106 protein-coding genes and 4 pseudogenes (2 of these 110 only partly in view) are annotated in these 112,043 nt (G+C 73.9%); 64 read left to right on the forward strand and 46 right to left on the reverse strand.

What is annotated here, in order from left to right; all coding sequences use genetic code 11:
• The 3 genes from AB0I60_RS07420 to AB0I60_RS07430 form a co-directional block, all read left to right on the forward strand.
• Window positions 1-629, forward strand: partial view of a hypothetical protein gene (locus tag AB0I60_RS07420; protein ID WP_360726524.1) — the 3' portion only. The gene continues 196 nt to the left of window position 1, outside the view; 629 of the gene's 825 nt are visible here — the last part of the coding sequence; the start codon falls outside the window, past its left edge; its stop codon occupies window positions 627-629.
• Between the two features lie 160 nt (window positions 630-789).
• Window positions 790-1,575 carry a DeoR/GlpR family DNA-binding transcription regulator gene (locus AB0I60_RS07425; RefSeq protein WP_360726526.1) on the forward strand — a complete coding sequence of 262 codons (786 nt, stop codon included), beginning with the start codon at window positions 790-792 and terminating at the stop codon, window positions 1,573-1,575.
• Between the two features lie 421 nt (window positions 1,576-1,996).
• A complete protein-coding gene (locus AB0I60_RS07430) occupies window positions 1,997-2,164 on the forward strand; it encodes a hypothetical protein (RefSeq protein WP_360726528.1) in 168 nt (55 codons plus the stop codon).
• Between the two features lie 19 nt (window positions 2,165-2,183).
• Here AB0I60_RS07430 and AB0I60_RS07435 read toward each other — a convergent pair whose 3' ends face one another.
• The 3 genes from AB0I60_RS07435 to AB0I60_RS07445 form a co-directional block, all read right to left on the reverse strand.
• Window positions 2,184-3,146: a hypothetical protein gene (locus tag AB0I60_RS07435; RefSeq protein WP_360726530.1), complete on the reverse strand. Its 963-nt coding sequence runs from the start codon at window positions 3,144-3,146 to the stop codon at window positions 2,184-2,186.
• Complete coding sequence (locus tag AB0I60_RS07440; protein WP_360726532.1) at window positions 3,143-4,354, reverse strand: MFS transporter; 1,212 nt, start codon at window positions 4,352-4,354, stop codon at window positions 3,143-3,145. Before AB0I60_RS07440 ends, AB0I60_RS07435 begins: the two co-directional genes overlap by 4 nt.
• A gap of 68 nt (window positions 4,355-4,422) precedes the next feature.
• Complete coding sequence (locus tag AB0I60_RS07445; protein WP_360726534.1) at window positions 4,423-5,820, reverse strand: DNRLRE domain-containing protein; 1,398 nt, start codon at window positions 5,818-5,820, stop codon at window positions 4,423-4,425.
• A 182-nt stretch (window positions 5,821-6,002) separates the two neighbouring features.
• Between AB0I60_RS07445 and AB0I60_RS07450 the strand changes: the two genes are divergently transcribed.
• The 3 genes from AB0I60_RS07450 to AB0I60_RS07460 all read left to right on the forward strand — a co-directional run bounded on the left by AB0I60_RS07450 (window position 6,003) and on the right by AB0I60_RS07460 (window position 12,443).
• Window positions 6,003-7,172, forward strand: a complete 1,170-nt coding sequence (locus tag AB0I60_RS07450; RefSeq protein ID WP_360726536.1) for a saccharopine dehydrogenase NADP-binding domain-containing protein — start codon at window positions 6,003-6,005, stop codon at window positions 7,170-7,172.
• A 114-nt stretch (window positions 7,173-7,286) separates the two neighbouring features.
• Window positions 7,287-8,060, forward strand: coding sequence for a hypothetical protein (locus AB0I60_RS07455; RefSeq protein WP_360726538.1), 774 nt, complete (start codon window positions 7,287-7,289; stop codon window positions 8,058-8,060).
• Between the two features lie 192 nt (window positions 8,061-8,252).
• Complete coding sequence (locus AB0I60_RS07460; protein ID WP_360726540.1) at window positions 8,253-12,443, forward strand: hypothetical protein; 4,191 nt, start codon at window positions 8,253-8,255, stop codon at window positions 12,441-12,443.
• Window positions 12,444-12,461: 18 nt separating this feature from the next.
• On the opposite strand, the gene AB0I60_RS07465 is transcribed toward AB0I60_RS07460, so the two are convergent.
• Window positions 12,462-13,529 carry an epoxide hydrolase family protein gene (locus tag AB0I60_RS07465; protein ID WP_360726542.1) on the reverse strand — a complete coding sequence of 356 codons (1,068 nt, stop codon included), beginning with the start codon at window positions 13,527-13,529 and terminating at the stop codon, window positions 12,462-12,464.
• A 115-nt stretch (window positions 13,530-13,644) separates the two neighbouring features.
• Here AB0I60_RS07465 and AB0I60_RS07470 point away from each other — a divergent pair, with 115 nt between their 5' ends.
• Complete coding sequence (locus tag AB0I60_RS07470; RefSeq protein ID WP_360726544.1) at window positions 13,645-13,968, forward strand: MmcQ/YjbR family DNA-binding protein; 324 nt, start codon at window positions 13,645-13,647, stop codon at window positions 13,966-13,968.
• Between the two features lie 36 nt (window positions 13,969-14,004).
• On the opposite strand, the gene AB0I60_RS07475 is transcribed toward AB0I60_RS07470, so the two are convergent.
• Together AB0I60_RS07475 and AB0I60_RS07480 are read right to left on the reverse strand one after the other, a co-directional pair.
• Complete coding sequence (locus tag AB0I60_RS07475; RefSeq protein ID WP_360726546.1) at window positions 14,005-15,207, reverse strand: hypothetical protein; 1,203 nt, start codon at window positions 15,205-15,207, stop codon at window positions 14,005-14,007.
• Window positions 15,204-16,715: an alkaline phosphatase D family protein gene (locus AB0I60_RS07480; protein ID WP_360726548.1), complete on the reverse strand. Its 1,512-nt coding sequence runs from the start codon at window positions 16,713-16,715 to the stop codon at window positions 15,204-15,206. The genes AB0I60_RS07475 and AB0I60_RS07480 overlap by 4 nt, the downstream gene beginning before the upstream one ends.
• Window positions 16,716-17,081: 366 nt before the next feature.
• Between AB0I60_RS07480 and AB0I60_RS07485 the strand changes: the two genes are divergently transcribed.
• Together AB0I60_RS07485 and AB0I60_RS07490 are read left to right on the forward strand one after the other, a co-directional pair.
• Entirely contained in the window at window positions 17,082-17,543 is a 462-nt protein-coding gene (locus AB0I60_RS07485) for a nuclear transport factor 2 family protein (protein ID WP_360726550.1), read from the forward strand.
• A 296-nt stretch (window positions 17,544-17,839) separates the two neighbouring features.
• A complete protein-coding gene (locus AB0I60_RS07490; RefSeq protein ID WP_360726552.1) occupies window positions 17,840-19,669 on the forward strand; it encodes a DNA/RNA non-specific endonuclease in 1,830 nt (609 codons plus the stop codon).
• Window positions 19,670-19,745: 76 nt separating this feature from the next.
• On the opposite strand, the gene AB0I60_RS07495 is transcribed toward AB0I60_RS07490, so the two are convergent.
• Complete coding sequence (locus AB0I60_RS07495; protein ID WP_360726554.1) at window positions 19,746-20,450, reverse strand: protein phosphatase 2C domain-containing protein; 705 nt, start codon at window positions 20,448-20,450, stop codon at window positions 19,746-19,748.
• A 158-nt stretch (window positions 20,451-20,608) separates the two neighbouring features.
• On the opposite strand from AB0I60_RS07495, the gene AB0I60_RS07500 reads away from it, so the two are divergent.
• The 3 genes from AB0I60_RS07500 to AB0I60_RS07510 all read left to right on the forward strand — a co-directional run bounded on the left by AB0I60_RS07500 (window position 20,609) and on the right by AB0I60_RS07510 (window position 22,467).
• Window positions 20,609-20,812, forward strand: a complete 204-nt coding sequence (locus tag AB0I60_RS07500; protein WP_360726556.1) for an MbtH family protein — start codon at window positions 20,609-20,611, stop codon at window positions 20,810-20,812.
• A complete protein-coding gene (locus AB0I60_RS07505) occupies window positions 20,809-21,624 on the forward strand; it encodes a siderophore-interacting protein (RefSeq protein ID WP_360726558.1) in 816 nt (271 codons plus the stop codon). The genes AB0I60_RS07500 and AB0I60_RS07505 overlap by 4 nt, the downstream gene beginning before the upstream one ends.
• A gap of 225 nt (window positions 21,625-21,849) precedes the next feature.
• Window positions 21,850-22,467, forward strand: coding sequence for a hypothetical protein (locus AB0I60_RS07510; protein ID WP_360726560.1), 618 nt, complete (start codon window positions 21,850-21,852; stop codon window positions 22,465-22,467).
• 208 nt (window positions 22,468-22,675) lie between these two features.
• Here the strand turns inward: AB0I60_RS07510 and AB0I60_RS07515 are convergent, their stop codons facing one another.
• The 8 genes from AB0I60_RS07515 to ugpC form a co-directional block, all read right to left on the reverse strand.
• Window positions 22,676-23,479, reverse strand: coding sequence for a hypothetical protein (locus AB0I60_RS07515; protein ID WP_360726562.1), 804 nt, complete (start codon window positions 23,477-23,479; stop codon window positions 22,676-22,678).
• Window positions 23,480-23,481: 2 nt separating this feature from the next.
• Complete coding sequence (locus AB0I60_RS07520) at window positions 23,482-24,612, reverse strand: hypothetical protein (protein WP_360726564.1); 1,131 nt, start codon at window positions 24,610-24,612, stop codon at window positions 23,482-23,484.
• 11 nt (window positions 24,613-24,623) lie between these two features.
• A complete protein-coding gene (locus AB0I60_RS07525; RefSeq protein ID WP_360726565.1) occupies window positions 24,624-24,947 on the reverse strand; it encodes a type VII secretion target in 324 nt (107 codons plus the stop codon).
• Window positions 24,948-24,978: 31 nt separating this feature from the next.
• Window positions 24,979-25,668: a YbaB/EbfC family nucleoid-associated protein gene (locus AB0I60_RS07530; RefSeq protein ID WP_360726567.1), complete on the reverse strand. Its 690-nt coding sequence runs from the start codon at window positions 25,666-25,668 to the stop codon at window positions 24,979-24,981.
• Window positions 25,669-25,782: 114 nt separating this feature from the next.
• Window positions 25,783-26,670 carry a carbohydrate ABC transporter permease gene (locus AB0I60_RS07535; RefSeq protein WP_360726568.1) on the reverse strand — a complete coding sequence of 296 codons (888 nt, stop codon included), beginning with the start codon at window positions 26,668-26,670 and terminating at the stop codon, window positions 25,783-25,785.
• Window positions 26,667-27,998 carry an ABC transporter permease subunit gene (locus tag AB0I60_RS07540; RefSeq protein ID WP_360726570.1) on the reverse strand — a complete coding sequence of 444 codons (1,332 nt, stop codon included), beginning with the start codon at window positions 27,996-27,998 and terminating at the stop codon, window positions 26,667-26,669. Before AB0I60_RS07540 ends, AB0I60_RS07535 begins: the two co-directional genes overlap by 4 nt.
• Window positions 27,995-29,299 carry an ABC transporter substrate-binding protein gene (locus tag AB0I60_RS07545; protein ID WP_360726572.1) on the reverse strand — a complete coding sequence of 435 codons (1,305 nt, stop codon included), beginning with the start codon at window positions 29,297-29,299 and terminating at the stop codon, window positions 27,995-27,997. The genes AB0I60_RS07540 and AB0I60_RS07545 overlap by 4 nt, the downstream gene beginning before the upstream one ends.
• The gene (gene ugpC, locus AB0I60_RS07550; protein ID WP_360726574.1) at window positions 29,296-30,507 is read right to left on the reverse strand and encodes a sn-glycerol-3-phosphate ABC transporter ATP-binding protein UgpC; all 1,212 of its coding nucleotides are present in this window, start codon (window positions 30,505-30,507) and stop codon (window positions 29,296-29,298) included. Before ugpC ends, AB0I60_RS07545 begins: the two co-directional genes overlap by 4 nt.
• Window positions 30,508-30,718: 211 nt before the next feature.
• On the opposite strand from ugpC, the gene AB0I60_RS07555 reads away from it, so the two are divergent.
• A complete protein-coding gene (locus AB0I60_RS07555) occupies window positions 30,719-31,405 on the forward strand; it encodes a response regulator transcription factor (protein ID WP_360726576.1) in 687 nt (228 codons plus the stop codon).
• Entirely contained in the window at window positions 31,402-32,670 is a 1,269-nt protein-coding gene (locus AB0I60_RS07560; protein ID WP_360726577.1) for a HAMP domain-containing sensor histidine kinase, read from the forward strand. The genes AB0I60_RS07555 and AB0I60_RS07560 overlap by 4 nt, the downstream gene beginning before the upstream one ends.
• Before the next feature lie 10 nt (window positions 32,671-32,680).
• Here the strand turns inward: AB0I60_RS07560 and AB0I60_RS07565 are convergent, their stop codons facing one another.
• Window positions 32,681-33,046: a hypothetical protein gene (locus AB0I60_RS07565; protein ID WP_360726578.1), complete on the reverse strand. Its 366-nt coding sequence runs from the start codon at window positions 33,044-33,046 to the stop codon at window positions 32,681-32,683.
• Window positions 33,047-33,128: 82 nt separating this feature from the next.
• Entirely contained in the window at window positions 33,129-33,386 is a 258-nt protein-coding gene (locus AB0I60_RS07570; protein ID WP_360726579.1) for a hypothetical protein, read from the reverse strand.
• Window positions 33,387-33,494: 108 nt separating this feature from the next.
• Here AB0I60_RS07570 and AB0I60_RS07575 point away from each other — a divergent pair, with 108 nt between their 5' ends.
• From AB0I60_RS07575 to AB0I60_RS07585, 3 genes are all read left to right on the forward strand, one after another.
• Window positions 33,495-34,343, forward strand: coding sequence for a helix-turn-helix transcriptional regulator (locus AB0I60_RS07575; protein WP_360726581.1), 849 nt, complete (start codon window positions 33,495-33,497; stop codon window positions 34,341-34,343).
• Window positions 34,340-34,531, forward strand: coding sequence for a DUF397 domain-containing protein (locus AB0I60_RS07580; protein ID WP_360726583.1), 192 nt, complete (start codon window positions 34,340-34,342; stop codon window positions 34,529-34,531). The genes AB0I60_RS07575 and AB0I60_RS07580 overlap by 4 nt, the downstream gene beginning before the upstream one ends.
• A gap of 376 nt (window positions 34,532-34,907) precedes the next feature.
• Window positions 34,908-36,851 carry a DHA2 family efflux MFS transporter permease subunit gene (locus tag AB0I60_RS07585; protein ID WP_360726846.1) on the forward strand — a complete coding sequence of 648 codons (1,944 nt, stop codon included), beginning with the start codon at window positions 34,908-34,910 and terminating at the stop codon, window positions 36,849-36,851.
• A gap of 10 nt (window positions 36,852-36,861) precedes the next feature.
• Here AB0I60_RS07585 and AB0I60_RS07590 read toward each other — a convergent pair whose 3' ends face one another.
• The gene (locus tag AB0I60_RS07590; protein ID WP_360726584.1) at window positions 36,862-37,752 is read right to left on the reverse strand and encodes a hypothetical protein; all 891 of its coding nucleotides are present in this window, start codon (window positions 37,750-37,752) and stop codon (window positions 36,862-36,864) included.
• Window positions 37,753-37,901: 149 nt separating this feature from the next.
• Between AB0I60_RS07590 and AB0I60_RS07595 the strand changes: the two genes are divergently transcribed.
• Complete coding sequence (locus AB0I60_RS07595) at window positions 37,902-38,354, forward strand: GNAT family N-acetyltransferase (RefSeq protein WP_360726585.1); 453 nt, start codon at window positions 37,902-37,904, stop codon at window positions 38,352-38,354.
• 129 nt (window positions 38,355-38,483) lie between these two features.
• Here AB0I60_RS07595 and AB0I60_RS07600 read toward each other — a convergent pair whose 3' ends face one another.
• The 3 genes from AB0I60_RS07600 to AB0I60_RS07610 form a co-directional block, all read right to left on the reverse strand.
• Complete coding sequence (locus AB0I60_RS07600; protein WP_360726586.1) at window positions 38,484-38,960, reverse strand: DoxX family protein; 477 nt, start codon at window positions 38,958-38,960, stop codon at window positions 38,484-38,486.
• Window position 38,961: 1 nt separating this feature from the next.
• Window positions 38,962-40,623, reverse strand: a complete 1,662-nt coding sequence (locus tag AB0I60_RS07605) for a heme peroxidase family protein (RefSeq protein WP_360726587.1) — start codon at window positions 40,621-40,623, stop codon at window positions 38,962-38,964.
• Between the two features lie 146 nt (window positions 40,624-40,769).
• Entirely contained in the window at window positions 40,770-41,468 is a 699-nt protein-coding gene (locus AB0I60_RS07610; protein ID WP_360726588.1) for a hypothetical protein, read from the reverse strand.
• 349 nt (window positions 41,469-41,817) lie between these two features.
• Here AB0I60_RS07610 and AB0I60_RS07615 point away from each other — a divergent pair, with 349 nt between their 5' ends.
• Entirely contained in the window at window positions 41,818-42,066 is a 249-nt protein-coding gene (locus AB0I60_RS07615) for a hypothetical protein (protein WP_360726589.1), read from the forward strand.
• A 51-nt stretch (window positions 42,067-42,117) separates the two neighbouring features.
• Here AB0I60_RS07615 and AB0I60_RS07620 read toward each other — a convergent pair whose 3' ends face one another.
• Both AB0I60_RS07620 and AB0I60_RS07625 read right to left on the reverse strand, forming a co-directional pair.
• A complete protein-coding gene (locus AB0I60_RS07620; protein WP_360726591.1) occupies window positions 42,118-43,917 on the reverse strand; it encodes a prolyl oligopeptidase family serine peptidase in 1,800 nt (599 codons plus the stop codon).
• Window positions 43,914-45,260 carry a M20/M25/M40 family metallo-hydrolase gene (locus tag AB0I60_RS07625; RefSeq protein ID WP_360726592.1) on the reverse strand — a complete coding sequence of 449 codons (1,347 nt, stop codon included), beginning with the start codon at window positions 45,258-45,260 and terminating at the stop codon, window positions 43,914-43,916. The genes AB0I60_RS07620 and AB0I60_RS07625 overlap by 4 nt, the downstream gene beginning before the upstream one ends.
• A gap of 97 nt (window positions 45,261-45,357) precedes the next feature.
• Between AB0I60_RS07625 and AB0I60_RS07630 the strand changes: the two genes are divergently transcribed.
• The 4 genes from AB0I60_RS07630 to AB0I60_RS07645 all read left to right on the forward strand — a co-directional run bounded on the left by AB0I60_RS07630 (window position 45,358) and on the right by AB0I60_RS07645 (window position 48,010).
• Window positions 45,358-45,888 (forward strand): winged helix-turn-helix domain-containing protein, encoded by a 531-nt coding sequence (locus AB0I60_RS07630; protein WP_360726593.1) that lies wholly within the window; start codon window positions 45,358-45,360, stop codon window positions 45,886-45,888.
• A 79-nt stretch (window positions 45,889-45,967) separates the two neighbouring features.
• Window positions 45,968-46,582: a cysteine hydrolase gene (locus tag AB0I60_RS07635; RefSeq protein ID WP_360726595.1), complete on the forward strand. Its 615-nt coding sequence runs from the start codon at window positions 45,968-45,970 to the stop codon at window positions 46,580-46,582.
• Window positions 46,583-46,684: 102 nt separating this feature from the next.
• Window positions 46,685-47,707, forward strand: a complete 1,023-nt coding sequence (locus AB0I60_RS07640; RefSeq protein WP_360726597.1) for a GDSL-type esterase/lipase family protein — start codon at window positions 46,685-46,687, stop codon at window positions 47,705-47,707.
• Between the two features lie 144 nt (window positions 47,708-47,851).
• Window positions 47,852-48,010, forward strand: coding sequence for a hypothetical protein (locus AB0I60_RS07645; RefSeq protein ID WP_360726599.1), 159 nt, complete (start codon window positions 47,852-47,854; stop codon window positions 48,008-48,010).
• A 707-nt stretch (window positions 48,011-48,717) separates the two neighbouring features.
• On the opposite strand, the gene AB0I60_RS07650 is transcribed toward AB0I60_RS07645, so the two are convergent.
• Window positions 48,718-49,293, reverse strand: a complete 576-nt coding sequence (locus AB0I60_RS07650) for a hypothetical protein (protein WP_360726601.1) — start codon at window positions 49,291-49,293, stop codon at window positions 48,718-48,720.
• Between the two features lie 115 nt (window positions 49,294-49,408).
• Window positions 49,409-51,769 (reverse strand): immune inhibitor A domain-containing protein, encoded by a 2,361-nt coding sequence (locus tag AB0I60_RS07655; protein ID WP_360726603.1) that lies wholly within the window; start codon window positions 51,767-51,769, stop codon window positions 49,409-49,411.
• A 301-nt stretch (window positions 51,770-52,070) separates the two neighbouring features.
• Here AB0I60_RS07655 and AB0I60_RS07660 point away from each other — a divergent pair, with 301 nt between their 5' ends.
• From AB0I60_RS07660 to AB0I60_RS07695, 8 genes are all read left to right on the forward strand, one after another.
• Window positions 52,071-52,469 carry a TOBE domain-containing protein gene (locus AB0I60_RS07660; protein WP_360726605.1) on the forward strand — a complete coding sequence of 133 codons (399 nt, stop codon included), beginning with the start codon at window positions 52,071-52,073 and terminating at the stop codon, window positions 52,467-52,469.
• Window positions 52,470-52,472: 3 nt separating this feature from the next.
• Window positions 52,473-53,237 (forward strand): molybdate ABC transporter substrate-binding protein, encoded by a 765-nt coding sequence (gene modA / locus AB0I60_RS07665; protein WP_360726607.1) that lies wholly within the window; start codon window positions 52,473-52,475, stop codon window positions 53,235-53,237.
• Entirely contained in the window at window positions 53,234-54,034 is an 801-nt protein-coding gene (modB, locus tag AB0I60_RS07670) for a molybdate ABC transporter permease subunit (RefSeq protein WP_360726609.1), read from the forward strand. Before modA ends, modB begins: the two co-directional genes overlap by 4 nt.
• Window positions 54,031-55,080: an ABC transporter ATP-binding protein gene (locus AB0I60_RS07675; protein ID WP_360726611.1), complete on the forward strand. Its 1,050-nt coding sequence runs from the start codon at window positions 54,031-54,033 to the stop codon at window positions 55,078-55,080. Before modB ends, AB0I60_RS07675 begins: the two co-directional genes overlap by 4 nt.
• A 241-nt stretch (window positions 55,081-55,321) precedes the next feature.
• Complete coding sequence (gene cysS, locus AB0I60_RS07680) at window positions 55,322-56,707, forward strand: cysteine--tRNA ligase (protein ID WP_360726613.1); 1,386 nt, start codon at window positions 55,322-55,324, stop codon at window positions 56,705-56,707.
• A gap of 150 nt (window positions 56,708-56,857) precedes the next feature.
• Window positions 56,858-57,442: a superoxide dismutase gene (locus AB0I60_RS07685; RefSeq protein WP_360726614.1), complete on the forward strand. Its 585-nt coding sequence runs from the start codon at window positions 56,858-56,860 to the stop codon at window positions 57,440-57,442.
• Between the two features lie 266 nt (window positions 57,443-57,708).
• Complete coding sequence (locus AB0I60_RS07690; protein WP_360726616.1) at window positions 57,709-58,599, forward strand: ABC transporter ATP-binding protein; 891 nt, start codon at window positions 57,709-57,711, stop codon at window positions 58,597-58,599.
• Complete coding sequence (locus tag AB0I60_RS07695) at window positions 58,596-59,327, forward strand: ABC transporter permease (RefSeq protein WP_360726618.1); 732 nt, start codon at window positions 58,596-58,598, stop codon at window positions 59,325-59,327. Before AB0I60_RS07690 ends, AB0I60_RS07695 begins: the two co-directional genes overlap by 4 nt.
• 68 nt (window positions 59,328-59,395) lie before the next feature.
• On the opposite strand, the gene AB0I60_RS07700 is transcribed toward AB0I60_RS07695, so the two are convergent.
• Entirely contained in the window at window positions 59,396-59,764 is a 369-nt protein-coding gene (locus tag AB0I60_RS07700; RefSeq protein WP_360726620.1) for a hypothetical protein, read from the reverse strand.
• On the opposite strand from AB0I60_RS07700, the pseudogene AB0I60_RS07705 reads away from it, so the two are divergent.
• From AB0I60_RS07705 to AB0I60_RS07725, 5 genes and pseudogenes are all read left to right on the forward strand, one after another.
• Window positions 59,703-59,855 (forward strand): annotated as a pseudogene (locus AB0I60_RS07705) (histidine kinase); the annotation flags it as partial. The gene AB0I60_RS07700 and the pseudogene AB0I60_RS07705 overlap by 62 nt on opposite strands.
• Before the next feature lie 140 nt (window positions 59,856-59,995).
• Window positions 59,996-60,154: a hypothetical protein gene (locus AB0I60_RS07710; RefSeq protein ID WP_360726622.1), complete on the forward strand. Its 159-nt coding sequence runs from the start codon at window positions 59,996-59,998 to the stop codon at window positions 60,152-60,154.
• Complete coding sequence (locus AB0I60_RS07715) at window positions 60,151-60,753, forward strand: response regulator transcription factor (RefSeq protein ID WP_360726623.1); 603 nt, start codon at window positions 60,151-60,153, stop codon at window positions 60,751-60,753. The genes AB0I60_RS07710 and AB0I60_RS07715 overlap by 4 nt, the downstream gene beginning before the upstream one ends.
• A gap of 20 nt (window positions 60,754-60,773) precedes the next feature.
• Window positions 60,774-61,655: an NAD-dependent protein deacetylase gene (locus AB0I60_RS07720; RefSeq protein WP_360726624.1), complete on the forward strand. Its 882-nt coding sequence runs from the start codon at window positions 60,774-60,776 to the stop codon at window positions 61,653-61,655.
• 213 nt (window positions 61,656-61,868) lie between these two features.
• A complete protein-coding gene (locus AB0I60_RS07725) occupies window positions 61,869-62,045 on the forward strand; it encodes a hypothetical protein (protein WP_360726626.1) in 177 nt (58 codons plus the stop codon).
• A gap of 13 nt (window positions 62,046-62,058) precedes the next feature.
• Here AB0I60_RS07725 and AB0I60_RS07730 read toward each other — a convergent pair whose 3' ends face one another.
• Window positions 62,059-62,634: a TetR/AcrR family transcriptional regulator gene (locus AB0I60_RS07730; protein ID WP_360726628.1), complete on the reverse strand. Its 576-nt coding sequence runs from the start codon at window positions 62,632-62,634 to the stop codon at window positions 62,059-62,061.
• Window positions 62,635-62,738: 104 nt separating this feature from the next.
• On the opposite strand from AB0I60_RS07730, the gene AB0I60_RS07735 reads away from it, so the two are divergent.
• Window positions 62,739-63,770: a hypothetical protein gene (locus AB0I60_RS07735; protein ID WP_360726630.1), complete on the forward strand. Its 1,032-nt coding sequence runs from the start codon at window positions 62,739-62,741 to the stop codon at window positions 63,768-63,770.
• On the opposite strand, the gene AB0I60_RS07740 is transcribed toward AB0I60_RS07735, so the two are convergent.
• On the reverse strand, window positions 63,737-64,102 hold the full coding sequence (locus AB0I60_RS07740) for a MerR family transcriptional regulator (RefSeq protein WP_360726632.1): 366 nt from the start codon (window positions 64,100-64,102) through the stop codon (window positions 63,737-63,739). The two genes, AB0I60_RS07735 and AB0I60_RS07740, sit on opposite strands and share 34 nt — an antisense overlap.
• 64 nt (window positions 64,103-64,166) lie before the next feature.
• Here AB0I60_RS07740 and AB0I60_RS07745 point away from each other — a divergent pair, with 64 nt between their 5' ends.
• Window positions 64,167-65,396 (forward strand): MFS transporter, encoded by a 1,230-nt coding sequence (locus AB0I60_RS07745; protein ID WP_360726634.1) that lies wholly within the window; start codon window positions 64,167-64,169, stop codon window positions 65,394-65,396.
• 60 nt (window positions 65,397-65,456) lie between these two features.
• Here AB0I60_RS07745 and AB0I60_RS07750 read toward each other — a convergent pair whose 3' ends face one another.
• The 3 genes from AB0I60_RS07750 to AB0I60_RS07760 all read right to left on the reverse strand — a co-directional run bounded on the left by AB0I60_RS07750 (window position 65,457) and on the right by AB0I60_RS07760 (window position 67,549).
• On the reverse strand, window positions 65,457-65,789 hold the full coding sequence (locus tag AB0I60_RS07750; RefSeq protein ID WP_360726636.1) for a hypothetical protein: 333 nt from the start codon (window positions 65,787-65,789) through the stop codon (window positions 65,457-65,459).
• Entirely contained in the window at window positions 65,720-66,232 is a 513-nt protein-coding gene (locus tag AB0I60_RS07755) for a hypothetical protein (protein WP_360726637.1), read from the reverse strand. Before AB0I60_RS07755 ends, AB0I60_RS07750 begins: the two co-directional genes overlap by 70 nt.
• A gap of 105 nt (window positions 66,233-66,337) precedes the next feature.
• Complete coding sequence (locus tag AB0I60_RS07760; RefSeq protein WP_360726639.1) at window positions 66,338-67,549, reverse strand: peptidoglycan DD-metalloendopeptidase family protein; 1,212 nt, start codon at window positions 67,547-67,549, stop codon at window positions 66,338-66,340.
• A gap of 228 nt (window positions 67,550-67,777) precedes the next feature.
• Here AB0I60_RS07760 and AB0I60_RS07765 point away from each other — a divergent pair, with 228 nt between their 5' ends.
• The 5 genes from AB0I60_RS07765 (at window position 67,778) to AB0I60_RS07785 (ending at window position 73,468) form a co-directional block, all read left to right on the forward strand.
• Window positions 67,778-68,719 (forward strand): hypothetical protein, encoded by a 942-nt coding sequence (locus AB0I60_RS07765; protein ID WP_360726640.1) that lies wholly within the window; start codon window positions 67,778-67,780, stop codon window positions 68,717-68,719.
• 65 nt (window positions 68,720-68,784) lie between these two features.
• A complete protein-coding gene (locus tag AB0I60_RS07770; protein ID WP_360726641.1) occupies window positions 68,785-69,450 on the forward strand; it encodes a MerR family DNA-binding protein in 666 nt (221 codons plus the stop codon).
• A 122-nt stretch (window positions 69,451-69,572) separates the two neighbouring features.
• Window positions 69,573-70,457, forward strand: coding sequence for a hypothetical protein (locus tag AB0I60_RS07775; RefSeq protein WP_360726642.1), 885 nt, complete (start codon window positions 69,573-69,575; stop codon window positions 70,455-70,457).
• Window positions 70,454-70,633 carry a hypothetical protein gene (locus AB0I60_RS07780; RefSeq protein ID WP_360726643.1) on the forward strand — a complete coding sequence of 60 codons (180 nt, stop codon included), beginning with the start codon at window positions 70,454-70,456 and terminating at the stop codon, window positions 70,631-70,633. The genes AB0I60_RS07775 and AB0I60_RS07780 overlap by 4 nt, the downstream gene beginning before the upstream one ends.
• A gap of 258 nt (window positions 70,634-70,891) precedes the next feature.
• The gene (locus AB0I60_RS07785) at window positions 70,892-73,468 is read left to right on the forward strand and encodes a DUF2156 domain-containing protein (protein ID WP_360726645.1); all 2,577 of its coding nucleotides are present in this window, start codon (window positions 70,892-70,894) and stop codon (window positions 73,466-73,468) included.
• A 30-nt stretch (window positions 73,469-73,498) separates the two neighbouring features.
• Here AB0I60_RS07785 and AB0I60_RS07790 read toward each other — a convergent pair whose 3' ends face one another.
• Both AB0I60_RS07790 and AB0I60_RS07795 read right to left on the reverse strand, forming a co-directional pair.
• On the reverse strand, window positions 73,499-73,660 hold the full coding sequence (locus AB0I60_RS07790) for a hypothetical protein (RefSeq protein ID WP_360726647.1): 162 nt from the start codon (window positions 73,658-73,660) through the stop codon (window positions 73,499-73,501).
• Window positions 73,661-73,722: 62 nt separating this feature from the next.
• Complete coding sequence (locus tag AB0I60_RS07795; RefSeq protein ID WP_360726649.1) at window positions 73,723-74,043, reverse strand: TetR family transcriptional regulator; 321 nt, start codon at window positions 74,041-74,043, stop codon at window positions 73,723-73,725.
• A 183-nt stretch (window positions 74,044-74,226) separates the two neighbouring features.
• Between AB0I60_RS07795 and coaD the strand changes: the two genes are divergently transcribed.
• Complete coding sequence (gene coaD / locus AB0I60_RS07800) at window positions 74,227-74,658, forward strand: pantetheine-phosphate adenylyltransferase (RefSeq protein WP_360726651.1); 432 nt, start codon at window positions 74,227-74,229, stop codon at window positions 74,656-74,658.
• A 66-nt stretch (window positions 74,659-74,724) separates the two neighbouring features.
• Here coaD and AB0I60_RS07805 read toward each other — a convergent pair whose 3' ends face one another.
• The 5 genes from AB0I60_RS07805 to AB0I60_RS07825 form a co-directional block, all read right to left on the reverse strand.
• A complete protein-coding gene (locus tag AB0I60_RS07805; protein WP_360726653.1) occupies window positions 74,725-75,507 on the reverse strand; it encodes an IclR family transcriptional regulator C-terminal domain-containing protein in 783 nt (260 codons plus the stop codon).
• Window positions 75,508-75,616: 109 nt separating this feature from the next.
• On the reverse strand, window positions 75,617-76,792 hold the full coding sequence (locus AB0I60_RS07810) for a thiolase family protein (RefSeq protein ID WP_360726655.1): 1,176 nt from the start codon (window positions 76,790-76,792) through the stop codon (window positions 75,617-75,619).
• A complete protein-coding gene (locus tag AB0I60_RS07815) occupies window positions 76,789-77,541 on the reverse strand; it encodes a CoA-transferase subunit beta (protein WP_360726657.1) in 753 nt (250 codons plus the stop codon). The genes AB0I60_RS07810 and AB0I60_RS07815 overlap by 4 nt, the downstream gene beginning before the upstream one ends.
• Complete coding sequence (locus AB0I60_RS07820; RefSeq protein WP_360726659.1) at window positions 77,538-78,344, reverse strand: CoA transferase subunit A; 807 nt, start codon at window positions 78,342-78,344, stop codon at window positions 77,538-77,540. The genes AB0I60_RS07815 and AB0I60_RS07820 overlap by 4 nt, the downstream gene beginning before the upstream one ends.
• A gap of 131 nt (window positions 78,345-78,475) precedes the next feature.
• The gene (locus AB0I60_RS07825) at window positions 78,476-78,814 is read right to left on the reverse strand and encodes a helix-turn-helix transcriptional regulator (protein WP_360726661.1); all 339 of its coding nucleotides are present in this window, start codon (window positions 78,812-78,814) and stop codon (window positions 78,476-78,478) included.
• Between the two features lie 97 nt (window positions 78,815-78,911).
• Here AB0I60_RS07825 and AB0I60_RS07830 point away from each other — a divergent pair, with 97 nt between their 5' ends.
• Window positions 78,912-80,159 carry an epoxide hydrolase gene (locus AB0I60_RS07830; RefSeq protein ID WP_360726662.1) on the forward strand — a complete coding sequence of 416 codons (1,248 nt, stop codon included), beginning with the start codon at window positions 78,912-78,914 and terminating at the stop codon, window positions 80,157-80,159.
• Window positions 80,160-80,164: 5 nt separating this feature from the next.
• Here AB0I60_RS07830 and AB0I60_RS07835 read toward each other — a convergent pair whose 3' ends face one another.
• Together AB0I60_RS07835 and AB0I60_RS07840 are read right to left on the reverse strand one after the other, a co-directional pair.
• On the reverse strand, window positions 80,165-81,367 hold the full coding sequence (locus AB0I60_RS07835) for a cysteine desulfurase-like protein (protein ID WP_360726664.1): 1,203 nt from the start codon (window positions 81,365-81,367) through the stop codon (window positions 80,165-80,167).
• A gap of 426 nt (window positions 81,368-81,793) precedes the next feature.
• Window positions 81,794-82,396, reverse strand: a complete 603-nt coding sequence (locus AB0I60_RS07840) for a hypothetical protein (RefSeq protein ID WP_360726665.1) — start codon at window positions 82,394-82,396, stop codon at window positions 81,794-81,796.
• Window positions 82,397-82,590: 194 nt separating this feature from the next.
• Between AB0I60_RS07840 and AB0I60_RS07845 the strand changes: the two genes are divergently transcribed.
• From AB0I60_RS07845 to AB0I60_RS07865, 5 genes and pseudogenes are all read left to right on the forward strand, one after another.
• The gene (locus AB0I60_RS07845) at window positions 82,591-82,872 is read left to right on the forward strand and encodes a metal-sensitive transcriptional regulator (protein ID WP_360726667.1); all 282 of its coding nucleotides are present in this window, start codon (window positions 82,591-82,593) and stop codon (window positions 82,870-82,872) included.
• 56 nt (window positions 82,873-82,928) lie between these two features.
• Window positions 82,929-83,135, forward strand: coding sequence for a heavy-metal-associated domain-containing protein (locus AB0I60_RS07850; protein WP_360726668.1), 207 nt, complete (start codon window positions 82,929-82,931; stop codon window positions 83,133-83,135).
• Between the two features lie 59 nt (window positions 83,136-83,194).
• A complete protein-coding gene (locus AB0I60_RS07855; RefSeq protein ID WP_360726670.1) occupies window positions 83,195-84,100 on the forward strand; it encodes a hypothetical protein in 906 nt (301 codons plus the stop codon).
• Between the two features lie 22 nt (window positions 84,101-84,122).
• Window positions 84,123-86,372, forward strand: a complete 2,250-nt coding sequence (locus AB0I60_RS07860) for a heavy metal translocating P-type ATPase (RefSeq protein WP_360726848.1) — start codon at window positions 84,123-84,125, stop codon at window positions 86,370-86,372.
• Between the two features lie 251 nt (window positions 86,373-86,623).
• A pseudogene (locus AB0I60_RS07865) lies at window positions 86,624-86,686 on the forward strand (TetR/AcrR family transcriptional regulator); the annotation flags it as partial.
• Between the two features lie 278 nt (window positions 86,687-86,964).
• On the opposite strand, the gene AB0I60_RS07870 reads toward AB0I60_RS07865, so the two are convergent.
• Complete coding sequence (locus AB0I60_RS07870) at window positions 86,965-87,831, reverse strand: alpha/beta hydrolase (protein ID WP_360726672.1); 867 nt, start codon at window positions 87,829-87,831, stop codon at window positions 86,965-86,967.
• 119 nt (window positions 87,832-87,950) lie between these two features.
• On the opposite strand from AB0I60_RS07870, the pseudogene AB0I60_RS07875 reads away from it, so the two are divergent.
• Both AB0I60_RS07875 and AB0I60_RS07880 read left to right on the forward strand, forming a co-directional pair.
• A pseudogene (locus AB0I60_RS07875) lies at window positions 87,951-88,118 on the forward strand (regulator); the annotation flags it as partial.
• A gap of 88 nt (window positions 88,119-88,206) precedes the next feature.
• Entirely contained in the window at window positions 88,207-91,056 is a 2,850-nt protein-coding gene (locus tag AB0I60_RS07880) for a BTAD domain-containing putative transcriptional regulator (RefSeq protein WP_360726674.1), read from the forward strand.
• 94 nt (window positions 91,057-91,150) lie between these two features.
• Here the strand turns inward: AB0I60_RS07880 and AB0I60_RS07885 are convergent, their stop codons facing one another.
• Window positions 91,151-91,450, reverse strand: coding sequence for a DUF1540 domain-containing protein (locus tag AB0I60_RS07885; protein WP_360726676.1), 300 nt, complete (start codon window positions 91,448-91,450; stop codon window positions 91,151-91,153).
• 286 nt (window positions 91,451-91,736) lie between these two features.
• On the opposite strand from AB0I60_RS07885, the gene AB0I60_RS07890 reads away from it, so the two are divergent.
• Together AB0I60_RS07890 and metH are read left to right on the forward strand one after the other, a co-directional pair.
• The gene (locus AB0I60_RS07890) at window positions 91,737-93,713 is read left to right on the forward strand and encodes a protein kinase (protein ID WP_360726677.1); all 1,977 of its coding nucleotides are present in this window, start codon (window positions 91,737-91,739) and stop codon (window positions 93,711-93,713) included.
• A 209-nt stretch (window positions 93,714-93,922) separates the two neighbouring features.
• Window positions 93,923-97,543, forward strand: coding sequence for a methionine synthase (metH, locus tag AB0I60_RS07895; RefSeq protein WP_360726679.1), 3,621 nt, complete (start codon window positions 93,923-93,925; stop codon window positions 97,541-97,543).
• Window positions 97,544-97,657: 114 nt separating this feature from the next.
• Here the strand turns inward: metH and AB0I60_RS07900 are convergent, their stop codons facing one another.
• A complete protein-coding gene (locus AB0I60_RS07900; RefSeq protein WP_360726681.1) occupies window positions 97,658-97,906 on the reverse strand; it encodes a three-helix bundle dimerization domain-containing protein in 249 nt (82 codons plus the stop codon).
• Window positions 97,907-98,174: 268 nt separating this feature from the next.
• Between AB0I60_RS07900 and AB0I60_RS07905 the strand changes: the two genes are divergently transcribed.
• Together AB0I60_RS07905 and AB0I60_RS07910 are read left to right on the forward strand one after the other, a co-directional pair.
• A complete protein-coding gene (locus AB0I60_RS07905; RefSeq protein ID WP_360726849.1) occupies window positions 98,175-99,440 on the forward strand; it encodes a DUF2252 domain-containing protein in 1,266 nt (421 codons plus the stop codon).
• Window positions 99,441-99,621: 181 nt separating this feature from the next.
• Window positions 99,622-99,924, forward strand: a complete 303-nt coding sequence (locus AB0I60_RS07910; protein WP_360726682.1) for a hypothetical protein — start codon at window positions 99,622-99,624, stop codon at window positions 99,922-99,924.
• 54 nt (window positions 99,925-99,978) lie between these two features.
• Here the strand turns inward: AB0I60_RS07910 and AB0I60_RS07915 are convergent, their stop codons facing one another.
• Window positions 99,979-101,451 (reverse strand): amidohydrolase family protein, encoded by a 1,473-nt coding sequence (locus AB0I60_RS07915; RefSeq protein ID WP_360726684.1) that lies wholly within the window; start codon window positions 101,449-101,451, stop codon window positions 99,979-99,981.
• A 219-nt stretch (window positions 101,452-101,670) separates the two neighbouring features.
• Between AB0I60_RS07915 and AB0I60_RS07920 the strand changes: the two genes are divergently transcribed.
• The 7 genes from AB0I60_RS07920 to AB0I60_RS07950 all read left to right on the forward strand — a co-directional run bounded on the left by AB0I60_RS07920 (window position 101,671) and on the right by AB0I60_RS07950 (window position 109,307).
• Window positions 101,671-101,823, forward strand: a complete 153-nt coding sequence (locus tag AB0I60_RS07920; RefSeq protein WP_360726686.1) for a hypothetical protein — start codon at window positions 101,671-101,673, stop codon at window positions 101,821-101,823.
• 108 nt (window positions 101,824-101,931) lie between these two features.
• Window positions 101,932-103,314: a serine hydrolase domain-containing protein gene (locus tag AB0I60_RS07925; RefSeq protein ID WP_360726688.1), complete on the forward strand. Its 1,383-nt coding sequence runs from the start codon at window positions 101,932-101,934 to the stop codon at window positions 103,312-103,314.
• Window positions 103,311-104,432: a M20/M25/M40 family metallo-hydrolase gene (locus AB0I60_RS07930; protein ID WP_360726690.1), complete on the forward strand. Its 1,122-nt coding sequence runs from the start codon at window positions 103,311-103,313 to the stop codon at window positions 104,430-104,432. Before AB0I60_RS07925 ends, AB0I60_RS07930 begins: the two co-directional genes overlap by 4 nt.
• A gap of 63 nt (window positions 104,433-104,495) precedes the next feature.
• The gene (locus AB0I60_RS07935; protein WP_360726691.1) at window positions 104,496-106,118 is read left to right on the forward strand and encodes a helix-turn-helix domain-containing protein; all 1,623 of its coding nucleotides are present in this window, start codon (window positions 104,496-104,498) and stop codon (window positions 106,116-106,118) included.
• Between the two features lie 117 nt (window positions 106,119-106,235).
• On the forward strand, window positions 106,236-107,087 hold the full coding sequence (locus tag AB0I60_RS07940) for a GNAT family N-acetyltransferase (protein ID WP_360726692.1): 852 nt from the start codon (window positions 106,236-106,238) through the stop codon (window positions 107,085-107,087).
• Window positions 107,084-108,184, forward strand: coding sequence for an o-succinylbenzoate synthase (menC, locus tag AB0I60_RS07945; protein ID WP_360726693.1), 1,101 nt, complete (start codon window positions 107,084-107,086; stop codon window positions 108,182-108,184). Before AB0I60_RS07940 ends, menC begins: the two co-directional genes overlap by 4 nt.
• 103 nt (window positions 108,185-108,287) lie before the next feature.
• Window positions 108,288-109,307, forward strand: coding sequence for an LLM class flavin-dependent oxidoreductase (locus tag AB0I60_RS07950; protein ID WP_360726695.1), 1,020 nt, complete (start codon window positions 108,288-108,290; stop codon window positions 109,305-109,307).
• 8 nt (window positions 109,308-109,315) lie between these two features.
• Here AB0I60_RS07950 and AB0I60_RS07955 read toward each other — a convergent pair whose 3' ends face one another.
• Window positions 109,316-109,768 carry a PaaI family thioesterase gene (locus tag AB0I60_RS07955; RefSeq protein ID WP_360726697.1) on the reverse strand — a complete coding sequence of 151 codons (453 nt, stop codon included), beginning with the start codon at window positions 109,766-109,768 and terminating at the stop codon, window positions 109,316-109,318.
• Window positions 109,769-110,067: 299 nt separating this feature from the next.
• Here AB0I60_RS07955 and AB0I60_RS07960 point away from each other — a divergent pair, with 299 nt between their 5' ends.
• On the forward strand, window positions 110,068-111,831 hold the full coding sequence (locus AB0I60_RS07960) for a serine hydrolase (protein WP_360726698.1): 1,764 nt from the start codon (window positions 110,068-110,070) through the stop codon (window positions 111,829-111,831).
• Window positions 111,832-111,911: 80 nt separating this feature from the next.
• On the opposite strand, the pseudogene AB0I60_RS07965 reads toward AB0I60_RS07960, so the two are convergent.
• Window positions 111,912-112,043: pseudogene (locus tag AB0I60_RS07965) on the reverse strand (amidase) (its annotated part continues 1,308 nt past the right edge of the window); the annotation flags it as partial.

Consider the following 112,043-nt stretch of genomic DNA (forward strand, 5'->3'; position numbering starts at 1 on the left):
GTTTCGCCTGTGCCGCGCTGACGTACCGGTTGACGCGCCGCCGTTCCGCGCTGCGCTGGAGCACGACCGGGAAGGCACTGCTGTGGCTCGGGTGCTCGGCGTTGGCGGGCGTGCTGTTCGGCGTGCAGGCCACGGCACTCTCCGCCGAGGGGGAACTCTTCGTCTTCATGAGCGCAACCGGGGCGGTGATGGCGCTCCCGATGCTCAGGGTTCGCCTGGTGCGACCGTTGCGCGGGCTCGCCTTGGGCTTCCTGCTCGTCGGAACAGTGCTGAGTGCCGTCGCCGTCTTCGGCCTGAACAACACGTTCCTGAAGTTGGCCCTGGTCCCTGCGTCGACGTTCCTGAGCTTCGTGCTGCTGCTGATGGCGTTGAGGACGGCGTCGGTGGGGGAACGGCTGGTGGTGCCGTTTCTGGTGGCGGGCATCGTGATGATTTCCGGAGTGTTGGCGCAGCCTGCTCTCACCGCGCTTCCGGGAGACGTGCAGACTCTCGCCTTCCGCATCATGATCGGGTTGCTCGCCGGCGTGTGCGTCAGCGTCGGGTGGTTCGTCCAAGAGGCTCTCACGCGGAAGTGGTTCGCTCCCAGGATGAAACTCTCGCCTGCGCACACCCCGATCAGTCCACAGTGAACTCCGCACGCCGGTCACCTGCCCCGGCCGGCGTGTCGGGCTGCGCTTGCCCGGGCCGGGCCGGTGTCGGCGTGGCCGTCGAGGCAGCCTCGGATTCGGGCATTCGGAGCACTTCTGCGCATCTGTAATGTGCATTACTGTTCGGCGCAGGAGGTGGTCGGTGAACCGGTACGAGCGGTTGAACGCGCTGCTGGAGCTGTTGGCCGAGCGCGGCAAGATCGAGGTGGACGACATCGCCGAGGAGCTGGACGTCTCCGGGGCGACCATCCGGCGCGACCTCGACCACCTCGCCGAGCAGCAGTTGCTGACCCGGACGCGTGGCGGCGCGGTCGCCCATTCGGTCGCCTACGACCTGCCGCTGCGCTACAAGACGGTCCGGCGGGCCGGGGAGAAGCAGCGGATCGGGCGTGCGGCGGCCGGGCAGGTGGCGCGGGGCGCGGTGATCGGCCTGAACGGCGGCACCACCACGACCGAGGTCGCCCGCGCGCTGATGACCAGCGCGGACGTCGGCGGTGCGGACGGTGACGGGGTGATCACCGTGGTCACGAACGCGCTGAACATCGCCAACGAGCTGGCCGTGCGCCCGCAGGTCAAGCTGGTGGTCACCGGCGGCGTCGCGCGACCGCAGTCCTACGAGCTGATGAGCCCGCTCGCGGGCCGCATCCTCAGTGGACTGAGCCTGGACGTGACGTTCCTGGGCGTGGACGCCATCGACCCCGACGCGGGCGCGTCCGCGCACCACGAGGGCGAGGCCGACATCAACCGGTTGCTCGCCGAGCGCGCGCGGAAGGTCGTCGTGGTGGCGGACTCCTCCAAGATCGGCGCGCGGGCGTTCGCGTCCATCTGCGCCATCGGACAGGTGCACGTGCTGGTGACCGACAGCGAGGCGGGCGAGGAGGACGTCCGCCGCTTCCGGGAACGCGGGGTCGAGGTCGTCCAGGTCTGAGCGCCGCACCTGCTGCGGACGTCTCGGCGGTCGGGCGGCGCATCTGGTTGTCATGGGTGCCCGTGCGGAATGACGCACGCCCGTGGGCGAGGACAACGCGTCGCTGCTCGCAGCGGCTGCGCGGGGTGACCAGGAAGCGTGGAACGCGCTCGTCAGCCGCTACGAGGCGTTGCTGTGGTCGATCGCGCGGCTTCCGGCTGGACTCCGCCGACTGCGCCGACGTCGTGCAGAACACCTGGTTGAAGCTGGTCGAGCACCTCGACCGGGTCACCGACCCGGAGCGGTTGGCCGGCCGGCGCCCGCCGCCCGACGACGCACCGCCGCCCGACGAGCCTGCTCGTCGCCCAGCGCGACCAGGCGCTGTGGCGGGCCGTCGACCGGCTCCCGGACCGGTGCCTGGACCAGTTGCGCGCGGGTGCTGGTGACCGGCGCGTCCGGCGACCTGGTGGTGGAGAGCCCGACCGGCCGCCTCGCCGTGCCGATCGGTCCGGACGGCTGGGTGTCCGCCCCGCTCCCGGACCGGACCCTCCGGCTGCGGGTGACCGGCGACGGCGGCCGGACCGTGGTCACCCGCTGGTTCACCGCGTGACCGGCCGCCGCGCCGGTGCTCAGAGGGGAGCGGGCGAGTTGGCCTCCCGGGCCAGCACGTCGGGTGCGCCGGTCGCGTCGGCGGGCACGGTCCACACGTCGTTCACGCCGTCACCGCGCTGCACCCCGTAGGCGATCGTGTTCTCGTCCAGCCACGTGGGCTGGTCGTCCACGCTGCGCGTCTCGGCCAGCGGCGTGACCTCGCGCGTCGCCAGGTCCATGGTCGACAGCCGCCACCCCTGTTGCGGGTCGCCGCCGACGGCCGCCTTGTACGCGATCCGCCTGCCGTCCGGTGACAGCGACGGGCATTCGACGTTGTCCGCCAACGCTTTCACCGTCCGCGCCGCGAAGTCCCCTTCCACGAGGTAGCGGTGGCCGCCGGTCGACATGGTGGCGTAGAACCTGTTGTCGTCGGCGCTGAACGTGACGCCCCAGTAGTTCCGGTCCGCCGCCTGCACCGGTCGACCGTCTACGGAGGACGTGAACTCCTCCAGTGACGCGACCTGCGTGCCGGTCTTGAGGTCCAAGATGCCGGTGGCGGTGGAGAAGCCGTTGGCCGCGTACGAGTGACCGTCCACGAACAACGTCCACGCCACCATCCGCCCGCTGGCCGAGACCCGGGCGCGGTTGGGGAAACCGGTCAGCGGCACGGTGACCAGTTCGCGCTGCCCGGGGCCGAGCACGGCCAGCTCGCCGGCCTTCAGCGCGCCGACCGGGCGCAGGCACGCGGTCGTCCCGCCGGCGGTGTACGCGCGGTCGCAGCGCTCCTCGGTCACCTCGCGCGGCCCGGAGGGGTCGGTGCGGGAGACCGCCGACAACCGGCCGTTGGTGAGCACCTGCACGCGCGGCCCGGTGACGGCACCGGACTCGACGTCGGGTTCGGGCGGGGCCGACAGGGCGGTGTAGCCGACCGCGACCCCGCCCAGCAGCACGGCCGCGACGGCGGTGACGGTGATCCGGGCGCGGGTGGACGCGGCGGTCACCTGCGACGCCCCAACAGCGCGGCGGTGGCGGCGAGGGCGAGGGCCACCCCGACGGCGGCGAGCCGGGTGGCGGTCTCCGGTCCCCAGAACTGCCAGGCGAGGCCGAACAGCACCGACGAACCGAGGTAGGCCAGCGCCTGCCCGCTCTGGATCAGCGCGATCCCGGTGGTGCGCAGCTCCTCAGGCAGCACGGGGCCGGCCAGGGCCATCAGCACGCCGTCCGTCGCGGCGTAGAAAACCCCGTACAGGACCAGGACGGCCGCCACCAACGGCCACCCGCCGAGCGGGCCGAAGATCAGCAGGTAGACCGCGATCAGTGCGCCGTAGCCGCCCAGCACGACGGGCAGTCGGCCGACGCGGTCGGCCAGCGCGCCCAGCGGTGCGGCCAGCAGCAGGTACACCAGGCTCGTGCCGACGGCCAGCAGCGGGAACCAGCCGAACGCGAGTCCCTCCCGCTTCTGCAACAACAGGTACACGAAACCGTCGCCGATGGTGGCCAGGCCCAGCACGGACGCGGCCAGCACCAGCCGCCGAACCTGCTTGTCCCGCAGCAGACCTGCTGCGGCAGCCGGTCGGACGGGGCTGGTGGGCACGGCGGACCGGTGGTCGCGCACGAAGACCACCAGGATGACCACGCCCAGCGCCGCGACGCAGAAGCTGGTGACGAACACCGCGTCGAACGACTCGGCCGCCGCCGCGAGCACCGCCAAGGCCACCAGCGGCCCGATGAACGCGCCGATGCCGTCCATCGCCCGGTGCACGCCGAACGCCCGCCCGAGGTCGCCGGCCGGGGTGGACAGCGTGATGAGCGCGTCGCGCGGCGCGGTGCGCAGACCCTTGCCCGCCCGGTCGGCGGTGATCACCGCGCCGAGCAGCGCGGTGGACGTGCCGGCCGCCAGCAGGCCGAGCTTGGCGACTGCGGAGAGCCCGTACCCGAGAGCCGCCACGGCTTTCCGCTTGGTGGTCCGGTCGGCCAGGTAGCCGCCGACGAGTCGCAGGAGGGTGGTGGCCCCGGTGTAGACCCCGTCGACCACGCCGTACGCGGCGGGGCTCAGCTGGAGGCCGACGACGAGGTAGAGCGGCAGGACGGCGGTGACCATCTCGGAGGAGACGTCGGTGACCAGGCTGACCGCGCCGAGCGCGAACACGGTGGCGTTGACGCCTTTCCAGCCACCGGTCTTCGGCCGGTCGATGGTGGACAGGTACACGGCAGGACCTTCCTTTCCGGGCGCGCGGGGTGCCGCACCCGGCCGGAGGCCGGGTGCGGCGGCCGGGATCAGTGACAGGCGGTGGTGCCGCTGTCGGTGAAGGACTTGCCCGCCTCGGGCACGAACTGCCAGTCGAAGCTGGTGCTGTGCAGGGTCAGTTTCAGCACGCCGTAGGTGTTGCTGTTGCGCACCTCGCTGTTGGGCTTGATCGTGCCGAAGCTGTAGTGGCTGGCACCGCCCATTCCGGCGACGAAGGTCCGGATGCCCCGGGTGTTGTCGAGTGCGCCGCTCGGGTTCTGCGGCGCGAAGCGCTCGTACTGGTGGTTGTGGCCGAACAGCACCACGTCGGCGTTGTAGTCGTAGAGTGCTTGGAACAGCGGGCGGGTGGCGGTCGACGGGGCGTGGTTCGCGCCCGACGTGAACAGCGGGTGGTGCCAGTAGGCCGCCGTGCACGGTTTCGTGCTCGCCGCCAGGTCGTTGCGCAGCCACGTCTCCTGGGCCGAACCCGCCGTCATGCCGATGTTGGAGTTCAGCGAGACGATGTGCCAGTTGCCCAGGTCGAACGAGTAGTAGCCCTGGCCGGCGGGGCCTGCCTGCGCGCCGAAGTACCCGTAGTAGCCGGTCGCACCGCTGGTGTTGTAGTCGTGGTTGCCCGGCGACGGTCGCGTACGCGCCCTGTGCCTGCCCCAGGTCGGGTTGTAGTAGTTGGCGAACTCGGTCGCGGTGCCGTTGTCGTACACGTTGTCGCCGGTGGTCCAGACGGTCCCGGCGATGTTGTCCAGCAGCGCGGCTGTCGCGCTGTCGCCCGATCCGGAGTTCGAGATGTCCCCCGCGCCGACGAACACCGGGTCACCGGACTGCGGCGGCGTGGTGGTCGTGGTCGGCGCCGTGCCGGAGGTGATGACGAGCTGCGGCGCGGTCGCGCCCGTCTCGCGCGAGTCGTAGTCGGCACCGTCGCTGCCCGAGGAGGTCACGCCGAAGCCGAACGTCCCGTTGCCGGTGACGTGGGGGGTGACGTCGACCTCGTACCAGGTGTTGCGGGACACCGCGCCGAGTGAGCCGAGCGCGGGGCCGTCGATCGCGGGTTGGTTGTTCCAGGTCAGACCGGTCTCCGACCACGTGCTGTCGGTCGTCGGCGCGACCGTGCCGCCTTCCGGGCTCTGCGCCCCGGACACGTCGTCGGTGTGCAGCCGCAGCTTGGCACCGGTCACCGCGCCGGAGACGCCCGTGACGCCGAACTTGAGGAACAGGCGCTTGACCGGCGAGCCGTCCACGCCGAGCTGACCGGACGCACCGAAGTTGGTCCCGGTCGCGGAGTTGTCGACGTAGGTGTCGGCGGACGCGGTGAAGGTGGTGGTGGCGGCCGACGCGGCGGGGGCGTTGTCGGACCAGGCGACGGTGGTGAGGGTGGTCGCGGTGAGGACGCCTAAGGCGATCACCGCGCTGGAGGCCCTGCGACGAGACATGTCGAGACCCTTCGCTCGCTGAGTTCGGGACAAGGGCCTGGCAGACGGTAGGGACGCGCGGGCACGGTCGGGTGAGCGCGTGGGGGCGATGTGGTGAACGCCGGCCGAACGCCGTTGTCCGCTGCGTTACTCCGCATACTTGCGGTCGTTGGGCAAGGTGACGGAGTTCGGGAAGGCGGCGGATGTACGACGTGGTGTTGTTCGGGGCATCCGGCTTCACGGGCGGGCTGACGGCGGAGTACCTGGCCGCGCACGCGCCGGAGGGTTTCCGGTGGGCGTTGGCGGGGCGCAGTCCGGCGAAGCTCGCGGCGGTGCGCGACCGGTTGGCCGCGATCGACCCCGGGGTGGGTGGGATCGACCTGCTCTCGGCCGACGTCGACGACGACCGGTCGCTGAGGGCCGTCGCGGAGTCGGCGCGGGTCGTCGCCACGACGGTCGGACCGTACGTCCGGTACGGCGACGGGCTGGTGGCGGCGTGCGCCCGCGCGGGCACCGACTACGTCGACCTGTGCGGTGAGCCCGAGTTCGTCGACCGGACCTACCTGCGCCACCACGCGGCGGCCGAGGCCAGCGGCGCGCGGCTGGTGCACTCGTGCGGGTTCGACTCGGTCCCGCACGACCTCGGCGCGCACTTCACCGTGCAGCGGCTGCCCGAGGGCGTGCCGATCTCCGTGGAGGGCTTCGTCAGCGCGTCCGCCACGTTCTCCGGCGGCACCTTCCACTCGGCGGTCACGGCGTTCTCCCGGCTCGGGGCGTCGGCGCGAGCCGCCCGCGCCCGCCGGCGGGTGGAGGGGCGGCCGGCCGGCCGGGTCGTGCGCGGGCGGGTCGGCGTGCCCCGCTACGACCGGCGGGTCCGGGCGTGGGTGCTGCCCGCGCCGACCATCGACCCGCAGGTGGTGCTGCGGTCGGCGGCGGCGCTGGACCGCTACGGGCCGGAGTTCCGCTACAGCCACGAGATCGCGGTGCGGCGGCTGCCCTCGGCCGTGGGCCTGGCCGGCGGGGTGGGCGCGCTGGTGGCGCTGGCCCAGGTGGCACCCGCCCGGAAGTGGCTGCTGGAGCGCAGGAAGCCCGGCGAGGGACCGTCCGAGGCGGAGCGCGCCGGCTCGTGGTTCCGCGTGCGGTTCCTCGGCGAGGGCGGCGGCCGGCGCGTGGTCACCGAGGTGTCCGGCGGCGATCCCGGGTACGGCGAGACGGCGAAGATGCTCGGCGAGTCCGCGCTGTGCCTGGCCTTCGACCACCTGCCGGACGTGCGGGGCCAGGTGACGACGGCGGTGGCGATGGGCGACGCGTTGACCGCGCGGCTGGTCGCGGCGGGCATCCGGTTCGCGGAGGTCGGGCGCACCGGGCGGTGACCGCTCGTGCGCGGGGAACCGCCGCGCCGGGTGGTGGCGGTCGTCGCGACGGCGATCGGAATTTCTTTCGCGTTCACCTCACGAAGATCGACTCCGGACTCTACGGTTCCCCGCGTGACAACTGCACCCGTGCTGCCCGGGGACTGGCGGCGACAGCTCACCGAAGCGTTCGAGATCCTGCTTCGGCGACCCCTGTCGGACTACCCGGCCGACGCCGTCTACGCCACCTTCCTGGAGGGCAACCTCATCTACGAGCTGGAGTTCGGCCGCGACCCGGCCTGGGTCCGCCCGGTGGCGCTCAGCGGTGCCGAACCGGTCGTCTGGGACATCGCCCTGACCGACGACGCGGCACCGCGACTCGACGCCGCCGGCTCGATCTTCGAACTCGACCTCCGGGGCAGCGCGGCCGACCCGGCGTTCGTCGCGGACGTGGCCGAGGCGTCCTTCGCCAGGCACCTGGTGCGCGGTGCGGACCTGGCGGTGCTGCTGGACCGGCACGGCGTCGACCTCGCCGACGACGCCTGGGCCGGCCGCTGGTCGGTCGTCCACGCACGACTGGCCTCGGACGGCACGCTGTTCGACGGGATGCGCGTCGCGCTCTCGCTCGGGGACCGCCCGGAGGGCCTGCTCCAGCCGGAGTGGGACGCCGACGAGGACTGGCAGGAGGCGCTGGAGCGGGTGGGCGACCCCGCCCTGCGCGCCCACCTCGCCTACTTCTGCACCGACGGCCAGGAGGGCCTGATCTTCTGCGGCGCGGACCGGGAGGGGGGTGACCTGCTCGGCGAGCAGGGCTGCTCGGTGGTCGCCCACTGGACGGAGGGGCAGAGCCAGGTGGAGCTGTCCGTCGTGCGGTTGGGCGAGCTGGTGGCCGGTCCCCGCCCGGCCTGAACCACGTGCGGAATGGACGGCAGCGCAACGGATCCGCGCGCCCGGGACGTGCCGACCGCTCGACGCGCGATCCGCGCGTCCCGGTGTCGCACGCCCCTCCTGCCGTCCGCAATCCTGCGGATTGCCAGGCGGGACAACGGTTCTGCGCGGGCGGAGCCTTGACCGGGACGTCGTGGGGTGAATGATTGCGCTGTGGTGGAAGGTGATCAGGCGGACGGGGATGCCGACCCGGGGTCCGGCGGGCCGGCGTCGGCGCGGCCCGTGCAGTCGGCCGAGGCGGCGGCGTCCGGCGTCGTGATCCAGGCCGCGCGGGATGTGGTCGTCGGCGAGGTGAACTTGCGGACCGGCGGCGCGGTGCGCACCCGGTACCGCCACCAGGTGATGCGCATCGCCCCGTCGGAGCTGGTCGGGCGGGACGCCGAACTGGCCGACCTCGCCGCCTTCTGCACCCGCCCGGCGGCAGGGCCCTACGGGTGGTGGCGGGCGGGGGCGTGGGCCGGGAAGTCCGCGCTGCTGTCGTGGTTCGCGCTGCACCCGCCGGCCGGTGCCCGGGTGGTGTCGTTCTTCATCACGGCCCGCCTCGCCGGGCAGGCCGACCGGACCGCGTTCGTCGACAACGTGCTGGAACAGCTGCTCACCCTGCTCGGCGAGGAGGTGCCGCCGTTCCTCACCCCGGCCACCCGCGAGGCGCACCTGCTGGGCCTGCTGGAGGAGGCGGCGGCGCTGTGCCGGGCGCGCGGCGAGCACCTGGTGCTGGTGGTGGACGGCCTGGACGAGGACCGCGGCGTCACCACCGGGCCCGACTCGCACAGCATCGCCGCCCTGCTGCCCGCGCGGCCGGTGGCCGGGCTCCGGGTGGTGGTGACCGGGCGGCCGGACCCGCCGGTGCCCGGCGACGTGCCCGCCGACCACCCGCTGCGCGACCCGGCGACCGTGCGGGCGCTGGCGGCCTCGCCGCAGGCGCGCGCGGTGCGCGCGGAGATGGAGCGCGACCTCAAGCGCCTGCTGGGCGGCAGCGCCGTCGAGCAGGACGTGCTCGGCCTGCTGGTGGCCGCCGGCGGCGGGCTGACCTCCCGCGACCTGGCCGGGCTGACCGGGACCGGCGAGTGGGAGGTGCGCGACCACCTCGACACGGTGACCGGCCGCAGCTTCACCCGCCGCGACAGCGACCTGGGCCCCGGCCCCGAGGTCTACCTGCTGGCCCACGAGGACCTCCAGGTCACCGCCGTCGACATGCTCGGCCCGAGCCGGCTGGCCGCCTACCGGGAGCGCGTCGACCGCTGGGCGGCGCAGCACCGCGACCGGCGCTGGCCGCCGGACGCGCCGGAGTACCTGCTGCGCGGCCACCACACGATGCTGCTCGCGGCCGGCGACCTGGTCGGGGCCACCGGGCTGGGCACCGACCTGGCCCGCCACGACCGGCTGTTCGAGCGGACCGGTGGCGACAACGCGGCGCTGGTCCAGGTCACCGCCACGCTGGACGCGCAGGTCGCCCTGGACGCGCCCGACCTGGTCGCCGCCGGCCGCCTGGCCGTGCACCGCGACCACCTCGCCGACCGCAACACCCACATCCCGCCGGACGTGCCCGTGCTGTGGCTGCGGCTGGGCCACCCGCACCGCGCGACCGCGCTCGCCCGCTCGATCCCGGACCCGTTCCGGGGCAGCTCGGCGCTGGTGCCGGTGGCCGAGGCGCTGACCGCCGCCGGTCGCGCCGAGCAGGCGAGGTGCCTGCTGGAGGACGCGCTGAAGACCTCGGCCGGCATCGTCCACCACGACCGGCGCAACGCCGTGTCGGCGCGGCTGGCCTCGGCGCTGGCCGAGGCCGGTGACGTGACCGGGGCGCTGCGGGTCGCCCGGTCGATCACCGGCTCCGACCACCGCGCGGTGGCGCTGGCGTCGGTGGCGCTCGCGCTGGACGGCCCCGGGCGCCGGCACCGGGCGACCGCACTGTTCGACGGGGCCGGGCGGCTCGCCCGCAAGATCGTCGACCCCTACCTGCGGTGCACCGCGCTGTGCGCGCTCACCGGGCTGCTGGCGGCGGCCGGCCGGGCGGACCGGGCCGGCGAGGCGGCGGGCGAGGCCCACCGGGTCTCCGCCTCGATCAGCCACGCCGACCGGCACGACCTGACCCGGGTGTCCGTGGCGGGCGCCCTGGCGCGGGCGGGTCACCGGCGGCGGGCCGGGGCGGTCGCCCGCGCCATCCCGGGCTCCGACCAGCGGGCCGAGGCGCTGCTGTCGGTCGCCGGCGCGTCGGTCGACGCGGAGGACCGGGACAGCGCCGGGCAGCTCGTGGGCGAAGCGGTGCGCGCCGTCCGTTCGATCGCGCGGCTCGCCGGACGGGGGCCGCTGCTCGCGGCGGCGGCCCGGACGGCGCTGCGCGCGGGGGACGCCGACCAGGCGCGCGAACTGCTCGGCGAGGCCGTGGCGACGGCCCGGTCCACCGGCGACCCCGATCGGCGGAGCGCGGCGCTGGCGGCGGCGGCCGGGGCGGCGCTGGACGTGGGCGACGCCGACCGCGCGCGGGAGCTGCTCGGCGAGGCCGTGGCCACCGCCCGGTCCGTCACCGCCCCGCAGCGGCACGACCCGGCGCTCGCCACGATCGCCAAGGCGCTGGCCAAGGCCGGGCACGGCGACCGGGCCGTCGCCGCCGCCCGCGCCATCACCGACCTGCACCGGCACGACCGCACCGTGACGGCGGTGGCGAAGGCGCTGGCCGAGGCCGGGCGGCACGACCAGGCGGTGCGGGCCGCGCACGCCGTCTCCGAGCGCGACCGGAGGACCGGCACGCTGGTGTTGGTCGCCAGGACCCTCGCCGAGGCCGGGTGGCACGACCGGGCGGTCGCCGCCGCGCACGCCGTCACCGACCCCGACCGGCGTGACGCCGCGCTGGTCGGCATCGCCCGCTCGCTGGCCGACGCCGGGCAGCACGAGCGGGCCCGGCAGCTCCTGGACGAGGTGCTGCGCGCGGCGGACGCGACCGCCGGGACCTCGCCGCGCCGCCACCGCGCCGTGACGGCGATCGTGGTCGCCCTGGTGCGGACCGGGCAGGCCGACCGCGCCGGGCGCGTGGCGCGGGCCGTGCCCGACCACGACGAGCAGGTGCTCGCGCTGACCTCGATCGCCGGGGAACTGGCGGCGACGGGCTCCCCGGACGACGCCGAACGGCTGCTGGAGGAGGCGCTGCGCGAGTCGCGGGCGTTCACCGGCACGTCCGTCCGGGGTGACGGCGCGCTGGCCGCCATCGCCGACGCGCAGGCCGGCATCGGGCGGCACGACCGGGCCGCGCAGACCGCCCGCGCCATCGCCGACCCCGACCGCCGGCACGCGGCCCTGTCCTCCGTCGCCGGCTCCCTCGCCGACGCCGGCCACCCCGACCGCGCCCGGCGGCTCGTGGACGAGGCGCTGGCTGCCGGCCCGTCCCGCGCCCGACCGGGCTACCTGGCCATCAAGGCGTTCGACCACGTGAACCGCGCCCTGATGGCGATCGCCAAGGCGTTCTTCGCCGCCGGGGACCCCGACCGGGCGGTCGAGGCGGCGCACGCGGTCACCGACCAGCAGCACGCGGCGCTGACGTCGATCGCCCGCGCGCTGGCCGGCGCGCACCGCCCGGACGGCGCGGTCGAGGCGGCCGGCGCGATCACCGACGCCGACCTGCGGCACGCGGCGCTGGAGGCGGTCGCCGAGGTGCTCGCCCGCCAGGGGCACCACGACCGGGCGGTCGGGGCGGCCCGCGCGATCACCGCGCCGGACCGCCGCGCGCCCGCGCTGGCGCTGGTCGCGGAAACCCTGGCGGACACCGGGCACGACGTCCAGGCCGAGGAGATCGCGGAAGAAGCGTTGGCGGCGGTGGACCGGCGCGAGTGGACCAGGGGCCGGGACGAGGTGCGCGCGTCCGCCGCCCGGGTCCTGGCCAAGGCGGGGCGGTGCGACCGCGCCGAGGAGGTCGCCCGCGCGACACCCGACTTCCACCGCTGGGAGTCGGCGCTGGTGCACGTCGCGGCGTCCCTGGCCCGTGCGGGGCACCACGAGCGGGCCGCCGCCCTGGTCGGCACCGTCCCCGGGTCGATGGTCCCCGACCGGGTGCGGGTGCTGGTGGCGGAGGTGCTCACCGGGGCGGGCGCGCACGACCGGGCGGCACGGGTGGTGCAGTCGATCGGATCCGCCGAGCTGCACAGCGTCGCGTCCATGCGACTGGCGCGGGACCTGGCCGAACGCGGGTCGGCGCAGGCGGGCGGCTACGCGGCGCGGGCGTTGCAGGTCGCCCACTGGACGACCGCGCTCGCCGACCTGTGCGCCCTGTCCCCGGCGGCGGCGCTGGCCGTGCACGAGGAGTTCACCGTCTGCGCCGCCCGGCCCGACGAGCCGCCCCGCGCCGACCCGTGACGGCCGGCGGCCCCGGGGTCACCGGAGTCCGGCGAAGAACGCGCGCACGTCCGCCACCAGCAGGTCCGGCACCTCCAGGGCGGGGAAGTGGCCGCCCCGGTCGAACTCGGTCCACCGCCGCACGTCGAACACCCGCTCCGCGACCCCGCGCACCGCCAGGACGATGTCGTGCGGGAACACCGCCACGCCCAGCGGCACCGGGCACCGGACCGGGCCGGGTGGCGTCTCGCGGGCGATCCGCAGCGCGGACCCGGCGGTGCCGGTCAGCCAGTACAGGGCGACGGACGCGATCAGCCGGTCGTCGTGCACCCCGGACGCGGGGTCGAGCCACTCGTCGACCCTGTCGGCCACCCAGCCGAGCAGGCCGACCGGCGAGTCGGTGAGCCCGTAGGCCACGGTTTGCGGGCGGGTGGCGTGCAGGAGCTGGTAGGCGGGCCCCTGCGCGAGGAACCGCTCGACGGCCCGGACCCGCTCGACGTCGCGCGCGGACAGCCCCTCGGTGCTGTGCGGCGGGGGAGTGGGCAGGTAGTTCACGTGCACGCCGACCACCGCGCCCGGCGCGACCGCGCCCAGCGCCAGGCTGATCCCGGAACCCCGGTCGCCGCCCTGCGCGCCGTAGCGCCGGTACCCCAGCCGGTCCATCAGCTCCGCCCACGCGCGGGCGACCCGCTCGACGCCCCAGCCGGCGTCGTGCGTCGGACCGGACGGGCCGAAGCCGGGGATGGACGGGACGACCAGGTGGAAGTCCCGGGACAGCGGCTCCAGGACGTCCAGGGAGTCCAGCACCGAACTGGGCCACCCGTGCGTCGGCACCAGCGGCAGGGCGTCCGCGCGCGGCGAGCGGACGTGCAGGAAGTGCACCCGCTGCCCGTCGATCGTGGTGGTGTGCTGCGGCCACGCGTTGAGCGCCGCCTCCTGGGCCCGCCAGTCGAACGCCTGCCAGCGCTCGACCAGCTCGCGGGCGCGGGCGAGCGGGAGGCCGTGCCCCTCGCCGGGTTCCTCCTCCGGCCGGCGGGTGCGGGCCGGCCGGTCGCGCAGGTCGTCCAGGTCGGCTCGGGGGACGTGCAGGGTGAAGGGCTCGATCACGTCGACTCCGTTGGCCACGCCAATGTTGGCGACGCCAACGTTATCCACAGTCGTTGGGCTTGCCAATGGTTTTCCGAGAAGCGCGGACCGGCCGGGCGACGGGCTGTCGTTCGGCATGGCCACCTGGGACGACGTGCGCCGACCGGCGACAGCGCTGCCCGACGTCACCGAACGCCCGTCGCACGGCGGGCTGACCGCCTGGCGGGTGGGGGACTGGCTCGGCGCGAGCGTGCCGGACCCGGGCGTGAAGGAAGCGCTGCCGGCCGACGACCCGGACGTCTGCTTCACCACCCCGCACTTCGACGGGTACGCCGCCGTGCTCGTGCGGCTGGACCGGATCGGGGAGGGCGAACGCGCCGAACTGGAGACCGAGGCGTGGCTGTGCAAGGCACCGAAACGGGTGGCGGAGCAGTTCGGGGAGGGGCGACCCGGCGGGTGACGCGGTGCGCCCCTGGCGGGGGCGCACCGCGCCGGGTCACCACGTGCTGTTCTGCCAGCCGGTTCCCAGGTACACCTGGTCGAAACCGTTGCCGTCGTGGTCGTCGGTGTACACCACGGTGACCAGGCCCCACGCGTCCACGCCCACGGCGGCTTCGTCCTGCCGCCCCTCGGCGGTCTGCACGGTGGCCTGGCGCGGCAGCCGGCCCTCGGCCGAGCCGTCCGGGTTGAGCCCCTGCGTGACGACGTCCGACGCGACCACGGACGTGACCACCGCCGAGCGCTGGTCGTCGATACCGGCCCGGGGATCGGAACCGGCGACCAGCGTGTCCACAGTGGACGAAGCGGTTCCGTTGGCGGTGAAGGAGCGCACGGCGGTCTGGAGCGTGCCGGTGTGGTCGGTCTCCCACGCCACCACGAAGTCGCCGTTGAAGTTCGCCGCCACCGACGCGTGCCGCTGCTGCCCGCCGCCGGCGGCGTTCACCCCGGCCTGCGCCAGCTTCACGCCACCGGCCGGGGTGAGGGCCTTGCGGGCGACGTTGAAGAAGCCGTTGCCGTCGCCGTCCTCGTCCCACACGACGACCGCGTTGCCCGCCGCGCCCATGGCGACGTCCGGCCGGCGGTGCGTCCCGCCGTTCGCGTGCACCTGCGCCTCGTACGCCTTGGCCGACACGGAGGAGAAGCCCGCCACCCGCACGGTCGGCTCGGTGGTGGACCGGTCGTCCTCCCAGGCCACCGCGAAGCCCGCGCCGTCCGGGTCGGCGGCGACCGACGGCACGCTCTGCTGGCCGTCGGCCGAGGCGTTGGCCGTGGTGGACCCGGCGATCGTCCCGTCAGGGCGCACCACGCGCACGGCGATGTTGTAGAAACCGTTGCCGTCCGGGTCTTCCGACCACACGACGACCGCGCTGCCGTCCTCGTGCAGCGCCACGTCCGGCTGGACGTGCGTCCAGTCGCCGGTGCCGCCGGCCGACAGCTTCTTCTCGTACCGGGAGACGCCGTCCTCGAACAGCCGGAGCCAGACGTCGCTGTGCAGCGGGTCGCCCGGGTTCGCGGCGTCGCGGTCGTCCTCCCACACGACGGCCGTGTACCCGGTGCGCACGGCGGACACGGCGGCGTTGTCCTGGTCGCCGGTCGCGGTCGAGTTGGCGGTGGTCCACGTTGCCGCGGCGGACGCGGTGCCCGTGGTGCCCGTGGTGACGAGCAGCAGCGCGGCGGCCAGTGCGATGATCTTCCTCATGGCGCCTGCAACCCGGGGTTGCCCGCCTGCACGACGTAGCTCTGCACCGTCTTGACCGGGTAGTCCCGCACGGTCACCTTGTCCACGAACCGGAAGTCGACGGCGACCTGGTCCGGCGTGGTGACGGTCCGGACGTACCCGCGCAGGTTCTTGTGGAACTTCACGTGCGGGTTGAGCGCGGACAGGCCGTTGTCGGCCGCGTTGCCGTCACCACCGGAGGTCACCGACGTGGTGACCAGCTCGGTGCCGACGACCCGGTCCTGCGCGGTGTAGTCCAGCATGAGGTTGCTCGCCCACGACCGGTGCACGTCACCGGTCAGCACCACGGTGTTCTTCAGGCCCGCCGCGTCCCAACCGCGCTGGAGCCGGTCGCGGTTGGCGCTGTAGCCGTCCCACGAGTCCATCGACTTCGCGCCGGCCGCCGACGCGAGCTTCTGCGCGAAGAACACCTGCTGGCCCAGGAAGTCCCAGGTGCCGAGCCGCTGCCGCATCCCGTCCAGCAGCCACGTTTCCTGCGCGGCCCCGGTGAGCGTGCGGCCCGGGGCGTCCGCCTCCGGGCACACCTTCGTGCCGTCGCCGCACGCCTGGTCGTCGCGGTACTGACGGGTGTCGAGCATGTGGAACGTGGCCAGCGAACCCCACCGGACGCGCCGGTAGAGCTGCATGTTGTGCGCAGTCGGGGCCTGAGCCGGCCGCAGCGGCATGTGCTCGTAGTACGCCTTGTACGCCGCCGCGCGCCGCGCCGTGAAGTCACCGGCGGGGGAGCTGTCGTTGCGCACCAGGTTGGCGTAGTTGTTCTCTAATTCATGATCATCCCAGACCACCAGCCAGGGCGCGGCGGCGTGCGCGGCCTGGAGGTCCGGGTCGGTCTTGTACTGGGCGTGCCGCACCCGGTAGTCGGCCAGGCCGGAGATCTCCGGGGACGGGGCGTGCTTGCGGACGTTCGTGGTCGACGCCGCACCCTCGTAGAGGTAGTCGCCCAGGTGCAGCACCAGGTGCGGGTTCTCCTCGGCCATCCGGCGGTAGGCGGTGAAGTAGCCCGCCTCGTAGTGCGAGCACGAGGTGAACAGCATGGTCAGCGCCGGGGACGTGCCGGGCGCGGGTGCGGTGACCGCCCGGCCGACGCCGGAGACGAACCCCAGGGCGCGGAACCGGTAGTGGTACTCGCGGCCCGGCTGGAGGCCCGTGACCTCGACGTGCACGCTGTGCGCCCACGCCCGGACGGCGGTCGCGGTGCCGGACTTGACGACCTGGGTGAACCGCTGGTCCGCCGACACCTGCCACTCGACGGTGACGTCGGCGGCGGACATCCCGCCCAGCCCGTCCGGGGCGAGCGGGTTCGGGGCGAGGCGGGTCCAGGCGACGAACCCGTCCGGGGCGGGTTCCCCCGACGCCACCCCGAGCGTGAAGGGGTAGGCGACGGCGTTCGCGGTGGTGGGAGCGAGGACCGTGGCGCCGGCACTGGCGATGCCGCCGGCGATCAGCGTCCGCCGGGTCAGTGGGGACATGAGACGGTGTGCCTCCTCTTCAGGACGGCGCGCGACCGCTGTTCTCGGTGGTGCAGTGGCTTCGCTGGTCGGTGGCGACCCGGTCGGCGCATTCCTAGATGCGTACACGGCCGAGGTGAGCGCCCGCCATCCACCACATGTACACCGGGTGGTCCGCTACGGACTGCGGTGCACGCTCTCGTCGTCGTAGAACTCCTCCACCTCCAAGCCCACGGGCGGCGCAAGCCGTCGACAGGGTGACCCACGACGTCGTCCCGATGATGGAAACCTCGTCTCAGGTGGCGGGTCGCCGTAGCGCGGCCGAATATCCCGTTACGCGATCCTGTCCTCCTGACTACCCTCCGATGTCATGGAGACCATCGACTGATGTCCTCGGCGACCTTGTTCCGTGAACTCGACCACGACGTGTGGGAGCCGTTCCGGAGCGCCTACCGGCACCTCGACGCGGCGGCGTTCCTGGCGGTGCACAGCCCCGATTTGATCCGCGCGGGCGGCCCGGCGAAACAGGTCCTGGGCTACTCGGACTACGCCCGGCAGATGGTGGAGTGGTTCGACCGGGTGCGCGCGAACGGCGACTCGCTCGACATCCGGTTCCGCTTCGTCGAGCGGCTCGCGTCCGCCGACGCGGCCAGCGAGCGCGGGCTGTTCCGGATCGACGCGATCCGCGCCGGCACGCCGAAGGTGTTCTACGGCAGGTTCCACGTCCTCTGCCGCAAGCCGGACAACCGGTGGCGGATCGTCGTGGACTACGAGGCCGACGAGGACGTGACGGAGGAGGTGTTCGAGGCCGCCTCGGCACCGGGGGACGTGGCGGCGTTCGAGGCGTAGTGCCCGGACGCCGATTTCCGCACCCGGTACCTCCCCGTCGCCGAGGCCGATTTCAGTCCACTGTGGACTTTGCGGGTGTGCGCCCCGGGGGTGCGGCTCCGTTGCGCCGGCCGGCGGTCATCCGGGGTTCGCCCGGAGTTGACCTTTCCGTTGCCCTGCTTGGCCAAGCTTGATCGGATGGGCGTTCGGCGGGCTGTTCTGGGCTGAACGGGTGAACCGGTCGGGTGCCGGCTAACGGCGGCCTGGGGGCTGTCGACAGCAAGGCACCGACGTGCGCACACAGGGGGTTGCGCTTCATGGCCAAGAAGAAGGACGACACGCTGTCGGCCTCGCTCCGGCGCTTCGTGCGCACCAAGGGCGCGGAATTCCTGCGCGACGACAACGTGTCCTCGATCGGCATCGGCTACAAGGTCGAGGGCGGCAGGCGGACCGACGAGATCGCCGTGCAGTTCACCGTGAAGCAGAAGGCGGAGCCCGAGGCGCTGGGCGCGCTGGGCACCGCGCTGCTGCCGGAGTCGATCACCGTGGACGGCGTCGAGGTACCCACCGACGTGCTCCAGCGCGACTACCGGACGAACTTCCAGGTGGTCGCCGAGCGGACCGCCGGCGACCGCAAGTCGCGCGTCGACCCGGTCGCGCCGGGGGTGAGCGTCGGGCACGTCACGGTGGCGGCGGGCACCGTCGGCTGCATCGTCTACGACCAGGTCGACGGGACGCCGTACGTGCTGTCCAACTGGCACGTGCTGCACGGGTCGCACGGCGCGGTCGGCGAGGCCGTCGTCCAGCCCGGACCGCACGACGACAACCGGGTCGAGCGCAACCGGCTCGGCACGCTGGTCCGCTCGCACCTCGGCGCGGCCGGCGACTGCGCGATCGCCACCGTCGAGGGCCGGGCGTTCGTGAACGAGATCGTGGAACTCGGCGTGACGGTGGATCGGATCGGCGACCCGGAAATCGGCGACAAGGTCGTCAAGAGCGGGCGGACGACCGGTGTCACGCACGGGGTCGTGCGGCGGGTGGACACCCTGGTCAAGCTGGACTACGGCGGCTCGGTGGGCGTCCGGGAGATCGGCTGCTTCGAGATCGGACCCGACCCGGCCAAGCCGGCGACCGGTGGCGAGATCAGCGCGGGCGGCGACTCCGGCGCGGTGTGGGTGTTCAAGTCCGCCAACGGGAAACCCGGCCGGACGGTGGCGGGCCTGCACTTCGGGGGCGAGGCGGGCGGCAGTTCCGACGAGCACGCGCTCGCCTGCCTGCCGCAGTCGGTGTTCGAGAAGCTCGGTGTCACGCTCAAGCCGCCGAAGTCCGGTGGGAAGCCGGAGAAGTCCGGGTTCGCGGCGGACTTCCTGGGCGTGCCGGTGGGGGTGCCGGTGCTCGGCGCGGCGGCCAAGGCCGACGCGGTCGTGGTCGGCGGCACGGAGGTCGTGGACTACACGCACTTCTCGTTGGCGCAGAGCAAGTCCCGCCGGTTCGCGTTCTGGGTGGCCTGGAACGTCGACGGCCGGACGCTGAAGTCGGTGCCCCGGTCCGGCATCCCGTTCGTGCTCGACCCGCGCCTGCCCGGCCGGTACCAGGTCGGCGACGAGCTGTACAAGGGCAACCGGCTCGACCGGGGCCACGTGGCGCGGCGCGCGGACCTGTTGTGGGGCAGCCAGGCCGAGGCGGAGCAGGCGAACGTGGATTCCTTCTACTTCACCAACATCACGCCCCAGGTGGACGACTTCAACCAGAGCATGAGGCAGGGCCTGTGGGGCAGGCTGGAGGACGCGGTCCTCGCCGACGTCGACGTGGACGACCTCCGGGTCAGCGTCTACGGCGGCCCGGTGTTCCAGGCCGACGACCGGGTGTTCCGGGGCGTGCGGCTGCCCCGGGAGTACTGGAAGGTCATCGCGTTCGTGGAGCAGGGCGCGCTCAAGGCCCGCGCGTTCGTGCTGACCCAGAACCTGAACCAGGTGGAGGCGCTGGAACTCGACGAGTTCCGGGTCTTCCAGGTCACGGTGGCGGAGGTCGAGGCGCGGTGCGGCTTGACCTTCCCGGAAGCGCTCCGGGCGGCCGACACGCTGACCGTGCCCGAATCGCTGGACGACCGGGCCCCGCTGGACGACCTGGCCGCCATCCGGTGGTGAGACCAGACCCGCGCGTCCCACGAGAACGGGGCGCGCGGGTCGTTCCGCCCCGACGACTTGCGCTGTCCGGTGGTGCTCAACCGTGCAGGGCGTGCACCACGATCGCGGTGGAGTTGTCGTTGCCGCCGGCCGCGTCCGCCGCCGCCAGCAGGGCGCGCACCTTGTCGCCGGGCGGCACCTGGCGGGACAGGGTCTCGTGGATCGCCTGGTAGGGGACCTGCTCCGCGATGCCGTCCGTGCACAGGAGGTACACGTCGCCGGGCGCGGTGGTCAGCCGCAGCAGGTCCGGCTCCGGTCGCGCCGGGTGGCCGACGTACCGGGTCAGCTGGTAGCGCGCGGCGGCGGCCTGGGGCGAGTCGAACGGGTACCAGCCGTGCACCGCGCCGAGCCAGGCCATCGTGTGGTCGACGGTGAGCAGTTCCAGCAGGCCCCGGCGCAGGCGGTACGCGCGGGAGTCGCCGAGGTGCGCCAGCCACGTGCCGTCCGGCGTCTCGACCAGCGCGGTGAGCGTGCAGCCGGCCAGGCCGCCGAGCTGCCGGCCGTGCTCGCCGACCTCGCGCTGGGCGGCGGCAACGGCGGCGGCGAGGCCGTCGGCCGACCGTTCCGCGCGCGCCACCAGGTCCACGGCGGTGCGGCCCGCCGCGGCGCTGCCGGGCCCGTCGCCCATGCCGTCCGCGACCACGGCCAGCAGCGGGGACGGGTCGAGGTGGACCACGTCGAAGTTCGCGTGGTAGCGGTGCCCGGTGTCGGTGCCGGCGGCGGCCTGGAACGTCGTCCTCACCCGGCGAGGTTAGACGATCACGGCCGGCGGCCCGGGGGGTTCGGGCTGTGGGAAGCGGTGCGGTCGTCGTCGGCGGGTGGTGCGTGGCGTCCCACTCGTGGTGTGCGGGCTGCTCGTTGGGTAAGGTGAGCCTAACCAAAGAGATGGGGAGTCGTGCTGTGACCAATCCCTTCGACGACGAAGCCGGTACGTTCCTGGTGCTGGTCAACGACGAGGGCCAGCACTCGCTGTGGCCGGAGTTCGCCGAGGTGCCGTCGGGCTGGAACACCGCGCACGGCCCGGACACCCGGCAGGCGTGCCTCGACTACGTCGAGCGCGAGTGGACCGACCTGCGCCCGCGCAGCCTCGCGGACTCGCAGTGACCGTCGCCGCGCCGGAGGTCGTGCAGTACGACCTCGTGCCCCGCGTGCTGCGGGTCAAGGCGGTCCGCCGGCTCACGCCGCGCATGGTCCGGGTGACGTTGGCCGGCCCGGACCTGGCCGGCTTCCGGGAGGCCGCGCCCGCCGACCACGTCAAGCTGTTCTTCCCGGCCGAGCGCGACGGCCTGCCGGCCATGCCGAAGCTCGGTCCCGAAGGGCTGGAGCGGGACCCGTCCGCGCCGCGTCCCACGTTCCGGGACTACACGGTCCGCGCGTACCGCGCGGAGGCGGGAGAGCTGGACGTCGACTTCGTGGTGCACGGCGACGGCCCCGGCTCGACCTGGGCGGACGGCGCGCGCGAGGGTGACGCGGTGGGCGTGCTCGGCCCGCGCGGCTCGGTGCTCGTGCCCCGGGGCCTGGCCTGGTACGTGGTCGCGGGCGACGAGACCGCGCTGCCCGCCGTCGCCCGCTGGCTGGAGGAGGCCGCCGAGGGCGAGCGGGTCTTCGCGTTCGTCGAGGTCGCCGACGAGGCGGAGCAGCAGGAACTGCCCTCGAAGGCCGATGTCGCGCTGACCTGGCTGCACCGGGGCGGTGCCCCGGCGGGTTCCACGACCCTGCTGCACGACGCGATCGCGGCGCTGGTGCTGCCCGACGGCGAGGGTTTCGTGTGGGTGGCCGGCGAGGCGGGCTCCCTCAAGCCGATCCGCCGCCATCTGCGCGACGAGCGCGGCCTGCACCGCGACGCCTACGACGTCGACGGGTACTGGAAGCTCGGGCTGGTCGACTTCGACCACCACGAGCAGGACGAGGACTGACCCCGGTCCGGACCGCCGTCCCCGGGCGGCGTCCGCGCCCCGGTCCGAACCACCGCGACCGCCCGCTCGGGTCGGGCGGTCGCGGTGCTCTCCCGTCTCGTCGGCGGCCCTCTTCGAAGCTGCTCCGGAGCGGCCCCGTCAAGCTGGGGAGCGCGGAAGTTTGCCACTTGCCGGACCGCTGATCAGCGGTCTGCGACGCGGGGTGGATCACTACCATCCGCGATCATGCGAACTGTTGCGGTCCTGCTGGTGGCGGCGCTGTCGGCGGTCTCCTGCTCGTCCGGCGCACCGTCCGGCACGCCCGCCGACCCGCCGCCGTCCTCGGCCGTGCCGACCACCGGCCCCGGCGAGTACGCGGCGCCCGTGCCGATCGCCACGACGTGCTCCCAGCACCTGGCCCACGACGCCGTCGCGGACCGGTTCGGCAAGCCGACGGGCGAGCCCCGGGTCACGTCCAACGAGTCGAACGTGGTGTCCTGCTCCCAGTCGCTCACCGGCGCGGAGTACCCGGTGGGGTACGTGGTGACCGACATCGTGTTCGAGGTCGACATCGAGAAGACGCGCGCGAGGTACCAGAAGGCGAAGGACACCACCGACCCGGAGATCGGCGACGTCCAACCGCTGCCCGGGTACGGCGACCAGGCGTACTGGCTGCGCCACGGCGACGCGGTGGGCGCCCGGCCGGGCCAGTTCCAGGTACGGGTCCAGCGCGGCAACGTGCTGATCACGGTCCGCGTCGCGGCCGGCCAGACGGCGAGCTACTCGGCAGACCGGACCAACGGACTGCGCGACGCGACGGCGAAGTACGCGGAAGCAACCCTGAACCGCCTCCCCAAGCGCTGACCCACGAAGAAGCCGCTGGCCCGCACCACGCCGACTGCACCTGCCAACGCCGGGATGGTCCCTGCTTGAGGTTCGTCGGCGGACGGGTCGTGGAGGCGCGCGTTGCACACGGACGGCACCGCCGCGCCGACCGCCGTCATGGTGGGCGTGGCGGCGGTCGGCCTAAGAGGCGTGGACGGGGATCCTCGGCCGTCGGGCCTGATCTCTTTCAGGCCGGGCCGGGTGGGTGGGCCGGTGTCGCGCCCATCCGGTCGAGCAGGCCCAGCAGCAGGTCGACCTCGGCCACGACGTGGGCGGGGTCGATCCGGCCGGACCGCGTCGCGTACACCAGGCCCGCTTCGGCGGTCAGCACGAGCGGCACCGGGCAGGTGAACGGGTCGGTGCCCGCCTGATCGACCAACCACTGGGCGACCTGGGGCGTGAACGCCCGCGCCACCGCCTGCGGGTCGGTCGTGAAAGCCGTGAACTCGCGGTCGGCCGGTGCCGGCAGCACGGCGGGCAGCCACGGCCGGCCGTCCCGCGCGACGGACAGCGGTACCTCGGCCGCCGGGCCCGGGTCCCCGGCCTGCCACGCGGCCGGCCCGCCGGCCTGCACCCGCCGGCAGAGCCTGAGCGCCGGCAGCGCCGCGACGGCCACCTCCACCCGGTGCTCGCGGATGGTCGTCGTGCTCGCGGTGACCACGTGCTTGCGCACCGACGCCTCGCTGACGCGCACCGGCCACCTGCCCCGCCGGAAGTCGAGCGCGGTCTCGAACCGGGCCCGCCGGACGGTGCCGACCCGGTTCACCAGCCCGCCGGTCTCGTGCCGCAGCGGTGGCCGCAGGTCCGCCGACCACGCGCGGGCGGCGGCCGGGCCGACCACCGTCCCGCCGAGGGCGGTGGCGAGGGCGGCCAGCGCCTCGGCGTGCGCGCGCCGGACCCTTCGCTCCCGGTGCCACCGCCACCAGACCAGGAGCAGGAACAGGACCAGCAGGGTGGCGACCAGCGGGCCGAAGGTCGGGATGACGTCCATGATCAGATGTCCAGGTACCCTTCGGTCTCCTGCTTCGACTGGTCCGCCCCGGTGTCGTCGTAGCCCGCCGCCTTCTGGCCGGAGCCGAAGTTGCGCAGCGGCTTGTCGATGCCGGCGTTCGCGCCGCCGCCCAGGCCGAGTTGCGCCCGGCCCGCGTCGACGGCGGCCGTGCCCATGGACCGGCCGAACCCGTCCTGCACCCTGCTGCCGAGCATCCCCTTCTCGCCCCACAGCTTGACCACCGGCGAGTTCGACCCCGGCAGGTTGTTCTCCCTCATGCCCTTGGCCACGGCGTGGCTGATCTGCTTGTTGGCCATGGAGCGCTGGAAGGCGGTCTTGACGTTGCCGACGCGCTTGGCCAGGTTCCGCAGGAAGTCCAGGACCTTGGTGAGGAACTGCTTGAGCTTGGCCACGATCCGGGCCACCCGGCTGCCGGTGGACGCCACCCGCACGCCGGTCGCGGCACCCGCTGCGGCCGTCGAGGCCCCGAAGCTGGGCACGGCCGCCGCCAGCGCCGGTATCCAGATCATCACCAGCCAGGTGATCAGCTCGGTCAGGATCGCCTTGATGAAGTCCTCGACGATGGTCATGATCATGCTGGAGATCTGGAGCATCTGCGCCAGCTCGCCGGCCTGGCCCGCGACGCCGTCGATGCCGTTGGCGAACTCGCCCAGCTTGGTGCCCGCCGCCTCCGACGCGGGGCCGCCCCAGCTCGTGACCGAGCTCTGGAGGTCCTCGTCGAACTTCTTGCGCAGGTCTGCCACGCCCTTGGCGATGTTGGTGAAGTTCTCCGCCGCCTGGGACAGCGCCGGGCCGTCGCCGCTGACGAAGTGGATCGCGTCCTCCAGCGGCTGCACCACGCTGATCAGGAAGTTGAGGCCCTGCCCGACCAGCCAGCCGATCGGGTCGGTGGCGATGCCGTACGCGGACGTGCCCAGCGCGCCGATCAGCCCGGTGGCCTCGGAGGCCAGGCCGGTGACCTCCGCGCCGCCGTCCTTCTGCGCCTTGCCCAGCGCGTCCTTGGTCTTGAGGTAGTTGCCGTAGAAGGGGACGGCCTCGGCCACCTTCTGGCCGGTGTCCTTCTCGCCGACGGTGATCTCCACACCGCCGGCCGTGGTCTTGACTTCCGCCACCGTGCCCGCCCCTACCCCTTGTCCAACTCGACCTGGAGGCCGTTCAAGAGCTGCTTGACCGCCTCCTCCTGGTCGTCGTAGTCCTGCGCCGCGCCCTTGAACTTGTCCGAACCGGACTGCAAGCCCTCCTGCAGGGCGGTGAACAGGTCGTCGAGGTCGCCGAGCATCCGGGTGTAGTCGTCCTTCACGAACAGGCCGACCACGCCCCAGGACTTCTCCGACACGTCCGCCTTGGCCACGAGCCCGGCGATCTGCGCCGCCGTCCCGTGGTGGCCGTCGAGCTTGCCCGCGAACGTCCGCAGCTCCTCGGGGCTGACGTCGAAACCGCCGCTCACCGCGCGCTCCTCCGCTGGTCGTCGATCACGGTCACCGGTCCTCGTCGTCGTAGAGGTTGAGGAAGCGGCCGTCCTGGCCGGGCGCGGGACCGGGTCGCGGCGGTGCCGGCCGGTCGTCGTCGCGCAGGAAGCCGCGCTGCGAGAAGTCGTCCGCGTCCTCGACCGGCGCGGGCCGGCGCGGGGGCGCGGGCCGGCCGGCGGGCGGGGGCGGCACCCCGGGACGCCCGGTCGGCGGTACTCCGGGACGTCCGGCGGGCGGCACCCGGTGCGGCGGGCCGGGTGGCGGTGGTGGCGGTGGTTGCACCTGGTCCGGTGGCTGCTCGGTCATGGCGCGCAGCTCCTGCGGCGTGACGCCGAACAGCTCGGCCTGGGTCTCCAGCACCTGGTCGGTCAGGCGCAGGTCGTCGCCGAGCGCCTGCTCCACGATCCCGGCCTGCCGGCGCGCGGCCTCGGCCACCGCCTGCCGCAGCGTCCCCATGAGCGCGGCGGCCAGCGCGTGCGGCGGCCGGCGCAGGGCGTGATCGGTCAGCCGGATGTCCTTGATCGCCCCGGACGGTCCCGCCACGACGGTCACCGCCCGGTCCGGCGAGGTGGCCACGACCTCCATCGCGGCCAGTTCGCGCTGCATCTCGCCGAGGTCGCCGAACTGCTCGTCCACCCGGTGCAGCTTGGCCTGGAACTGCTCGAACCGGGTGACGAGCTGGTCGAACTCGGCGGACAAGGCAAGACCTCCGGGTGAAGTTCCGACGCGCCGGCACCCACTGCGCCGACGGGCGGCCCCCATAGTGGCAGCGAACCGCCCGCCGGGTGCCCGAATGGGCAAAATGGACAGCCGCTACTTCGTCGACCCCGCCAGCACGCCCTGCACGAAGTACCGCTGGAAGGCCAGGAACACCGCCAGCGGCACGACCATGGACAGGAACGCCCCGGTCGACAGCAGGTCGATGTTGGCCCCGAACTGCCGGAGCTGGGCCCGCAGCGCCACCGTGATCGGCGCCGAGTCCTGGTCCGCGAACACCAGCGCCACCAGCAGGTCGTTCCACACCCACAGGAACTGGAAGATGGTCAGCGACGCGATGGCGGGCTTGGCGATCGGCAGCACCACCCGCCGGAAGACCACCCACTCCCGCGCCCCGTCCATCCGGGCCGCCTCCACCAGGTCGCGCGGGATGCCCGCGAAGAAGTTGCGCAGCAGGAAGACGGCGAACGGCAGCCCGAACGCCACGTGGAACAGCACCACCCCGGCGATGGTCCCGAACAGCCCGAGCGCGCCGAACAGCTTCGCCACCGGGATCAGCGCCACCTGGACCGGCATCACCAGCAGCCCGACCACCAGCGTGGTGAGCCACAGCCGCCCCGGGAACTCGATCCACGCCAGCCCGTACGCGGCGAGCGCCGAGATCACCACCACCAGGACGGTGGCCGGCACCGCGATGTACACGGTGTTCAGCAACGACCGCAGCACGGTCGAGTTGCCCACCAGGTCCGCGTAGTTCGCCAGCGTCAGCTCCGCCGGCCGGGTGAACACCGACCACCACCCGGACGCCGTGTTGTCCGCCTCGTCGCGCAGCGACGCGATCATGAGCCCGAACACCGGCACCAGCCAGAACAGCGCCACCAGCGCCAGCCCGACCTGCACCGCGCCGTTGCCGAGCCGACCCGCGACCCGCGACAGCACCCCCCGGCGCGGTGCGCCGGTCACCGACACCTCGACCACGGTCACGACCGCTCCCGTCGGAATCGCCTGATGTTGAACAGCATCGCCGGGGCCACCAGCAGGAACAGCACGACCGCCAGCGCGCTGCCGACGCCCTGGTCGCCGCCCGCGCCGAAGGACACCTGCCACATCTGCAGCGCCAGCACGTTCGCCTCCTCCTGCACCGAGCCGGGCGCGATGACGAACACCAGCTCGAACACCTTCAGCACGTTGATCACCAGCGTCACGAACACCACCAGCAGCACCGGAGACAGCAGCGGCACGGTCACCCGCCGGAACACCTGCCACTCGGTGGCCCCGTCCACCCGCGCCGCCTCCAGCGCGTCGCGGGGGATGGCGGACAGGCCCGCCGCGATGAACGTGATGGCGAACCCGGTCATGATCCAGATCCACGACGAGATGATCACCGGCGTGATCAGGGTCGACCCGAGCCACGTCAGGCCCCGGAACGGCAGCGCGAAGTTCGCCGCCGCCAGGCGCACCGCGTACTGCCCGGGCGCCAGGTCCGGGAACGTGAACCGGCCGTCGTTGCCGGTCGTCGCCCGGCCGGCGACCTGCCCGTCCCGCACCGCCTCCACGACCAGCCCCGGCAGCCCGCGCTCGCCGTTGTCCGGCGCACCCGCCTGCCCGCCGACCGAGACGTCCAGCCACACCACGCCGCGCAGCTCCCGCGCGTCCACGGCCGGTTCCGTCGCGCGCGACGCTCCCTCCGGCAGCCGACCGGGCGGGAACCCGGCCAGCGGCACGACCACCGCGCTGCCGGGCGCGAACGTCGCCGCGCTGGTGAACCCCTGCTCGGCGGCGGTGAACGCGGCCCCGTCCCGGGGACGCGCCCCGGGGTAGGGCGAGGGTGCCGAGAACAGGTCGTGCACGCCCACCGCCACGGCGTTGACGACGCCCCGCGCGGGGTCCTCGTCGTACACCAGGCGGAAGATGATCCCGGACGCGAACAGCGAGATGGCCATCGGCATGAACAGCACCAGCCGGAACGCCGTCGCCCACCGGATGCGCTCGGTCAGCACGGCGAGGACCAGGCCGAGCCCGGTCACGATCGCGGGCGCCACGACGACCCAGACCACGTTGTTCTTGAACGCCGTCAGCGTGCGCGGGTCGGTGAACAGGTCGACGTAGTTGCCGACCCCGACGAACGCCGAGCCCGACCGGTCGAAGAAGCTGCGGACCAGCGAGTACACCAGCGGGTAGAGCACCAGCGCGCCCAGCACGAGCACGGCGGGCAGCAGGAACGGCAGCGCCTGGCGCGGTGAGCGGCCGGGCGTCGGGTCCACCCCGCCGGCGCGGGGCCGGCGGGGGGACCGGGTCCGGGTGACCGTCACCTCTGGTACGCCTTGGCCGCCTCGGACTCCAGCCGCTGCACGGCGGCGTCGACGTCGCGCGGTGCGGCCAGGAAGTCCTGGAGCGCCTTCCACTCGCCCGCGCCCTTCGTGCCGCCGAACGCGGCCGGCGCGAGGTCGGACATGTCGAAGCGCACGTTGTCGCCCGCGTCCACGAGCCGGCCGGCCAGGTCGCGGGTCACGTCGTCGGCGTAGGCGTCCTCCGGGATGCTCTTGTTGGGCGAGAGGAACCCGCCCAGCCCGGCCCACACCCGTCCGCTCTCCGGCGAGGCCAGGAACTCCATCAGCTCGTTGGTGGCCTCGTCGTCCTTGAGCTGCACGGCCATGTCGCCGCCCGCGACCACCGCGTCCCGGCTGCCGCCGATGGACGGGAACTTGAAGAACTTCGCGTCCTCGCCGACCTTCGCCTTGGTGCTGGTGCCGATCACCGACGCGACGAAGTCCGCCTCGAACACCATGGCGGCCTTGGGTTCCTCGCCGAAGACGTTGATCACCGACTGCGGGAACTCGGTCTGCAACGCGCCCGCGCTGCCGCCCTCGACCAGCCGGGCGTCGCCGAACAGCTCGCCCAGCACCTCCAGGGCCTTGCGCACCGACGGGTCGGTCCACGGGATCTCGTGCTTGGCCAGCTTGTCGTAGTTCTCCGGCCCGGCCGTGCGCAGGTAGACGTTCTCGAACCAGTCGGTCAGCGTCCAGCCGTCCGCGCCGCCGACGGACACCGCCGCCTGCCCGGTGTCCACCACCGCGCGCCCGACCTGGAGGAACTCCTCCCACGTCTTCGGCGGTTGCGCCCCGACGGCTTGCAGCGCCTTCTCGCTGTACCAGACCGTGGACTTGTTGGCGGCCTTGAAGTGCACGCCGTAGAGCTTCCCGCCGAACGTGCCGAACTTCTTCCACACGCCCGCGTTGTTGTCGGTGACGGCCCGTTCGACGTCCGCCGACACCGCCTTGAGCGACCCGGCGGCGGCGAGCTGCTCCACCAGGCCCGGTTGCGCCACCAGGGCGACGCCCGGCGGCGTGCCGCCCTGCACCCTGGTCTGGAGCACGGTCGGTAACTCGTCACCGGCCGGCGTGTACCGGACCTCGGCACCGGTCGCCTTGGTGAAGGCTTCCAGCACCTGTTCGAAGCGGAGCTGCTCGTCGCCGGTCCACGGACCGATCACCTCGACGGTCTGCCCGCTCAACGCCCCGCCCCCCGGTCCGGGGGTCGTGGTGCCCCCGGAGCACGCGGCCACCGCGCCCAACGCCGCAACCAGTGCGGCGGTCACCTTCAAGCGGCTCATCCCAGCTCTCCTGACGTGTCGGTCCACACGGACGACCCGGTCACCGGGTCGAAGAAGTGCAAGCGGGACGTGTCCACCCACGTGGCCACCGGCCGGCCCTCGTAGGTGTGCGTCCGGGGGGAGAAGCGCCCGACCAGGACGACCCCGCCGGTGCCGGGCAGGTCGGCGGTCCCGTCGTCCTCGGCCAGCGCCCGGGTGTCGTCGGTGACGACGGGGGCGGCGTCGACCGGGAAGTGCACCAGCACGTCCGAGCCCATCGCCTCCACCAGGTCGGCCACCGAGTGCAGGATCGAGCCCTCCTGGGCGTCGGCCAGCGCCGCGTCCTCCATGTCCTCGGGGCGGATGCCGAGCACCACGTCCCGACCCGCGTACCCCTCCAACGCGGGTCGGGCGCGCAGCACGGACCCGGGCAGCAGCAGGGCGTCCGAGCCCACGGTGACCCAGTGGCGGCCGTCGTCGTCGCGGTCGAGCCGGGCGGTCACCAGGTTCATGCCCGGCGAGCCGATGAACCCGGCCACGAACAGGTTGACCGGCCGGTCGTAGAGCTCCTGGGGCGGCCCGACCTGTTGCAGCACACCGCGCTTCATCACGGCCACCCGGTCGCCGAGGGTCATCGCCTCGGTCTGGTCGTGGGTCACGTACACGGTGGTGACGCCCAGGTCGCGCTGGATGCGGGCGATCTGGGCCCGCATCTGCACCCGCAGCTTGGCGTCGAGGTTCGACAGCGGCTCGTCCATCAGGAACGCCTGCGGCGCGCGCACGATCGCCCGCCCCATGGCGACCCGCTGGCGCTGCCCGCCGGACAGGTTGCGCGGTTTGCGCTCCAGGTGCTCGTGCAGTTCGAGCACCTCGGCCACCTCGCGCACCCGCCGGTCGATCTCCTCCTTCGGCAATTTGCGCAAGGTGAGCCCGAACGCGATGTTGTCGTAGACGTCGAGGTGCGGGTAGAGCGCGTAGGACTGGAACACCATCGCCACGTCCCGGTCGCGTGACGGCACCTCGTTGACCACGTGGTCGCCGATCCTGATGGACCCCTCGCTGACGCTCTCCAGCCCTGCGATCATCCGCAGGGCCGTGGTCTTGCCGCAGCCGGACGGCCCCACCAGCACCAGGAACTCCCCGTCCCGGATCTCCAGGTCGAGGTCGGCGACCGCGCGGGTGCCGTCGACGTAGACCTTCCCGAGACCGCTCAGCACGACTTCCGCCACGCCCACTCCTCGCCCCGACCGGTGTTTCCCCGGTTTTCCGCAGAATTGCGATTCCGCCGCGATGTGATCCGCGGCACCCCGTTTTCCGGTGGGGCAGACAGTAGTGCGGACTTCCCTAAGGGACCGTTAAGAGCCAGGCACGGTTTCGCTAAGCCGCGAACACCGGCCGACTCGACCGCACGGGGGCCCGATCAGGCCCTACCCTCCAGGCATGTCCAAGGTGCTGCTGGTCGAGGACGACCCGGTGGTCCAGGCGGCGCTGGTGCACGCGCTGACCGACCTCGGGCACGAGGTGCGCGCGGTCGGCACGGCGGTCGCCGCGCTGCGCGAGGCGGGGACCGAGGAGCCCGACCTGGTGATCCTCGACCTCGGCCTGCCCGACCTGGACGGGGTGGCCGCGCTGCGGATGCTGCGCGGCGTCAGCGACGTGCCGGTCATCATCGCCACCGCGCGCGGCGGGGAGAGCTCGGTGGTCGGGTCGTTGAACGCGGGCGCGGACGACTACATCGTCAAGCCGTTCTCGGCCGAGCACCTGGCGGCCCGGATCAACGCCCTGCTGCGCCGCACCTCCGGCACCACCCGCCCGGACCGCGACCTGCTCGTGGTCGGCGACCTGCGGGTGGACCTGGCGCAGCGCCAGGTGCTGCGCGACGGCCGCCCGGTCGCGCTCAGCCGCCGCGAGTTCGACCTGCTGGCCTACCTGGCGCACCGCCCGAACCGGGTGATCGCCCGCCGCGAGCTGTTCCAGGCGGTGTGGGGGCAGCCGTACCTGGGCGACGACAAGACGATCGACGTCCACGTCTCGTGGCTGCGCAGCAAGCTGGGCGAGACGGCGGCCAGGCCCCGGTACCTGCACACGGTCCGCGGCGTCGGCTTCAAGCTCGTGGCCCCGGGATGAGGGCGCTGCTCACCCGGGCCTTCGCGTGGTCGGCGGCGCTCGGCGGCGCGGTGCTGGTGGTGGGCGCGGGTGCCCTGCTCGTGGTGGCGGCGGGGGAGCGGGCCGCGTCGGAGGACCGGCGCGACGCGGCCTCGGTCGCCGCCGTGCTGGCCGTGACCACCGACCCGGACGCGGTGCGCGGCGCGGTGGCCCGCACCGCCGCCGGGGCGTCCGGCAGGCTGGCGGCGCACCTGCCGGACGGCGCGGTGGTCGGCGTCGGGACAGCGGCCGGCGACGTGGTCGAGGTGTCCACTGTGGATGGTGGGCGTGCGCGGGTGGGGATCTCGGCACCCGCGCCGGTCGTCACCACCGGGCTGGTCGCGCAACTGGCCCTGCTGCTGCTGGTCGGCGTGGTGGCGACCGGCGCGGCGGTGGCGCTGGGGCGTCGGCGGACGGTGCCGGTGGTCGACGCGCTGCGCGCGCTGGCCGACACCGCCGGCCGGCTCGCCCGGGGCGGGGACGGGCGCGTCCGGGTCGACGGGCCGCCCGAGCTGGCCGCGCTGGCGACCGCCATCACCGCCGCCGCCGACCGCGCGGAACGCCTGCTGGCCAAGGAGAGGGAGATGATCGCCGACGTCTCGCACCGGCTGCGCACGCCGCTGACCGCGCTGCGGCTGGACGCGGACGCCCTCGGCGGCGGGCCGGTCGCCGACCGCATCCGCAGCGCGGTCACCGCGCTGGGCCACGACGTCGACCGGATCATCGAGTCCCTGCACCCGGTCGCGACGGCGGCGGGCGGCACCTGCGACGTGGCCGAGGTCGTGGCCGCCCGCATGGCGTTCTGGTCCGCGCACGCCGCCGACCAGGGCCGCCCGTGCGAGGTCGAGCTGCCCGGCGGACCGACCCCCGTGCCGCTGCCCGCCGACGAGCTGGGCGCGGTGGTCGACGCGCTGCTGGAGAACGTCTTCCACCACACCCCGGCCCGCTCGGCGCTGACCGTCGCGGTGGTCGGGCACGCGGGGTGGATCACCCTGGTGGTGGAGGACGGCGGCCCCGGCATCGCCGACCCGGGACGCGCGCTGCACCGGGGCGCGTCCGGCGGCGGCTCGACCGGGCTCGGCCTCGACATCGCCCGCACGGCGGCGGAGGCGACCGGCGGCACCATCCACGTCGAGCGGGGCAGCCTCGGCGGTGCGCGCATCCGGCTGAGGCTGGGCGAGGCGGACAGCCACCACGAGCCCGCGAGCCCCCGGGCCTGGCGCTTGTGGCGGGGTCGCAGGCCGTGACCCCGCCGGGTCAGGACCGGGCCGCCGTGCGTTCGGCGACCAGCACCGCCAGCGCCCGCCCGACCGCGACGTCCCAGCCACCCAGGGCGGGGCCCACCACCAGCGAGCACTCCGCCCGCGCGCGCAGCGCCCGCACCGCGCCCCGGTCGAAGTCCCCGATCAGCTGGACCGGGGCGGCCAGCCCGGACAGCGCGGCCAGCTCCGCGCAGCACCGCCACGACACCAGCACCACCGTCGTCCCCGGCAGCGCGGCGAGTGCCCGCGCCGACTCCCGGAACCGCACGTCACCCGGCAGCGACTCGTCGAAGTCGCACACCACCACCAGCCGTCGCGCCCGAGCCGCCTGGGCGAAGTGGACCTGCCACGGTGCGGACATCCCGACCACCCCTCACCCCAACGTAGAGCGGCGCGGGGCGGTGATCTGCGGCAGATGGCCAGGTTTAACCGAACCTTAGGGCTCACACGACCTTGACCGTCCCGTGGCCGTCGCTGACGACCTCGACGTCGCAGTCGTACTCGTCCTCGGGCCAGTCGTCGGCCTTGTGCCCGCGCTCGGCCACGTAGAGGCCCTTGGCGTAGCCGCCCGCGCGCAGCCGGCCGACCGCCCAGGCGGCCAGCGGCTCGTCGGTCACCTCGTCGTGCCGTTCGAGCAGCACGTAGTCCGACTTGTGCCCGGTGCTCTCGACGACGCTGAGCTGCTGGAACCGGTGGACCATCGACTCGTCACTCCCTGTTATAGTTCGACACCGTGCGCGTCCGGCCATGATAGGTTGTAAGTACGACTTGGATGCCATGTTCATTCGGGTGATGTTCCGAGGAGCGTTATGACCAGTCCCCACCGCAGTGCGGCCCGGATCCAGATCGGCACCACGCTGCGCCGGCTGCGAGAAGACGCGAAGATGCCGCGCGACCTGGCGTGTGACGCGCTCGGCTGCACCATCACCAAGATCAGCAACATCGAGAACGCGCGCTCCGGCGTCAAGCACGCCGAGCTGGAGAAGCTGCTCACCCTCTACAGCGCCGACGAACCCACCCGCGAGGACCTGCTCGCGCTCAACTCCGAAGCCCACCGCAGGCGGCCCAAGAGCCGGCTCGGCGGGCAGATCGCGCCGTGGCTGCGCCGCATCCTGGACGTCGAGGCCATCGCGGTCGAGGCCGTGTTCTCCTCGCCCGACCTGATCCCGGCCGTGCTCCAGACCGAGGACTACGCCCGCGCGCTCATGTCCAGCGTCGGCCTCGCCGGCGAGGCGCTGGAGAAGAACCTCGAACTCCGACTCGGCCGACGCGTCCTGCTGACCGAGCGCGAGGTGCCCCTGCGGCTGTGGGCGGTGATCGCCGAACCCGTGCTGTGGGCGAACATCGGCGGCCCGGCCGTGATGCGGGCGCAGGTCGCCCACCTGCTGGAGATGACCGAGCGCGACAACGTCAACCTCCAGGTGATGCCCAGGGGAGCGGGGGTGCACCCGTTGATCGGCACTACACTCACCCTGTTCCGGCTGCCGGACGACCTGCCGTCGCTGATCAGCGTCGACACGCCGTTCGGTGATCACTTCGCCGACAGCCCCGACCAGGTGGAGCGGACCGTTCGCTGGTTCGACTTCACCCGTGCGAAGGCGTTGGGGTTGGAGGAGAGCCGCGAACTCCTGACCCGCATCCTGGAGGACATCAGATGACCTTGCAGTTGGGTGAGTGGACCAAGTTCAGCGGTGGCGGGTCCAACTGCGTCGAGGTGTTGCGGACCGCCGACGAGGTGCTGGTGCGCAACTCCAACCGGCCGGAGGAGGCCGCGCAGCGGTTCACCTACGCCGAGTGGGACTTCTTCACGCGGGGCGCCAAGCTCGGCGTGTTCGACCTCGCCTGAGACCCGCCCGGGTCTCGTCCCGCCCCGGCCGGGCGCGCGCGGAAGATCACCGGATGCGGTGAATGAGGTCGGCACCCGCGTCCGGACCGCACCACCACGACCCGCCGGGTGCCGCACGGGCCGCGACCGCCGTCGCCGGCCGGGAGGAGCGCACCCACCGGGTCGACGGGGGCACGGCCCCGCGCGTCCGGCGTGGTCGGCGGCAGCCGCCGGCCCCGCCGCTCGCGGTTCCGCCCGCCCCGGCCGGTGCCGAGCGGAGTCCGACCGGCGGCCCTATCGTCCACCCCGGGAGGTTCGCGTGGGCGGGAGCGGGGTCGCGGAGCGGGAGCAGGGCGAGGTCGGGCGCGGGGCGCGCAACGCCGTCGTCGCGGTGATCATGCTGGGGATGCTGCTGGCCGCCCTGGACCAGACGATCGTGGCCACCGCGCTGCCCACGATCGTCAGCGACCTCGGCGGCGCCGGGCACCTGTCCTGGGTGGTCACGTCCTACCTGCTCGCCGAGACCGTCATGACCGCGCTGATCGGCAAGTTCGGCGACCTGTTCGGGCGCAAGCCCGCGTTCCTGGTCAGCGTGGCGCTGTTCATGGTCGGCTCCTTCCTGTGCGGCTGGGCCGACTCCATGCTGTGGCTCATCGTCGCGCGGGCGGTCCAGGGACTGGGCGCCGGCGGGCTGATGGTGACGTCGATGGCGGTGATCGCCGACGTCGTGCCGCTGTCCGAGCGCGGCAAGTACCAGGGCCTGATCGGCGCGCTGTTCGGCGTGTCCACGGTGGTCGGGCCGCTGCTGGGCGGGCTGTTCGTGGACCACCTGAGCTGGCGGTGGGCGTTCTACGTCAACCTGCCGCTGGGCGTGCTCGTCCTGGTCGTGGGCGCCCTGCGGCTGCCCGGCGTCAAGACCGCCGGCAGACCCCGGATCGACTACCTCGGCATCCTGCTGATCGCCCTGGCCGCCACCGGCCTGACGCTGGTCACGAGCTGGGGCGGGGTGGAGTACGACTGGACCTCGCCGACGATCCTGTGGATGGCGGCCGGGTCGCTGGTCGCGCTCGCGCTGTTCGTGCGGGTTGAGCTGCGCGCGGCCGAGCCGATGCTGCCGATGCGGCTGTTCCGCAGCCCGGTGTTCACCGTGTGCTGCGTGCTGAGCTTCGTGGTCGGCTTCGCGATGTTGGGCGGCGTGACCTTCCTGCCGACCTACCTCCAGTACGTGCACGGCGCGTCGGCCACCCGGTCCGGCCTGGAGATGCTGCCGCTGGTGGTCGGGCTGCTGGTGGCGTCGATCGTGACCGGCAACGTGATCAGCAAGACCGGCCGCTACCGGGTCTTCCCGATCGTGGGCAGCCTGCTCATGGTCGCGGGGCTGCTGCTGCTGTCGCTGCTGGACGCGGGCACGGCGTTCTGGGAGGCGTCGGCGTACATGCTGGTGCTCGGGCTGGGCGTGGGAATGTGCATGCCGGTCCCCGTGGTGGTGGTGCAGAGCACGAGCAGCTACGAGGACCTGGGCGTGGCCACGTCCGGCGTGAGCTTCATCCGGACGCTGGGCAGCTCGTTCGGCGTGGCCATCTTCGGCACCGTCTACGCGAGCACCCTGCCGGAGAAGCTGGCGGCGGCCGTCCCACCGGGCGTCGACCCCCGCGCCGCGTCGAACGTGCAGGCCCTGCACGCGCTCCCGGAGCAGGTCAAGGCCCCGATCATCGCGGCCTACGCCGACACCCTCCAGACCGTCTTCCTGTGGGCCGCGCCGGTCGCGGCGGTGGCGTTCGTGGTCGCGCTGTTCCTGCGCGAGGTGCCCCTGCGCGACACCGCCCGGGTGGCGGCGACGGGCAACAGCGGCGTGGGCGAGAGCTTCGCCGTGCCCCAGTCCGGCGCGTCCAGCCAGGAGCTGGAGAAGCTCGTGGCGCTGATCGTCCGCAAGGAGCACCGCGACCCGACGCCGGAGGTGCTGGCCGCGTCCGGCCTGCCGCTGACCCACGCCCAGGCGTGGCTGCTGGTCAAGGTCTTCCGCCAGTCCGCCCAGCACGGCGACGCCTCCCTGGACGACCTGGCCGACCGGACCGGGGTCCCGGCGGGCGTCTTCGAACCGGTGGCCCGCCAACTGCTCACCAAGGGCCTGCTGGCCGAGTCCGGCGACCGCTACCGCTTCACCCCGCAGGGCACCGAGACCTTCACCGGCCTGGTGGCCTCCTGGCGGCGCTGGCTGCACGCGAAGCTCGTGGACTGGGAGTGCGACGACCCGGAGTTCGCGGGGGCCGTGGACCGGGTGGCCGCCGAACTGGTCACCACCAGCCAGGCGCTCACCGCCCGCCACCCGACGCCGGTCTGACGGCCGGCGGCTACCGCCCACCCGCGCGCCACGCGGCCAGCAGCTCGTCCAGCTCGGCCATCGGCACCGAGCCCTCCGCGTAGAAGCGGACCGCGTCGAGCAGCGCGGCCAGGCCGTCCGGGTAGCCCAGGCCGGTCCGCACGATGCTCACCACGTCGGCGCGGGCGGTCGGCATCCGGGGCACGGCCGGGCCGAACGGCACGTCCCGCAGCACCAGGTCGCGGCCTTCGCGCGAGTCGAACCCGGGCGTGCCCAGCAGGACGTCCACCAGCGGGCGCACCAGGTCCGGCCCCCGGTCCCCGCGCGCCGGCGCGGCAGGACCGGCGCCGCCGTCCACCAGGCGGATCCACGCGTGCGCGCGGGTCTCCTTGACCTGCACGCCGATCCGGCGGAACTCGGCCGGCCGGGCGGCGGGGTCCTGGCTGACCACGGAGGCGTGGACGGCGTCCGACACGATCAGCACGAGCGTGGCGGTCGAGTCGGCCAGCGCCCGCTTGGCGTCGCGCGCGTCGAGGATCCGGCAGGCGAAGATCAGGGCGGGCCCGGTCTTGCCGTGCCCGTCGTGGTGCACCTCGCCCGCGTGCACGGCCATCCGCATCCGCAACCGCGCCCCGGACGCGTGCACGGCGTTGTACCGCCGCAGCCCGGCCGCCACCCGCTCCGGCAGCGCGTCGACCAGGCGCAGCTTGGGCACCTCGGCGGGCAGCACGAACAGCAGGCTGTCGCCCGCGTCGTCCACCGTCCGGTCGTCCCAGGGCAGCCCGACGGCCTCGAACGCCGACCGCATCACCGCGTACATCCCGCCGCGGACCGCCAGCCGGTCGTGGGTGGTGCGCACGACGTCGCCGTACCCCTCGACGTCCACGACCACGACCGACCGGTGGATGGAGGCGGTGTCCATCTGCGTCTCCCCGCTGCCAGGTGTTGCCGTTGTAGCCCACCACCACCGCCGCCGGCGGCGAACGGGCCGGCGGCACTCGAAGTGAGCAACGCCCCGGCCCCTGTCTACGCTCGGACCGGTCGGTGGTCTTCGGAGTTCTGGGGGGAACGGTGGTCGTTCGTCGAGCCGTGGTCGGTGACGTGCCGGCGATCGTCGGGTTGCTGGCCGACGACGAGCTGGGGGCGCAGCGGGAAGCGCCGGACGAGATCGGGCAGTACCTGCGGGCGTTCGCGGTGATCGACGCCTCGCCGCAGGAGGTGCTGGTGGTCGCCGAGGAGGACGGGGTGGTCGTCGGCACGTTGCAGCTCACCGTGCTGCCCGGGTTGTCGCACCGGGGCATGGTCCGGGCCCAGGTGGAGGGCGTGCGGGTGGCCGCCGCGCGGCGGGGCGGCGGGCTGGGCGAGGAGCTGCTGCGGTGGGCGCTGGAGGAGGCGCGGGCGCGCGGGTGCGCCGTGGTGCAGCTGACGTCCGACCTGCGGCGCGAGGACGCGCACCGGTTCTACGAGCGGCTCGGGTTCGTGCCGTCCCACCAGGGGTTCAAGTACTGGCTCGACGGGCGGTGAACGCGGACGCCGGCCCCGCGTGCCGGCGGTGGTGAGGACGCCGGCTGCGCGCCGGCGGTGGGCATGACGACCCGGCGCGCTGCCGGGCCGAGGAAGGCGGCCCCGTTCGAGGGGCGGGGCCGCCTCGGGTCACCTGGTCGCCCGGCGGTCGTGGGCGAGCAGCATCAGCACCGCGCCGATGAGCACCAGGTTCTTCAGCACGAACTCCCCGTTCGCGGTGAGCAGCAGCGGGTTGCCGTCGCTCCAGGTCAGGTCCGGCGCCTGCACGAACACCAGGAAGGTGCCCGCCAGGTGCAGGCCCGCCGCGACCAGCGTCGTCCGCCACGGGCGGCCGACCAGCAGGGCCGCCCCCAGCGCCACCTCGAACCAGCCGAGCACCGGCAGCAGCACGGCGGCCGGCACCCACGGCAGGGTGGCGTGCACCAGCTCGGCGACCGGCGACTCGCCGACCACCTTCAGCAGGCCGAACCAGACGAACACCAGGCCGATCGCGACCCGCAGCACCGTCGGCGCGACGCGGCCGACCCGGCGCTCGACGTGGTCCCACCAGCCGCGCGGCGGGTCCGGGCGGACCTCCTCCACCCGGCGGTCCTCCGTGGTGGACACGTCAGTCACCCAACGGGTTGAGCAGGTCGGCCTTGCCCTCGAACGCGAACAGCAGCAGGTCGGTCATCCGGAACGTCGTGGAGTCCGGCCCGAACACCGGCCGCCAGTACGGCTCCCGCACGATCGAGGACCGCGACGCCTCCATCGAGCGGTGGAACACCTCGGCCACGATCCGACCGCCCACCGCGCCCAGCAGGCCGCCGTTGAACTCGGCCTCCCGCAGGACGTAGAACCACAGCGGCGTGGCCTCCAGGAGCGCGGCCCGCTGCGGTTCGGGCAGCGAGTCCAGCTGCACGCCGCCGTTGCCGACGACGAGCTGCTCCTCGGTCAGCGGCTCGACGCCCAGCAGCGACGCCATCTGCTGCCCGCTGGCCAGCCGCACCATGTTCGCCCGGGTGAGGTTCCGGAACGCCAGGTTGCGGTGGATGGTCGGGACCTGCTGCCCCCGACCGTCGAACGTGCCCGCCGGCAGCGTCGTGAGCGGGTCGACCAGCAGCGTGTCGATCGCCTTGGCCGCGTTCCCGCCGCCCGGCCCGGGTGCCAGGTCCGGCCGACCCGCCTCGGCGAAGTCGTAGAGCCGGCGGAAGTCCGCGATCCAGTTGGTGGGCAGCGTGTCCGGGCCGAGGACGGTCGGGTCGTCCAAATCCGAGCCGGGCACGAAGTTGCCGCTGGTGCCGCTGAAGGTGAACAGCTGCAACAGGGTCGCCGACCCCAGCTGCCCCTCCGCCGGGTCGCCCGCGCGGAACACCCTGTTCCACTGGTAGGTGGCCCGGATCATGCTGTGGCCCAACCGGTAGGCCGCTACCGAGAACTCCAGCGGCATGGTGGCGGGCTGCGTCGCGCCCTGGTAGCCGCGACCCGTGGCCTCGAAGAACCGCCGGCCGTGGGTGAACACGTCGTCCACGATCGCCGGGTCGACGATCCTCGGCAGGTGGTCGTGCCGCAGCATCCACTGGTAGTGCCGGACGACCTGGGCCCGCGCCGCGTGGAACAGCCGCTGACCGGACAGCCCGGTGAGCGCCAGCTCGTCCACCACCCGGTTGTGGAACCGGATGAACGCGAGGTGGGTCTGCGCGACGACCAGGTTCTCGTCGTTGCGCAGGTCCGGGATCAGCGCCCGCCTGCGGTCGGCCCCGGTGGTCCCGGAGCCCGCGCGCGGCAGGTCGAAGCCCTCCAGCGCGACGTCCGTCCGGGAGTCCGGCACGGGCGTCTTGGACGTGGTGCCGACCTTGAGCTTGACCTGGTCGGGCGCGTAGAACGCCCGGTCGTGCGGGTCGAGCGGGCCCCGGCCGTACACCGAGTCGAGGTCGAGCGCGGGCGAGCGGCCCTGGACCAGGTCGTCCAGGTTCACGTCCCCGCCGAGCTGCGACTCGGTGCGGTCCATGGTGAGGTCGTGGTCCACGAACTGGCCGAGGTAGGTGAAACCGGCCGGGATGACCGGGTCCGCCGAGTCCGCCTGCGGGCCCGAGGCGGTCATGGCCTCGGCGAGCGCCCTCCGGACGTCCTCGGGCACCTGCACCCCTTCGGGTCCCAGTCGCGAGAACCGGAACCTGCGGAGCTCCTCCACCGTCAGGGGGCGCCGGGCCGCCGGCTCCCCGTTGCCGTCGAACTCCAACACCCCCTCGCCCACGACGAAGAAGCTGTTGCTCCCGTGGTGTTTCATGATCTCTCCCCCGTGGCTGGTCCGGATCCCCACCGGACAGGGCGGACGCACCACCCGGTGCGAACTCCCACGTACAACAAGGGGCAACCGCCATTCGGTGGATACGTCCGACCCGCCACGTGGACGGTGTTCACACCCGTGAACGGCTAGCCGAGCGTGCTCACGTAGCCGAGAGCACCGACCAGCGGCAACAGGGCGACGGTGGTCAGCACCGACTTCCGGGTGGGCTTTGCACCCTGGCGCAAGGACCGCACTCCTGCGGGGATGAGCGCCGCGCACAGCCCTACCGTGCCGACGACCGACAGCACCTCCGCGCCCTTCAGCACGCCCAGCGGGAGCAGTGCCATGGTCGCCAGCGCGACCGAGCGCGTCACGCCCAGCTCCCCGGAGCGCCACGCCGCGAACGCGAGCACCGGCCAGCCGGCCACGATGGACAGCGACAGCCAGCTGTACAGGTGGACGTCCTGGTAGGACTCGCCGACCAGCCGTGCCGCGAACTCCGCCCCGTGCCGCCGGACGAGCCCCTGCGCGGCGTGGTCCACCCCGCCGTGGAAGGTCCGCTCGACCAGCCCGACCACGACCAGCACGCCGCTCCACGCGGCCCACGCCGGACGCGTGCGCCCGATCCGCGCGACCAGGTCGAGCACCCCGAACAGCGTGACCAGGTGACCGGCGAGGAACGTCGTGTAGGCGGCGGTCATCAGCGCCGGGTGCGCGGCCATCGCGTCGAGCTGTCCGGTGAAGAAGAAGGGGAACGGGACGCGCAGCAGCGTGCCGGTGAGCAGCAGCAGGGGACCGAGGACCAGTGCGACGCCGCCGATCCAGCGGCCGGGGAACGAGTACATGCCGTCAGAAGGTGCCGGCGGCGCGGCGCTGGCGGATCGGCCCGGGGTCCGGTGCCGAAGTCGGACCGTGGGCCGATCCGCCGGTCTCGCGGGTGGGCCTGCGCTGCCGGCCGCTAGGCTCGTTGTCGGTCGAGCAGGCTTCGGTGAAGCGGAATGGGCCACGCCGATCCGGCGTCCACATCAGACGCAACTCGCGCGCAGCGGAGAGGCCAAGACCGCGACACCAGTAGTCGACACCATGACCGCAGACGGCCACCGTGCCGAGGCCGAACGCGCGGACACGATCCGGAGGGCAGTGACGGAGTCGACCACTCCGCCAGGTCGGTCGGCCTCGCCGGCGTCGAGTCGGGTGCACCGCACGTACCCGCCGAGCCGGGTTCCGCACATCACGGCATGGTCGACGGAGACGGACGAAGTGCCCTGCCTGGCCATTCGGTCCGGCCGGAGGCTCGGCTACCGCGAGGAGACGGGCCAGGGCCGCGACGAGCGAGGCATCCTCGTGAAGCGCACGCGCTCCGCTCAGGGCCAGGGCAGCCCCGTTCCGGTGCTCGCGTCGCTTCACGTGCGGGAGTTCAGGGCCACCGAGCTGATCGCCTGACCAGGCTTCGCATCGAACGGGGACGGCCGGACAGGGGTGTCCGCCAACGGCTCACAGGTGGGTCTTGAACCAGTCCACGATGAGCGCCGTCGTGTCCGCGAGTCCTTCCCGGTCCACCTCGTGGCCCACGCCGGGGTGCAGTTCCAGCCGCGTGGTCTTGCCCAGTTCCTTGAGCCGTCGGTACATCTGTTCCGACTCCTCCGGCGCGACGCGGGTGTCGTTCTCGCCGTGCAGGATCAGCACGGGGGCCTGCACCCGGTGGGCGTGGGTCAGGGGGCTGTGCTCGACCAGGCGCGCGCGGTCCTCCGGGTCGTCGGGGTTGCCGATCCACTCCTCGGTCCGCCTGCGCCACGTCGGCGGCGCGTGCTCGATGTCGGTGAGCAGGTCCGAGGTGCCGCACTCGCTGACCGCCGCCCGCCACAGCTCCGGCTGCCGGGTCACGCAGGACAACGCCGCGAACCCGCCGTACGACGCGCCGTGCACGCCGAGGCGCGACCCGTCCGCCCAGTCGAGCCCGGCCACCAGGGCGGCGGTGGCCGCCAGGTCCTCCAGGTCACCTCCGCCCCAGTCGCGGTAGATCATCCGCTGGTAGCGCAGGCCGTAGCCGGACGAGCCCCGGTAGTTGGGCGAGACCACCCCGATCCCCTCGGCCAGCAGCGCCTGCACCATCGGGTAGAACGCCGGGTACGCCTGCGACTCCGGGCCGCCGTGCACGGTCATCACCACGGGCGCGGGCGCGTCGGCGCTCGCACCCGGCGGGCGGTACAGCAGGCACGGCACGCGCAGGCCGTCCGCGCTGGTGGCGTGCACGACGGTGGGTGCCACCAGCCCGTCGGGCAGTCCCGCGCCGAAGTCGCTGAGCTGGTCGGCGGTGCCCGCGTCGAGGTCGGCGAGGAACAGCTCGGTGGCCGCGTCGCCCCGGGCGAGCTGCACCAGCAGCCGGTTGTCGTGGGTGAACCGCAGCGCGAAGCCGTCCATGCCGTGCTCGCAGACGGCCAGCCCGGCGGGCACACCGGTCACCGCGACGGGCTCGCCGGTCACCCCGACGGGCTCGCCGCCGACCCGCGACCAGAACAGCCGGGTGTAGCCGTGCTCGTTGCGCCCCCACGCGAGCCGGGTGCCGTCCGGGGACAGCGCGCCGCCCTCGACGTCGGCGTCGGGGGTGTCCAGCCAGGTCAGCTCACCGGTCAGGGACAGCACGGCCAGGCCGGTGGAGTCGCGCCCCTGCGTGGTGGCCAGGTACACGCCGGACGAGTCGGGCAGCCACGCGACCGGCAGGTACTTCGCCGGCCCGTCGTGGTCGGCCAGCCGGCGCGCGGTGCCCGAGGCCAGGTCGACGACGTGCAGCCGGTGGTCGGTGTTCTGGTGCAGCTCCTGCACCAGCAGCAGGCGCGAATCGGGGGAGAAGCCCATCGGCAGGTACCGGTCGTCGCCGCGCAGGACGGTCCGGGTCTCGCCGCCCTCCCGCACCAGGACGTCGAACACCTCCCGGTCACGCGCGTTGCTCGCGTACGCGATGAGCTTGCCGTCCGCGCTGTAAGGCGTGCCCGTGCTCCCGTACGGCGCACCGATCTCGCAGCGCACCCCCTTCTCCGCGACCAGCCAGTCGACGTTCCCGGTCGCCGGGTCCAGCTCACCCAGCCAGTGGTCCTCGCCGCCGTCCGGGTCGGTCAGCACGAGCAGCCGCACGCCGTCCGGTCGCCACGTGCAGCGCCGCACCGCCCCCGGCACGGGCAGGTGCACGCCGTCCAGCCACGGCTGGGGCTTCCCGGTGCGGTCGGACAGCCACACGAGCCGGCCGTCGGCGGCGGCCTCCGCGCCGGTCACCCACTCGAAGTCGGTCAGGCTCACCGGCCCTCCTCGGCGATCGCCCGCTGCACGGTGGCCGCCGCGACGATCCCGCGCCGGAACCAGTCGAGCACCAGGTTCTCGTTGGGCGCGTGGTTGTGCTCGTCCACGTTCGCCAGCGGCACGCCGTAGCACGGCACGTCCAGCTCGTCGGTGAACGCGGCGATCGGCAGGCTGCCGCCGAGCGCGGGCAGCAGCAGCGGCTCCTCGCCCAGCCCGACCTCCGCGCCGCGCAGCACGGCCTGCGTCCAGCGGGTCTCGGGCAGCGTCCGGGACGGGTTCATCGCACCGCCGGTCACCAGCTCGACGTCCGGCGCGTGCCGGGCGAGGTGCGCCCGGATCGCCGCGAACACCGCGTCGGCGCGCTGCCCGCCGACCAGCCGCATGTCGCACTTGGCGACCGCCACGTTGGGCACGACCGTCCGGTGCTCGCCGGCGTCCTCGCAGGTCAGTGAGTTGATGGAGAACGTCGGCCCGGTGAGCCGCTGGTAGTAGCCCAGCCCGGCGGGCGGTTCCAGGCCGCTCACGCCGATGCCCGCGAGCACCTCCGGCACGTCGACCGGCAGCCGCTCCAGGGCGTCGCGCTCGCCGGGGCTCAGCGGCACCACGTCGTCGGCGAAGCCCTCGACCAGGACGTTGCCCTGCGCGTCGCGCATCCCGGCGAGCACCTGCACCAGCCGCCACGCCGGGTTGGGCGCGACGCCGCCCCAGTTGCCCGAGTGCAGCACGTCGTTCGCGCCGCGCACGCGCAGCTCGAACGTGACGATGCCGCGCACGCCCAGCACGACCGACGCGCGCCCGGACTCGTGCACCGGGCCGTCGCTCCACACCACGAGGTCGGGCCGGTCGAGCTGCCGCACGGCCTTCGCCAGGTTGGGGCTGCCGGTCTCCTCCTCGCCGTCGAGCAGCACGGTGACCCGGCACGGCAGGCCGCCGGTGATCTCCCGCAGGGCGCGCAGGCCGAGCAGTTGGGCCAGGTGCTGGCCCTTGTTGTCGCCGGTGCCCCGGCCGTAGACGCGGCCGTCGCGGAAGTCCGGTTCGAACGGCGGCGACAGCCACTCGTGCAGCGGTCCGGCGGGCTGCACGTCGTAGTGGCCGTAGACGAGCACGTGCGGCGCGTCCGCCGGCCCCGGCGCGGTGCCGACCAGCGCGGGCCACCCGCCGGTCTCGACGGCGCGTGCGGTCAGCCCGCTGCGCCGCAGCAGCTCCAGGCCGTGCTCGGCGGCGTCCGCCATGCCCTCGCCGGTCCGGCTGACGCTCGGCTGGGCGATCCACGCCGCCAGCTCCGCCAGCAGTCCCGGCTCCCGGTCCCGCACCCAGTCGCGGACCTGTTCGGCCAACCCCATCGTCGCTCCCCAGCATCGATTTCACTTTGTGCAATCGATGCCAGTGAACCAAATCACCACCGGGTGCGGCAAGGTCGGGTCGGTTAGCCTTCGTGCCGTGTCCGGAGAAACCCACCTGCGCACCGCCTCGGTGGACGAGTTGAAGGCGCTGGCGCACCCGCTGCGCTGGCGCATCCTGCGCCTGTGCTTCGACCGCGCGTGGACCAACCAGGAGCTGGCCGAACGGCTGGAGGTCGCGCCCGCGACCGTCCTGCGGCACGTCCGGGCACTGGTGAAGACGGACTTCCTGGTCGCCGAACCCGTGCGCACGAGCGCGAAAGGCGCGCTGGAGCGCCCCTACCGCGCGACCGGGCGCACGTGGCAGCTCGGGCTGATCGACGTCGAGGGCGTCGGCATGGTCCAGCAGGTCGACCTGGCGGTGCTCGCCGCGCACCGCGCCGAGATCGTGGAGGCCGGCCCCGAGTCGAGCCGGGGCATGTCGCGCGGCACCCTGCGCCTGGGGGCCGAGGCGCAGGCCGAGCTGGAGTCCCGGCTGGCCGGGCTGATCGCCGAGTTCCTGGCCCGCGAGGAGCCCGACGGGGAACCCCTGAGCTACCTCTGGTCGGTCGTCGCCCGCGCGGAGCGGTAGCCCGGACGCCGCATTGCGCGCCGGCCCCGGTCGCCGTTGAATCGGCGCTGTTGCCCGCCGAGCCCGTGGAGCGCCCGCGATGACGGACCTGACGCTGGACCCCGCCACCACCGCCGTGGTGCTGATCGAGTACCAGAACGACTTCACCAGCGAGGGCGGCGTGCTGCACGGCGCGGTCGGCCCGGTGATGGCGGAGACCGGGATGCTGCCCAAGACCGTGGCGCTGGTCGACGCGGCGCGCGCGGCCGGCGTGACGGTCATGCACGCCCCGATCACCTTCGCGGAGGGCTACCACGAGATCTCCGCGCACCCCTACGGCATCCTCAAGGGCGTCGTGGACGGCAAGGCGTTCGTCAAGGGCGGGTGGGGCGCGGCGATCGTGGACGACCTCGCGCCGCGCGAGGGCGACATCGTGGTCGAGGGCAAGCGCGGGCTCGACACGTTCGCCAGCACCAACCTCGACTTCATCCTGCGCAGCAAGGGGATCAGGACCATCGTGCTGGGCGGCTTCCTGACCAACTGCTGCGTGGAGTCGACCATGCGCACCGGCTACGAGAACGGCTACCGGGTGGTCACGGTGACCGACTGCGTGGCGGCGACCTCGCGCGAGGAGCACGACAACGCCATCCGCTTCGACTACCCGATGTTCTCGGTGACCGCCACGGCCGACCAGGTGATCGCCGCGCTGTCCTGACCGCGTGCGGATAGCCGAATCGGCTCATTGTCGCAGCGTGACGCGGCGTTTACCGTGAGTTCGCGTCCACTGGCGGGCGCCACGAGCGGTGGAGGTCGCGCGGTGTCGTGGAGTCGGGTCGTGGGCGCGGTGGCGCTCGTCGGAGCTTCGCTCGTGGTGCAGCCGTCGTCGGCCGGCGCGGTGGACACCCGTCAGACGGCGGTCGTGTCGCTGGGCGACAGCGCCATGTCCGGTGAGGGCGCGGGCTCCTACGAGCCGGGCACCGAGGGCCAGAACGGCAACTGGTGCCACCGCTCCACCCAGTCGATGATCCACCGGACCGCGCTCGCCGAGCGCACCTTCAACCTCGCCTGCTCGGGCGCGGACTCGGCGAACGTGTCGCTGGCCGACACCACCCACTACACCGAGGGCTCCCAGGCGCGGCGGCTGGTCGACCTGGCCCGCCAGTACCGGGTGACCACGGTCCTCGTGCAGGTCGGCGCGAACGACGACCCGAGGTTCGCCGACACCATGGTCGACTGCGTGGCTGCCTGGGTGAACCCGTTCGGGCCGAGCTGCCGCTCGGAGCTGGCCGCCCAGTGGCCCGCCCGGCTGGCCGCCATGGCTCCCAAGGTGGAGACCGCGCTGCGGGACGTGCGCTCCGCGATGACCCAGGCCGGCTACGCCGCCTCGTCGTACTCGCTGGTGCTCACCTCCTACGCGTCCCCGGTGACCGAGAAGATGGACAAGCTGCTGCACGGCCCGCAGGGCTGCCCGCTGCGCCTGGCGGACGCCGGCTACGGGCGCACGGTGGCCGTGCCGCAGCTCTCCGACGCGCTGCGCGGGGTCGCGTCCCGCTCGGGTGTGAAGTTCCTCGACTTCTCCCGCGCCACGGAGGGCCGCGAGGCGTGCAGCAGGGGCGGCAGCACCACCGGCGAGTGGCAGCGCCGGCTCACCGTCGACCCGTACGCGCTGGTCAACGGCGGCTTGGACGCGATCGGCATCCACCTGGCGCAGCAGTCGTTCCACCCGAACGCCGCCGCGCACGCCCAGCTCGGCCGGTGCGTGACGGAGTTCGTGAACGGCGGCACCACCACCGCCCGCTGCCTCGAAGGCCCGGACGGCAACCTGCACGCGGTCGCCTGACCCACCGGTCGTGGCCCCGGCGCCGACCGTGGTGGCGGGGCCGAGCGGGGCCGGATCGGGGTGCCTGGCGGAGGTCCGCAGGCGCAACCCTAAGCCCTGCTCAAATCCTTCGACGGCTGTGACGTGCGTCCCTAGCCTTGTCCCATGAGGCTGCTGCTCTGGACCGTCCTGGTCTGCGCGTGCGCGGTCCACGGAGGGGAATCGCTGGTCCTGGTGTCGGGTGCGCTGCTGGCCGGCTGCGCCGCCGACCGGACGTTCACGCGCCGCCGCCGGGCGCGGGCGGGGGCAGGGCCCACGGCCTGACCGCCGCCCGAAACGCGGACCACGGGGGAAGCACGGGTACGGGTGGCCGGTGAACCGGGGGAGGAGCGTGGAAAGACGGGGTCGGGGAGTCCCGTGGACGGACCCCCCGACCCCTCGCGTGCGCCAGGCGGGACTGGGGGACCTCGCCTGACGCGTGGCTCGGGTCTTTCGACGTCAATGCTTTTTCGGTGCCGTGGCCGATGTGCGGTTATTCACAGTAAAGGACCGTCGTCGAGTCAGGTGGTGAAACCGCCGCCTCTTCCCCAGCCGGTGCCGTGCCGCCCATTGCCGTTCGTCCGCCCCATTGCCGTGCTGCCCCATTCGCACGGCCCGACGAGACCGTATTGCGCGGTGCTCTCGCCACGTAAGGGGCCGAACGGGTGAAACCGGGAAACCGGCCACTGCTCCGAGTGCCTCCGCAGTGCATTCGTCCGGCGGTGTCCCGGAGTCGGCGTATTCCTTTCTTGCGCATTCCGGCGAATCGGGATATTCCATCCCGACCGTGGTCGGTGGAGGTGGCGGGCGCACCCGTCGGCGGTGCGTTGTCGGAGAATGCCGAATACCGGGGTTCGCGGCGGAACCGGGAATGAACCGGCCGCCGGCGGGTATCGCGCGCACCCGCGCGGCCTTGCGCGGGTGGCGTTGTCGGGGTGGTACGCGAAAGCCGCTCACGACCGGCTCCACGGCACCGGTTCGCGGCACGCCGGTCAGGACCGGGTCAGGACCGGGACGAGTTGGTCGAGCGCGCGCAGGTGGGCGGCGCGGATGGCGGCGTAGTCGGCGTCCGACGCGGTGGCCGCCGTCGTGGTGATCGTGATGTCCAGCGGTTCGGCCAGCTCCGGCAGGTTGACGATCGTCTTGCCGCGCGCGTTGGCGACCCGCGAGTAGTTGCCCGCGACCGTGCGCTGCTCGTGCGGCGGGTAGGAGCCCTTCATGCTGTCGAACGCGCTCGCGCCGTCCGCGCCCCTGTCCGCGAACACCGAGATCTCCACCGACTCCACGCGCGACCCGTCACGGCCGCCGGGAGGGAAGGTCCACTTGCCGTACGCGCGCGGCGCGCGGCTGTCGGTCGACTCGTCCACGCACTTCGCGTCGTCCACCGGCAGGCCCTCGGACCGCATCCACGCCGTCAGCTCGCCCGCGCTCGCGCACAGGCTGATGCGCAGCGGCTCGCTGGTCCGCGTGGTCGACTCGACCGAGGCGGCCGGGGACACCTGCTGGGCGCACGCGCCGAGCGAGACGGCCAGGACGGCGGCGGCTACCGCACCACGAGATCTCACCATGTCCGTCTACATCGCCGGACGGACGCCGGACGTGACACTGAATGGATCACGTCCGGCGCCGAACGGTCTACCGGCCGGTCTCCGGGCACCTACGCCCGGTGGGCGATCACCGGCCTCACTTGGTCTTGAACAGCTTGACCTTCATCGAGGTGCCGTTCTGCGAGAGCACCTTCAGGCCGACACCCACCCCGGGCGTCTTCACGCCGGCGGTCGGGGTCTGCGGGAACCAGAACTGCTTGGTGTCGTCGAACACGGGCTTGGCCGGCTGGCCGCGCACGTAGGACGCCTTGCCGTTGATGTGCAGGGTGAACGAGTCCGACTTCTGCAACCCGAACGGCGCGTCGTAGCCCGAGACCGTGGGCGCCCAGACGCCGCCTTCGAGGTTGTAGATCGGCGCGGGGTTCGCGTCGATCGGCAGGATCAGGCCCTCACCGGGGTGCTCGCTGGTGTTGTTGTCCAGGTAGCTGGTGTCCCACAGCGACACGAGCAGGCCGTCCTGGTAGGGGAAGTGCTCCACCCACTTCGGCTTGTCCGGGAAGCTGTACCGGTAGGGACCGGTCCTGTTGTACTTGCCGTAGGACTCGTAGGTCCGGTTCGAGGCGATGTAGAACTGGTCGTACGCCTTCGTCTCGGTGCCCGCCGTGGCCCGGAAGCCCTTGAGCGCCCAGCCCGCGTTGGTCTCCGCGCCGTCCTCGAACACCGTCGCGCCGTCGGCGGTCAGCTTGAGCGCGTCGGCGAAGAAGCCCTGGAGCGCCAGGCCGCCATCGGTCCGGTAGGCGAAGCGGATCTTGGTGCTCTTGCCCGCGTACGCGTCCAGCGGCACCTTGATGTCCACCCAGCGGCCCCCGGTCGTCCCGCTGAGCGCGGGGGCGTTGCCGGAGTCGCGCAGGAACGGCTTGCCGTCGGACGTGCCGTCCAACTGGGTCCAGCTGCCATCGGCGTTCTGCGCCTCGACGTAGAGGTAGTCGAAGTCCTCTTCGATCTCGTAGCGCGCCTTGAGGGTCAGCTCCGCCGTCGTCTTGCCGGTCAGGTCGACCGCGCGCGTCATCGAGTGGTCGATGTCGTTGCCCTTGTCGCTCCACCACATCTTCGATCCCGCGAACGGGTTGCCGTAGGTGAACGTCTTGGACACGTCGGGGAGCACGACCACCAGGCCCTGGGCCTTCGCGGTGTTGTACTCGTGCGGTCCGAGGTCGAAGGTGCGCTCCTGGCCCGCCACCGCGACCTCGTAGTCCAGCCAGCCGAGCTGGAGCTTGTCCCACGCGGACAGCTCGTTGGCGCGGGTGCCCGGTGCCTCGCCGGGCTCGCCGACCCGGGTCTGGCCCATCAGCGACCACCAGTTGACGCTGTTCGTGCCGCCCTGGCTGATGTCGTAGTGGTCCGGCAGGCCGAGGTCGTGGCCGTACTCGTGGGCGAACACGCTGACGCCGCCGTTCTCCGGCTGCATCGTGTAGTCGCCGACCCACAGGCCCGTGTCGCCGATCGGGGCGCCGCCGAGCTTGTTGGTGCCCGGCCCGGTGTTGTAGTTCTTGAACGCGTAGCCCCGGTGGCTCCAGATGGCGTCCTCGCCCTGCCAGGGGTCGCGGTCGGCCTGGTCGCCGCCCGCGTGGACGATCTGGAAGTGGTCGATGTAGCCGTCCGGCTCGTTGAACTCGCCGTCGCCGTCGTAGTCGTACCGGTCCCACTCGTCGAACGTGGCCAGCTCGGTCCGGATCTGCTCGTCGGTGCGGCCCGCCGCCTTCTGGTCGGCGACCCACTGCGTCACCGCGTCGCGCACCAGCTCGTAGCTGTTGTTGCACACGTTGGAGGCGCACGGGAAACCGTCGGAACGGCCGTAGCGGGCCTCGTTGTAGCGGACCTTGACCCAGTTGGTCACCGAGCCGGTGACGCTGTAGCGGCCCGAGGACTGCTTGTCGTAGTAGTTCGCCACCGAGTTCGCGCCGGGCGCGGTGGAGAAGTACAGGTCCTGGAAGTACTGGCGGCTGAAGTCCGGCTGCCAGATCGTGGTGTTGTCCACGCCCCGGTTGGGCTGGGGGATCTCGTTGTGCTTCGGCCCGTCGAAGCGCACCGGGCCGGCGGTGCCGGGCGAGGTGTCCTGGTCGGGGTACTGCGGGTGGCGCTCGTTGCCGAACTCGGCGAGCACGACGAAGATCTTGTCGACCTTCTCGCGCTCCAGCTCGACGTACTGGTCCACCTTGGCGGCCTTCTGGCCGGACTTCCTGGCGTCCTTGCTGCCGACCTTGACGACGGTGCTCGCACCGCGCTTCTCGGTGGTCGCCTCGCCCGTGAGGACCTTCGCCAGCGCTTCCTGGCGCAGTGCGCGGCGCTTGTCCTCCAGCGGGTTGGGCAGTTCGTCGGGTCGGGCCTGGACGGTGTCGGTGCTGGTGTCGGGTGCCGCGGCGGCGGCCACGGGCATGATCGTGATGCCCGCAGTGGCCAGCGCGATCGCTGCTGCGCCGGCTAGGAGTCTGCGCACGAGTCCCCCTCGCTGATAGGTGAAAGAGGTTCGTGCGGACGGTATGCGCCGGGACGGCCCCAGCGGCACAGCCGGAAGTCGGGAGCGGAATGGCCCAAGCCCTTGCGCCCGCCGGGCTCATCCGAGGCCCGGACACCCGCTTCCGCGTCCGGTCTGCCCGACTCGTCCGTTCTCGTACGGCCGGTGCCACGCGGTCCTGACGTCCGCACCCGACCGCTTCGGGTCACGGGATTCGCGGGTTCGGGACCACCGGGCGGACTGGGCCTGTCCGATCCGCGTTTGCGGCGTCTAGGATGCCTTCGTGCCGAATCTGCGGATCAGCGAGGCCGCGTCCCTGCTGGGGGTCAGCGATGACACCGTGCGGCGGTGGGTCGACCAGGGGCGGCTGCCCGCCGTGCAGCTCGACAGCGGGCGCAAGGGGATCGCCGGGCGGGAGCTGGCCGAGTTCGCCCGGCGGCTGGCCGACGCCGCCGAACCCGGCACGACCGTCGCCGCGTCGGCCCGCAACCGGATGCGGGGCATCGTCACCCGGGTGGTCAAGGACGTGGTGATGGCCCAGGTCGAGCTGCAGGCCGGTCCGTTCCGGGTGGTGTCGCTGATGAGCCGGGAGGCCGCCGACGAACTCGGCCTGGAGGTCGGCAGCGTCGCCGTCGCCTCCATCAAGTCCACGCACGTCGTCGTCGAGATCCCGGAGGGCTGACCCGTGCTCCGCGCCGCCCTCGCGCTCGCCGTCGCCGCCTGCCTGGCCGGCTGCGGCGCGTCCGACCGGCCGACCACCCCGGACGGTGCCGTCACCGGGGACGTCACGGTGTTCGCCGCCGCGTCGCTCACCGAGGTGTTCACCGCGCTGGGCAAGGGCTTCGAGACCGCCCACCCCGGCACCAGGGTCCGGTTCAACTTCGCCGGCAGCTCCGCGCTCGCCCGGCAGATCACCGAGGGCGCACCCGCCGACGTGTTCGCGTCCGCTGCGCCGGCCACCATGCAGCAGGTGGTCGACGCGGGCGCCGTCACCGCGCCACCCGTCGTCTTCGCCCGCAACAGGCTCCAGATCGCCGTTCCCCGGGGCAACCCCGGCAAGGTCACCGGGCTCGCCGACTTCGCCAGGCCGGAGGCCGTGGTGGCGCTGTGCGCGGAACAGGTGCCGTGCGGCGCGGCGGCGAAGAAGGCGTTCGAGGCCGCCGGGGTGACGCCGAGGCCGGACACCCTGGAACAGGACGTCAAGGCGGTGCTCACCAAGGTCCGGCTCGGGGAGGCCGATGCCGCGCTGGTCTACCGGACCGACGTGCGCTCCGCCGGCGGCGACGTCGAGGGGATCGAGTTCCCGGAGGCCGACCGGGCGGTCAACGACTACCCGATCGCGCCGCCGGCGAAAGCCCCGAACGCGGCCGGTGCCACGGCGTTCGTGGCGTACGTGCGGTCCGACGCCGGCCGCGCCGCGCTCGCCGGGGCCGGGTTCGACGGGCCGTGACCACCCGCCGGGCCCGGGGACGACCGCCCGCCGTCCTCGTGCTGCCCGCGCTGCTGGGCCTGGCCTTCCTGCTCGTCCCGCTCGGGGGGCTGCTGGTCCGCACGCCGTGGTCGGAGCTGCCCGGCCGGGTGGCCGGGCCGGAGGTGGGTGAGGCGCTGCGGCTGTCCCTGGTCTGCGCGAGCCTGGCGACGGTCGGGTGCCTGGTGCTCGGCGTGCCGCTGGCCTGGCTGCTGGCCCGCACCGACCTGCCGGGGCGCGGGCTGCTGCGCGCCCTGGTCACCGTGCCGCTGGTGCTGCCCCCGGTCGTGGGCGGCGTGGCGCTGCTGGCGGTGCTGGGGCGGCGCGGCCTGGTGGGGCAGCACCTCGACGCGTGGTTCGGGATCTCGCTGCCGTTCACCACCGCCGGCGTGGTGGTCGCCGAGGCGTTCGTCGCCATGCCGTTCCTGGTGATCGCCGTGGAGGGCGCGCTGCGGGCGGCCGACCCCCGCTTCGAGGAGGCGGCGGCCACGCTGGGCGCGTCCCGGTGGCTGACCTTCCGGCGGGTCACGCTGCCGACGATCGCGCCGGGCGTCATGGCGGGCGCGGTGCTGTGCTGGGCGCGCGCCCTGGGCGAGTTCGGGGCCACCATCACCTTCGCGGGCAACTTCCCCGGCGAGACCACCACCATGCCGCTGGCCGTCTACCTGGCGCTGGAGACCGAGCCGGAGGCCGCCACCGTGCTCAGCGTCGTCCTGCTGGTGGTGTCGGTGGGCGTGCTCGCCGGGCTGCGCGACCGGTGGGTCGGGGGTGCGCCGTGACCGTGCGCGCCGACCTGCGGGTCACCCGCGAGCGGTTCCGGCTGGACCTGCCGCTGACCGTCGCGCCCGGCGAGGTGGTGGCGCTGCTCGGGCCGAACGGCGCGGGCAAGACGACGGCGCTGCGCGCGCTGGCCGGGCTGCTGCCGCTCACCGCCGGGCACGTGCGGCTGGACGACGAGCCGTGGGACGAGCCGCCCGCCGTCTTCGTGCCGGCCGAATGCCGCCCGATCGGCGTGGTGTTCCAGGACCACCTGCTGTTCGGCCACCTCAGCGCGCTGGAGAACGTCGCGTTCGGGCTGCGCGCCCGGGGCACGCCCCGCGCCGAGGCCCGCGTCCGCGCGCTCGGGTGGCTGGACCGCGTCGGCCTGGCCGACCACGCGCGGACCCGGCCCCGCGCGCTGTCCGGCGGCCAGGCGCAGCGCGTCGCGCTGGCCCGCGCCCTCGCCACGGACCCGCGCCTGCTGCTGCTCGACGAGCCGCTGGCCGCGCTGGACGCGAGCACCCGCCAGGCCGTGCGCGCGGAGCTGGGCCGGCACCTGGCCGACTTCCCGGGCCACACCGTGCTGGTCACCCACGACGCGCTGGACGCGATGGTGCTCGCCGACCGGCTGGTCGTCGTGGAGGGCGGCCGGGTCGTCCAGCAGGGGCCGCCCGCCGACGTGGCCCGCCGACCGCGCACCGGCTACGTGGCCGACCTGGTCGGCCTGAACCTCTACCGGGGGCGGGCCGACGGCACGACCGTGGCGCTGGCCGGCGGCGGCACCCTCACCGTCGCCGAACCCGCGTCCGGCGCGGTGCACGTGGCGTTCCCGCCGAGCGCGGTCAGCCTGCACCCGGAGCCGCCCGGCGGCAGCCCGCGCAACACCTGGCCGGTGACCGTGGCCGACGTCGAGCAGCACGCCCACACCACCCGCGTCCGGCTGGTCGGCACGCCCCCGGTGCTGGCCGACATCACCACGCCCGCGCTGGCGGAGCTGCGGGTGCGACCGGGCGACCCGCTGTGGGCGGCGCTCAAGGCCACCGAGATCCGCACGTACCCCGCCTGAGCGCCGCGCACCCCGGGCGGTGCACCGTCCGGAGTGGACGGTCGCCACCTCGCGCGACGGTAGTCCTCCCACCGCGACCGACCAGCCCGAACCACCCATCACGCACCGTGCCGCCTGGTAGGCTCGGCGTCATGTGGGTGATCTACGACTTCTCGGCCGGCGTCGTGCGCCGAGTCGTCGCGGAGTGTCGGGCCCAGGCGTAGCGACCGCTTCCCGCCCCGCCTGTCGAGGAGACCCTCCGGTGCCCATCCGCTTCTACAACACGCTGACCAGGCGCAAGGACCCGTTCGAGCCGATCACCCCCGGCGAAGTCCGGATGTTCGTCTGCGGGCCCACCGTCTACGACGCGAGCCACCTCGGCCACGCCAAGACCTACACCCACTTCGACTTCCTGGCCCGCTTCCTGCGCAGGCGCGGCTACCGGGTGACCTACGCGCAGAACATCACCGACGTCGACGACAAGATCATCAGCCGGGCGGCGCAGCTCGGCATCCCGCCCCACGAGCTGTCCGCCCGGTTCGAGGCCCGCTACCGGGAGGACATGGCCGCGCTGCGCAACGACTCCGTGGACACCTACGAACGCGCGCACGACCACGTGGACGACATCGTCGCGCAGGTCCAGGCGCTGATCGACCGGGGCCACGCCTACCGGCTGGCCGACGGCTGGTACTTCGACCTGGACAGCTTCCCGGACTACGGCAAGCTCTCCGGCCGGACGCACGTCGAGGCGGAGGACTCGGTCGCCCGGGTCGACGAGAACGCGCAGAAGCGCAACCCCGGCGACTTCGCGCTGTGGAAGGCGAAGAAGCCCGGCGAGCCGTTCTGGGAGACGCCGCTCGGGCCGGGCCGGCCGGGCTGGCACATCGAGGACACGGCGATCACCGAGGCCGTCTTCGGACCGCAGTACGACCTGCACGGCGGCGCGGTCGACCTGATCTTCCCGCACCACGAGGCGGAGATCGCGCAGCAGGAGGCGGCGTCCGGGAAGGTTCCGCTGGTCCGGTACTGGCTGCACGCCGGCCTGCTGCGGGTGGACGGCGCGAAGATGGCGAAGAGCTCCGGCAACTTCCTGACCATCCGGCAGGCGCTGGAGCTGGCCGACTTCCGGACCCTGCGGTACGCGTTCCTCAGCCAGCACTACCGGTCGTCCATGGAGTTCACCGACGTCACGCTGGCCAACGCCCGCGCGGCCCGCCGGCGCGTGGAGAACTTCGCCCGTCTGGCCGAACCCGGCCGTCCGGAGAGCACGTCCGCGCGCGACCTCGCCGAACGGGCCCGCGAGCGGTTCTTCGCCCACTTGGACGACGACCTCGACACCCCCGGTGCGGTGGCCGCGCTGTTCGAGTACGTCCGCGAGCAGAACCGCAGCGGCGAGCCGCCCGGCCCGTCCGCGCTCGCCCTGCTGCGCGAGGCCGACGGGCTGTTCGACGCCTTCGACCTGGACCGATCGGTGGCGGGCGACGGCGGCGCGGCCGGTGACGTCGAGGCGGAGCTGGCGCTGCGGCGGGAGCTGCGGGCGTCGCGCCGGTTCGCCGAGGCGGACCGCATCCGGGACGCGCTGCGCGCACGTGGCATCGTCATCGAGGACACCTCCGATACCACCCGATGGTGGTACCAGGACGCGTGACCTGGTGGTGCATTCGCAGGTTCGTGGTGTTCAGCGGGGTCCGGGGAACCGGAGTCGCGGATTCCGCCGGCGAATCGTTCCATGATCATTGTGCTAGCGTGCGGGCAGTACGGACAAAACGGCCGCCGACTATTCGGAAAGGCATGAGGTGTGAAACGTCTCCTTCCCCTGCTCGGCGCTGCCACGGCTCTCGTGGCCGCCGCCGGCGTCGCTTCCGCCCACACCCCTGATGGACACGGTCACGGGCACGGGCACGGCGGCAACGCGGTGACGATCGGGCGGTTCGCGCCGCCCGACCAGGCCACCAACGCCTTCACCTACGACTCGGCGCTGATCGAGCCGGGCTCGAAGGTGATGGTGGTGGCCACGCCGAAGCGGCGTTCGACCAAGGTGCAGCTCAGCGTGTGGGGCCTGGTCCCCAACCGCACGTACGGCTCGCACGCCCACCAGAAGCCCTGCGGCCTGCTGCCGGCCGACTCGGGCGCGCACCACCAGCACGTGGTCGACCCGAAGCAGCCCTCGGTCGACCCCGAGTACGCCAACCCGAGGAACGAGATCTGGCTCGACTTCACCACCGACTCGCGCGGTCGGGCCGTGGTGACCTCCGTCGTGCCGTGGCAGTTCGACGACCGGCGGGCCGGCTCGGTCGTGATCCACGCCGAGAAGACCGCGACCGAACCCGGCAAGGCGGGCACGGCCGGCCCTCGCCTGGGCTGCGCGACCGTCAAGTTCTGACCTCGCGGACGGGCGGGGCCGCCGGCCCCGCCCGTCCCGCGCGGAATCGGAATCCCACTCGATTTCCGCGCGGTCGGCGAACAATTGCCCCGGCTGCCGGCCGCGTATTCACCGCATTGCCGCGTGTTCGCGGGAACGTCCCAGGTGAAGGCCGGTGAATGCAGCCGGTGGACTCATTCGGGCAGCGCCTGCCCATGACGGATGTCGTGCGGGGATCGTGACGACTCGACTGCGTCCGGGCCGGGCCGGGTGGACACGCTGGGGCCATGACACAGGCGACAGCGGTCCGGGCCGGCGCGGCGGTGGCGTTGCGCGGGCTGCACAAGGCTTTCGGCGAGGTGCGGGCGGTCGACGGGGTGGACCTCGTCATCTCGCCCGGCGAGGTGGTGGCGCTGCTCGGCCCGAACGGCGCGGGCAAGTCGACCACGGTGGACGTGCTGCTCGGGCTGACCGAGCCCGATCGCGGCGAGGTGTCGGTATTCGGGCGCACGCCGAGGCAGGCGGTCGTGGAGGGCGCGGTCGGCGCCGTGTTGCAGAGCGGGTCGCTGCTGGACGACGCGACGGTCGGGCTGGTCGCGGCCCTGCACCGCGCACCGCTGCCGGTGGCCGAGGTGCTGGCCCAGGCCGGGATCGCGGACCTGGCCGGCCGCAGGTGCACCGGGCTCTCCGGCGGCCAGGAGCAGCGGCTGCGGTTCGCGCTCGCCCTGGTCCCCCGGCCCGACCTGCTGGTGCTGGACGAACCGACGGTCGCCGTGGACGTGGAGACCCGCCGCCGGTTCTGGCAGGCGATGCGCGCCTACACCGAGGCCGGGCGCACGGTCCTGTTCGCCACCCACTACCTGGAGGAGGCGCAGGACTACGCCGACCGGGTCGTGCTCATGCGGTCCGGGCGGGTGGTCGCGGACGGCTCGGTCGCGCAGGTGGGGGCCACCGTCTCCGGGCGCACGATCAAGGCGGTCGTGCCGGGCTTCGACGGCCGCGCGCTGCCCGGTGCCCGCAGCGCGGGAACCCGGGGCGACGTGCTGCACCTGGTGTGCGACGACTCGGACGCGGCCCTGCGGGCGCTGCTGGCCGCCTACCCGGCGGCCCACGACGTGGAGGTCACCGCGCTGGGCCTGGAGGACGCGTTCCTGGCGTTGACGGGGGAGGGCCGGTGAACCTCCGCTTCCTGGGTCTCGAAGTGCGGCGCGCGGTGCGCAACGGCCGCTACCTGATCCTCGCCGTGGCGTTGCCGGCGGTGATGTTCCTGCTGTTCGTGAACCTCTGCGGCGGCGCGGGCCAAACGTTCCCCAACGGCCTGCCGGTGGTGACGTCGCTGATGATGAACATGGCGCTGTTCGGCGTGATGTCCGGTCCGCTGTCCACGGGCGCGCGGATCGCCGTCGAGCGCGGCTCGGGGTGGCAGCGGCAGCTCCGGCTGACCCCGCTGACCGGCGCCGGGTACGTGGTGACCAAGGGCGTGCTCGGGATGCTCGTCGCGCTGCCGGCGATCGTGCTGGTCAGCGCGGTGGGAGTGGGCGAGGGCGTGCGGCTCGGCGTCGGGCAGTGGGCGGCCGTGCTGCTCGCGCTGTGGCCGGCGGCGGTGCCCTTCGTGCTGGTGGGCGTGGTGATCGGGCTGGTGGCGACGCCGGACGGGATGCAGGCGCTCACGGCCGGCGCGTCGATGCTGCTCGGCCTGCTGGGCGGCATCTGGATCCCGTCGGACGTGGCCCCGGACTGGCTGCGGTCGGTGATGGAGGTGCTGCCGACGTACTGGGCCAAGCAGCTCGCGCAGGCCCCGCTGGTGCCGGACGCCCCGGTCGCGCACGCGCTGCTCGTGCTGGGCGCGTGGGTGCTGGTGCTCGGGCTGGTGGCGGCCCGCCGGTTCCGCGCCGGCCGGGTCTGACGGCCTGGGTTGACGGCCATGCAGGTGCGGTGGGAGTGGCTGGCGTTCAGCTCCCTGTTCATCGCCTTCTACGTCCCCGGCGTGGTGTACGGGATCGTGGACGGCGAGCGGGACGCCTGGCTCAAGGTCGTGTCGGTCGCGTTGCTGGCGCTGTACTCGGGCAGTTGGCTGCTGATGCCCGCGCTGCTGGAGCGCTGCGACGACGAACGCCGCCGCACGACCGCCTGCGTGGCGCTCGCCACCGACGCCCTGCCGCGCGACGCGGGCGAGCTGATCACGCTGCTGTCGGTGTCGGTCGGCATGGTGTCGCTGGGCCGGCTGTTCCGGGCCAACCAGGCGTTGAAGTCGGCGCAGGAGGAGATCGCGACGCTGGCGGTGACCGAGGAGCGCAACCGGCTCGCGCGCGACCTGCACGACGTCCTCGGGCACAGCCTCACCACGATCACGGTCAAGGCGGGGCCGGCCCGGCGGCTGCTGGAGGCCGACGAGCGCGACCGGGCCTACGACGAGGTCAAGGGGATCGAGAACCTGAACCGGCAGGTGCTCGGCGACGTGCGGGCGACCGTGTCGGGGTACCGCGAGGTGTCGTTGTCGGCGGAGGTGGTGGGCGCTCGGGCGGCGTTGCGCGCGGCGGGCGCGGCACGGGCGTCGGTGCGCCCGGCACCGGGTTGGCGGGCCTGGCCGAACGGCTCGCCGAGGTCGGTGGCACGGTGGAGGCCGGTCCGCTCGACGGCGGCGGCTACCGGCTGCGCGCCGAGGTCGTGCGCGCCGGGGGCGCGGGCGGTGCGGTGGTGCGGGACGGGGCGGCGTGGGGGGAGGTCACGTGATCAGGGTGCTGCTGGCCGACGACCAGGCGCTGGTGCGCGGCGCGTTGGCGGCGATGCTGGGGCTGGAGGCCGACATCGAGGTGGTGGCCGAGGTCGGCGCGGGCGACGAGGTGGTGCCGGCGGCGCTGCGCACGGCGCCGGACGTGGCGCTGCTGGACGTGCAGATGCCCGGTCGGGACGGGCTGGCCGCCGCCGACCTGCGGGCGGCGCTGCCGTCGTGCCGGGTGGTCGTGTGCACCACGTTCGGCCGGCCCGGCTACCTGGCGCGGGCGATGGCGGCCGGCGCGGTCGGGTTCGTGGTCGAGGACGCCTCGCCGGAGCAGCTGGTGGACGCGGTGCGCCGGGTGCACGCCGGGCTGCGCGTGGTGGACCCGGCGCTGGCCGCCGAGTCGCCGGCGACCGGCCGCAGCCCGCTGACCGGCCGGGAGCGGGACGTGCTGGCCAGTGCGAAGGACGGCGCGACGGTCGCCGACCTGGCCAGGGCGCTGCACCTGTCCGAGGGCACGGTCCGCAACCACCTCTCGTCGGCGATCGGCAAGACCGGCGCGCGCACCCGGGCGGAGGCCGTGCGCGTGGCCGAGGACAGCGGCTGGCTGTAGACCGCACGTAGGCTGGGGTGATGCGCACACGCCCGACGCTGAGCTGGACCGCCACGGGTGCGCCGCTGCCGCGCACGACCAGCCTGGACGAGGTCGTGCGGGCGGTCGCCGACCGGGGTGTCGTGGTGCTGAGCGGGGCGGGGCTGTCGACCGAGTCGGGCATCCCCGACTACCGGGGCGCGGCGGGCAGCCTGCGCCGGCACACCCCGATGACCTACGACGAGTTCACCGGCAGCGAGGCCGGGCGGCGACGGTACTGGGCCCGCAGCCACCTCGGCTGGCGCACGATCGCCCGCGCCGACCCCAACGCCGGCCACCGCGCGGTGGCGGCGCTGCGCCGCGCCGGGCACGTGTCCGGCGTGATCACCCAGAACGTGGACGGCCTGCACCACGCGGCGGGCACGGCGGACGCCGTCGAGCTGCACGGCAACCTCGACCGGGTGGTGTGCCTGGACTGCCGCCGCGCGAGCCCGCGCGAGGAGCTGGACTGCAGGCTGCGCGCGGCGAACCCGGGTTTCACGGCGGACGTGGCGCGGATCAACCCGGACGGCGACGCGGACCTGGCGGACGAGGACGTGCGCGGGTTCCGGGTGGTGGCGTGCGCCGACTGCGCGGGCGTGCTCAAGCCGGACGTGGTGTTCTTCGGCGAGAACGTGCCCCGGTCGCGGGTGGGCGAGTGCGCGCGGATGGTGGACGGCGCCCGCTCGGTGCTGGTCCTCGGCTCGTCGCTGACGGTCATGTCGGGGCTCCGGTTCGTCCGGCGGGCGGCGGGCGCGGGTACGCCGGTGCTGATCGTGAACCAGGGCGAGACGAGGGGGGACCAGCACGCGACCGCGCGCGTCGACCTCCCGCTGGGGCGCGCGTTGACCGAGGTGTGCGAAGCGGTGCGGGTGGCCGTCTGACAGCGGGCGACGCCGTGCCGGTCCTCTGTGGACCGCGTGGGCGGACCGGTGCGCGACCGCTTCCGCCCTCGGGTCGTGCAGGGTGCCGCCACCAGGGGATTTCACCCTGATGTCGCAGCGTGTCGTTGTGCGGTAAAGGGTATCCAGTCGGCACAACCCCCGGAACGGCCCTGTGGCGGCAGGGCCGTTCCGCTCTCCGGCGAGGAGGACGTCATGGCGCACATCCGAGACCTGGTCGACGTCCGCAGCGGTGACGAGTTCGACCAGCCGGTCCCGTTCGGCCTGGTGTACCCGTTGCGCACGGCGGACGGCTCCGAACCTCCCAGCCAGCGCGGGCGCACCTGGGAACACCTCGTCGCATCCGGCCGGGAGCTGCGCCCGGCGGTGTGACCGGCGTGCCGCGTCAGCGCGCGCGCACCAGCGGCAGGTAGACCTCGTCCACCACCTCGACCAGCACGGCGTCCGGCACGTTCGGCACCCCGCTGGTGAGGAACTCGTTGCGCAGCAAGGCGACGGCGACCGTGGCGACCCTCGGGTGCAGTGCTTCCGGACGGGCTTCGCCACGGGCCACCGCGCGGCCCAGCACGGTCAGCCAGAGCGCGCTGCCCGCGTCGCCCACCTCGTCCCGGATCTGCGCCAGCAGCTCGGGCACGCCGATCCCGGCCATCAGCCCGCGCAGGATCGCGCCGTGCGGCGACGTCCAGTGCCGGTTCGCGCGGCGCAGCAGTTCGAGCACGTCCTCGCGCAGGCTCCCGGTGTCGGGCAGGTCGACCGCCGCCGTCACCAGGTGCCGGTAGGCGGCCACGCCCAGCACGGCCCGGTTCGGCCAGCGGCGGTAGATGGCGTTCTTGTTGGTGCCGGCCCGTTTCGCGACCCGGTCCATGGTCAGACCCTCGTACCCGGACTCGGCCAGCTCCTCGGCGGCAGCGGTCAGGATCGCCCGCTCCAGCTCCGCCCCGCGTCGCCGGGTCTCCGCCACGTCGTCCCCTTCCTGGTACGCGCCGTACCCTAACACCCTGCTCTGGGCGTGTGCTGACTTCGCTGTTAAGGTACGAGACGTACCGTAAAAGTGAGGGGTCGATCATGCGCGGCAAGGGCATCGGGTACGACACCGGGTTCGTCAACCAGTTCGGCGTCAGCACGCACGAGCGCTGGGACCCGCAGGCGGTCGGGCGCGACCTGCGGCGCATCCGGGACGACCTGCGCTGCACGGCGGTGCGGGTGACCGGCGGCGACCCGGACCGGCTGGAGGTCGCCGCCCGGATCGCCGCCGACCTCGGCCTGGAGGTGTGGTTCTCGCCGTTCACGTGTGAGCTCACCACCGCCGAACTGCTCGCCCTCCTCGCGGACTGCGCCCGCCGCGCCGAACGCCTGCGGCAAGGCGGTGCGCGCGTGGTCCTGGTGACCGGGGCCGAGTTGAGCTTGTTCACCAAGGGATTCCTGCCCGGTGATGACGGCCTGGAGCGCACGGCCGCACTGCTGGACGGACCGCGCGACCGGGTCGCCGCGCTGCTGGCGGACGTGCCCTGGAGGATCAACGAGTTCCTCGCCGAGGCGGTCGCGGTGGTGCGCGGGCACTTCGGCGGTCCGGTGACCTACGCGTCCATCCCGTTCGAGGGAGTGGACTGGACGCCTTTCGACATCGTGTCGGTCGATGCCTACCGGGCCGTCGAGATCGCCGACCGCTACGAAGACCTGATCCGCGCGCTCGTGGCGCAGGGAAAGCCGGTCGCCATAACGGAGTTCGGCGCGGCGACCTACCGGGGCGCGGGCGACCTGGGCGCGCGCGGCACGCTCGTCGTGGAGTACGCGGACGGCCGCCCGACCGGGTTCGGCCGCGACCTGGTCCGCGACGAGCGCGAGCAGGCCGAGTACCTGCGCGAGCTGGTCGAGGTCTTCGAGCGGGCCGGTGTGGACGCGGCGTTCGCCTGCACCTACGCGTGCTTCCACCTGCCGCACGGCGGCGAGCCGGACCTCGACCTCGGCAGCTTCGGCGTCGTCCGGGTGGACCTGGACGGCACGCGCGTGCCCAAGGAGGGCAGCACGGCGCTCGCCGAGGTCTACGGGCGGAGCGGTCCGGTTCAGGGCACGTACGAGCGGACCGCGTCGAGGTAGTCGGAGATCGCGTCCCGGTTGCGGGTCAGGCAGCGGACCCGCTCGGTCATCCGGTCGCGCTCCCGCTCCAGGGTGGCGAGCATCTCCGGGGTGGCGTCGGGGAAGTGGATGGACCGGGGCTTGTCCAGGCAGGGCAGGACCTGCTTGATGATCCGGGTGGGCAGCCCGGCGTCGAGCAGCCCCCGGACCTGGAGCACCCGGTCGACCATGGCGGCGTCGTAGTCGCGGTAGCCGTTGGCGGACCGGGTGGACACGATCAGCCCGCGCTCCTCGTAGTAGCGCAGCAGCCGGCGGGACGTGTCGGTCCGCTCGGCCAGTTCCCCGATGCGCATGTGCTCCACCTCACGGTCACGGCAGTGGACCTTCACACAGGTGTGATGGTCCGAGCATACGGTCATGTCGAACCGGACTCCCGCTCCTCCCGGCCTCCCGCTCAGAGCCCTGCTGCCACTCACCCTGGCCGCGTTCGTCACCGTCCTGACCGAGGCGCTGCCGGCCGGCGTGCTGCCCGCGATGAGCGGCGGCCTGGGCGTGGGCGAGCCCGCCACCGGGCAGCTCGTCACGATCTACGCCGTCGGCACCGCCGTGTCGGCCATCCCGCTCGTCACGGCCACGGCGACGTGGCGGCGCAAGCGCCTGCTGCTGGTGTCCATGGCCGGGTTCGCGGCGGCCAACACGGTCACCGCCGTGTCGGCCGCCTACCCGCTCACCCTCGCCGCCCGGTTCGTCGCGGGCATCGCGGCGGGCGTGGTGTGGGCGCTGCTGGCCGGCTACGCCCGCCGCCTCGTGCCCGCGCACCTGGCGGGCCGCGCCGTGGCGGTCGTGATGGCGGGCCTGCCGGTGGCGCTGTCGCTGGGCATCCCGGCGGGCACCGCCCTCGGCGGGCTGGTCGGCTGGCGGGCGACGTTCTGGGCGGTGACCGCGCTGGCCGTCCTCCTGGTCGCGGCGATCGTCGCGCTCGTCCCGGACCAGCCGGGCAGCCCCGCCGGCCGGGTGCGGGCACGCGCCGCGCTGCGCCACCCCGGCGTGACCGCCGTGCTGTTCACGACGTTCGTGTTCGTGTTGGCGCAGACCGTGTTCTACACCTACGTGGCCACCTACCTCGGCGAGGTCGGCCTCGGCGACTCCGTCGACGTCGTGCTGCTGGTGTACGGCGTCGCGTCCATCGTCGGCATCGGGTACGTCGGCGCGCACATCGACCGCCGGCTGCGCACCCTCACCGTCGCGGGCACGCTCGTGGTGGCCGTCGCGGCGGCGGCGCTGGCCGCGCTGAACGACAGTCAAGCCCTCGTCTACGCCGCCGTCGCGCTGTGGGGCCTGGGGTGGGGCGGCATCCCGACCCTGCTCCAGACGGCGGTCGCGGACGTGGCGGGGGACCAGGCGGACAGCGCCCAGGCCATGCTGGTGACCCTGTGGAACGTGGCCATGGCGGCAGGCGGTGTCGTCGGTGGCCTCCTGCTCGGAGTTGCCGGACCGCTGTCGCTCCCGTGGACCACGGCGGCGCTGCTCGTGCCGGTGCTCGCGGTGGTGTTGGTGGGTCGCGGCTTCCCCCGACCGGCCGGGCGACCGGCGCACCCGTCCGCAGCGAGCGGTCCCGAGGCGGGTGCGGTGCCTACTCGGCGATAGCGAGGATCCCGGCCACGTCGTCCTCGACCTCGTCCCCGCCGATGTGGAGGCTGCGCTACGTCAACTCTCCAGCCGGGGCAAGATCGGGGACTCAGCCAACGCCATCAGGGTGGGGTGGTCGCCGCCGTCGAACTCCGCCTCTCCGAGGTGGAGGTGCCGCAACGCGGGGTACCCGGCCGGGTCGAGGGTCGCCAACTGCTCGACGGGGCAGGCGGTGCCGTGGACGTCGGCGGCGATCTCCAGCACCAGCGTGACGACACCGGGCACCTTGTGCGGGAAGACGGCGCCGTCGGACAGCACCGCGCCGCGCAACCGCAGCTCGGTCAACGCGGGCAGGGCGTCGCCGTCGATGTCGTCGAACAGCAGGCCGCCCTCGGCGGACAGCTCGCGCAACGCGGGCAGCGCGTGCCACAGGCCGTTGGCCGAATCGTCCACGAACCCTCGTGCAGCCGCGCCGTCGAGTCGATCCGGCCGCCGGTGGAGGTGGTGGCGTCCTCGAACAGGAGCTGGAAGTCGTGCCCGAAGTGCAGGGAGGTCAGCCGGCCGCGCCGGTGGCCGGCCAGCGCCTGCGCGGCCCGGCGCGCGGAGTGGTGGAAGTCGGTCAGGTGCAGCTCCAGCCGGCGCAGGTCGGCCGACACCGGGTCGGCGAGCAGCGCCTCGACCAGCGCGGCCTCCCACTGCTCCGGGTCGCTCGCGTCCGCGCCGAGCCGCGCCACCAGCCCGCCGCGCCCGGCGGCCGTGCCCGGGGCGAGGCGGAACACGGCCCCGTCCAGCCGGTCGCCGGCCCAGGTGAGCTGCCAGGAACCGTCGACGGCCGGCGCTCCGGAGTCGATCACGGCGCGTCGTAGGCGGTGGGTACGACATCCCGTGCGCACGACCGCCGGGGCAGCCGCGCGGACGGCACCGGTCCCGCCCGGCGGGGCGGGACCGGCACTCCCGCGTCAGCAGGCTGCGGCGACCGGTCCGTCGGAGCCGGTGTTCACGAAACCGTCGCTGATCCACTTGCCGTCTTCGAGCCGGTTCCACAGGTCCGTGCGACCCCACACCCCGTCGACGGCCTCGCCGCGAGAAGTGCACGCGATGGACACCACCGCGCCGTCCGCGACCGTGCCCACCGACGAGTAGCTCAGGCCGGGACCGGACCGCAGGTTCACCGAGCTGTTCGAGCCCCCGTCCACGGTGCCGGTGGGCAGCGTCGTGCCGCCACCGCCGTAGTTCGTGACCCGGCCGCCGACGTTCACGCGCGTGCTGCCGCGCTGCGCGTAGCCGCCGTACGCCTGCGAGCCCTCGTAGAAGGTCCAGCCGCCGATCGTCATCCCGTTGACGCTGATGTGGGAGTTGCCGCGCAGCAACGAGAAGTGCACGTGCGCCCCGGTGCTCGAACCGCCGCACGGCAGCTCGTTGCCGATGTTGCCCAGGTACGTACCGGTGCGCACGGCGCTGCCGTCGGCGAGCGTGGTCAGGTTGTACATGTGGTAGTAGGTGGTGCTGTAACCGTTGTCGTGCACGACCTTCACCAGCGCGCTGCGGCCCACGATGCAGCTCTTGTAGACGCGGCCGTTGCCGGCGGACAGGACGCGGCCGTCACCGCCGTTGAAGTCGATCGAGCTGAACGGCCGGCTGTTGCCGCTGTTGCCGTGCGGACCGCCGCCCATCCACCACGCCACGTTCACCGGCCACGGCAGGCCGAGACCGGTCGGCGCGAGCGCTTGCGCGCGGCTGCTCTGGTTGGCCGCGAACGTGCGCTTCTCGCCGTCGCTGAGCACTGCGGACGGGGCCTGCGCGGCGAGTGCCGCGAACCCGGCGGTGCCGTCGAGCTCGACCCGCCACGCGGACCGCTCCTTGCGGGCCAGGAACAGCGCCATGTGCGGAGCGCCGTGCTCCTGGCCGTAGGTCATCGGGATGGTGGTGCTGCCGAACACCCACGAGCCGGACGTGCGGGTGGGCTCGAACAGCGGTTCGCGCAACGACTGCGTGCCCCACTCCCGCTTCAGCGCCTCGCCGTGCTGCTGGAGCATGGTGGCGCGGACGGTCGCGGCGAGGTCGGGCTCGGGCGCGGCGGCCGTGGCGGACGGCGCGACCAGCACCACGGCGCCGGCCGCGAGCGCGGAGAACAGCGCGGCGAACCGCCGCGCGGACAACGGACGGGACATGTGCCCTCCAGGGGAAATCGGCACAGGGCAGGGATCCGGCGGCTCTTGCAGGGGGCCGCCGCGCCGATGACATACCGGAGGTCCGACGTGGTCAAGGTCGCCTGCACCAGGTGACCCACGACTGTGGAATGTGCCCCCAATACTGTGGAGGGATACCCACCTTCGTCGGTCATATCGGACGTGGGGCGGCTCCTAAACTGTTTTCTTCCACAGTGGAGGAGGTGTCCGGTGGTCGTCCCGCCCGACTCCGGCCACGAGGTCGACGTGCTGCTGCGCACCGGCCCGTTCCACGCCGCGCTGCGCGCCGCCGTCGAGCGCAGCGGCCTCACCCTGGAACGGCTGCGCGACCGCCTCGACCGGCGCGGCATCCACGTCAGCCTGTCCACGCTGAGCTACTGGCGGCTCGGCCGCAGCCGCCCGGAACGCGCGGACTCGCTGCGCGCCGTGCAGGCCATCGAGACCATCCTCGGCCTGCCCCGGCACTCGCTGGAAGCGCTGCTCGGCCCGCCCCGCCCGCGCGGCCGGTGGGTGTCGAAGCAGGCGCAGCCCCGGCGCTACGGGCGGATGCTGGAACCCGCGCAGTCGTTGGCGGAGACGGTGGAGGCGCTGGTCGGCCCGTCGGACGGCGACCTGCGCCTGTGGTCGCAGGACGACGCGGCCGAGGTGGACGTGCACGGCGCCCTCCGCTCGGTGCGGACCAGGCAGGTGCTGCGCGCGGTCGCCGGCCACCCCGACCGCTACCTGGCGGTGTACTGCGCGGACCCCGGCACGTCCCCCGACGCGTTGGGCGTGGAGGCGTTGGTGAACTGCCGGCTGGGGCGCGTGCGGCGGCACCCCGGAGCGCCGGTGATCGCGGCGGAACTGCTGTTCGACCACACCTTGCGCGCGGGCCGGACGCACCTGCTGGAGTACCGCTTCACGATCGGCGAGACCGGCGTGCCCGCCCGCGACTACCGCCGCGCGTTCCGCTACCCGGTCGGCGCGTACGTGCTCAGCGTGCACTTCACCGAACCCCGGCTCCCGGTCCGCTGCTACGCCCTGGCCCAGCCGGGCACGGACGCCCCGCTCGTGCACGGCGACGAGCTGTCGCTCACCCCTGGACGGGTGCTGCACGTGACGGCGAGGGACGTGCAGCCGGGCGTGCTGGGCATCGGCTGGGACTGGTCCTGAGCACGGTTGCGCGGCGCGGATCCGGTGTCGGAACTGACGCGGCGTGAGGTTCTGGAGTCGGTGGCATGACCGGGGTCGGGCACGGGAAGCAGCCGCGCTGGAGCGTCGGCGTGCCGGCCGAGGTCACCGGTCTGACCGTGCGCACCCTGCACCACTACGACGAGCTCGGCCTGCTGCGGCAGCTGGGCATGTCGCTGGAGGAGGTCGGCGAGGTGCTGGCCGACCCGTCGCACGGCCCGCTGCGCGAGGTGCTGACCGGCCACCTGGACCGGCTGGACGACCAGGCGGCGCGGCTGGAGGCGTTGCGCAGGCAGACCAGGGGGCTGCTCGACCAGCTCGACGGCCCGGCGAGGCAGGACCCCGGCGGGCTGCTCGCCCTGCTCGGCTGCACCGGCATCTTCGACGACTGCCTCACCGGGGAGCAGCGCGAGTTCCTCGACGGGCAGGCCGAGAGGCTGACAGAGGCCGGTCGCGGGCAGCTCCGGGCGGAGTGGCCGGAGGTGCTCGCCGCGATCGTCGGCCACTACCGCGCGGACACCCGCCGGACGACCCGGAGGTCCGCGAGCTGGGCCGCCGGCCGGCCGGCGTCGGCCGGGACTTCGCGGGCGGGGACCCGTCGATCCTGGCGTCGATGGCGGCGTTCTTCCGGGCGCACGGGCACGGCGTGCTGCGTGACGTGCTGCCCGACGAGCCGGTGTCCGACCTGGGCGACGGCCTGTGGGACTACGTGAGCCGCATCCACGTGGCTGCGCGGTAGCAGTTCGGGGCGCACAGTCCGGATCCGGTTCTTGCCGGTTCCGCGCTGCCCGCTGCCCGGAACCGGAGAAGGGGGAGATGTGTCGATGATGTGTCGATGATGCGCAAGACAGCGGCTCTGACCGCCGTGCTGGTGCTCGTCTGGACGGGGTCGGCCAACGCCGACACCGCCGTCCGGCTGCCCGCGCCGACCGGACCGCACCCGGTCGGCGTCACGACGCTGCACCTGGTCGACCGGGATCGGCCGGACCCGTGGCCCGACGCCCAGGGGCGGGCCCGCGAGCTGATGGCGACCGTGTTCTACCCCGCGCACGACGTGCGCGGCTACCCCGTGGCACCGCAGATGACGCCGAAGGCCGCCGAGACGTTCGGTTGGCTGGACGTGACTGCGGCCCATCCCGAGCTGCCCAAGTCCGGTGTCGACTGGGCAGCCATCAAGACCCATTCGCACGCCGGAGCGCCCGCGTCACCCGTAAGGCGTCCGGTGTTGCTCTACAGCCCCGCAGCAGCCGATCCGCGCACGGTGAACACGACGCTCGCCGAAGACCTGGCCAGTCGCGGGTACGTGGTGGTGTCGTTCGACCACCCCGGCGAGACCGGCGAGGTCGAGTTCCCCGGCGGCCGGCTGCGCACGATCGCCCTGCCCGCCGACCCGCGCACCCACCCCGAGGTGTTCCGGGCCATGGTCGACACCCGGTTCGTCCTCGACCAGTTGGAGGTCCTGGCTCGCGGCGGCAACCCCGACGTGGACGGGCAGCTCCTGCCGCGCCACCTGCCCCGCGCGCCGCCGTCAACTCGGAGGGCTACCTCGACCACGGCACCGCGCAGCCCGGACAACCGGGCGAGCTGCTCCCGATCGGCCGTCACGGCGTGGACCGCCCGCTGCTGCTGTTCGGCACGGACGGCTACCGCGACGCCCGCTACGACAGCTCGTGGGCGGCGATGCTCGCGCACGGTGGCCGCACCACCAAGCGCGCGATGACCGACTCGACGCACTGGGTGCTCACCGACTTCGCCGCGATGGCCCCGCAGTTCCAGGCCGCCGGGCTGATGACCGGGGCGGACCGGGACCGGCTGGTCGGCGCGATCGAACCGCACCGCGCGGTGCCCCGCGTGCGGGCCGTGGTCGCCGCCTTCTTCGACCGCCGCGTGCGCTGAGCCCGGCACCGCCGCGTCCCGGGCGGCACCGACCCCCGGGCGCGGCGGCCCGACCGGACGGGTGCTGCCCGGCCGGGGTTGTCCTACCTCGGTCTGACGGTCCTTCACCCCTCGGATGGACCACCCGCATCCGTTGGACCGATGTGCCGGCCCTCCTCCTCGCGGTCAACTGGTCACAACGCACGGATGTGCGCGCGGCCGGGCACCGGGTCCACCGGACGAGCCGGGCCACCGCGACGAGGGGGAAGGTGTTCGAGCGTGTCGACGGGCGCGAGTGGGGGTGCGCCGGGCCCAGCGGTCCGGCGCACCCGGCGGGAACGGGTGGCGACGGCGGCGGTGCGGCTCACCGCCGTGGTGCGCCGGGCCGGCGGGCTCGGCGCGTTCGCCCGCCGCGCGCCGGCCACCGCCGCCGCGCTGGCGGCGCTGTGGACGGTCGGCGCGGTCACCGGCAGCCTCTGGTCCGGCCCGTCCGACGAGCTGCTGGACCGCGTCGGCTTCGGCGTCACGTCCCCGCTGTGGACCGCGTTCACCTCCTCGCTGTGGTGCGCGAACCTCGCCGGTTACCTGGCGACCACCGCGCTGCTGGTGGTGTTCGGCCCCGTCGCGGAGCGCGAGTTCGGGTCGGCGCGCGCCGGCGGCCTGCTGGTCGCCTGCCACGTCCTCGGCGTGCTCGCCGGCAGCGGCCTGGTGCAGGTCGGCGCGGCAGCCGGGTGGAGCTGGCTGGACTACCTGGGCTACGACCTCGCCGTCGGCCCGTCGACCGGCGTCGTCGGCCTGGCCCTCGTGCTGAGCTTCCGCCTGCCGCCGCTGTGGCGGCGGCGGGTGCGGCTGCTGCTCGTGCTCGCGTTGCTGGTGCTGGCCCTGTACTCGGGGTACCTCCAGGACCTGCTGCGGCTGTGCGGCGGCGTGGTCGGGCTGGTGATCGGCGCGGTCGCCGTGCGCGGACGACCCGCGCCCGCCCCGCCGTCGCGCGAGGAGACCCGGCTGCTGGTCGCGCTGCTGATCGCCGCGTCCGCGCTGGGGCCGATCGTGGTGCTGGTGTCGCCCTACTCCAACGGGCCGCTGTCGTGGTTCGCCGACGTCCTCGCCGTGCCGCAGCCCGACGCGGGGACCCTGGCGTCCTACTGCGCCGATCCCGACCTCGTGGACCTGTGCCACACGCTGTCCACCCAGGCCGTGTACGACCGGCTGCCCGCGCTGCTGATGTCGGTCATGCCCGCGCTGCTGCTGCTCGTGCTCGCGGAGGGGCTGCGGCGCGGCCGGCGGTTCGCGTGGTGGGCCGCGCTCGCGGTCAACGTGGCCATGACCGGCCTGATCGGCTGGTACCTGTGGGAGGCGGTGCTGCTGGGCAGCACCACCCTGACCCCCAGCGTGCTGGTCGAGTACTGCATCCCGTTCCTGCTGCCGCTGGGGACCGTGGTCGTCCTGCTGCTCACCCGGGCGCACTTCCCGCTGGCCACGCCCGTGCGCCGGTTCTGGAAGACCACCACCGCCGGACTCGTCGGGCTCAGCGCCGTGTACCTGCTCGGCGGGTGGCTCGCGCGGGCGCAGTTCAGCCCGCAGCCCGACTTCGCCGACCTGCTCGCAGACCTGCCCGCGCGGTTCCTGCCGCCGGGGTACCTCGGCCTGGTGTCCACGCCGTTCCGACCTGAGGGCTTCCTCGCCGCCGTGCTGTTCGAGTACGTCGGCGCGGTGTTCTGGCTGATCGTGCTCGGCGCTCTCCTCCAGGCGTCGTGGAGCGCGCGTCGCGTGCAGGACGCGGACGCCGCCGCGCGTGCGCGTGAGCTGATGGTGGCGCACGGCGGGACGTCGTTCTCCTACATGACCACCTGGCACGGCAACCGCTACTGGTTCACGCCCGACGGGCGCGCGGTCGTCGCGTACCGCGTGGTGGCCACGATCGCGCTCACGGTCGGCGACCCCATCGGACCGCCCGACGCGTGCCGGGAAGCCGTGCGCGGGTTCGCGGCGTTCTGCGCGCACGAGGGCTGGACCCCGTGCCTGTACAGCATCAGCGAGGAGCTGCGCGACGAAGTCGCCCCGTTGGGCTGGCACGCCGTGCAGGTCGCCGAGGACACCGTCATCCCGCTGCCGGATCTCCAGTTCACCGGCAAGAAGTGGCAGGACGTGCGCACGGCGCTGAACAAGGCGGGCAAGCAGGGCATCACCGCCGAGTGGGTCCGCTACGCCGACGCGCCGCCCGCGCTCACCGACCAGATCCGGTCCATCTCGGCCGAGTGGGTGGCCGACAAGGGGCTGCCGGAGATGGGGTTCACGCTCGGCGGGCTGGAGGAGCTGTCCGGCGACGGCGTGCGGTGCCTGATCGCGGTCGACGCGGACCGGACCGTGCACGGCGTGACGAGCTGGCTGCCGGTGTACGTGGACGGCGAGGTCGCGGGCTGGACGCTGGACTTCATGCGGCGGCGGGCCACCGCGTTCACCGGCTCGATGGAGTTCCTGATCGCTTCGGCGGCGATGGCGTTCAAGGAGGAGGGGGCGGGGTTCCTCAGCCTGTCCGGGGCACCCCTGGCCCGGCTCGACCGGGGCGTGCGGGCGTGCGGGGTGCAGCGCGTGCTGGACTTCGCGGGGCAGGTCCTGGAACCGGTGTACGGCTTCCGCTCGCTGTTCGCGTTCAAGGCGAAGTTCCAGCCGGTCTACCGGCCGATGTTCATGGCCTACCCGGACCCGGCCGCGCTGCCCCGGATCGCCAACGCGGTGAGCCGCGCCTACCTGCCCGGCATGAACATCCGCCAGGGCGTCCGCCTGGCCCGGATGCTCGCCGCCCGCCGCGCCCGCCGCCCGTCCCTGTCCCGCCGCCCGTCCCTGTCCCGCTGACCGTCCCTGTCCCGCTGACCCCGGCCGGCCTCAGCCCGTGGCCAGCCGCCGCAGCCAGTCCTTCAGCAGCGCGGCCTCGGTCGGGCTCAGCGGGTGGGGATGCCGGTCCAGCGTCGAGTCGAGGGCCAGCGCGCGGGCGGCCGGCGAGGCATCGAGGTCCGGTCGTGCGTCGGTGGTGACCGAGGCCGGCACGATCTCCCGGGTGTGCGCCGACAGGTCGGGGTCGCCGCCGCCGGACGGATCGGTGATCAGGCTCAGCGTGACGCCCGTGCCGGCCGCCTGCCGGGCCGCGCCACGCCGTACATCAGCACGTAGAACGCCGGGTGCGCGAGCCCGAACCCGACGTGGACGTCCCACCCGCGCCGCAGGTCCTCCACCGGGTCGGCACCCGGCGGCGACGTCAGCTTGGCCGCGAGGTACCGCTCGAACCCGTGCGCGGCCACCGCGTCGAGCAGCCCCTGCTTGGCCCCGAACAGCCGGTACAGCGCAGGCGCCTGCACACCGGCCGCCGCCGCGACGGCCCGGGTGGACACCGCGTCGATCCCGCCCTCGGCCAACAACCCGGCCGCCGCCACGACGATCCGCTCCCGGGTGGTGCCGCCTTCAGTCGTGGAACAACGTCAACAGGGTCGCTGATAGCGCTGATAGTAGACGGCGACGACTTCGGTCCCGCCGCCGTCGTGGCACTGCTGGGCGAACCCGTGCCCGCCGCGCGTCACAGGGGCCGTACAGCGCACACGTTGCTAGCCTTCTCGGCCATGCGCGCCCTCTTCCCAGGATCGTTCGACCCGGTCACCCCGGGGCACCGGGACGTCCTCCGCCGGGCCGCGCGACTGTTCGACGAGGTCGTCGTGTGCGTGATGTCCAACCCGGACAAGGCCGGCCGTTCGCCCGTTGCCGAGCGGGTGGAGCGGCTGCGTGCCGAAGCGGCCGGGGTGGACAACGTCACGGTCGACTCGCACACCGGCGGCCTGCTGGTCGACTACTGCCGTCGCGCCGGGATCGACGTGGTGGTCCGGGGGGTCCGCAACACCCGGGACCTGGGGTACGAAACGTTGATGGCCCGGATGAACCACGAACTCGCCGGCGTCGAGACGCTGTTCATCGCGGCGGACCCGGAGCGGGCACACCTCTCGTCCACCCTCGTCACCGCGACGAGTCGGCACGACCCCGCCGTCCGCGCCGAATGAGGTGACCCGCCTGCCGGAGCGCGGAGCGCGGGGGGTGCGGGCCGAACGACCGGGGCACCCGTTGGCTCAGCCGGCGAGGTCCTTCTCGATCGCCGCGCAGGCCGCCAGCAGGGGTGGCAGCACCTCGCCGCGCAGGCGGTCCACCGGGGTGCGGCTGGCGTGCGTGGACACGTTGACCGCCGCCACCACCCGGCCCGACCGGTCGCGGACCGGGGCGGCTATCGAGCGGAGGCCCTCTTCCAGTTCCTGGTCGACCAGGGCCCAGCCCTGGTCGCGCACCTTGCCCACCTCGGCCCGCAGGTCGTCCGGCGAGGCGAGGGTGTGCGGCGTGAACGCCTCCAGCCGCACCGTGTCCAGGTACGCCGTGAACTCGCCGGCCGGCAACCCGGCCAGCAGCACGTGGCCCATGGAGGTGGCGTAGGCCGGGAAGCGGGTGCCCACGGTGATCGACACCGCCATGATCCGCGACACGGCGAACCTGGCCACGTACACCACGTCCGCCCCGTCCAGCACGGAGGCCGAAGTGGACTCCCGCACCTCCGCCGACAACCGCTCCAGGTGCGGCTGCGCCACGTCGGGCAGCGCCGCGCTGGACAGGAACGCGTACCCGAGTTCCAGCACCCGGGCCGTCAACGAGAACAGCTTGCCGTCGGTTCGCACGTAACCGAGGTCCACCAACGTGAGCAGGAACCGCCGCGCGCCGGCGCGGGTGAGGCCGGTGCGCTTGGCCACGTCGGTCAGCGTCAGCGCGGGGCTGTCGGCGGTGAACGCGCGGATCACCGCCAGGCCGCGCTCCAGCGACTGCACGTAGTGCGCCCCGCGCTCCGGCGATGTCTCCTGCTCGGTCATGGTGGCACCCACCCTATCCGCCGGTCGTCCCCGCTCCCACCTGCGACAGCCCCGCTGCCGCAGGTGTCCTGCACTTCCCGGCGCCTACGCCTCCAGCACTTCCCGGCGCCTACGCCTCCAGCACGACCGCCAGGCCCTGGCCCACGCCGATGCACAGCGCGGCCAGGCCCCACCCGCCGCCGCGCCGGCGCAGTTCGTGGGCGAGCTGGAGCACCACGCGGCCACCGGACGCGCCCAGCGGGTGGCCGAGGGCGATCGCGCCGCCGTTGACGTTCACGATCTCCGGGTCCAGTTCGGGCCAGTCCGTCAGGCACGCCAGCGACTGCGCGGCGAACGCCTCGTTCAGCTCGACCACCGCCAGGTCGCCCCAGCCGATGCCGGCGCGGCGCAGCGCGGTCTCCGCCGCCCGCACCGGGCCGAGGCCGAACGCCTGCGGGTCGACCCCGGCCGCGCCCCGGCCGGCGATCCGGGCCAGGGGCGTGCGGCCCAGGTCGGCGGCGGCCCGTGGCGAGCCGAGCAGGAGGGCCGCCGCGCCGTCGTTCAGGGGTGAGGAGTTGCCGGCCGTGACCGTCCCCTGTGGACGGAACGCGGGCTTGAGCGCGCCGAGCTTCGCCAGGCCGGTGTCGGCGCGGATGTTCTCGTCCCGCACCAGGTCCACGCCGGGCGGGGCGACGACGTGGTCGTCGTAGAAGCCGCTGTCCCACGCCCGGGCGGCGAGCCGGTGGCTGCGCAGGGCGAACTCGTCCTGCCGCTCGCGGGTCACGCCGTACCGCTCCGCGAGCTGCTCGGTGGCCTCGCCGAGCGGGACGGTCCACTCGGCGGGCATGGCGGGGTTGGTCATCCGCCAGCCGAGGGTGGTGGAGTGCAGCGTCTCGGGCCCGGCCGGGTACCCCTTGCCGGGCTTGAGCAGCACCCACGGGGCGCGGCTCATCGACTCGACGCCGCCCGCCACGACCAGGGACGCGTCGTCGACGGCGATGGTCCGCGACGCCTGCATCACGGCGTCCATGCCGGAGCCGCACAGGCGGTTCACGGTCGTGCCCGGGACGGAGGTGGGCCAGCCCGCGAGCAGGGTCGCCATCCGGGCGACGTTGCGGTTGTCCTCGCCCGCCTGGTTGGCGTCGCCGAACACCACCTCGTCCACGGTCGCCGGGTCGAGGTCGGCGCGGTCGCCGAGGGTGCGCACGACGTGCGCGGCGAGGTCGTCCGGGCGGGTGCCGGCGAGCGCGCCGCCGTAGCGGCCGAACGGGGTGCGCACGCCGTCGAGCACGAACACGTCGGTCACTGGGAGGTCTCCTTCAGCTCCCGCAGCGCGGCGAGCTCCTCGTCGGTGGGCGGGGGAGTGCGGCCGAGGTCGGGGGCGACGGCCAGGTCCCAGCCGGTCGCGGCCCGGACGTCGTCCACGGTCACGCCCCCGTGCAGGGCGGTGAGCACCAGTTCGGAGGTGTCGGGGTCGGGGCGGAAGACGCCGAGGTCGGTGATGACCAGCGTCGGGCCCGCGCCCCTGAGCCCCAGCCGCTCGCGCGCGCCCTTGCCCCGGCCGTGGCCGAACGAGGTGACGAAGTCGACCCGTTCGACGAACGACCGACTGCTCTGCCGGACCACGACGAACACCTCGCGGCACGACGCGGCGATCTCGGGCGCACCGCCCGCGCCGGGCAGCCGGACCTTCGGGTGGTGGTAGTCGCCGCCGATGACGGTCGTGTTGATGTTGCCGTACCTGTCGAGCTGGGCCGCGCCCAGGAACCCGACGTCGATCCGGCCGGGCTGCAACCAGTAGTTGAACACCTCGGGGACGCTGATCACCGCGTCGGCGGTCTCGGCCAGCACGCCGTCGCCGATGGAGGCGGGCAGCCGGTTCGGCTTGGACCCGAGCGTGCCCGACTCGTAGATCAGCACCAGGTCGGGCGCGTGCGTCCGGCGGGCCAGGTTGGCGGCGGTGGACGGCAGGCCGATGCCGACGAACACCCGCTGCCGGCCGGTCAGGGCGCGGGCGGCGGCGACCGCCATCATCTCGTCGGACGTGTAGCTCATGCCGCCTCCCTCACCTGGTCGAGCCACCGGCCGAACGCCTCGCGGTCCCGGCTGATGGGGTCCCACGCCGCGTAGTAGGCGTTGTCGCGCTCCGAGTAGCCCTGCGCGTACGAGGGGTGCGCGCCGCCCGGCACCTCGGCGACCCGGGTGACCGCCCAGGTGGGCAGCACGACCGCACCCGGCACGGGCGTCAGCTCGTCCACCACCTCCTCGACGGTGACCAGGCTGCGCCGCGCGGCCAGCACGGCTTCCTTCTGCACCCCGAGCAGCCCCCAGAGCTGCACGTTCCCGTTCCGGTCCGCGCGCTGGGCGTGCACGATGGCGACGTCGGGGTTCAACGCCGGCACGGCGGTCAGCTCCTCCCCGGTGAACGGGCAGGTGATGGGCTTGATGGTGGCGGTCACCGAGGGCAGGTCGGTGCCGACGTACCCGCGCAGCACGGCGAACGGCAGGCCCGACGCCCCGGCGACGTACCGGTTGGCCATGCCCGCGTGGCTGTGCTCCTCGATCTCCAGCGGCACCGGCCACGAGTGCTCCACCGCGTCCCGGAACCGGTGCAGCGACCCCACGCCGGGGTTGCCGCCCCACGAGAACACCAGCTTGCGGGCGCACCCCGCCCCGATGAGCTGGTCGTAGACGATGTCGGGCGTCATCCGCACCAGGGTCAGGTCGCGCCGCCCCTGGCGGATGATCTCGTGCCCCGCCGCCGTCGGGATGAGGTGGGTGAACCCCTCCAGGGCCACCACGTCCCCGTCGCCGACGAGCTCGGCGACCGCCTCCGCCAACGTTCCGATCTCCGCCACAGCACCTCATGAGTTCGCATACCGAACAGAAGTTCTACATACGAACATAGGAGCCGACGCGGGTCCGGTCAACCCCCCGGGGACGCCGAACGCCCGCCCCGGGCGACGGGACGGGCGTTCGGCAGGCGGTGTCACGAGCGCTTGAGCCGCCGCCTCAGCTCGGCGACCAGTTCTTCGTCGCTCAACTCGGCCGGGTTGGGGCGGGTGTGCCGCAACTGCGCCTCCTCGGGGGTCAGCAGCTCGGCGGCCACCAGCACCTCCAGCGGGCTGACCTCGAACAGCTTGGAGATGGCGCGGGCCGTCTCGATGCTGATCGACTTGCCGCGCCGCCAGTCGGTGAACCGGCTGCGGTGCACGCCGGTGGCGCGGGCCAGGTCTCCCGTGTTCAGGCCGCGGTTCTCCAGGTTGGTCTCGATGTAGGTCCACAGGGGCGACGGCGGGAGGTTCTGCTCTGAGCTCACGGGAGACATACTAGTTGCGCGTACGCAACGCTCAAAGGTTGCGTGCGCACGTCCCTCGGTTGAGTGAACCCGCCACCCGAACGGACGGCGGTGGAAGACTGGACGAGTGATCGAACAGCCCGATCCGACGCCGAACGGCGCGTTCCCGCTGACGCCGACCCCCATCCACGTGCCCGACGAGGTGCTGACCGACCTGAGGAGGCGGCTCGAACTGACCCGGTGGCCGGACGACGCCGGCAACGAGGACTGGTACTACGGCGTGAACCGCGCGTACCTGCGCGAGCTGGTCGACTACTGGCTCACCGAGTACGACTGGCGCGCGGCCGAGGCGGCGATGAACGCCTACGAGCACTACCGGGTCACGGTGGACGGCGTCCCGGTGCACTTCATGCGCAAGCCCGGCGTCGGCCCCGCGCCCATCCCGCTCATCCTGACCCACGGGTGGCCGTGGACGTTCTGGCACTGGGCGAAGGTCGTGGACCCGCTCGCCGACCCCGGCGCGCACGGCGGCGACCCGGCCGAGGCGTTCGACGTGATCGTGCCGTCGTTCCCCGGCTTCGGCTTCTCCACGCCGCTGCCGGACCACCCGGACCTGAACTTCTGGAAGGTCGCGGACCTCTGGCAGCGGCTGATGACCGACGTCCTCGGCCACACCCGCTACGCCGCCGCCGGGTGCGACGTGGGCGCGCTGGTCACCGGCCAGCTCGGGCACAAGTACGCGGACTCGCTGCACGCCATCCACATCGGGTCCGGCCAGATGCTCACCCTGTTCAACGGCGACCGCGCGTGGGACCTGACCGGTGGGCGGCCCATCCCCGACGACCTGCCGGCGGAGGCCCGGGAGCGGCTGCTCGCGCTGGAGCACCGGTTCGCCGGCCACCTCGCCGCGCACGTGCTCGCGCCCAGCACGCTCGCGTACGGCCTGACGGACTCGCCGGCCGGGATGCTGGCCTGGATCCTCGAACGGTGGATCACCTGGAGCGACAACGGCGGCGACGTCGAGTCGGTGTTCTCCAAGGACGACCTGCTCACCCACGCGATGATCTACTGGGTGAACAACGCGATCTCGACGTCGATCCGCACCTACGCCAACAACAACCGGTACCCGTGGCAGCCGTCGCACGACCGGTGGCCGGTGGTCGAGGCGCCGACGGGCATCACGTTCGTGGGCCACGAGAACCCGCCCGGCGTCACCACCGACCAGCGGGTGCGCTCCTTCGCCGACAGCGAGCGGGGCCGCTGGTACAACCACGTCAACCTCACCGCGCACGACCGGGGAGGCCACTTCATCCCGTGGGAGATCCCGGACCGGTGGGTGGACGACCTGCGCCGCACGTTCCGGGGCCGCCGCTGACGGCGTCAGGACCCCAGGAAGCGGCCCAGGGCGGTGAGCAGGCGGTCCACCTCGGCGTCGGTGGTGTAGAGCGCGAGGCCGATGCGCAGCCCGCCGGCGTCGCCGAGGCCGAGGTGGCGGGACGCCTCCAGGGCGTAGAACGAGCCGGCCGGCGCGTTGACGCCCTCGCCGGCCAGGAACCGGTACGCGTCGGCCGGGTCGCGGTCGGCGAAGGTGACCAGGAGCGTCGGGGTGCGGGAGCCGGCCCGCGACCGCACCACGACCCCCGGCAGCTCCCGCAGCCCGGCCTCCGCGACGTCGCGCAGCCGGTCCTCGTGCGCCCCCGCGACCTGCCACGACGCCACGATGCGCGCCCGCCGGTCACCGGTTCCCCCGGCCAGGTCGGCGATGAAGTCCACGGCGGCCGTGGTGCCGGCCAGCAGCTCGTACGGCAGCGTGCCCAGCTCGAAGCGCTCGGGGACCGCGTCGGAGGACGGGAGCAGCTTGTCGGGGTGCAGGGTCGCCAGCAGCCCGGGGTCGGCGGCCAGCACGCCGCAGTGCGGTCCGAAGAACTTGTACGGCGAGCACACGAAGAAGTCCGCGCCGAGTTCGGCCACGTCCACTGCGCTGTGCGCGGTCAGGTGCACGCCGTCCACGAAGAACAGCGCGCCGCGCTCGTGCACCAGGCGGGCGATGGCGGCCAGCGGCGGCCGGGTGCCGATCAGGTTGGACGCCCCGGTCACCGCCACCAGCCGGGTCCGCTCGGACAGGACCGCCGCCACGTCGTCGGGCGTCAGCTCGCCGGTCGCCGGGTCGAACTCCGCCCACCGCGCCACCGCGCCGACCTGCTCGGCTGCCTGCAACCACGGCCGGATGTTCGCGTCGTGGTCCAGCCGGCTCACCACCACCTCGTCGCCCGGCTGCCACGTCCTGGCCAGCGCGCGGGCGAACTCGTAGGTCAGCGCGGTGGCGCTGCGCCCGAACACGATCCCGGAGGGGTCGGCGGCCAGCAGGTCGGCCATCGCCCGGCGCGCGGCCCGCACCACGTCGTCGGCCGCGCGCTCGGCGGCGGTGACCGACCCCCGGTTGGAGATCGAGGAGGTCATCACGTCCCGCACGGCGTCGGCGACGGCGGCGGGCACCTGGGACCCGCCCGGACCGTCGAAGTGCGCGGTGCCGGAGGCCAGGGACGGGAAGCGGTCGCGGACGGCCTGGACGTCGTAGCTCATGCGCCCACTCTGTCAGCCCGACCCGGTTCGGGGGGCACGGCCGGCGGTTCGGCTCGCGGCGCGCGGCGGTGGCGGCGTGCAGGTCGCGCCGGCCGTCGCCGCGTGGACCGACTCGGCGCGGCGTGCCCCGGCGGTTGACGGGGCGGAGGCGCGAGGACGCGCACCCGGCGTGCACCGGGTGTCGCGTCCCGGCCGACGACCGGTGTGGCGGCCTGGGGGTGCCGCCCGGTCCGGCCGTCGGGGAGGGAGCGGCGTCCCGATCGCCGCTCCGGGTCCGGCGGTGCGGCCGGCGCTCGACGACGCGGGCCGCTGTTCGTGCCGGCCCCCAGTCTGGCACCGGGGCCGGGCCGGTCGCAGGGTCGGAAGTCCCGCGTGCGCAGGGACCCCGGTACCGCCCGGGGGTGGGCCCGTCCGCCGCGAGCCCGCTCAACCGGCGACGGTCTCCTGCTCGGAGCCGGCTCCCCGGTCGGTGGCGGACTCGGCGGGCCAGGTGCCGCACAGGTGGTGGCGCAGCAGCGCGGCGTGGGACAGGGGGCTCGACAGGTCCGCGATGTCGCCGTTGGTCGTGTAGTCGAGCAGCACCACGTCCCGGCCGGTCGCCAGGCCGCGCAGCGCGGCGACCTCGTCCACCACCCGGTTCTCCAGGACCCACCGGTAGACCGGCAGGTAGATGCGCCGCCGCGCCTCCTCGTAGGGGAGCAGTTCCGCGCCGTGCGCGCCGGCGCGGTGGCCGAGCACCTCGCCGAACCGGCGGACGGTCCGCTTGAGCCCGGTCATCCCGGTGACCCGGAGCTTGGCCAGGTCGACGTCCGCCTCCCGGAACACCTTGAGCGCCTGCCAGATGCCCTCGACCGACGCCCCCGTCACGTGCGGCGTGAACGGCACCGGTATCCCGCCGTGCGGGTAGAACGGGCTGAGCCGGACCCACGGTTCCGGGCCGCGCGAGGTCACGTCGACCACCACCGCGCCCGGGTGCGCGTTCTCGACCGACACCGCGCTGCGCCGCCGGCTCACCACGTGCACCGCCACGTTCCCACCCCCACGTCCCCCGCGCTCCCGCCCCGGCGGATCACCGGGCCCCGACACCGTAGCGGCGGGGTCCGACACCGTCCTCTCCGCCTACCTGATACCCATACGGGGTAAGGGTGTGGGGAGGATCTCGCGGAAGTTGACATCCATATACCCCCTGGGGGTATAAATGCGGTGAGCGGAAGGAGCGGGACATGCGGGTCCGCAGCACTGGCAAGGACGACCACCTGGCCCGGCTGCGCCGGGTGGAGGGCCAGGTCCGGGGGTTGCAGCGGATGGTGGCGGACGACGAGTACTGCATCGACGTGCTCACCCAGATCTCCGCCGCCACCAAGGCGCTCCAGGCGGTCTCCCTCGGGCTGCTCGACCAGCACCTCAAGCACTGCGTGGCCGACGCGCTCGCGCAGGGCGGCGACAACGCGGACGAGAAGCTCCGCGAGGCCGGCGAGGCGATCGCCCGCCTGGTCCGCTCCTGAGAACGACCTCGAGGCCCGTCGGGGCCCCGGGCACCCCACGAGGAGGAACCGCACCGATGGCAGAGTCCACTTTCACCGTCACCGGCATGACCTGCGGCCACTGCGCGGCGTCCGTGACCGAGGAGGTCACCCGGATCGCCGGCGTCACCGACGTGGCGGTCGACGTGCCCACGGGCGCGGTCACCGTCACCAGCGCCGCGCCGGTCGCCGAGGCCGACGTGCGCGCGGCGGTCGAAGAGGCGGGCTACGCGCTCGCCCCCTGAGCAGGACCCACCGGAGCCCGCCCGAGCGGGGCGGGCTCCCGTTCCACGAGGAAGACACCATGAGCACAACAGCGAAGCTCTCCGCCTACGGTGTGGCGCTCGTCCTGGTCGCGGGTGCGGCCTGGGCGGTCGGGAGCGCTGTCGGTCCCCTCCGCGCCGATCCCGCCGAGCGCGGTCACGGCGGTGCGCACGGCGGCGAGGACGCCGGGCACGGGGACGGTCACGGCGCCACCGTCGCGGAGGCCGAGCAGGACCAGCCCGCCGGGTTGGCGTCGTCCAGGGGCGGCTACACCCTCACGCCCACCGACCCGACGCCCGTGGCGGGAACCCCCTTCACCTTCCGGATCGACGACCACGACGGTCGCGCGGTCACCGCGTTCGAGGTCGAGCACGACGAGCGGATGCACCTCGTCGTCGTGCGCCGCGACACCGCCGGCTTCCGGCACGTGCACCCGGCGATGGCACCGGACGGCACCTGGTCGGTGCCGCTCGACCTGCCCGACGCGGGCACCTACCGGGTGTTCGCCGACTTCACGCCGACCGGCGGCCCGGCGCTCACGCTCGGCGCGGACGTCTCGGTGCCCGGCCCGTTCGAGCCCCGCGCCTTCGCCCCGTCGCGGGTCGCCGAGGTCGACGGCTACCAGGTCCGCCTGACCGGCGACCTGGTGCCCGGCGAGGCGTCGCCGATCACGTTGACGGTGGCGAAGGACGGCTCGCCGGTGACCGACCTGGAGCCGTACCTCGCGGCCTACGGGCACCTGGTGGCGCTGCGGCACGGTGACCTCGCCTACCTGCACGTGCACCCGGACGGTTCGCCCGGCGACGGCAGGACCGCGCCGGGCCCCGGCATCGCGTTCGTCGCCGAGGTGCCCACCGCCGGGACCTACCGGCTGTTCCTGGACTTCCGGCACGCGGGCGCGGTGCGCACCGCCGAGTTCACCGTGGAGGCGGGTCGTGGCCGCTGACCTGGAACTGTCGATCACCGGCATGACCTGCGCGTCGTGCGCGGCCCGGATCGAGCGCCGGCTCAACCGGCTCGACGGCGTGACCGCGACGGTCAACTACGCCACCGAGAAGGCCAAGGTCACCTTCCCCGAGGGGCTCGACCCGGCCGAACTGGTCGCGCAGGTCGAGGCCGCCGGCTACGGGGCGACCGCGCCCCGCCCGGAGTCCGCGCCGGAGCCCGACCCGGCGCAGGCGCAGGACCCGACCTCGGCGCTGCGGCAGCGGCTGGTGGTCTCGACCGCCCTGTCCGTGCCCGTGGTGGCCATGGCGATGGTGCCCGCGCTCCAGTTCACCCACTGGCAGTGGATCTCGCTGGTGCTGGCCGCCCCGGTGCTGGTGTGGGGCGCGCTGCCGTTCCACCGCGCGGCGTGGACGAACCTGCGGCACGGCGCGGCCACGATGGACACGCTCATCTCGATGGGGACGCTGGCCGCGTTCGCCTGGTCGCTGTACGCGCTGCTGTTCGGCACGGCGGGCACGCCCGGCATGACGCACCCGTTCGAGCTGACCATCGCGCCCTCGGACGGCGCGGGCTCGATCTACCTGGAGGTCGCGGCCGGGGTGACCACGTTCATCCTGGCGGGCCGCTACTTCGAGGCGCGCTCCAAGCGCCGGGCCGGCGCGGCGCTGCGGGCGCTGCTGGAGCTGGGCGCGAAGGACGTGGCGGTGCTGCGCGACGGCCGCGAGGCGCGCGTCCCGATCGCGGACCTCGTGGTCGGCGACCGGTTCGTGGTGCGGCCGGGGGAGAAGATCGCCACCGACGGCGTGGTCGAGGACGGCGGCTCGGCGGTGGACGCGAGCACGGTGACCGGCGAGTCGGTGCCGGTCGAGGTCGGCCCGGGGGACGCCGTGGTCGGTGCGACGGTCAACGCCGGCGGCCGGCTCGTGGTCCGGGCGACCCGGGTCGGCGGCGACACCCAGTTGGCGCGGATGGCGAAGCTGGTGGAGGACGCGCAGAACGGCAAGGCGCGGGCGCAGCGGCTGGCCGACCGGGTGTCGGCGGTGTTCGTGCCGGTCGTGATCGCGCTGGCGGTCGGGACGCTCGCGTTCTGGCTGGGCACCGGCGAGGGGGTGGCGGCGGCCTTCACCGCCGGGGTCGCCGTGCTGATCATCGCCTGCCCGTGCGCGCTGGGCCTGGCCACGCCGACCGCGCTGCTGGTCGGCACCGGCCGGGGCGCGCAGCTCGGCATCCTGATCAAGGGGCCGGAGGTGCTGGAGTCGACCCGCCGGGTGGACACCGTGGTGCTGGACAAGACCGGCACCGTCACCACCGGCCGGATGGGCCTGGCCGCCGTGCACACCGCGACCGGCACCACCGAGGAGGACGTGCTGCGGCTGGCGGGCGCGGTGGAGGACGCCTCGGAGCACCCGGTGGCGAAGGCGGTCGCGGCCGGTGCCCGCGCCCGGGTCGGCGGGCTGCCGGCCGTGGACGGGTTCCGGAACATCGCCGGCCTGGGCGTGCAGGGCGTGGTCGACGGGCACGCCGTGGTCGTCGGTCGGGAGCGCCTGCTCGCCGAGTGGGGCGTGCACCTGGACGAGGACCTGGCGCGCGCCAAGCAGGACGCCGAACGGCTGGGCCGCACGGCCGTGCTGGTGGCGTGGGACGGCGTGGCGCGGGCGGTCCTGGTGGTCGCCGACGCGGTGAAGCCCACGTCGGCCGAGGCGATCCGGCGGCTGCGCGGTCTCGGCCTCGACCCGGTGCTGCTGACCGGCGACAACGAGGCCGCCGCCCGCGCGGTGGCCGCCGAGGTGGGCGTGACCGAGGTGTTCGCCGAGGTGCTGCCGCAGGACAAGGTGGACGTGGTGGCCCGGTTGCAGGCGGAGGGCAGGGTCGTGGCGATGGTCGGCGACGGCGTGAACGACGCGGCGGCGCTGGCCGAGGCCGACCTGGGCCTGGCGCTGGGCACCGGCACCGACGCGGCGATCGAGGCGGGCGACCTGACCCTGGTGCGGGGCGACCTGATGGCGGCGGTGGACGCGATCCGGCTGTCGCGCCGGACGTTGGCGACGATCAAGGGCAACCTGTTCTGGGCGTTCGCCTACAACGTGGCGGCCCTGCCGCTGGCGGCGGCGGGGTTGCTCAACCCGATGCTCGCGGGCGCGGCGATGGCGTTCTCGTCGGTCTTCGTGGTGTCGAACAGCCTGCGGCTGCGGGCGTTCCGGGGCACCACCCCGACCACCCCGACGACGACCCCGACCGCACGGCCGACCCTGCCCACCCCGGTCGGCTGATCGCCACACCGCCCGGCCGGCCAACCCGCCGGCGGGTTGGCTGCCGCGCCGCCCGGTCGGCCGGGTTGGCTGCCGCGCCGCCTGGACGACCGGATGGCCGCCGGTCGACCAGGCGGCGGTGGCCCGGAGCCCGTGCGGCTCCGGGCCACCGCTCCGCGCCCGGAGTCGGCTGTTCGGCCGGCGGGGCGGCGGCCTTGCCCCTGGTGTGGCCCAGCGCTGACCAGGAAAGCCGGCAACGGCTGGTCGAGGCCGTGTGGGCGCTCGCCGTCCGCAGCGGCCCCGACGGGGTCACCCTGCGCGGGGTCGCGGCCGAGGCCGGCGTGTCGATGGGACAGGTGCAGCACTACTTCCCGACCATGGAGGCGCTGGTCCGGGACGCCCTCGAACGGTCCGTGCGCGCGGTGAGCAGCCGGGTGGAGCGGGCGATCACCGCCCTCGGCGACGCCGGGCCCGAGGTCGTGCTGCGGGAGTGCCTGCACGCGCCGGCCGCCGGCCACCGGCCTCGGCGTGGACGTCGCGATCGGCCACCGCACCCCCGAGGCCGCCCGCGCGGTGCCGGACCACCACCTCGACCGGGCGCTGGGCACGGCGGTCACCGGGTGAGCAGATCCCGCAGCGCCCGCACGACGTCGGCCGGCGCCTCCTCGGCCATGAAGTGCCCGGAGGTCACGGTCTCGTGCACCAGGTCGTCGGCCCACGCCCGCCACCGGCCCACCGCGTCGAAGCCCAGCGCGGCACCCCAGTCCTGCTGGAGCACGGTCACCGGCATCCGCAGCCGGCGACCGGCCGCCCGGTCCTGCTCGTCGTCGGCCACGTCCACGCCCGCCGACGCCCGGAAGTCCGCCACGATCGAGTCGACCGCCGCGCGGGACGCGGTCAGGTAGGCGTCGCGCACGTCGGCCAGCGCCCCGGGCCGGGTCGCCCAGGCGTCCAGGAAGTGCCCGAAGAACGCGTCCGGGGCACCCGCGATGAGCTGCTCCGGCAGGCCGGGGGGCTGCGCCATGAGGAAGAGGTGGAAGCCGACGGCCGCCGACCGGCCCCGCATGACCTCCCAGGAGTCGAGCGTCGGCAGGACGTCCAGCGACGCCAGGTGGGTGACCGCGTCGGGGTGGTCCAGGCCGGTGCGGAACGCGACGAGCGCGCCCCGGTCGTGGCCGGCCAGCGCGAACCGGTCGAAGCCGAGCGCGGCGGCCACGGCCACCACGTCGGAGGCCATCGTGCGCTTGGCGTAGGTGCGGCCGGTGTCGGCGGGCCGGTCGCTGTCGCCGTAGCCGCGCAGGTCGGGGCAGATGACGGTGTGGTCGGCGGCCAGGTCGGCGGCGACGTGCCGCCACATCAGGTGGGTCTGGGGGAAGCCGTGCAGCAGCACGACCGGGCTCCCCGAGCCGCCCACGGCCACGTTCAGCCGCACCCCGTCGGCGACGGTCACGCGGTGCCGGGCGAATCCGGAGATGGTCATCGGTGCGTTCCTCTCGATCGGTGCCACCAGGGAACCCGGTCCCGGTCAGCAACCGGTCAGCATCCGGTTCATGCAGCCCTGACCTGCGTCGATGGCTTCAGCGCTAGGCTGACCGGGTGATGGACTTCGGGGTGCTCGGCCCGCTCACCGCGAGCGGTCCCGGCGGCCCGGCCGACCTGCGCGGGCCGAGGCACCGGGCGGTGCTGGCCCGGCTCCTGGTCGCCCGGGGCCGGGTGGTCCCGCTGTCCCGGCTGGTCGACGACCTGTGGCCGGACCCGCCCGCCGGCGCGGTCGGCGCGGTGCGCAGCTTCGTGTTCACCCTGCGCCGCGCGCTGGAACCCGACCGGCCCGCGCGCACCCCGCCGCGCCTGCTGGTTGACCGCCGCCCCCGGCTACGCGCTGGTCACCGACCGGGTGGACGCGGTGCGCTTCGAGGCCGCCGTGCACGACTGCCGCGACCGGCTGGCCGCCGGCGATCCCCGGGCCGCGCTGGACCGCGCCGACGCCGGGCTGGCGCTGTGGCGGGGACCGGCGTACCCCGAGTTCGCCGACGAGCCGTGGGCGCGCGGCGAGGTCACCCGGCTGGACGAGCTGCGGCTGCTGGCCGTCGAACGCCGGGTGGAGGCGGTGCTGGCGCTGGGTCGCCCGGCCGAGGCGGTCGCCGACCTGGAGGCGCACCTCGCCGCGCTGCCGTGGCGGGAGAACGCGTGGCGGCTGCTGGCGCTCGCCCTCTACCGGTCCGGTCGCCAGGCCGACGCGTTGAGCGCGCTGCGCCGGGCCCGGGAGTCGCTGGCCGGTGAGCTGGGCGTCGACCCCGGCCCGGAGCTGCGCCGGCTGGAGGCGGACATCCTCGACCACGCGCCGCACCTGGCCGGTCCGCCCGCGCCGGTCGTGCCCGCCGGTCGGGCGTTCGTGGGGCGGGAAGCGGAACTGTCCCGGCTGCTGGGCGCGGCGGCCGGGGTCGGCGCGCGGCGGCGGCTCGGCGTGGCCCTGGTGTCCGGCGACGCGGGCGCGGGCAAGACCGCGCTGGTCGGTGAACTGGCCGCCCGGCTGGCCGGCTGGACCGCCGAGTGGAGCCGGCACCACGAGCAGGGCGGTGGCCGGCTGCTGCCCGACGACACCCGGCCGGACCGGCGTCAGGCGCTGGTCGACCACCTGGCCGCCGCTCCCGGACCGCTGCTGCTCGTGGTGGACGACCTGCACTGGGCGGGGGAGGACGTGCTGGCGCTGCTGGCGTCCCTGGTCGCCGAACCGGTCGAGCTGCCGGTGCTGGTCGTCGGCACCTACCGGAGCACGGAGACCTCCGCCGCGCTCGGAGAGGCGCTGGGCCGGCTGGCGCGCGCCGAACCGGTCCGGGTCCGCCTAAGCGGGCTGCCCGAGCCGGACCTGACCCGGCTGGTGCGCGCGACCGCCGGCCGGGAGGTGGACGACGCCACCGCCCGCGCCGTCTTCCGGCGCAGCGGCGGCAACCCGTTCTTCGCGCGCGAACTGGCCCGGCTGCTGGACGACGAGGGCGCGGAGGTGCTGTCCGCCGTCCCCGAGGGCGTGCGGGACGTCATCCGCCGCCGCACGGGCGGGCTCATCCCGCGACACCGGCAGGTGCTCCGCCTCGCCTCGGTGATCGGCCGCGACGTCGACCTGGACGTGCTGGTCGCGGTGGCGGGCGCGGAGGAAGAGGTGCTCGACGCGGTCGAGTCCGCGCAGGCGTCGGGCTTCCTCGTCGAACGCGGGCCGGACGCGGTGCGGTTCTCGCACGACCTGGTGCGCGACACGCTCTACGCCGACATCCCCTCGTCACGCCGGTCGCGCTGGCACGCGGCCGTCGCGGAAGCCGTGGCACGCGAGCGGCCCGACGACGTGGAAACCACCGCCCACCACTACGTGCGCGCAGGGAGCCGGGCCACCGCGCCGGAAGCGGCCCGGTTCGCCCGAGCTGCGGCGCGACGCGCCGAACGCCGGTTCGCACCGCACGAGGCCGTCCGGTGGTGGCGCGAGGCCGTCGCCGCGCACGACCGCGCCCGGGACGACGGGCGGGCGCGCTCGGCGGCGGTCATGGGGCAGGTGCGGGCGCTGGCCGTGACGGGGGAGCTGGCCGCCGCCCGCCGGCTGCGGGCCGAGGCGCTGACCGCCGTGGAGCGGCTCGGCGACCCGGAGCTGACCGCCGCCGTGGTCGGGTCGTTCGACGTGCCCGCGATCTGGACCGGCAACGACGACCAGGCGCTGGCCGACCAGGTGGTCGCGGTGGCGGGGCGCACGCTCGCCGCGCTGGCCCCGGACCGGCTCGCGCCCCGGGCGCGGCTGCTCGCCACCGTCGCGCTGGAGCTGCGCGGCACGTCCGGCGACCGGGGCGGGGCCGCCGCCCGCGAAGCCGAGGAGATCGCCCGCCGGCTGGGCGACCCGGCGCTGCTCGCGTTCGCGCTCAACGGCCGGTTCATGCAGTCCTTCGACCGCGCGGGCCGCGCGCCGCACCGCGTCCGCCTCGGCCGCGACCTGCTCGCCGTGGCCACGCGGCACGGGCTGGTGCCCTTCGAGGTGCTGGCCCACCTCGTGCTGCTGCAAGCACATTCGGCGCTCGCCGAGTTCGGTGCCGCCGACGGGCACGCGGCGACCGTGGACCGCGTCGCCGAACGCCACGAACTCCCGCTGGTCGGCGTGTTCACCCAGTGGTACGCGGCTCTGCGGGCCTCTGCGGCGGGCCGGGACACCGACGCGCGGGCCGCCTACCGCGTCGCCGCCGGCCGGCTGGGCAGTACCGGGATGGTCGGGCTGGAAGCAGGCATCCGGCCGTTCGCGCTGCTGTGCCACGGCATCCGGGTCGGCGCACCGGTCCGCGTGGACCTCGCCGAGGACTGGGGCCCGTACCGGCCGTGGGCGCTCGCGCTGCACCTGCTCGACGCCGGCCGGGCCGCCGAGGCGCGCGCCGTCGTGCGGGAGTCGCCGCGCGACCTGCTGTTCGAGGCGCGCACCTGGCTCACCGGGGAGGTCGCGCTCGGTCTCCGCGACGGTGACCTGATGGGTGAGGTCTACACGGCGTTGGTGCCGGCGGCCGGCGAGCTGGCCGGTGCGGGCAGCGGGCTGCTCACGCTCGGCCCGGTGGCCGGGCTGCTCGGTCGGCTGGCCGCCGCGCTGGGCCGCCCGCAGGACGCGCACGCGCATTTCCGGCGGGCCCGCGAACTGGACCGGGCGGCCGGCGCGGCACCCCCGGAAAAGGCGTCGCGCGAATGATCGGCGGAACGCGGCGGCCGATCTCCGACCAGCGTGCGCCTGTCGCGGGGGCGGTGGTGCGCCCCCGCGACAGGCCGCTGCGCACGACTCCCGGTCAGCGCTGCTGGTAGGTCAGGCAGTTGGCCGCGTGGTCGCCTGAACCCGGGCCCACGCGCACGTCGGAGGCGGTGCACTCCAGCTGCTGGTTGTGCACGCAGTCGGTCCGCGAGCAGGCCCCGACCTGCGCGACGACCTTGGGCAGGCCGCCCTTGGTGTCCAGCGGGACGAACGTGCCGCAGTCCGCCGTGCCGTTCACGCCGCTGACCGTGATGGCGAACGCGTGGCAGCCGTCGTGGTTGTACGAACAGCCCGCAACGGTGCACGAGCTGACCGCGGGCATTTCGGTGGTGGTCATAGTCGCTCCTCATGCCGGTTCGGTACCCGGAACATTGCCACCGCCATTCCAAGGTCGCAACACGAGAATGATTAGGTAAGCCTAACCGCAGTCCATTGTTTTGCTATTGGCGGCGCATTTACCGGGGGTTTCGCGTGACCCGGCCGGGGGCACGCCGGCGCGACACACCGCCGGGTGCTCGCCGATCAGGTGACGCTTGGCCGGCATCGTGGTCGGGTACACACGTTCGAAGGTCGCTGGATCGGGTCATGAGTGCTCGACGCGCGCCGCGGGAATGGGAGCAGTGGTGGAGGAGCGCACCATCGCGGGCCGGTACCGGCTGACGGACCGGATCGGCGCGGGTGGCATGGGTGTCGTGTGGCGGGCCGAGGACACCCGGCTGCGGCGCATCGTGGCGGTCAAGGAACTGCTCGCCCGCAACGGTTTCGACGCCGACTCGGCCAAGCGGGCGGTGCGCGAGGGCCGGATCGCCGCGCGGCTCCAGCACGCGAACGTGATCGCGCTCTACGACGTCGTGGAGGACGACGAGCGGCCGTGGCTGGTGATGGAGTACCTCCCGTCCCGCAGCCTGGCGACGGTGCTGGCCGAGCGCGGCACGCTGCCGCCCGACGAGGTGCGCCGGATCGGCCACCAGCTCGCCGCCGGGCTCGCGTCCGCGCACGAGGCGGGCGTCATCCACCGGGACGTCAAGCCCGGCAACGTGCTGGTGACCGAGTTCGGCACGGTGAAGGTGACCGACTTCGGCACCTCGCGGGTCGCCGGCGAGGGCACGCTCACCGCGTCCGGGATGCTCGTCGGCACGCCCGCCTACCTCGCGCCGGAGGTCGCCCTCGGCGCGGACCCCGGCTTCCCGTCCGACGTGTTCGGCGTCGGCGCGACGCTCTACGCGGCGCTGGAGGGCGGACCGCCGTTCGGCGTGGACGGCAACCCGATCCTGCTGCTGCACCGGGCCGCCGAGGGCAAGTACCCGCCGCCGGCGAACGCCGGGCCGCTGGAGCCGATCCTCACCCGGCTGCTCGACCGCGACCCCGCCAACCGGCCCACCATGGCCGAGGCGGAGCGGATGCTGGCCGAGCAGTCCGCCGAGCCCGCCACCGTGCTGGCACCGGCCCTGCCCTTCGCCGCCGCCACCCGGATCGTGCTCCCGGTGCTCGACCCGCCGGCGGAGACCGGCCCGTCCGAGCCGCTGCCCGCTGACCTGCCGCACACCGAACCGCCGCGCGCCGAGGTGCCGCCCACGGCAGCGCAACCCGAGGAACCCCAGTCCGACCAGCCCCAGTCCGACCAGCCCCGGCCCGGGGAACCGCCGCACGCCGAACCGCAGCCGGACGAGGAGCGGACCGCCGAAACGGCTGCCGCCGACGCGCCGGCCGGTGCAGCGCCCGCCGAAGCGCCGCCCGTCGACCCGCCACCTGCCGGAGCGGGGACCGCCGAGGAGTCGTCCGGAGCGCCGGCCGGGGCGGCGGCCACCACGGTCCGCGACGAACCGGCGGTCGGCGCGGCGGCGACCACGCCGGCCGCCACCGTGCCCGCCGGCACGCCAGCGACCACCCCCGCCGCCGCCCCGGTCGCCGCCACCCGGCCTGCGGCCAGGCCCGCCGCCGCGCCGCCCGCCACCCCTCCCGGCCAGGACGGCGAGCCCGGCGGGGAAGACGGCGGACGGAGGCGGATCACGCTGGTCGCCGCCGGACTCGTCGTGCTGCTCGGCATCGTGCTGGTGGTGGCGCTCAACCGGGCCTGGGACGTCCCCGACGGCGGGGGGATCGACGACACCACGACCGGTGCCGGCACGTCGACCGGCGGCCAGGACCCGACCGGGGAAGGGCAGACCGGGGAAGGGCAGACCGGCCAGGACCCCACCGGCCAGGACCCCACCGGGCAGCCGCAGGACCCGACCTCGGGTCAACCGACCGGCCAGTCCACGACCGCGCCGCCCACCACCACGACGGCCGCCCAGCCGGTGGGGCCGGACCAGGCGCTCACCGACTACTACGCGTTGCTCCCCGGCGACACGGCGACCGCGTTCACCCGGTTGACGGACCGCTTCAAGGCCGGTCGCCAGCTCACCCCGGCGGGCTACCAGCAGTACTGGTCCGGGGTGGCGTCCGTGACGCTCTCCGAGGTGCGGGTCGAGGGCGACCGGGTGGTCGCGCGGGTGACGACCGCCTACCGCGACGGGCGCACGGAGGTCGAGCTGAACTCCTACGCCCTGGTCCGGGTGGGTGGCGGCTGGGCCGTCGACCAGCAGGACAAGATCGGCTGAGCGGTCGTCGGCGGGGTCCGGGGAGGGGCACCTCGTGGTTGCGTCCGTCCACATGGTGGAACCCCGGGTGGACGGAGGCCTCGGATGTTGATCTTCGGATATGATGGGGCACCTGGGAGCGAGAGGCGCTGCAACGGATGTCAATCCGCCACGCTCGCCCCGGTGACCACCGGACAAGGGCGCCTTCCATGTCAATGGGAGGTGTCCGGATGAACGGATCGGCCAGGATCGACGCCCTGCGGCAGCTCATGGACCGGCGGGTGGCCGTGCTCGACGGCGCGTGGGGCACGATGCTCCAGGAGGCCGGTCTCGCCCCCGAGGACTACCGGGGCGACTTCCTGCACGACCACCACAAGGACGTCACCGGCGACCCCGACCTGCTCAACATCACCCGGCCGGACGTGATCCTCGACGTCCACCGCCAGTACCTGGCGGCGGGCGCGGACATCACCACCACCAACACGTTCACCGCGACTTCCGTCGCCCAGGCCGACTACGGGCTGGAGTCGCTGGTCCGCGACATGAACGTGCAGGGCGCGAAGTTGGCCCGGCAGGCGGCGGACGAGGTCGGCGGCCGGTTCGTGGCCGGCTCCGTCGGCCCGCTCAACGTCACCCTGTCGCTGTCGCCCCGGGTGGACGACCCGGCGTACCGCGCGGTGACCTTCGACCAGGTGAAGGCGTCCTACGCGGAGCAGATCGCGGCGCTGGACGAGGGCGGCGTGGACCTGCTGCTGATCGAGACGATCTTCGACACGCTCAACGCCAAGGCCGCGATGTCGGCCGCCCGCGAGGTCGCGCCGCACCTGCCGCTGTGGATCTCGGTGACCATCGTCGACCTGAGCGGCCGGACCCTGTCCGGGCAGACCGTCGAGGCGTTCTGGCGGTCCGTCGAGCACGCCGAGCCGCTGGTGGTGGGCGTCAACTGCTCCCTGGGCGCGACCGAGATGCGCCCGCACGTCGCCGAGCTGGCCCGGATCGCCCCGACCTACACCGCCGCCCACCCGAACGCCGGCCTGCCGAACGCGTTCGGCGGCTACGACCAGACCCCGGACGAGACGGCCGGGCTGCTGCGCGAGTTCGCCGACTCCGGCCTGGTGAACGTGGTCGGCGGCTGCTGCGGCACCACGCCCGCGCACATCGCCCGCATCGCCGAGGCGGTGGCGGGCCTGGCACCGGGCCGGGGGACCACCGGGCCGGACCGGGCCACCTCGTTCAGCGGCCTGGAGCCGTTCACCATCGGCTCGGACACCGGGTTCGTGATGATCGGCGAGCGCACGAACGTGACCGGGTCCAAGCGGTTCCGCCGGCTGATCGAGGCCGACGACCACCAGGGCGCGGTGGACGTCGCGCTGGAGCAGGTGCGGGGCGGGGCGAACCTGCTGGACGTCAACATGGACGCCGACCTGCTCGACAGCGAGTCGGCGATGACCACCTTCCTCAACCTGATCGCCACCGAACCCGAGGTCGCCCGCCTGCCGATCATGATCGACAGCTCGCGGTGGAGCGTGCTCGAAGCGGGCCTGAAGTGCGTGCAGGGCAAGGGCGTGGTCAACTCGATCAGCCTCAAGGAGGGTGAGGAGCCGTTCCTCGCCCAGGCCCGCGCGATCCGCGACTACGGCGCGGGCGTGGTGGTCATGGCGTTCGACGAGCAGGGCCAGGCCGACACGACCGAGCGCAAGGTGTCGATCTGCGCGCGCGCCTACCGGCTGCTGGTGGACGAGGTCGGCTTCCCGCCCGAGGACATCATCTTCGACCCGAACGTGCTGGCCGTGGCGACCGGCATCGCCGAGCACGACGGTTACGCCAAGGCGTTCATCGACGCGCTGCCGCTGATCAAACAGCAGTGCCCGGGGGTGCGGATCAGCGGCGGCATCTCGAACCTGTCGTTCTCGTTCCGGGGCAACGACGTGATCCGCGAGGCCATGCACTCGTCGTTCCTGCTGCACGCGGTGCGCGCCGGGCTGGACATGGGCATCGTCAACGCGGGTCAGCTCGCCGTCTACGAGGACATCCCGCAGGACCTGCTGGAGCTGGTCGAGGACGTCCTGTTCAACCGCCGCCCGGACGCCACCGACCGCCTGGTCGCGCACGCCGAGACGGTCAAGGGCTCCGGCACCCGGCGCGTCGCCGACCTGTCCTGGCGGGAGGCCCCGGTCGAGCAGCGGCTCTCGCACGCGCTGGTGCACGGGATCGTGGACTTCATCGAGGAGGACACCGAGGAGGCCCGGCAGAACGCCGCGCGGCCCCTGGAGGTCATCGAAGGCCCCTTGATGGACGGCATGAAGGTGGTCGGCGACCTGTTCGGCGCGGGCAAGATGTTCCTGCCGCAGGTGGTCAAGAGCGCGCGCGTGATGAAGCGCTCGGTGGCCTACCTGGAGCCGTTCATGGAGGCGGAGAAGGAGAAGGCCCGGCTGGAGGGGCGGATCGACACCCGGCGCGGGCCGGGCAAGATCGTGATGGCGACGGTGAAGGGCGACGTCCACGACATCGGCAAGAACATCGTCGGCGTGGTGTTGGGCTGCAACAACTACGAGGTGATCGACCTCGGCGTGATGGTGCCGTCGGCGGTCATCATCGACACGGCGGTGGCCGAGGGCGCGGACGCCATCGGGCTGTCCGGCCTGATCACGCCGTCGCTGGACGAGATGGTCGCGGTGGCGTCGGACATGCAGCGCCGGGGTGTGAAGCTGCCGCTGCTCATCGGCGGGGCGACCACGTCCCGCCAGCACACCGCCGTCCGCGTCGCCCCGGCCTACGAGGGCACCACCGTGCACGTCCAGGACGCCTCGCGGGTGGTCGGCGTGGTGTCCGAGCTGCTCGACGCGGACCGGGCCGACGCGCTCGCCGCGCGCAACCGCGCCGAGCAGGACCGGCTGCGCAAGCAGCACGAGGAGCGCCGCAGCGTCCCCCTGCTGACCTTCCCGAAGGCCCGGGAGAACCGGGAGGTGGTCGACTTCACCGACCTGCCGGTGCCGGACTTCACCGGGGTGCGGCTGGTCGAGCCGGACCTCGGCGTGCTGCGGGAGATGATCGACTGGCAGTTCTTCTTCCTGGCCTGGGAGGTCAAGGGCAAGTACCCGGCGATCCTGGACCAGCCGGTGGCCCGCGAGCTGTTCGACGACGGCAACGCCCTGCTCGACGAGATCCTGGCGACCGGCGCGTTCCAGGCCCGGGGCCTGCTCGGCTTCTGGCCCACCACCTCCGACGGCGACGACCTGCTGATCGACGGCGGCCGGGTGCGGCTGCCGATGCTGCGCCAGCAGACCACCAAGCCGCAGGGCCGGCCCAACCGGAGCCTGGCGGACTACGTGGCGCCGGAGGGCGACCACCTGGGCGGGTTCGCGGTGGCCGTGCACGGCGCGGAGGCGCTGGCGGCGAAGTACGAGGCGGAGCACGACGACTACCGGTCGATCATGACCAAGGCGCTGGCCGACCGGCTGGCCGAGGCGTTCGCCGAGCACCTCCACCTGGAGGCGCGGCGGATGTGGTTCGAGCCCGACGCGCAGCCGTCGCTGGAGGACCTGCACGCCGAGCGGTTCCGGGGCATCCGGCCCGCGATGGGCTACCCGGCCAGCCCCGACCACAGCCTCAAGCAGCCGCTGTTCGACCTGCTCGACGCCGAGCGGGCGGGGCTGGGCCTGACCGAGTCGTTCGCCATGACGCCGGCGGCGGCGGTCAGCGGCCTGATCTTCGCCCACCCGGCGTCGCGGTACTTCACCGTGGGCCGGATCGGGCGCGACCAGGTCGAGGACTACTCGAAGCGGCTGGGCGCCACGGTGGAGGAGGTCGAGCGCTGGCTGCGCCCGAACCTCGCCTACGACCTGGACTGAGCCGGTCGGCGGCCACCCGGCGTCGGCCGGGTGGCCGCGTCCCGGGCGCTCGCGGTCGACCGGTGCGGTCGGTTCCGGGGTGCGGTGGCTCGGGTGCGGTGGTGTCCGGGTGGGTCAGGTGCGGTCGGCGAGGCGTTGCCGGGCGGCGCGCTCGACCAGGATGGCGGTGAACGCCGTGACGGGCGAGCCCGCCAACCGGGCGGACTCCTCGCGGCGCACGCGGCGGACCTCGTCCTCGGGGATGTCGGGGTAGCGGTCGACCAGGCGGGCGTCGACGGCGGCGAGGTGCGCCTCGGGCCGTGCTGCGGAGTGCCGGCCTGCGGAGTGGTCGTCGGCGGTCTGGTCGTCGGCGGTCTGGGTCACCGTGGCCTCCTTCGGTGCGGATCCCCTGCGGGTAGCCGGCCGGGGTGGCGTCCGCTTGAACGCCGGGTGAACCACCGGGTGCCGCGTGGTCGGGCCGGGCGGGCGAATCGGACATCCCGGACCGTTCGCCCGCCGAACAGCGGGCGAACGGCCCGGTCCGGCCGTGACGACGGGATCCCGGGTGGGCTAGCGTCCGGCCGTGCACAGTTCCGGGGCCGATCGCGGCCACCGCATCGTGGCCGTCCTCCAGGACGCCTTCGCGGACCTGATGGCGGCCGACCCGGCCGCATTCCGGCACAAGTTCCGGAAGATGGCGGCCGAGCCGTTCGCCTTCTACCGGGGCAGCGCCTGCCTGTTCTACGCCGACATGGCGGACGAACCGGACGAGTGGGCCGACGAGCGCACCGGTCGGGTGTGGATCCACGGCGACCTGCACGCGCAGAACTTCGGCACCTACATGGACGCCGAGGGCAGGCTGGTGTTCGACGTCAACGACTTCGACGAGGCGTACCTCGGGTCGTTCACCTGGGACGTCCGGCGGTTCGCGGCGAGCCTGGCGCTGCTGGGCCGGCGCAAGGCGCTGCCCGACGGGACGATCGCCGACCTGGTGCGCGCCTACGTCTCGGCCTACGTCCGCCAGGTGCGGTCGTTCGCCGAGAACCCCGACGACGAGCTGTTCGGCCTGCGCCTGGACACCACCGGGGGCGCGGTGCGCCAGGTGCTGCTGCGCGCCCGGCTGGCGACCCGCATCGGCCTGCTGGAGGAGAAGACGGTGGTCGTCGACCACGACCGCCGCTTCCGCCGCGACCGCGAGGGCACCCGCGAGCTGGACGACGCCGAGCGGGCCGTGGCGGTGGCGGCGTTCGAGGCGTACCTCGACACCATCCCGAGCGGCAAGCGGGCGGCGAGCAGCCTGAGCTACGCGGTGAAGGACGTGGTGGGGCGCTTCGGGTTCGGCATCGGGTCGGCCGGGCTGCCGGCGTACAACGTGCTGGTGGAGGGGCGCACCCAGGCGCTGGAGAACGACGTGGTGCTGTCCATGAAGCAGGCCAACGTCGCCGCGCCCAGCCGGATCGTGCCCGACGCGCGCATCCGCGAGTACTTCACCGACCACGGCCACCGCACGGCCGTGTCGCAGCGGGCGCTCCAGGCGCACGCCGACCCGTGGCTGGGGCACACCAACATCGGCGGCGTGGGGTACGTGGTGGCCGAGCTGTCGCCCTACGAGTCGGACCTCGACTGGTCGGACCTCACCGAGCCCGCCGACATCCGGCCGGTGCTGGAGTACCTGGGCCGGGCGACCGCGAAGATGCACTGCGTGGCGGACTCGGACTCCGACCAGACCCTGGTGGACTTCCAGGTGGAGGAGGCCATCGCGCACGTGGTCGGCGACCGCGAGGACGAGTTCGCGGAATCGGTGGTCGAGTTCGCCCTGCGCTACGCCGAGCGCACCCGCGAGGACCACCGGCTGTTCGTGGACGCGTTCCGCGAGGGCCGGATCAGCGGCGTCGAGTCGACCGCGCCGGGCCCGTGACGCTCGACGGCCGGCATCGCGCACCGACCGCTCGAGCGCCGGTCGGGAGGTTGCACTCCGTGTTCACCCCGCCCGGTCGGGCGAGTCGGCGGCGTGCTGTCCCGCGCCGGGCGCGCGGTGTGGTCCACGGTGGGCGGACAGGGGCCGAGGTCGCCCACCACCTGACGAGGGATGGCACCACATGACTCGACGTCTCACCGCCCGGATCGCCGTCCTGGCGGTCACCGGGGCCCTCGCCCTGGCGGTCGCCGCCGTGCCGGCGTCGGCCGCCGAGGGCTTCCTCCTGCTGTCCGGCCGGGCCGTCGAGGACCCCCGGGGCTGCTACGACGTCTACGGCCACGAGGAGATCCGGAACCTGACCGACGAGAACGTGCTCGTCTTCGACGACCGCGACTGCGAGGGCGAACTCGTGCAGGTGATCGGGCCGGACGGGGTCGGCGACGACCTCGCCCTGGACGAGGGCCGCAGCGCGTTCGTCGCCTGATCGCGGCGGGCGGTGCCCCGGTCCACCAACCGGGGCACCGCCCGCGCGGGGGTGCTACGCGGGTTCCCCGCGCAGCGGACGGCCCGGGAGGGCCTCGACCTGGACCTCGCCGTCGCGGACCACGAACGTGCCGGCCACCAGCAGGTGCCGGACGCCGACCGAGGGCCGCGTGGGGTCGAGGTAGGTGGCGGTGTCGGTGATCCGCTCGGGGTCGAGCACGACGACGTCGGCGTCCGCGCCCACCCCGAGGTGGCCCTTGGCCCGCGCGCCGGGCGCGATCGCGTCGAGCACCCGGGCGGGCAGCCACGAGCACCGCCGGAACGCCTCCAGCCACGACCACGTGCCGGTCTCGCGGACCATCAGGCGCAGCGACTTGGCGAACGTGCCCGCCGTGCGCGGGTGGGTGCGGCCCTTCGGCGGCAGCGGCCACTCGCGGCGCTCGTGGGTGCCGTCCGGCCACAGGATTGGCATCGCGTCGCTGGCCACGATCGAGTCCGGGAACGCCAGCGCGCGGCGCAGCATCGCCGCGTCGGCCGGGTCCTCCTCGTCGGCGAAGGACACCACGCACAGCGCGGCCGGGTCGGTCTCCCGCAGCTCCCGCAGCCGGCCGACGTCGGCCAGGCGTTCGCCGGTCTCCACCATCATGATGTCGCGCGGCGCGATGTCCCACGCCGAGAGGCGTTCTGGGGCCAGGAAGAACGCGCCGATGCCGGTGCTGCCCGCGCCGTAGGGGTAGGACTCGACGGTGACCCGGGAGCCCTCGGCCCGGCTCTTCTCCAGCAGGCCCAGCACCCGGTCGACGTGCCGCCGGGACGTGCTGTTGACGTGGCAGTGGTGCATCGCGGCACCGGTCTCGGCGGCGGCCCGCGCCACCTCGAACGAGCCGTCCACCGGGGTGCCCGGGTTCGACTCGACCAGCTCGCGCACGTGGGTGTAGACCGGGGCGTTCGCGCGCGCCGCCAGCGCGGCCAGCGCCAGGTACTCGGCCGGGTCGGTGTCCGGGGCGTAGCCGAGCAGCACGCCGATGCCCAGCGCGCCCGCGCCGACCTCCCGCTCCAGCACCTCCAGCCACGCCCGCAGCTCGGTCGGGCTGGACGACCGCTGCCAGCGCGGGTCGCCGAGCAGCGCGAGGCCGCTGCGGAAGTCGGCGTCGGGCTCCAGGCCCATCAGCACCTGCGCGCGGGCCGCGCCCCAGGACGCCGAGAAGCCGTAGTTGAGCGGCCGGCCCTCCCACGCCGCCTGCGCGTAGGCGCGGCCGATCGGGGTCAGGCCCGCTTCCAGGTCCAGCGCGGTGGTCACGCCGTCCATGCCCTGGAGGCGGTGGCCCGCGATGCTGTGCACGTGGCTGTGCAGGTCGACGAAGCCCGGCCCGACCACCAGGCCGGTGACGTCCACGACCGGCACGCCGCCGGGCGCGGGCAGCGCCGGGCCGACCGCCGCGACCTTGCCGTCGCGCACCAGCACGTCCGCGACCCGGTCGACACCTGTGCCGGGGTCGAGCACCCGGCCGCCACGCAGCAGCACCATGCCGACCAGTGCAGCACGGACCGCGCCGGCCGCACGTCGTCACTCCCGACAAGCCGGCGGGGCCGGGTTGGTGCGTTGCTCCGATGACCCGGCGGCGGGCGGTCCCGCCGCTCCCGCGCGGCGGACCCGGGCGGTCTTGTCGAATCCCACCAGCCGGCGGGCGAAGTTCGGTGGGATCGTCCGACGAAGTGATCCGGGTCGCAGCCGCAGGATGGCCGCATGGTCACCCGCGCGCCCGACGCCGACACCCCGCCGGGAGCGGGGGCTCCGCCCGTCGCCGCCGTCGGCGACCGCGCGGCGCGCGCGAACCCGCCGCCGCCCCGCGAGCGGTCGCCCCGGGTCGGGCCGTGGTCCACCCGGCGCAATCCCTGACCACGTCCCGCAAAAGGGCCCCAGCCGGGACGCCCACCCGGAAAGGTCCGACGCGGGGACCGCCCGGTGCCGGGCGGGAACCACCGCTGTCCCCACCGAGAGGAACACATGAACACCGAACTCCTCGCGTCCCCCGAGTGGCAGGAACGCCTCGACGCCCTGGCCACCAAGCACCGGGTCCCGGGCGTCCAGGTCGGCGTGCTGGCGCTCGACGCCGACGGCAACGCCGACGTCCGGGTGCTCGTCTCGGGCGTGACCAGCCTGGCGACCGGGGTCACGGTCACCGAGGACACGCTGTTCCAGTACGGCTCGATCAGCAAGGTGTGGACCACGACCCTGCTGATGCAGCTCGTGGACGAGGGCCTGCTCACCCTGGACACGCCGGTCGTGGACGTCCTGCCGGACTTCCGGCTGGCCGACCCCGAGCACGCGCCGAAGGTGCTGGTGCGGCAGCTCGTCACGCACACCAGCGGGATCGACGGCGACATCTTCCTGGACACCGGCGACGGCGACGACTGCGTGGAGAAGTACGTGGCGGCGCTGGCCGACACGCACCCCTACACCCGGCCCGGCGGCCCGCTGAGCTACTGCAACGCGGGCTTCGTGCTGGCCGGGCGGATCATCGAGGTGCTGCGCGGGATGGCGTGGGACGACGCCGTCGCCCGGTACCTCGCCCGGCCGCTGGGCCTGGACCACGTCATCACCCGCGCCAAGGACGCGCTGCTGTTCCGCGCCGCCGTCGGGCACCAGGACGAGGGCGAGGAGCGCGAGGTCCGGCCCGCCAAGGTCTGGATGCTGCCGCGCTCGGTCGGGCCGGCGGGCCTGGTCACCGGCACCGCCGACAACCTGCTCCGGTTCGCCGCGATGCACCTGCGCGACGGCCTCGGCGTGAACGGCGAGCGGGTGCTCTCCGCCGAGTCCGCGCAGGCCATGCGGACGCTCCAGGTCGACCTCACCGCACTGTCCACAGTGGACCAAGGTTGGGGCCTGGGCTGGATCCTCACCGACTGGGGCGGTCCCGGCGGCGAGCCGGTCACCGCGGCGCAGCACGGCGGCCACACCGTCGGCCAGGTCGCGCGGCTGACCGCGTTCCCGGAGCTGGGCGTGGCGATCTGCGTGCTCACCAACGCCGACCGGGGGATGGGGCTGTCCGACGAGCTGCAGGCGCTCGTCGCCGCCGAGTTCGGCCTCACCCCGCCCACGCCGGCCATCGAGGAGGGCGCGGACCTGGAGGACCTGCTCGGCTCCTACGAGACGGTCATGGTGCGCCAGACGCTCCTGCGCGGTGACGACGGCAAGTACTACCTGGACATGGAGATCAAGGACCACGGTCCCACCGACTCGCACCACCCGCGCCGCGAGGCTGTCCCGTCGGGCAAGGGCCGGTTCGTCGTCGACATGGACGGCGCGCTGACCGAGTTCACCCACGTGGTCGACGAGGAGGGCGACTACCTCTTCATGTTCCGGCTGTCCAAGCGCGTCGACCGGTGAGCTACCGGGACGCCGCCCGCGACCGGCTGGACCTGCTGGTCGACCACGCCCTGCGGCTGGTCGCCTGCGAGTCGCCCTCCGGGGACGCGCAGGCGCTGGAGCGCTCCGCCGGGCTGGTGGCGATGATCGGCGCCGCGTACCTCGGGGTGCGCGGCGAGGTCGTGACCCGCGACGGCGTCCCGCACGTGCGGTGGCGGCTGGGCACCGGGCCGCGCCGCGTGCTCGTGCTCGGCCACCACGACACGGTCTGGCCGGTGGGCAGCCTCCAGCGGCTGCCCGCCGTGGCCGACGGCGACGCGCTGCGCGGCCCCGGCAGCTACGACATGAAGACCGGCCTGGTCCAGGCGTTCCTGGCGTGCGCGCTGGTCCGGGAGCGCCGCGGTGGCCTGGACGGGGTGACCGTGCTGGTCACCGGGGACGGCGAGGCGGGGTCGGCGACGGCCCGCGCGCTGGTCGAGCACGAGTCCGCCGGGTGCGACGCCGTGCTGGTGCCCGAGGCGGCAGGGCCCGGCGGCGCGCTGCTCACCGAGCGCAAGGGCGTGGCCCGCTACCAGGTGGAGGTCGTCGGCCGGGCCGCCCACCCCGGCCTGGAGCCCGAGCGCGGGATCAACGCCGGGCTGGAGCTGGCCGCGCAGATCCAGGCGATCGCCGTGCTCGGCGACGTCGCCCGGGGCACCACCGTGGTGCCCACCGCCGGGTCCATCGGCACGTCGGCGAACACCGTGCCGGACGCCGCCCGGGTCGCGGTGGACGTGCGGGCCCGCACGGACGCCGAGCTGGCCAGGGTGGACGCGGCCCTGCGCGGGCTGGCCCCGCGCACGCCGGGTGCGCGGATCGTCCTGCGCGGCGGTGCCACGCACCCGCCGATGGTCCCGTCGCCGGACCTGTTCGCGCTGGCCGCGTCGGCGGCGGCGGAGCTGGGCCTGGAACCGCCCGCTCAGCGGGCGGCGGGCGCGGCGTCGGACGGCAACTTCACCGCTGCCTCGGGCGTGCCGACCCTGGACGGGCTGGGCGCGGTCGGCGGCGGCGCGCACACCCCCGACGAGCACGTGCTGATCGCCCCGATCGCGGACCGGGTGGCGCTGCTGGCGCACCTGCTGGACCGGTTGCTGCCCTGATGAGTGCTCCGAAAGGAGCACTAAAGTGGCGAGGGGGCCGGGTCGGCGAGGAGCGAGGACGCGATGACGCAGACAGGCACGGGTGCGCCGCTGGCACCGCTGATCCAGGCGGTCGGCGCGACGCTGCTCGGCGTGCTGGCGGGCGACGTGGCCGCCGCCCGCCGGGTCGGCGGCATCGCCATCCACGACCCGCACGACCTCGCGGCACCACCGGAGCGGGCCGTCGTGCTCGGCGTCGGCGTCGCGGGGGAGCGGCAGGTCGCGGACGTGGTGCGCACGTGCCTGTCCGGCGGGGCGTGCGCGCTGGTGCTGCGCGACGGCACGGACCTGCCCGGGGCGGTCGCGGCGGAGGCGGCGGCCGGCGGCCTGGTGCTGCTGCGGGTCGCGGCCGGCATCTCGTGGAGCCAGCTTTCCGTGGCGCTGTCCACCGCGCTGGACCGGGAGACCGCGCGCGGGCGGCGGTGGGGCGGGCCGGAGCGGGTCAACAAGGAGCGCTCGCTGTCCGACCTGGCCAACGCGCTGGCCGCGACCCTGCACGCCCCGGTCACCGTCGAGGACCTCAACTCCCAGGTGCTCGGCTACTCGGACAACCAGAACCTGGGCGACGCCCAGCGGCACGAGACGATCCTCGGCCGGGTCGTGCCGTCGAAGTACATCGAGAAGCTGCGCCGCGCGGGCATCTTCGAGCGCCTGTACTCCCACGACGAACCGGTGCTGGTCGACCTGGCGGTGATGCCGGAGCTGGACGTGCCCCGGGTGGCGATCCGGATCGCCAGCGGCCAGTACGTGATCGGCTCGATCTGGGTGGCCACCGCGACGCCGCTCGCCGACATCGACCACTCCGTGCTGCGCGCGGCGGCGCAGCGCGCGGGCGAGCTGATCGACAGCGGCACCCACGACCAGGACCGGCGGCGGCGGTTCGTCGGCGCGCTGGTCGGCGAGGACGAGCTCGAAGCCGCGCGCAGCGCGCAGGAACTCGACGTCGACAGCGGGTGCGTCTACCTGGTGGTGGCCGAACCGGTGCGCTCCGCCGGGGCCGACCTGTCCGCGCGCGGCCTGGACCGGCAGGCGGACGTCCTGCACCTCCAGCTCACCGGCGTGAGCAGCCGCGCGATCGCCGCCGCCGTCGGCGGCCGGGTGGTCGGCGTGCTGCCGGTGGAAGCGGCGGAGCCGGGTGGTCGGAGGGCCGTGGCGGCGGCCGAGCGCTTCGCCCAGAGCGTGCCCGCGCACGTGGTGGTCAGCGCGCCGGTCAAGGGCTCGGCGGTGAAGGGGTCGGGTGGGGTGTTCGCGGCGTGGGGCGACGCGCTCAAGGCGCTGGCGTCGGTGAACCGCAGCCCGGCGACCGCGAGCCGGGCGGCCGTGGTGCGGGTCGAGGACGCCTACCTCGACGTCCTGCTGCACGAGGTGGGGGAGAAGCTGCTGGCCCGCGAGCCCGCGCTGCCCACGCCCGTGTCGCGGCTGCTGGACTACGACGCGGAGCACCACACCGACTTCGCCGAGTCTCTGGTGGTCTACCTGCGGGAGTTCGGGTCCGTCCACGACGCCGCGCAGGCGCTGCACATCCACGCCAACACCATGCGGTACCGGCTGCGGCGGCTGTCGGACATCTGCGGCATCGACCTGACCGACCACGACGCCCGCTTCAAGGCGATGCTCGAACTCCGCGTCCGCAACCTGCTCGCCTGACGCCACCGGTCACCCCGTGACGGAACGGGGTCGTGGTGGGATTCCACGAACGCGCCGACGTCATTAGGTGGCCTCGGACAAAGACCCGGACCGGGACCGCTCCGCAGTATTGGCGGCATGACGGATCTCCTCGCGCACCACGCCCCGGCGTCGGTCGGGCAGTCCTCGCAGGACGCGCGCGCTGCGGCGGACCGGGCCGGTGTCGGCATCCGGGAGCTCGACGCGCTCCCCGAGCTGACCGCCGCGTACGAGCTGTACCGGCGGATCTGGCGGCCCGACGCCCAGCACGTCGCGCTGACCGTGGAGATCCTGCGCGCACTGTCCAAGGCGGGCGGCTACGTGGTCGGCGCGTACGCGGGCGACGTGCTCGTCGGCCTGTCGGTGGGGCTCAACGGGGTGCCCGCCAGCGGGCGGCTGCACAGCCACATGGCCGGCGTCGCACCGGAGGCGCAGGGCCGCAACGTCGGGCTGGCGCTCAAGCTGCACCAGCGCGCGTGGGCGCTGGCGAGCGGCATCTCCTCGATCGCCTGGACCTTCGACCCGCTGGTGCGCCGCAACGCCCACTTCAACCTGGCCAAGCTCGGCGCGCGCCCCGAGGCGTACCTCACCGACTTCTACGGCCCGATGACCGACGGCATCAACTGCGGGGACGCCTCGGACCGCCTGCTCGTCGGCTGGGACCTGTCCGCGCCGTTCCCGCCGCCCGGCGCGGTGGACGACGCCGGCGTGCCCCCGCTGCTGCGCTGCGCCGACGACGGCACCCCCTTCCCGGTGCCGGCGGAGGGACCGCTGGTCGCCGTGCCGACCCCGGCCCACGTCGAGACCCTGCGGCGGGACGCACCCGGCGTCGCCGCCGCGTGGCGGCAGGCCGTGCGGGGGGCGCTCGCGGGCGAGCTCTCGACCGGGGCCGCGATCACCGGCTTCTCCCGCAACGGCTGCTACCTGGTGGCACGGAAGGACAACGCGTGAAACTCGAAGGCTTCGAACTGATCACGACCGCGCTGCCGCTGGTCTCCCCGTTCCGGACCTCGTTCGGCGTGGAGACCGAGCGCGACGTCCTGCTGGTGCGCGCGGTCACCGACGAGGGCGAGGGCTGGGGCGAGTGCGTGACCATGCAGGACCCGCTCTACTCGTCGGAGTACCTGGAGGGCACGCTGGACGTGCTGCGCCGCTACCTGGTGCCGGCGCTGGGCGGGCTGCCGGCCGTCGAGGCGCACCGGGTCGCGCCGGCGCTGGCCAGGTTCTGCGGGCACCGGATGGCCAAGGCCGTGCTGGAGACGGCCGTGCTGGACGCCGAGCTGCGGCACCGGGGCGTGTCGTTCGGCCGCGAGCTGGGCGCGGTGCACGACAGCGTCCCGTGCGGGGTGTCGGTCGGCATCATGGACAGCGTGCCGGAGCTGCTCGACGCCGTCGCCGGGTACCTGGAGCAGGGCTACGCGCGGATCAAGCTCAAGATCGAGCCCGGCTGGGACGTCGAGCCGGTGCGCGCGGTCCGCGAGCGCTTCGGCGACGACCTGCTGCTCCAGGTGGACGCCAACACCGCGTACACGCTCAAGGACTCCGGGCAGCTCGCCCGGCTCGACCCGTTCGACCTGCTGCTGATCGAGCAGCCGCTGCCCGAGGAGGACATCCGGGGGCACGCCGAGCTGCAACGCCGGATCGCCACGCCGGTCTGCCTGGACGAGTCGATCGTCTCGGCGCGGGCGGCGGCCGACGCGATCAGCCTCGGCGCCTGCCAGGTGGTCAACGTCAAGCCCGGCCGGGTCGGCGGGTACCTGGAGGCGCGGCGCATCCACGACGTGTGCGCGGCCCACGACGTGCCGGTGTGGTGCGGCGGGATGCTGGAGACCGGCATCGGCCGGGCGGCCAACCTCGCCCTGGCCGCGCTGCCGAACTTCACCCTGCCCGGCGACACCTCGGCGTCCAGCCGCTACTTCCACCAGGACCTCACCCCGCCGTTCGAGCTGGTCGACGGCCGGATGGCGGTGCCCACCAGCCCGGGGCTGGGCGTCGAGCCCATCGCCGAGCTGCTCGCGGACGCCCGGCGGGAGTGGATCGCGGTCTGACCGGGGGGTGACCCACCTGGTGGAACGCCCGGCGCGGGCGCTCCACCGGGTGGCAGCATCGGGGTGTCGGCGCGATCCGCGCCCCGGACCGCTGGAGGAGCACGTGCCGCTGCCCGACCGACCGCTGCGGAAGCTGGGATTCCTCACCATCGGGCTGTTCGACGGCGACGACCCGCGCCCCGGCCACGAGTCCACCCTCGACGTCATCCGGTTCGGCGAGGACCTGGGCTTCGACAGCGCGTGGGTGCGCCACCGGCACCTCCAGCACGGCATCTCCTCGCCGGTCGCGGTGCTCGCGGCGGCGTCCCAGCGGACCAGCCGGATCGAGCTGGGCACCGCCGTGATCCCGGTCGGCTGGGAGAACCCGCTGCGCCTGGCCGAGGACCTGGCCACGGTCGACGTGCTCTCCGGCGGGCGGCTGAACCCCGGCGTCAGCGCCGGCCCGCCGGTGCACTACGAGCGGGTCCGGGACGCGCTCTACCCGGACAGCGGCGACCACCAGGACTTCAGCCACGACCGGGTCAAGCGGCTGCTCGACCTCGTCCGGGGCGAGCCCGCCTCCGCGTTCAGCGGCACCGAGGGCATCGAGGTGTTCTCCGACCGGGTGCAGCCGCACGCGCGGGGCCTGGCCGAGCGGATGTGGTACGGCGGCGGCAGCACCCGGTCGGCGAGGTGGGCCGGCGAGAACCGGATGAACTACCTCACCAGCAGCGTGGTCAAGGCGGAGGGGGACGCCGGGTTCGAGCAGCTCCAGCTCTCCCAGGTCCGCACCTTCCGCGCCCACCACCCCGACGGCGACCGGGCCCGGGTCTCGCAGGGCCTGGTGGTCGTCCCGACCGACACGGCGAGCGCGGAGCAGAAGGCGAAGTACCACGACTACGCCGCGAAGCGCCTGCCCCGCACCGCCTCGCCGCAGGGGCCGGCCCGCCTGCTGTTCGCGCCCGACCTGGTGGGCCACTCGTCGGAGATCGCCGAGCGGCTGCACGCGAACGCGGCGTTCCGGGAGGTGGACGAGGTGGCCTTCGCCCTCCCGTTCACCTTCGAGCACGCCGACTACGTGCAGATCCTCACCGACATCGCCACCGCCCTCGGCCCCGCCCTCGGGTGGCGGCCCGCGACCTGACGCCCGGCTCAGACCCGGGGCCGCCACCGCTTCCACAGGGCGGTCGCCTCGGCGCGGGTCTTGCCGTCCCACACCAGGGACACGGCGACCGTCATCTGCGCCTCGGACGCCTCGGTCACGGTCGCCCGCAGCTCCACCGGGTCGTGCAGCGGCGAGGGCCGCAGGTAGCGGACGTCCAGCCCGGCGGTGACGTACGACAGCGCGGCGTCGCCCAGGGGCCGCCACCCGCGCTCGTCGGCCTCCTGCATGACGGCGGCGGCGCTGTGGCAGTCCAGGACGGTGCAGATGATGCCGCCGTTGAGGAAGCCCAACCCGTTGTCGTGCGCGGGCCACGGCGTGAACGCGGCGGTCACGACCCCGTCGTCGCCGGGGTAGCTGCGCAGCTTCAACCCGTCCTCGTTGGCGTGGCCGCAGCCGAAGCACGGGAGGTCCGGGTAGAGGCGTTCCTGGATGCTGGTCACGGGTCCACAGTAGGCATCGCGCCCCCGAGCTCCCGCACCCGACCCACCGCCGCCCCGCTCCTGCCGGCCCGGCAGGAGCGGGGCTCGTCGGGCTGTCAGGGCAGGGCACGATCTGGTCGGCGGGTCCGCCCGACACGTGCACACCCCCGGCGCACCGCGTCGGGGACGGTGTCAGGCCGGTGACTGCCCGGTGTCAGGACAGCGGGCGACTGTTGTTCCCGTGATCAGGTCGATCACCCGAACAACCGGCACCGGCTCCCCGCAGCGGGGGTGCCCGGACGAACCACCAGGAGAGCACGATGCGCACGTTCGACACCCCCGCCCCCGTCCTGGCCGTCGTCGACATCCCGGCCGGGCGCGTCCGGTTCGTCGCCGCCGACCGGACCGACACCACCGTCGAGGTGCGGCCTGCGGACAGCTCCAAGAGCCGCGACGTGCAGGCAGCCGAGCAGACCGGTGTCGACTGCGGCGACGGCGTGCTGCAAATCGCGGCACCGTCGAAGACCGGGGTGCTCGGGTCCTCCGGAGCCGTCGACGTGACCGTCCACCTGCCCACCGGCTCGCGGGTCCGGGGCACGGCGTCCGCCGCCGAGGTGCACGCCGTGGGGCGGCTCGGCGACGTCGAGTTCGACGGCGCGCACGGCGCGGTCACCCTGGACGAGGCCGAAGGCGTCCGCCTCACCGCGCACGCCGGGGACATCTCCCTCGGCCGCTTGGGCGGACCCGCCGAGATCAGCACGCAGAAGGGCGACATCCGCATCGCCGAGGCCACCCGGGGCACGCTCGTGCTGCGCACGGAATCCGGTTCGATCTCGGTCGGGGTCGCGCACGGCGTCCCGGCCACCCTCGACGCCGGCACCTCCTACGGCCGGATCCGCAACACGCTCGTGAACACCGGGGGCACCGCCCGCGTCGACATCCGCGCGACCACCTCCTACGGCGACGTCAACGCCCACAGCCTCCCGGAGGAGCCGGTCGCCGGGCAGGACCGCCCGGAGTGGCAGCAGGCCGCCCAGGCGCTGGTCGACGCCGGTTTCGCCGGCGTGGAGATGCGCGTGCGCGACGAGCGGGGCGACTGGCTCGGCCGCGCGGGGGTGCGTGAGCTGGGCGACGCCGCCGAGCCCCCGGTCAACGGGCAGGTCTGGGCGGGCAGCGTCTCCAAGGCGTTCACCGCGACCCTGGTGCTGCAACTGGTGGCCGAGGGCGCGATCGGGCTGGACAGCCCGGTGGCCGACCACCTGCCGGCCCTCGGGCTCGACGGGCGGATCACGGTGCGGATGCTGTTGCAGCACACCAGCGGGCTCTACAACTACACCGGTGAGCCCGACGCCGACGGGACGTTCCTGGCGGGTCTGCCCTCGCAGGGCAAGCCGTGGGTGGACAACCGGCTGCACACCTACCGCCCCGAGGAGTTGGTGCGGTTCGCGCTGTCCCAGCCGGCGCGGTTCGAGCCCGGCACCGACCAGAGCTACTCCAACACCAACTACACGGTGGCGCTGCTGCTGGTCGAGGCGCTCACCGGGCGCTCCTACGCCGAGCAGGCGCGGCAGCGCATCCTCGACCCCCTCGGGCTGGCCGACACCGTGGTCTCCCACACCTCGCCCGACCTGCCCGGCCCGCACGCGCACGGCTACTACCGCTACCAGGACGCCGGCGAGTGGAAGGTGGTCGACGTCAGCCGCCAGAACCCGTCCCTGCTGGCCGGTGCCGGCGACCTGATCTCGACCGCCACCGACCTCGGCACCTTCATCTCCGCGCTGCTGGGCGGCGAACTCCTGCCCGCCCCGGTGCTGGAGGAGATGACGACCCCGCAGGGCAAGTTCAACCTCGGCCTGGGCCTGTGGGTGCAGGACCTCGGCCCGGACAACGGCACCGTCGTGCACCACAACGGCGGTGCCCCGGGCGGCTACGGGGCCCTGATGATCAGCACCCCGGACGGTGCCAGGACGCTGACCGCGTCGCTGACCACCGGAACCGTCGACCCGGCAGAGGTGTTCCCCGCCGCGCTCGCGGGGCTCATCAAGACGGTGTTCTGCGACGAGCGGCCCCAGGCCACCGCCTGAACACCCGGACCCCGGGCGCACGAGGGCCGAGCGGGCGAGTCGCCTGCTCGGCCCTTCGGCAGTGCGTCCCAAGAGGACGGTCGGAAGCCGCCGATCTCGTGCTCGACCAGCTCGGCCAGCCGCAGCGGGGTGCGGTCCTCGAACGCCGGGCCGACGAGCTGGACCCCGACCGGCAGTCCCTCGGGGGAGCGGCCGGCGGGTACGGCGGTGGC

This window comes from Actinosynnema sp. NPDC050436 (genome assembly GCF_040655415.1).
Classification (GTDB): domain Bacteria; phylum Actinomycetota; class Actinomycetes; order Mycobacteriales; family Pseudonocardiaceae; genus Actinosynnema.

What these genes read in the sequence shown, in the direction of transcription:
- AB0I60_RS07445 (WP_360726534.1), bottom strand. Translation starts at nt 5,820, where the DNA reads ATGTCTCGTCGCAGGGCCTCCAGCGCGGTGATCGCCTTAGGCGTCCTC.
- AB0I60_RS07450 (WP_360726536.1), top strand. Translation starts at nt 6,003, where the DNA reads ATGTACGACGTGGTGTTGTTCGGGGCATCCGGCTTCACGGGCGGGCTG.
- AB0I60_RS07470 (WP_360726544.1), top strand. Translation starts at nt 13,645, where the DNA reads ATGGCCACCTGGGACGACGTGCGCCGACCGGCGACAGCGCTGCCCGAC.
- AB0I60_RS07475 (WP_360726546.1), bottom strand. Translation starts at nt 15,207, where the DNA reads ATGAGGAAGATCATCGCACTGGCCGCCGCGCTGCTGCTCGTCACCACG.
- AB0I60_RS07480 (WP_360726548.1), bottom strand. Translation starts at nt 16,715, where the DNA reads ATGTCCCCACTGACCCGGCGGACGCTGATCGCCGGCGGCATCGCCAGT.
- AB0I60_RS07485 (WP_360726550.1), top strand. Translation starts at nt 17,082, where the DNA reads ATGTCCTCGGCGACCTTGTTCCGTGAACTCGACCACGACGTGTGGGAG.
- AB0I60_RS07490 (WP_360726552.1), top strand. Translation starts at nt 17,840, where the DNA reads ATGGCCAAGAAGAAGGACGACACGCTGTCGGCCTCGCTCCGGCGCTTC.
- AB0I60_RS07510 (WP_360726560.1), top strand. Translation starts at nt 21,850, where the DNA reads ATGCGAACTGTTGCGGTCCTGCTGGTGGCGGCGCTGTCGGCGGTCTCC.
- AB0I60_RS07515 (WP_360726562.1), bottom strand. Translation starts at nt 23,479, where the DNA reads ATGGACGTCATCCCGACCTTCGGCCCGCTGGTCGCCACCCTGCTGGTC.
- AB0I60_RS07545 (WP_360726572.1), bottom strand. Translation starts at nt 29,299, where the DNA reads ATGAGCCGCTTGAAGGTGACCGCCGCACTGGTTGCGGCGTTGGGCGCG.
- AB0I60_RS07555 (WP_360726576.1), top strand. Translation starts at nt 30,719, where the DNA reads ATGTCCAAGGTGCTGCTGGTCGAGGACGACCCGGTGGTCCAGGCGGCG.
- AB0I60_RS07560 (WP_360726577.1), top strand. Translation starts at nt 31,402, where the DNA reads ATGAGGGCGCTGCTCACCCGGGCCTTCGCGTGGTCGGCGGCGCTCGGC.
- AB0I60_RS07565 (WP_360726578.1), bottom strand. Translation starts at nt 33,046, where the DNA reads ATGTCCGCACCGTGGCAGGTCCACTTCGCCCAGGCGGCTCGGGCGCGA.
- AB0I60_RS07570 (WP_360726579.1), bottom strand. Translation starts at nt 33,386, where the DNA reads ATGGTCCACCGGTTCCAGCAGCTCAGCGTCGTCGAGAGCACCGGGCAC.
- AB0I60_RS07575 (WP_360726581.1), top strand. Translation starts at nt 33,495, where the DNA reads ATGACCAGTCCCCACCGCAGTGCGGCCCGGATCCAGATCGGCACCACG.
- AB0I60_RS07580 (WP_360726583.1), top strand. Translation starts at nt 34,340, where the DNA reads ATGACCTTGCAGTTGGGTGAGTGGACCAAGTTCAGCGGTGGCGGGTCC.
- AB0I60_RS07585 (WP_360726846.1), top strand. Translation starts at nt 34,908, where the DNA reads ATGCTGGGGATGCTGCTGGCCGCCCTGGACCAGACGATCGTGGCCACC.
- AB0I60_RS07590 (WP_360726584.1), bottom strand. Translation starts at nt 37,752, where the DNA reads ATGGACACCGCCTCCATCCACCGGTCGGTCGTGGTCGTGGACGTCGAG.
- AB0I60_RS07605 (WP_360726587.1), bottom strand. Translation starts at nt 40,623, where the DNA reads ATGAAACACCACGGGAGCAACAGCTTCTTCGTCGTGGGCGAGGGGGTG.
- AB0I60_RS07610 (WP_360726588.1), bottom strand. Translation starts at nt 41,468, where the DNA reads ATGTACTCGTTCCCCGGCCGCTGGATCGGCGGCGTCGCACTGGTCCTC.
- AB0I60_RS07625 (WP_360726592.1), bottom strand. Translation starts at nt 45,260, where the DNA reads ATGGGGTTGGCCGAACAGGTCCGCGACTGGGTGCGGGACCGGGAGCCG.
- AB0I60_RS07635 (WP_360726595.1), top strand. Translation starts at nt 45,968, where the DNA reads ATGACGGACCTGACGCTGGACCCCGCCACCACCGCCGTGGTGCTGATC.
- AB0I60_RS07645 (WP_360726599.1), top strand. Translation starts at nt 47,852, where the DNA reads ATGAGGCTGCTGCTCTGGACCGTCCTGGTCTGCGCGTGCGCGGTCCAC.
- AB0I60_RS07650 (WP_360726601.1), bottom strand. Translation starts at nt 49,293, where the DNA reads ATGGTGAGATCTCGTGGTGCGGTAGCCGCCGCCGTCCTGGCCGTCTCG.
- AB0I60_RS07690 (WP_360726616.1), top strand. Translation starts at nt 57,709, where the DNA reads ATGACACAGGCGACAGCGGTCCGGGCCGGCGCGGCGGTGGCGTTGCGC.
- AB0I60_RS07720 (WP_360726624.1), top strand. Translation starts at nt 60,774, where the DNA reads ATGCGCACACGCCCGACGCTGAGCTGGACCGCCACGGGTGCGCCGCTG.
- AB0I60_RS07725 (WP_360726626.1), top strand. Translation starts at nt 61,869, where the DNA reads ATGGCGCACATCCGAGACCTGGTCGACGTCCGCAGCGGTGACGAGTTC.
- AB0I60_RS07735 (WP_360726630.1), top strand. Translation starts at nt 62,739, where the DNA reads ATGCGCGGCAAGGGCATCGGGTACGACACCGGGTTCGTCAACCAGTTC.
- AB0I60_RS07740 (WP_360726632.1), bottom strand. Translation starts at nt 64,102, where the DNA reads ATGCGCATCGGGGAACTGGCCGAGCGGACCGACACGTCCCGCCGGCTG.
- AB0I60_RS07745 (WP_360726634.1), top strand. Translation starts at nt 64,167, where the DNA reads ATGTCGAACCGGACTCCCGCTCCTCCCGGCCTCCCGCTCAGAGCCCTG.
- AB0I60_RS07760 (WP_360726639.1), bottom strand. Translation starts at nt 67,549, where the DNA reads ATGTCCCGTCCGTTGTCCGCGCGGCGGTTCGCCGCGCTGTTCTCCGCG.
- AB0I60_RS07770 (WP_360726641.1), top strand. Translation starts at nt 68,785, where the DNA reads ATGACCGGGGTCGGGCACGGGAAGCAGCCGCGCTGGAGCGTCGGCGTG.
- AB0I60_RS07775 (WP_360726642.1), top strand. Translation starts at nt 69,573, where the DNA reads ATGATGCGCAAGACAGCGGCTCTGACCGCCGTGCTGGTGCTCGTCTGG.
- AB0I60_RS07780 (WP_360726643.1), top strand. Translation starts at nt 70,454, where the DNA reads ATGACCGACTCGACGCACTGGGTGCTCACCGACTTCGCCGCGATGGCC.
- coaD (WP_360726651.1), top strand. Translation starts at nt 74,227, where the DNA reads ATGCGCGCCCTCTTCCCAGGATCGTTCGACCCGGTCACCCCGGGGCAC.
- AB0I60_RS07805 (WP_360726653.1), bottom strand. Translation starts at nt 75,507, where the DNA reads ATGACCGAGCAGGAGACATCGCCGGAGCGCGGGGCGCACTACGTGCAG.
- AB0I60_RS07815 (WP_360726657.1), bottom strand. Translation starts at nt 77,541, where the DNA reads ATGAGCTACACGTCCGACGAGATGATGGCGGTCGCCGCCGCCCGCGCC.
- AB0I60_RS07825 (WP_360726661.1), bottom strand. Translation starts at nt 78,814, where the DNA reads ATGTCTCCCGTGAGCTCAGAGCAGAACCTCCCGCCGTCGCCCCTGTGG.
- AB0I60_RS07835 (WP_360726664.1), bottom strand. Translation starts at nt 81,367, where the DNA reads ATGAGCTACGACGTCCAGGCCGTCCGCGACCGCTTCCCGTCCCTGGCC.
- AB0I60_RS07845 (WP_360726667.1), top strand. Translation starts at nt 82,591, where the DNA reads ATGCGGGTCCGCAGCACTGGCAAGGACGACCACCTGGCCCGGCTGCGC.
- AB0I60_RS07850 (WP_360726668.1), top strand. Translation starts at nt 82,929, where the DNA reads ATGGCAGAGTCCACTTTCACCGTCACCGGCATGACCTGCGGCCACTGC.
- AB0I60_RS07855 (WP_360726670.1), top strand. Translation starts at nt 83,195, where the DNA reads ATGAGCACAACAGCGAAGCTCTCCGCCTACGGTGTGGCGCTCGTCCTG.
- AB0I60_RS07860 (WP_360726848.1), top strand. Translation starts at nt 84,123, where the DNA reads ATGACCTGCGCGTCGTGCGCGGCCCGGATCGAGCGCCGGCTCAACCGG.
- AB0I60_RS07870 (WP_360726672.1), bottom strand. Translation starts at nt 87,831, where the DNA reads ATGACCATCTCCGGATTCGCCCGGCACCGCGTGACCGTCGCCGACGGG.
- AB0I60_RS07885 (WP_360726676.1), bottom strand. Translation starts at nt 91,450, where the DNA reads ATGACCACCACCGAAATGCCCGCGGTCAGCTCGTGCACCGTTGCGGGC.
- metH (WP_360726679.1), top strand. Translation starts at nt 93,923, where the DNA reads ATGAACGGATCGGCCAGGATCGACGCCCTGCGGCAGCTCATGGACCGG.
- AB0I60_RS07905 (WP_360726849.1), top strand. Translation starts at nt 98,175, where the DNA reads ATGGCGGCCGACCCGGCCGCATTCCGGCACAAGTTCCGGAAGATGGCG.
- AB0I60_RS07910 (WP_360726682.1), top strand. Translation starts at nt 99,622, where the DNA reads ATGACTCGACGTCTCACCGCCCGGATCGCCGTCCTGGCGGTCACCGGG.
- AB0I60_RS07915 (WP_360726684.1), bottom strand. Translation starts at nt 101,451, where the DNA reads ATGGTGCTGCTGCGTGGCGGCCGGGTGCTCGACCCCGGCACAGGTGTC.
- AB0I60_RS07920 (WP_360726686.1), top strand. Translation starts at nt 101,671, where the DNA reads ATGGTCACCCGCGCGCCCGACGCCGACACCCCGCCGGGAGCGGGGGCT.
- AB0I60_RS07925 (WP_360726688.1), top strand. Translation starts at nt 101,932, where the DNA reads ATGAACACCGAACTCCTCGCGTCCCCCGAGTGGCAGGAACGCCTCGAC.
- AB0I60_RS07935 (WP_360726691.1), top strand. Translation starts at nt 104,496, where the DNA reads ATGACGCAGACAGGCACGGGTGCGCCGCTGGCACCGCTGATCCAGGCG.
- AB0I60_RS07940 (WP_360726692.1), top strand. Translation starts at nt 106,236, where the DNA reads ATGACGGATCTCCTCGCGCACCACGCCCCGGCGTCGGTCGGGCAGTCC.
- AB0I60_RS07960 (WP_360726698.1), top strand. Translation starts at nt 110,068, where the DNA reads ATGCGCACGTTCGACACCCCCGCCCCCGTCCTGGCCGTCGTCGACATC.